Here is a 112775-nt window from a genome sequence, read left to right as displayed (position 1 = left end):
GCGAGGTGCGGCGCATCGCGATCGGCCTGGCCGGCAGCTCGGGCAGCCCCAGTGCGACTGGCTTCCCTGCGGACATCACGTCACCCCCGGTTTCCCGAGACGGTGTCGCGCGCCGCCCGGAGGGACTCCTTGAGGGAGCCCATGGTGGCGAGGACGGCGGTGGGCTCGTAGCCGCAGTGCGCCATGCAGTTGGCGCAGCGCGGGTCCTTGCCGCGGCCGTACTTGCTCCAGTCGGTCTCCTCGATGAGCTCCCGGTAGGTGGGGACGTATCCGTCGGCCATCAGATAGCAGGGGCGCTGCCAGCCGAAGAGCGAGTAGTTGGGGATCGCCCACGCCGTGCACGGGAAGTCCGCCTTGCCCTCGAGGAAGTCGAGGAAGAGCGGCGAGTGATTGAGCCGCCAGCGTCGCCGGTTGCCGCCCGCGAAGGACTTCTTGAACAGCTCACGGGTCTGCTCGACGCCCAGGAAGTGCTCCTGGTCGGGCGCCTTCTCGTAGGCGTACGCGGGCGAGATCATCATCTCGTCCACCTTCAGGTCGTCATTGAGGAAGTTGAGCACCTCAATGACAGTCTGCGGGGTGTCGGTGTTGAAGAAGGTGGAGTTGGTGGTGACCCGGAAGCCGCGCTTCTTGGCCTCCTTGATCGCCTCCACCGCCTCGTCGAACACGCCTTCCTTGGCGACCGACTCGTCGTGCCGCTCGCGCAGCCCGTCGATGTGCACGGCAAAGGCGAAGTAGGGAGAAGGGGTGAACTCCTCGATCTTCTTCCGCAGCAGCATGGCGTTGGTGCAGAGGAACACGTACTTCTTCTTGGCCACCAATTGCCGCACGATTTCGTCGATCTGAGGGTGCATCAGCGGCTCGCCGCCTGCGATCGAGACCATCGGGGCCCCGGACTCGAGCACCGCCCCGACTGCCTGCGCGACCGGCATGCGCTGCTTCAGAATCCCGGCCGGGTGCTGGATCTTCCCGCAGCCCTCGCACTTCAGATTGCAGGCGAAGAGAGGCTCCAGCTCGACGATGAGCGGAAACTTCTCACGCTTGCGGAGCTTCTGTTCAATGAGATAAGTCCCGACCCTGATGGTCTGACGGAGCGGCATGGCCATCTAGCTCACCTCCTGGGGAGCAGCAAAGAACGGTGCCATTCGTAGAAAGCGGGAAGGATGGCGCGAAGAACACGGAAAGCTGATATTCCACCGCGCACCGTGCTAATACGGACCAGTTCATGCTCTGGAGCGTCCACGACCACCCGGACGGCCGCAACCGGGCGGGGCCCGGTGCTCAGAGCGCTGCGCAGCGTGGCCGCGGACTCCATGTCCACCGCGATCGCCCCGGTGGCACGCAGCTCGGCACGCTCCTGCCCGCGTACGACATGGTCGGATCCGGTCAGCGGGCCGGTATGCACGGTGCGTCCGGGTACGGCCCGGGTCACCGCCATGACCAGCAGTTCCGTGTTTGTGCAGGCCGTGACGCCGGTGGTGTCGCGAGTCTCGTCGGCGACGACGAGGTCCCCGGGATGCATGCCCGGGGCGAGGCCCGCGCAGAAACCGGAGGCGACAACCACCGCACCGCCGAGCGGACCGTCGCGCAACGCACCGAGAACGGCACGTTCCGCGTTGTCCGGCCCCATACCCGTACGGAGCAGGGTGACCGGGCCGCGCGCGCCACTGCGGTCGCCGCTGCGCAGGGCGAGCTTCTCGATGCCGAGCGCACAGGCGATCAGCAGGGGCGCGGCGGAGCCGGACTGCTCCGAGGACGCTTCCATCAGCCCCCCTTGCGGCTGTCCGTGCGGTCGGCGAAGGGCTCCCCGTGCACATAGCGGCCGAGCGCCGTGAGCGGGAAGACCTGCCGGTAGAGGTGGTAGTTGATGGAGAAGTCCCAGGGGAAGCCGGTGCCGGTGAAGTGCGGCTCGTCCCAGGAGCCGTCCGACTGCTGGTTCTCGACGAGCCAGACCACTCCCCGCTCCGCCGACTCGCTCTCCCGCTCCCCCGCCGCGAGCAGGGCGAGCAGCGCCCAGGCAGTCTGGGACGCGGTGGAGGCACCGTGGCCGATCCACTTCTCCTCGCGATACGAGCGCAGGTCCTCGCCCCAGCCTCCGTCGTCGTTCTGAACGGATCTGAGCCAGCGGACGGCACGGCGGACGGCGGGGTGCGCGGTGGACATTCCGGCCGCGATCAGCGCCGGCACCACCGACCCTGTCCCGTATACATAGTTGACGCCCCAACGCCCGAACCAGGCGCCGTTCGTCTCCTGTTCGGCGAGCAGCCACTCGATGCCGCGCCGGGTACGGGGATGGTGAGCCTTGCCCTCATGGGCCAGCATCTCGACGACATGCGCGGTGACGTCGGCCGACGGCGGGTCGATGACCTCGCCGAAGTCGCAGAACGGCAGCCGGTTGGGGAACGCGCTGGTGTTGTCTGCGTCGAATGCGGCCCAGGCGCCGTTCCTGGACTGCATACCCATGGTCCAGCGCGCGCCCCGCTCGATCACCGCATCGACCTGCGTCGGATCGGCGTGCTTGACCCTCCTCAGGGCGAGGATGACCTCGGCCGTGTCGTCGATGTCCGGGTAGTTGTCATTGTGGAACTCGAACGCCCAGCCGCCCGGGGCCAGTCCGGGCCTGCGTACGGACCAGTCGCCGGGCCGTACGATCTCCTCGCCCAGCATCCAGTCGGCGGCCTTCACGAGCGCGGGGTGGTCCGCTGCCAGCCCGGCGTCGGCGAGCGCGATGGTGGCGAGGCAGGTGTCCCAGACCGGTGACTGACAGGCCTCGATCATGCGGGCGCCGTCCTCGCGCCACACGGCGAAGCGGTCCAGCGACTCCAGGCCCGCCCGCATGACGGGATGCTGGAGGTCGTAGCCGAGGAGGTGCAGAGCGATCACGGAGTACACGGCGGGCGGCTGGATTCCGCCCCAGCAGCCGTCGTTCTCCTGGCGCTCGATGATCCAGCGAGCGGCGGCGTTCATCGCGACGCGCCGCAGCCGGTTCGGTGCGAGCTTGTGGTATGCGTGCAGCGCCTTGTCGGCGCGCTGGAAGAACCCGTCCCAACTCGCGGCGGGCGCAAGTGGTTTGGGCGGGTTCGGCACCCGGGCGTCGATGTGCAGCTCGTCGAGCGCGAACGGCGCGGGCCGCACCGGCCGCTTCGCGGAGACCACGGTGAGCGGAACGATGGTCTGCCGCGCCCAGCAGCCGAAGTCGTAGATGTTCAGCGGGAACCACTTGGGCAGGAAGATCAGCTCGGGCGGCAGCTCGGGCAGGTCGTCCCACTTCCACCAACCGAAGAGGGCCAGCCAGATCCGGGTGAAGACCCGGCTCGCGGCGATGCCGCCCTGCTCGCGGATCCAGCCGGAGGCGCGCGCCATGTGCGGGTCGTCGGGCCGGTCGCCGGCCAGCCGCAGGGCGACGTACGCCTCGATGGTGGTGGAGAGTTCACCGGGACCGCCGTAGAAGGTGGCCCAGGTGCCGTCCTCGCGCTGCTCGCCGCGGATGAAACGGGCGGACGCCTCGGTGGTCACAGCGTCCTGGATGCCGAGGAACTGGCGGAGCAGTAAATCCTCCGCGTCCATCGTCACATTGGTTTCGAGGTCGCCCTTCCACCAGCCCTGGGCGTCCTGCCGACCCAGCAGATGCTCTACGGAGCGTTCCGCGGCCCGCCCTGCGGCGTCGAGAACGGCGCTGGCGGCGGATGTCGTTTCGGTTGTTTCACTGGCCGCGGTTGCGCCGGCCCACGCGGGCCCGCTGCTTCCGTCGGTCGTCGCTGTCATGGCTTCCCCTTCGATGCAGTGGCTCTCTGCTGTGCTGGGGTCTCCGTCGGCCGGCGCACGGTTGCCCGTGCACCGGCCGGCGACTGCGATTCATATGCGGCAGGCGATATCGATCATCTCTTTCGTACGACGACGAAGTCCGCGAGCGCGATGAGCTGCGCCCGCACCTGTTCCGGCATGTCGACACCGCTGAGGGCCTCGATCGCGACTGCGTGCTGCCTGCGGGCCTCCTGCGAGGTCCACTCGCGGCCGCCCGCCTCCTCGATCAGGGCCGCCCTGATCGCGAACTCTTCCTCGGAGAAGCTGTCGAAGTCATTGCTCTTGGCGTCGGCCGCGAGCAACTCTCCGAGGCGCTGTGAGGCCGGCCCGCCCGCGGCGAGTGCGGCGACGACCGGCAGGGACTTCTTGCGCTGGCGCAGATCGCTCCAGGTCTGCTTGCCGGTGGAGACAGGGTCGCCCCAGATGCCGAGCAGATCGTCGACGGCCTGGAAGGCGAGGCCGAGGTGGTAGCCGTACGCCTCCAGCGTGTCGGCCGTCCTGTCGTCCGCCCCGCCGAGCACCGCGCCGATGGAGACGGCGCAGGCCAGCAGCGCGCCCGTCTTGTTGCCCTCCATCTCCAGGCACTCCTCGACGGTGACCCGCTCGCGGTGCTCGTAGGAGATGTCCTGGGCCTGGCCGTCGATCAGCTTGCGCGTGGCGGTGGTCAGCCGGCGTGTGGCACGCCCCGCCTCGACGGTGCCGAGCTCGAGCAGGACCTCGTTGGCGAGCGCGAAGAGCGCGTCGCCGACGAGGATCGCCTGGGCCGGGCCGTGGACCTTCCAGACGGTGTCCCGGTGGCGGCGCTGCTCGTCGCCGTCCATCAAGTCGTCGTGCAGCAGCGAGAAGTTGTGCACCAGCTCCACGGCGACCGCGCCGGGCACGCCGACCTCGGGCGCTGCTCCGGCCGCCTCGGCGGAGAGCAGTGCGAGCGCCGGCCGTACAGCCTTGCCGCCGTCCCCGGCGGAGGGCCGTCCCTCCGCGTCGATCCATCCGAAGTGATAGGCCGCGACGGTGTCCATGGGCGGCGCGAGCCGGTCCACGGCGGCGCGCAGCACCGGGGTGGACATGGTCCGCCCGCGTTCAAGCAACGCAAGGGTGTCCAGGCTCTCTCCTCCGGCTGCGGTGTCACCAGCCGGATTCGCCGAGGGCACAGTCGGCACGGTCTCTCCTCTTGTTCCAGTACTCAGACTCACGCCGCCTCCTTGAGCGGATGTTCATGGGGGCGGCCGAGCGCGGAGAGTGCGGCACCCGCGGCGCTGAAGCCACTGCGTACGGCGCTCTCCATGGTCGCGGGCCAGCCGGTGGCGGTCCACGCGCCCGCAAGGTACAGGCCGGGGGCGCGGGTCTGCGCGCCGGGTCGCAGCCTGCCGACTCCCGGGGCCGGGGCGAAGGTCGCCGTCCGCTCCCGGGTCACGAAGAAGTCGCGTACCTGGGCGCCGCGCGCGGCGGGCAGCAGCCGTTCCAGCTCGGGTAGATACCGCTCGCGCAGTACGGCGACGGGCGCGTCGATCTCGTCCTCGGCGGCGGACTGGGACAGCGCCAGATACTGGCCGTGCTGCAGCCCCGAGGCCTCGGTGCGGTCGAAGACCCACTGGACCGGAGTGCCGAGCGCGGCGAAGAAGGGGCGGCGCAGCACCCTGCGGTCGTACAGGACATGGATGTTGAGGATCGGCGCGGTGCCGATGTCGAGCAGCCGGTCGGGGTCCTGGAGCGCCCCTTCGGGCAGCAGGGCGTGGGTCTCTCGCTGCGGTACGGCGAGCACGACGGTGTCCGCTTCCAGCTGCTCGCCGTCCACCTCGACGTGCCAGCGGCCGTACTCCGCCCGGGAGATGTCCTTGACGCGGGTCGACAGTTCGGTGCGTACGCCTGCGGAGTCGAGGGCCTTGCGAGCCAGCGTGTCGTGGAGTTCGCCGAGCGGCACGCGCGCCCAGCCGATGTCGGCGGCGCCGGGCTCGGAGAGCAGCCCGGTCTTGAAGACCATCGCGGCAAGGCCCATCGAGGCGTTCGGCGCGGTGGCGTTCAGGGTCGCCACGCCGACGAGGTCCCAGAGGGCGTCGATGGTGCGCTGGGACTGGCCGTGGCGGCCCAGCCAGGTGGCGAAGTCGATACCGTCCAGCGCCGGGTCGGTCGGGTTGAGCTTTCCGAGGGCGAGCGCGGCGCGCCCGACACTCGCCCGCTCGGCGAGCGAGAGGTGCGGGTAGGTGGCGAGGCTGCCGGCCAGGTGCAGCGGCACGGGCAGCGCGGTGCGGCGCAGCCGTCCGAGCCGTGGGCCCCGCGCGCACGCCACGTCCAGTACCGGTACGTCCAACCGGTCCTGGAGCGGGGCGAGATGAGCACCGCCGACCCGCTCGAGGAACCAGCGGTATGCGGCGCAGCAGCGCAGATACACATGCTGGCCGTTGTCGACGGTGAGGTCGCCGCGGCGGAAGGAGAAGGCAAGACCGCCCAGACGAGGGCGGCCTTCGACCAGCGTGACGCGGACTCCCGCGCCGGCGAGTTGCAGTGCCGCGGTGACTCCGGCGAGTCCCCCGCCGACCACCACCGCGTGCCGGGACCGCATGTCGTCGTCCGTCATGCGACCTCCCCTCGGGCCGTTACAGTCAGGGACGCCGCGCCGTGGCGGACGGTTGCCCGCCGCTTGTGCGCGTGCGCCGGCATCAGGAACGCCCCCTGAGGGTCTGCCGGGTGATGTGCCGGGCGTCGAGTCCGGACAGGCCGCGCACGGCGACGTACGCCTTCTCGCGTCCGGGCAGGGACACGCGGCCGCGCAGCACTGCCTCGGGGTCGCGCTCGATGCGGTCGAGCAGTCGGCGGTAGATGCCCGCCATCGCGGCAACACAGGCGCCGCTGCGCCGGTCGAGCATCGGCAGCAGCCGGTAGCCCTCGGCGAAGAGCGCGCGGGCGCGCCGGACTTCGAAGTGCACCAGGCCGGCGAAGTCGGACCCGGGCGGCGGGGTGGTGGTGCGAAAGCCCGCGGAGCAGCCGAACTTGGCGAGGTCGTCGGCGGGCAGATAGGTGCGTCCGCTGCCCGCGTCCTCGCGAATGTCCCTGAGGATGTTGGTGAGTTGGAGGGCGAGGCCGAGCGTGTCGGCGTACTCGGCGGCACGCTCGGCGCCACGCGCACCGGGCTGGGTGCCGAACACGCCGAGCGAGAGCCGCCCGATCGCGCCCGCGACACACCGGCAGTAGACCTTCAGGTCGTCCCAGGTTTCGTACGTCTCGCCGCGCACGTCCATCAGCACGCCGTTGATGAGTTCGTCGAGCCCGCCGAGCGGGAGCGGGAAGCGGCGCGCCGCGTCCGCGAGCGCCACGGCGACCGGGTCGATGTCGTCCTCGTCGACCGCGTCCTGCCGGATCCGGTCCAGCAGGTCCCGCGTGCCCTCGAGCCGGTCCTCCTTGGCCTTCGGCTCGAGGGTGCCGTCGCCGATGTCATCGACACGTCGCGAGAACGCGTACAGCGCCGACATCGCCTGGCGCTTCTCGGTCGGCAGCAGCCTGATGCCGTACGCGAAGTTGCGCGCCTGCTGTCCGGTGACGGCCTCGCAGTAGCTGTACGCGGCCTGCACCGGTGCGGACATCTCCGTCGGTCCCTCCATCGTCCGGCTCACCCCTCTCTACGCGCTCTTCGCAAGACAGCTCCCACTTCACGCAGCAGATTCGCCTTGGTGGGCTTGGGCGGTCCTGGCAGGACATCGTGTCCGGCGTCCGCGATAGCGGTGAGGGCGGCGAGCCCCCCGGCCACGAATCCGGCGAGCAGCAGCCGCAGCCTGCCGTGGACGCTACCCACCAGTGGGGTGCCTTCATTCAGCAGCTGCCGGGCGCGTTCAGCTTCGTATGCGACCAGGACGCGCACCGACGCGCTCCCGGTTCCCGCGGCGAGATCGGCCTCCGTGACGCGGAACCGCTCCATGTCCTCGGCCGGCAGATAGATCCGGTCGCGCCCCAGGTCCTCGGTCACGTCCTGGAGGTGTTCGATGATCTGGAGCGCGGTGCACACGGCGTCGGAACGGCGTACGCGCTCGGGGCTGGCGGTGCCGGTGATCTGCAGCACCAGGCGGCCGACGGGGTTGGCGGACAGCTCGCAGTAGGCGAGGAGATCGTCGTACGTCTTGTAGCGCTGTACCAGCTGGTCCTGGCGGTTTGCCTCGATCAGTCCGAGGAAGGGCCCGGCGGTGAGCGAGCGGCGGCGCACCGTCGGTTGGAGGGCGCGCAGCAGGGGATGCCGCGGCGTGGCGTCGAAGACGCGCCGCAGATCGGCCTCGAAGGCGTCGAGCACGGCGAGCCGGTCCTCGGCCAGTGCCGGGTCCACGCCGAGGTGACGGGCGTCCGCGCCCCCGGGTGCGAGGTCGCCGTCACCGATGTCGTCGACGAGCCGGGCGTAGCCGTACACGGCCATCAGGTCGTCGCGCCAGGCGCGCGGCAGGAAGAAGGGTGCCACGGGGAAGTTCTCGTCCGCGGCCTTGTCGAGTGTGGCGCGCACGGCTGCCTCGGGGCGCGCCACCCGGGTGCCAGTCATGGCGCGCTGCCCGGTGCGGGGACGGCGAAAGCCTCGCGGAGCTGGAGATTTTCCGTCATTGCCGTCACATCTCCCGTTCTACACTGCCGACCCAATACATCCTATTTCGGACACGCCGCCCATCCTCCCCGCTGAGAGACCGCCCGGCGGCCAGGATTCCTAGGGAGTATCGCCCTACTTGCCGCAATTCAGCACTGGTACAGCTTACGTTGTACAACGCCCAGTGATACGTCGGGGTGTTGCGCGCGTTACAAGAACACTCCAATCCCGGTCAACCTTCCTTGGCGACACAGGACTTGACCTTCACTTGACGATCCCGGCCCGGAGCGGTGGCGGCTCCTACCCGGCCGTCTCCCGAAGGGCACGGCCTCCACCGCCCGGCGAGCGAGCCGAAGGGGCGCGGCTGTCGAAAGCGAAGAGCGCGCGGAGGCCGCGAGGCACGAGCGGTCGAGCACGGTCGACCGTCGACAGACGCTCAAGGCGCCCCGGAGGCGAGCCGAGCCTCAAAAAAGGCCCCCGCCTGGATGTCACGACGGGAGCCTTCGACCGGGACTTGGATCGGGACCGGACTACTTGCCGGTCTCCTTCTCGTACGCCCTGATGACCTCGTCGGTCGGGCCGTCCATCAGGAGTTCGCCCCTCTCCAGCCACAGGACGCGGTCGCAGGTGTCCCTGATCGACTTGGCACCGTGAGAGACCAGGAAGACCGTGCCGGCCTCCTTTCGGAGCTCCCGGATTCGTTCCTCGGAACGGATCTGGAACTTGCGGTCACCGGTCGCCAGAGCCTCGTCGATCATCAGGACGTCGTGGTTCTTGGCCGCGGCGATGGAGAAGCGGAGCCTCGCTCCCATGCCGGAGGAGTAGGTGCGCATCGGAAGGGTGATGAAGTCGCCCTTCTCGTTGATCCCGGAGAAGTCCACGATCCCCTCGTAGCGATCGCGGATCTCCTCACGCGTCATGCCCATGGCCAGTCCGCCGAGAATGACGTTGCGCTCGCCGGTCAGATCGCCCATGAGCGCGGCATTGACGCCGAGCAGGGAGGGCTGCCCGTCGGTATAGACCTTGCCGCTCTCCGTCGGCAGCAGGCCCGCAATGGCGCGCAGCAGGGTCGACTTGCCGGAGCCGTTGGTGCCGATCAGGCCGATCGCCTCGCCGCGGTACGCGGTGAAGGAGACACCGCGTACGGCATGCACCTTGCGGATACCGCGGGACTCTCGCTTGTCGCGGCGGAGTATGCGGCTCAGCGCCGCGGTCGCACTGCCCTTGCCGCCGCTGCCGCCGCTGACCCGGTACACGATGTGCACATCGTCGGCGATGACGGTCGGGATGCGTCCCTGGTTGTTGTCAGCCACGGCCGTACCGCTCCTCAGCCTTCCAGAAATACACAAATCCGGCGATGCCCAGCAGCACGGCCCAGAGGGCTCCGGCCATCCAGACATGCGGCGGCAGGTTGGACGCGCCGTACCCGTCGATCAGCGCGAACCGGATCAGGTCCATGTAGATCGCCGCCGGGTTGTACATCAGCACATGGGAAATCCACTCCGGCTTGCCCTCGAGCATCACCGAGATGGAGAACATGACCCCCGAGGCATACATCCAGGTGCGCATGATGAACGGCATCAGCTGGGCCAGGTCCGGTGTCTTGCTGCCGAGCCTCGCCATGATCAGGGCCAGCCCGATGTTGAACACGAACTGCATGGCCAGCGCGGGCACGATCAGCAGCCAGCTGAGCGACGGATAGCTGCCGAACGAGGCCGCGATGACGAACAGCACGATCATCGAGAACATCAGCTGCTGCAGCTGCTGCAGCGCGAACGAGATCGGCAGTGCAGCGCGCGGGAAGTGCAGCGCCCGCACCAGCCCCAGATTGCCCGAGATCGCCCGGACACCGGCCATCACCGAGGTCTGGGTGAACGTGAAGACGAACACACCCGTCACGAGAAAGGGGATGAAGACCGCCTTGTCCATCCCCCGTCCCGAGTTGAGGATCAGGCCGAAGATCATGTAGTAGACGGCCGCGTTCAGCAGCGGGGTCGCCACCTGCCAGAGCTGGCCCAGCTTCGCCTGGCTGTACTGCGCGGTCAGCTTCGCCGAGGAGAACGCCAGGATGAAGTGGCGCCGGCCCCAGAGCTGCCTGATGTACTCGACGAGCCCCGGCCGGGCACCGCTCACCGACAGGCCGTACTTGGCTGCGAGCTGCGCCGAGGTCAGGCCTTCGTCGGGAGATGGCGGGGCGGTCATCGCGATCGCACCGTCATGGGTTGTGTCACTCACAAGTTGAAACTTTCGTGTTCAAGATGCGCGGCAGGTCGGGCGCTGCTTCGGACGTCGCCGGTCCTGGGAGTACGCCCGATGATCCCAGAACCGAGCTTGTCAGACGATGGGCGGTCGGCCCAGTCGCGTGAGCCGCCATACCGTACGCCACTTCATGGGCCGACGGGGACCGCAGGGCGTCCGCCAGCCCTCTTTGAAGCCGCCGAACCAGGCCTTCAGCGCGGACGCCGAAGGGCGCCTGGCCAGTGTGAGCAGCACCCAGACACCAAGGTAGACGGGGACCAGGGGCGCGGGCAGATTGCGGCGGGCGAGCCAGACCCGGTTGCGGGCCACCATGCGGTGGTAGACCGCGTGCCGGGACGGCGGCATCGTCGGGTGGAACAGCAGCATGTCCGAGCGGTAGTCGATCGCCCAGCCCGCGTCCAGCGCCCGCCAGGCGAGGTCCGTCTCCTCATGGGCGTAGAAGAACTCGTCGGGCAGCCCGCCGACCTCGGCGAGGACCTTTGTACGGACAGCATTGGCGCCGCCCAGGAAGGTCGTCACCCGCGAGGAGCGCATCGGGTCGGAGGCGCGCAGCCGCGGGACGTGGCGCCGCTGGGTGAGCCCGGTCTCCGGGTCGGCGATCCGGAAGCTGATGATGCCCAGCTTCGGATCGGCGTCGAAGGCCTGGCGCACCAGCTCCCCGGTGTCGTTGTTGGGCAGCAGTCCGTCGTCGTCCAGGAAGAGCAGTACGTCGACGCCGGAGCCGGACGGACCGAAGGCCTCGATGCCGACGTTGCGGCCGCCGGGGATGCCCAGGTTGTCGGGCAGATCCACGGTGCGTACGCCCTCGGGCACATCCGTCACCGGGGCGCCGTTGCCGACGACGACCACCTCGATCTGGTCGCCGTCCTGCTTGGCCACCGAGTCGAGGAGGGCGCGCAGATCGTCGGGGCGGTTGCCCATCGTGATGATGACCGCGCCGAGCTTCATGGGCGTACTCACTTGAGCCTGCTCGAGGCCAGGATGGACACCAGGTGCAGCAGCGTCTGGAGCAGCGCGATGCCGGCCAGCACGGCGACGCCGAGGCGCGAGAAGAACAGGTCGCCGCGGACCGCGTCCAGGACGGCGAGCACCAGGATGAGCAGGGACGCCTCGATGCCGAGGACGAGCCGGTGGAACTTCAGCGCGCCGGCGGCCCGGCGGGCCAGTGCCATGCCGGACGAGCGGGGCTCGGACGCCGCCTCCTTGACCGGCGGCAGCCCGCCTTGGTGGCGGGCGACCCCGACCAGGTCGGTCTCGGCCTTGATCAGGATCGCGCCGAGCGCGGCGAGGGTGCCGAGGAAGGCCCACAGCCAGTCGATCCGCCCGGGGCCCCACAGGTCGGCGGCGCGCAGGCCGAAGCCGACCAGGACCGCCGCGTCGCACAGGTAGGCACCGACGCGGTCCAGGTACACGCCGGAGAGCGAGAACTGCTTCTTCCAGCGGGCGACCTCGCCGTCGACGCAGTCGAGCAGCAGGTAGAGCTGGACCGCCACGACGCCGAGGACGGCGCCCCAGACGCCCGGCACGAGCAGGGCGGGGGCCGCGAGGACGCCGCAGAGGGTCATCAGGTAGGTCAGCTGGTTCGGCGTGACCTTGGTGGTGACCAGGCGGCGGGTGATGCGCAGGGAGATCTCGCGCATGTACAGGCGGCCGCCCCAGTGCTCGCCGCTTCGCCGGTCCTTCACTCCCTCCGGGTGAACGACCGGACGGAGTTCAGCTACTGATGGTCTTGGCATAGTCGGCGTACGCGTCCCTGATCTGATCGGTGGTGAGGTCAAGGTGCTCGAGGATGGTGAAGCGGCCCGGACGGGTCTGCGGTGCGTATTCCACGGCCTTGACGAACTCGTCCGTGGAGAACCCGATTTCCTCGGGCAGCACCGGCAGGCCGTGTCTGCGCAGCACCTCGGCGAAGAGTCCCGCGTCGTCGTGGGCACCGCGCAGGTGCATCGCGAAGGCGGCGCCGAGGCCCACCTGCTCGCCGTGGAGCGCTGAGCGCTTGGGATACAGCAGGTCGAAGGCGTGGTTGATCTCATGGCAGGCGCCGGAGGCGGGCCGGCTGTCGCCGGCCACCGACATCGAGATACCGGTGAGGACCAGCCCTTCGGCGAGGACGGTGAGGAAGGCGTCGTCGCCGATGCCGCCGGGATGCCGCAGCACTGCCTCGCCGGCCTGACGGGCCATTGCGGCGGCCAGTCCGTCGATGGACTCGCCGGTCAGCCGGTGGGAGAGCTCCCAGTCGGCGACACACGAAATGTTCGAGATCGCGTCACCGATGCCGGAACGCACATAGCGCACCGGGGCGTCGCGGACCACAGCCAGGTCGATGACGACGGCGATCGGTGTGGGGACTCCGTAGGAACCCCGGCCATTGTCGTTGTCGAGAGTGGCGACCGGGGAGCAGAGCCCGTCGTGCGCGAGGTTCGTGGCGACTGCGACCATCGGCAGCCCGACGCGGGCCGCGGCGTACTTCGCCACGTCGATGATCTTGCCGCCGCCGAGACCGACGACCGCGTCGTACCGCTTGCCCTTGATGTCGTCGGCCAGCTTCACGGCCGAGTCGATCGTGCCGTCGGCGACCGCGTACCAGTCGGCGTCGGGCAGCAGCGGCGCGAGCTTCTCGCGCAGCGCCTGGCCGGAGCCATTGCTTATCGCGAAGGCGAGCCTGCCCGACGCCGAGATCCGCTGGTCGGCGAGGAGGCCGACCAGGTCGTCGAGGGCTCCCGTACGGATGTCGACGACGACCGGGGACGGGATCAGTCGGGTCAGTACAGGCACGCGATTTCACGGCCCTTCGCGAGGTCGTCGTGGTTGTCGATCTCGACCCACTTGACGTCGCCGATGGGGGCCACGTCCACGGTGAAGCCGCGGTTCACGAGCTCCTGGTAGCCGTCCTCGTAGTAGAGGTCGGGGTCGCGCTCGAAGGTGGTCTTCAGCGCGTCCGCGAGCTCGTCGGCGGCCTCGGGCTCGATGAGGGTGACGCCGATGTACTCGCCGGTGGCGGTGGCCGGGTCCATCAGCTTGGTGATGCGCTGAACGCCCTTGTCACCGTCCGTGATGACCTTCATCTCCTCGTCGGCGAGGTGCTTCACCGTGTCGAGGGCGAGGATGATCTTCTGGCCGTTGCCGCGGGCGGCGAGCAGGGTCTGCTCGACGGAGACCGGGTGGACGGTGTCGCCGTTGGCGAGGATGACGCCCTGCTTGAGGACGTCACGGGCGCACCACAGGGAGTAGGCGTTGTTCCACTCCTCGGCCTTGTCGTTGTCGACGAGGGTCAGCTTGAGGCCGTACTTCGCCTCGAGGGCGGCCTTGCGCTCGTACACGGCCTCCTTGCGGTAGCCGACGACTATGGCGGCTTCGGTGAGCCCGATCTCCGCGAAGTTCCCCAGGGTGAGGTCGAGGACGGTGGTGTCGCCGTCGACGGGCACGAGGGCCTTCGGGAGCGTGTCGGTGTAGGGGCGCAGACGCCGTCCGGCACCGGCTGCCAGTACAAGGCCGATCATGCGGGTTCTCCTTCGTCATGTACGGCGGGTGCTCCGGAGGACACCCAGAAGCGGATGCTCTCGACGAGCACCACGAGTGCCACGGCCACAGCAAGGACCGTCAGCGCGGTGGTGAAGTCCGAATTGTTGAGCAGGGCGGCCAGCAGCGCGACTGCCAGGATCCGTCCTTCGTGCCCGCCGATCGCCCGCACCAGCCAGTGCGGGGGCGCGCCCGTACCGCCGCGGATGCGGTAGACCGTGTCGTAGTGATGGTAGGCGACTGCCGCTACCAGCCCGAAGGCCGCGGGCAACGCCCCGTTCACGTCGGCGCGGGCCGCGAGCACCAGGACAGTGCCGTACTCGGCGGCCCTGAACACCGGTGGGACGAGCCAGTCGAGTGCGCCCTTCAGGGGGCGGGCGACGGCGAGACCCGAGGTGATGACATACACCACAGCGGCGAGGGCGGGCCAGACGGTGCCGTAGTCGGTGAACGCGGCGGTCGCCACGAGAACGGCGCCGCCTGCCACGGCGGTCGCGAGCGGCAGGAACCCGGGGAGGCTCTGCGCACGCGTCCTGAAGGAGCGCGCGACGGCTTCGGCGAGTGGGCCCGAGTCGGCGAGGTCCGCGAGCGCCCGGGCGGCGCGGTCGGTGCGCTGTGCCTTGCGGGTCAGCGAGCGCAGGACGCGGCCGGCGGTGGTGTAGCAGGCAGCCAGCCCGCAGCCGATCAGCAGCGCGTAGAAGACGATTCGAGGGCTGGTCACGGCAGTGAGCACGGCGATCATCGCCCAGCGCTCACCGATCGGCAGCACGATCATCCGGCGTATCCAGACCGTCCAGCCGACGCTGTCGAGCTTGTCGGAGAGGGCCGCCGTGGGACTGGTGTTGGCCGTCGCGTCGTGGTTCGCCTCGTTGAAGGAGAAGTCGACGACGTGCCGGCAGGTCTGCAGCACCATCGCGCCGAGCGCGAGCGCCCAGACGTCATCACCGCTGCGGGCGGCGCCGAGGGCGAGGCCCGCGTAGTAGGCGTACTCCTTGGCACGGTCGAAGGTCGCGTCCAGCCAGGCGCCCATCGTCGAGTACCGCAGCGAGTAGCGGGCGAGCTGCCCGTCGGTGCAGTCCAGGACGAAGGAGAAGAGCAGCAGCAGGCCTGCCGCGATGTATCCGGCGCGGGTGCCGGTGGCCGCTCCGGCCGCCGCGATCAGCGCGGTGAGCAGCGAGGCGGTGGTGACCTGGTTGGGGGTGAATCCGCGGCGGGCGCACCAGCGGGCGAGGTAGCGCGAGTACGGGCTGATGCAGAAAGTGGTGAAGAACCCGTCACGCGCCTTCACGGCCGAGCGCAGGCGTACAGCTTCGTCATCGACCGCGGCGATTGCCTGCCGGGCCTCATTGCGAGCCTGCGGGTCACCGGGAACGGTCGCGACGAGCGACCCCAGCTCGGGCCGGTGCACGGCGGTGCCGTCGGCGTCGAGCGCGTCGGCGAGCGCGTCGGGCAGCACCGCGGTCTGGACGGCCGACAGGGTGTCGCTGTTGTCGGCCACGCCGCCGGCCCGTGCGCCGGTCGCCGCCTCTGCGGCGGACCCGGACGGTGCAGGTTCCTCTGCGGCGGCTCCGGACGGTGCGGGTCCGTCCGCGCGGGACGGCGCTCCGGTGCCCGCGGTGACCGACAGTGCGCGGCTCAGGGCAGTCCGCGCCTCGGGCTGCGCCGTGAGCGCGCCCGGGACCGCGGCGGCCGGGAAGCGGGGATCGGTCAGTGCAAGTCGCAGCGCGTGGACGTGCCCGACGAAATGGGGGTCGACGACAGCGACGCGGTCGGCGACCGGTACGGCGTCGATCAGCGCGGCGGTGTCCTCGGCGCCGGAGGCGACCCGTACGTCAAAGCCCAGCGACCGCAGATCGCCCTCGAGCGACGATCCGGGTACCGGCGGACCGGTGAGGATGGCGGTCGACAGACGAACTCACTCCTTGGAACTGACGGTGCGGGTGCGGCGGCCCGGCCCGGCTACGCGGGCGGCGGCACGTCGGCAGAGGCTATCGGATGAACGGAAGCGGGAGTTCACTGGCCGTTTACGTCCCGCTCGGCACGGACCGGGCCCCGAAGGGCCCGCCGCGATCATCATCGTCGATCCATGCCTCGCCCGACAAACCGCGGACCGGCAGGGCCTAGGGTGGTCGGCATGACGTGGCTGATCACAGGTGGGGCGGGGTACATCGGAGCGCATGTGGCGCGGGCCATGACGGCGGCAGGTGAGCGGGTCGTGGTCCTCGACGATGTCTCGTCGGGCGTCGCCGAGCGGCTGCCGGAGGGGATCCCGCTGGTGCGTGGGGCGGTCCTGGACCGCAAGCTGCTGGACCGCACGCTCGCCGAGCACGCTGTGACCGGTGTCGTACATCTCGCGGCGAAGAAGCAGGTCGGACAGTCCGTCGAGCAGCCGCTGCACTACTACCGTGAGAATGTGCACGGTCTGACGGTGCTCCTCGAGGCGGTCGTCGAGGCCGGCGTGAAGCAGTTCCTGTTCTCGTCATCGGCCGCCGTGTACGGCGTACCGGAGATGGACCTGATCCCCGAGTCCGCTCCGTGCGAGCCGATCAATCCGTACGGCGAGACCAAACTCGCGGGCGAGTGGCTGGTCCGGGCGACCGGCCGGGCGCACTCCCTGTCCACCGCCTGTCTGCGCTACTTCAATGTCGCGGGGGCGGAGCGGCCGGAGCTGGCCGACACCGGGGTGTTCAACATCATTCCGATGTTCTTCGACCGGATCACCCGCGGTGAGGCTCCGCGGATCTTCGGCGCCGACTATGCGACCCCTGACGGCACCTGCATCCGTGACTACATCCATGTCTCGGATCTTGCCGACGCCCATCTCGCGGTCGCGCGCCGGCTGGCCGAGCAGGACGGCGGCGGGGATCTGACGGTCAATATCGGCCGTGGGGTCGGTGTCTCGGTGCGCGAGCTCGCCGACGTGGTGGCCGAGATCACGGGGTTCACCGACGAGCCGGTCGTCGAGCCGCGCCGTCCTGGCGATGCGGCGAAGGCCGTCGCCTCGGTCGATCTGATCGCCAAGGAGCTGGACTGGACGTCCTCGCGAGGGGTGCGCGAGATGGTCGAGTCGGCCTGGGAGGGCTGGTGCCTGCGGCACCCGGAGGCTCGGATCAAATGATCTTGTCAGCGCCCTGACCTGCGGTCATTTCCGCAGGTCAGGCGATATGACAACGGTGTTCAGTGCCGTGTTGCCCGATACCCCCCACCCGTAGTTGACTGAGGTCTCGCAGATCGTTTCGACGACCAGGAGGCGTCCTCATGGGGGCTGGGCACGATCACGGGCACTCGCACGGCGGACCGCCGCCGACCGGCACCGCGGCCGCGGCCTACCAGGGGCGCCTGCGCATCGCGCTGATGATCACGCTGAGCGTGATGGTCCTGGAGATCGTCGGCGGCGTGCTCTCCGGCTCCCTCGCCCTGATCGCCGACGCCGCCCATATGGCGACGGACGGGGTCGGCCTCGCAATGGCGCTGCTGGCGATCCACTTCGCCAACCGCCCGGCCGTACAGAACCGCACCTTCGGCTACGCACGGGCCGAGATCCTCGCGGCCCTCGCCAACTGCCTGCTGCTCCTCGGAGTCGGCGGCTATCTCCTGTACGAGGCGGTGCAGCGCTTCATCACGCCGGCCGAGACCAAGGGCGCGCTGACCATCGCCTTCGCCCTCATCGGTCTCGTCGCCAACATGATCTCGCTGTCCCTGCTGGTGCGCGGCCAGAAGGAGAGCCTCAATGTGCGCGGGGCGTATCTGGAGGTGCTCGCGGACACGCTCGGCTCGCTCACAGTGCTGGTCTCGGCCGGCATCATCATCGCCACCGGCTGGCAGGCGGCCGACCCCATCGCGTCACTGGTCATCGGCCTCATGATCGTGCCGCGCACCTGGAAACTGCTGCGGGAAACCCTCAACGTCCTGCTGGAGGCGGCTCCCCAGGGCGTCGACATGGGTGAGGTGCGGGCGCACATCGTCGCTCTTCCCGGCGTGGAGGACGTACACGATCTGCACGCCTGGACGATCACCTCCGGGATGCCGGTGCTCTCCGCGCATGTGGTCCTGAGTCAGGACGCCCTGGACTCGGTCGGCCACGAGAAGATGCTGCACGATCTGCAAGGCTGCATCGGGGATCACTTCGATGTCGAGCACTGCACTTTCCAGCTGGAGCCCGTTGGCCATGCGGAGCACGAGGCCAAGCTCTGTCACTGAGCGCTGCTAGTCTGACCGCCACGCTTGAGAGGAGCTGAGTTGATGACCGTCGCAGTGCAGGCTGCCCCGCGCAGCGCCACGCCTGGTCCGTCCTCGGCTTCCGGGCTCCCGGCCGACCCGATCTCGCATCACGTGATCACGTACGTCCGACCCGATCACGTATCTCTGATCTGATCTCGTACGACTGACCTGATCTCGTACGCCGGCCGGAGCCCGCACACTCAAGGGTTCCCACGTTGTCCGACAACACTCTCCACGACGCTTTCTTCGCCCTGCACCACGGTCTTCCGCGGCAGGGCCCCGGTTCCGACAACACCTCCCGTCGGCTGCTCGCCCTCGCCGGGCCACTGCCGACGCGTCCGCGCGTGCTCGATCTGGGCTGCGGCCCCGGCCGGTCCGCCCTGCTGCTGGCCGCCGAGGCCGGTGCGCAGGTGACGGCGGTCGATCTGCACGAGCCGTTCCTCGACGAGCTGCGGCACACCGCCGAGGCCCGCGGGCTCGGTGGCGCGATCCGCACCATCAAGGCCGACATGGCCGAACTCCCTTTCCCCGACGGCTCGTTCGACCTCGTCTGGGCGGAGAGCTCCGCGTACAACATCGGCTTCGACACCGCTGTGCGGCAGTGGCGGCGGCTGCTCGCGCCGGGCGGCTCACTGGTTCTCACCGAGTGCGAGTGGACGGCCGGGAACCCCTCGGCCCAGGCCCGTGCCTTCTGGGACCAGCACTACGCACTGCGTACCACCCTCGAGAACACCTCCGCGGCGGTCGCGGCGGGATACACCGTCCTCGGGGTGCACCGCCAGCCCGAGAGCGACTGGGACGAGTACTACGGCCCGCTCGGCGAGCGGGCCGACGCCGCGGATGCCGCGGCTCCCGGCATGGCGCAGGCGCTCGCGGCCACCCGTGCGGAGATCGCCATGCGCCGTGAGCACGGCACGGAGTACGGCTACACCGGCTACGCGCTGCGTCCCGCCGACGCACGCTGGCGCACCCGGCCGGAGACGGCGGCCGACATCCCGGCCGTGCGCGCCGTCAATGCCGCGGCGTTCGCGACCGCGGAGGAGGCGGGCCTGGTGGACGCGCTGCGTCTCGACGGTGCGGCGTGGCTGCCAGGGACGTCGTATGTCGCCGAGGCGGCGGACGGCACGGTGGCGGCGTACGCACTGCTCACCCGGTGCCATGTGGGGGACGTTCCGGCGGTGGCGCTCGCGCCGGTCGCGGTGGCTCCCGAGCACCAGCGCAAGGGCGCCGGCCAGGCGGTCGTCCGGGCTGTGCTGGATCTGGCCAGGGTGCGCGGAGAGCGGCTCGTCCTGGTCCTCGGGCATCCCGGCTATTACCCGAGGTTCGGCTTCGAACCGGCCTCACGGTACGGAATCAGGCCAACCTTCGAGGTGGCCGACGAGGCCATGATGGTCCTTGTGCTCGACAGCTCCGGGGGCGTGCCGCGCGGCACGATCCGCTATCCCGCGGCTTTCGGGGTCTGATGAGTTCTGATGAATTCTGGTGAGTAGAGTCGCCCTCGCCGCGTGCCGACGCGGCGGGGGCGGACATGCCCGGGCTGCCGAAGTACGGACAAGCCGCTTTTGTGCGGCAGACTGGGCAGGCCCCGCAGGGCCGAGGACCGAAGCGAAGGATGGGTATGTCGACCACACCAGCCACCGCGGCGAACAGCTCGTCGAACGACGCACCAGAAGCGATCCTGCTCGAACTGGTCGACGAGCACGGCACCACCATCGGCACCGCGGAGAAGCTCTCCGCACATCAGGCGCCCGGACAGCTGCACCGGGCGTTCTCCGTGTTCCTCTTCGACGAGCAGGGGCGGCTGCTGCTCCAGCGTCGCGCGCTGGGCAAGTACCACTCCCCCGGTGTCTGGTCGAACACCTGCTGCGGCCACCCGTACCCCGGCGAGGCCCCGTTCGCGGCCGCCGCCCGGCGTACGTACGAGGAGCTGGGCATCTCGCCCTCACTGCTCGCCGAGGCGGGCACGGTCCGCTACAACCACCCCGACCCGGACTCGGGCCTGGTCGAGCAGGAGTACAACCACCTCTTCGTCGGGCTGGCGCAGGCTCCGCTGCGGCCGGACCCGGAGGAGGTCGGCGAGACGGCCTTCGTGACGCCGAAGGAGCTGGCCGACCGGCATGCGGAGGCGCCGTTCTCCGCGTGGTTCATGACCGTGCTGGAGGCGGCGCGGCCTGCGATCAAGGAGCTCACGGGGCCGTCCGGCGGCTGGTGAGGCAAGCCGGGTCCGCAGTAGGTCCCAGGTCCAGTACAAGCGGTCAAGCGGTCTACAGCGGCGCGCTGTCGCCGACCGGTTTCAGCGGCAGCGCGGCCCAGATGATCTTGCCGCCGCTCGCGGTGTGCTCGACATCGCAGGATCCGCCTGCCTCCAGGGTTATCTCCCGTACGAGCAGCAGACCGCGGCCGCCCGTCTGCCCGTAGTCCTTCTCCAGCGCCTTGGGCCGGTAGGGGTGGTTGTCCTCCACGGAGACGCGGATCCACTCCGCGCCGATGGCGACCTCGACGGCAACCTCGGGCGAGAGCAGCGCAGCGTGCCGTACGGCATTGGTGACCAGTTCGGACACGATCAGCAGCAGTCCCTGGACGAGATCGTCCCCGACCGGTACGCCTTGGCGGTTCAGTAGATCGCGTACGGCATGCCTGGCCTGCGGGACCGATATGTCGACGGCAGGAGCGGTGAATCGCCAGACGCCCTCGTACGACAGTGGCCGGGCCGGGACGCTCCCACGGCTCTCCATAGTCCGGCACCCACCCTCGGATCGATTGCCACTGACCATCGAGTAATAAGTGTTGGGAGTCAGTTGGTCCGGACCGGGTTGCTGAGCAGAAGTCGGCGCCAATCGACGGTTTTTGACCGGGTGCGTATGACAGCATCAGCTGCGCGACTGTTCCTGATCTCCTTCTGGCCGCTTCGTCGGATCCGTGACCACGCTCACCTAACGATCATAGGTTCGGGTCCGGCGGATAGCATCCGGCTCATGGAGCCGCCCCAGTCGTCCGAGCCGTCCGAGCCGTCCGAGCCGTCCGAGCCGTCCGAGCCGTCCGAGCCGTCCGAGCTGCCCGAGCCGCAGCCGCAGTTGACGCACACCGTCGCGGACGGTGTCGCCACCGTCGTCATCAGCAATCCCGCCAAGCGCAATGCCATGACCGCCGGGATGTGGCGGGCCCTGCCCGAGTTGCTCGGGCAGCTGGCGGCGGACGAGGAGGTACGGGCGCTGGTGCTGACGGGCGAGGGCCCGACCTTCTGCGCCGGCGCCGACATCTCCTCCCTGCGCGAGCCCGGCGAGGACCCGCAGTCGCTGGCCGTGCGGGCCGAGGAGGCACTCGCCGCGTTCCCGAAGCCGACGCTCGCCGCGGTGCGTGGCTACTGCGTGGGCGGCGGCTGCCAGCTGGCCGCGGCGTGCGATCTGCGGTTCGCGGAGGAGGGGGCGCTGTTCGGGGTGACGCCGGCGAAGCTCGGAATCGTCTACCCCTCCTCCTCCACCCGCCGGCTGGTCTCGCTGGTGGGTCCTGCCGCCGCCAAGTACCTGCTGTTCTCCGCCGAGTTGATCGATACGGAGCGGGCGCTGCGGACCGGTCTGGTGGACGAACTGCTGCCGGGCGGCCAACTGGGGAAGCGGGTGGCGGAGTTCACCAGAATCATCGCGTCGCGCTCCCAGCTCACCCAGGCTGCGGCGAAGGAGTTCGCGACGGGCCGCACCGACCGTGACACGCACTGGGAGGAGCAGGCGCGCGGCAGCGGCGACCTCACGGAGGGGGTCGCCGCCTTCCTGGAGCGCAGAGTGCCCCGGTTCACCTGGACCGCCTGACCGCCTACCAGATGGCTTACCGGAGGATGAAGCGGCTCTTCGTACGGAACTCCTCGACCAGGGCGGCCGGGGCCTTCTGCGGCGATCCGGCGTCGTACGGCGGCTGAGGGTCGTACTCGGTGAGCAGCTGCACGGCCTGCGCGTGCTCGTCGTCCGCGATCCTGCCGACCAGGGTGAGCCCCATGTCGATGCCGGACGAGACGCCCGCGGCCGTGACGTATTTGCCGTCGGTGACGACACGTTCGCCGGTGGGCTCGGCGCCGAACTGGCGCAGGAAGTCAAGGGCCAGCCAGTGCGAGGTGGCCGGGCGGCCCTTGAGCAGGCCGGCCGCGGCGAGCAGCAGCGAGCCGGTACAGACCGAGGTCGTCCAGGTCGTGGTGGCGTCGACGGCGCGCAGCCAGCCCAGCAGGATCTCGTTCTCCATCTGGTCGCTCTGGCCGGGGCCGCCGGGGACGACGACGATGTCCGGGCTGCTCACCTCGGCGAAGGTCTTCGCGGCGACGAGCGCGAGGTCGCCGCGGTCGTTGGTGACCGGTCCGGTGTGCTCGGCGACGAAGACCACCTCGGCACCGGGGAGGCGGCAGAGCATTTCGTAGGGCCCTACGGCATCCAGCGCGGTGAAGCGGTCGAAGAGAACAATGGCGATCTGCATGGTGGTCGGTCCCTCTCGGTTCGGGTTCTTCCCGGTTCTGCGTGCTTCTGCAGGCTCTGCGGCTGCTTCGGGCTACTTCGGGGTCAGGGTGCGAAAGCGGCGCCGGTATTCGGCCGGTGCCGTGCCGAGGGTCTTGACGAAGGCGCGGCGCATGGCCTCCGGAGTGCCGTAGCCGCAGCTGCGCGAGATCTCCTCCACGCCGTCGGGGCTGTCCTCCAGGAGCCGGCGCGCCTGCTCCAGACGGACCCGTTCGACGTAGCGGCCCGGTGTCATACCCGTCTCCTCCTGGAAGGCGCGGGCGAAGTGGCGCGGCGAGAGCCGGGCGCGGGCGGCGAGTGCCTCGACCGAAAGGTCCTCTTCCGGATGCTCGGTGATGTGCTGCTGCACGTCACGCAGCGGCTCACGCCGCGCGGTCTGTGCGGCGAGCTGAACACTGAACTGCGCCTGGTTTCCGGGCCGCCTGAGAAAGACGACGAGATGGCGGGCGACGGTCAGCGCGATGTCCCGGCCGAGATCCTCCTCGACCAGGGCGAGGGCGAGGTCGATGCCGGAGGTGACACCGGCCGAGGTGGCCAGCTTTCCGTCGCGTACGAAGATCGGGTCCGGGTCGACGTCGACGGCCGGGTAGAGCCGGGCGAGGTGGTCGCAGGTGGCCCAGTGCGTGGTGGCCCGGTGGCCGTCGAGCAGACCGGCCTCGGCCAGCAGCAGGGCTCCGGTGCAGACGGACACCAGACGCTCGGCTCGCGGGGCGTGGACGCGCAGCCAGTCGATGAGGCGCGGGTCCGGGGTACGGGTGCCGTTGCCGCCGGGGACCAGCAGCGTATGGGGGTCGGCGGCGTCGGTGAGGCTGCTGTCCGGGACGAGCGTGAAACCGCTGGAGGTACGGATCGAAGCACCGTCCAGGGACGCGGTGCGGATCTCGTACGCGTCGCCCGCCGCCCTGCTCGCGCCCGCGAAGACTTCGACCGGGCCGGTCACATCGAGGCTCTGCAGGTCGTCGAAGAGAACGACGAGTACGGATCGCTGGGTCATGGTGTCCATGCTTCGCCGTGGCGGCGATGGCCGCAATGACGAGTACCCCACCTTTCCTGCCATGGGCACGGACTTCACTACGTACCAACCAGTCGGTAACATTCTGCTTATGAGCTCTCTGCCCACGCGCGCCGGCCGCCGCTGCCACAATGCCCTCAACCCGATGCACTCGACGGTCTACTTCTCGCCCGACTTCACGAAGGAGCTCGCTCAGCTCGGCGTCGAGGACGCGAGCGCCGCCTACTTCGCCGGACGCGGCGCCGCGATGGGCGCCGTAGGGCCGGGTGCGGTCGCCGCGGCCTTCTACAACTTCAACCACGAGCTGATCGCCCGGCATCTGCCCGCGGTGTGGGACACCGCATCCCCCGAGGCCGTGCTGGAGGCGCGACTGCGCGCCGTGGACAGCACGTTGCGGCGGCTGCTCGGTGACGAGGTCGTCGCGTCGAAGGAGCTGGCGGAGGCCGCAGAGCTCGCGCTGCGCGCCGCCGAGGCGGGCACTCGGCACGCCCGGCCGCTGTACGCGGCGCACGCCGATCTGCCCGTGCCCGAGGAGCCGCACCTCGCCTACTGGCATGCCGCGACCCTGCTGCGCGAGCACCGCGGGGACGCCCATCTCGTGGCGCTGCTCTCCGCGGAGCTCGACCCTGTCGAGGCCCTGGTGAGCCACACCGCCACCGGCAAGGGCATGGCGCCGCGCTGGATTCTGGCGACGCGCGGCTGGCGGCGTGCGGACTGGGAGGCGGCCGAGGGACGGCTGCGCGAGCGTGGACTGCTGGACGGCGAGGGCGAGTTGACCGAGGCGGGTGCGGCGCTCCGGACCGATCTCGAGGAGCACACGGACCGCCTCGACCGGGCGCCGTACGAGCACCTGGGCGCCGAGGGCGCCGAGCGGCTCACCGAGCTTGCGCGCGGCTTCCTGATGACCGCGGTGGCAGCGGGCGCCTTCCCTGCGAACCTCAGCGGCAAGGGCTGACGTTTACCGGGGTGCTCGAAGGCAACCCTGGAGACGACAGCGACCGATCCGGAGGTATCTCTCATGTTCCGCGCCATCGCCGACGTACTCCGCTCGATCGGCTCGGCGATCGCCACTGTGGTGACGCTCCCCTTCCGGCTGCCGGCCCGTCTCTTCGGCGGAGCCTCGGGAAGCGGCCGCCGAAGCCGCCACGTCTGAGGCGGCGCGCGACACGGCACCCGGCCACCCGGCACAATGCACTATCAAGCACAGCCAGCACGAGAAGGCGAGTCGGGGAACCGTGACGACGTCCATCGAAGGCAGGATCGCCGAGGAGCTCGGCGTACGCGAGCGGCAGGTGAAGGCGGCCGTCGAGCTGCTCGACGGCGGGTCGACCGTGCCGTTCATCGCGCGCTACCGCAAGGAAGCGACCGAGATGCTCGACGACGCGCAGCTGCGCACGCTCGAGGAGCGGCTGCGGTATCTGCGGGAGCTCGAGGAGCGGCGGGCCGCGATCCTGGAGTCCGTACGCGAGCAGGGCAAGCTGGACGAGGCGCTCGAGGCGCAGATCCGGAGCGCCGACACCAAGGCGCGTCTTGAGGACATCTACCTGCCGTTCAAGCCGAAGCGGCGCACGAAGGCGCAGATCGCCCGCGAGGCCGGTCTCGAGCCGCTCGCCGAGGGGCTGCTCGGCGACCCGTCGGTGGAGCCGCTCGCGGCCGCGGCGGCCTTCGTGGACGCGGACAAGGGTGTGGCGGACGCCGCCGCGGCGCTGGAGGGCGCGCGGGCGATTCTGACGGAGCGTTTCTCCGAGGACGCCGACCTGATCGGCGAGCTGCGCGAGCGGATGTGGACGCGGGGCCGGCTCACGGCCAAGGTGCGCGACGGCAAGGAGGAGGCGGGCGCGAAGTTCGCCGACTACTTCGACTTCGCTGAGCCGTTCAAGGACCTGCCCTCGCACCGGGTGCTCGCCATGTTCCGTGGCGAGAAGGAGGAGATCCTCGACCTGGTGCTGGAGCCGGAGGAGCCGTCGGAGCAGCCAGGGCCTTCGACGTACGAAGGGATGGTCGCCCGGCGTTTTCACATCGCAGCCCACGGCGGACACAGCCGTCCCGGCGACAAATGGCTCGCGGACACGGTGCGGTGGGCCTGGCGGACACGGATCCTGGTGCATCTGGGCATCGATCTGCGGCTGCGGCTGCGTACGGCCGCCGAGGACGAGGCGGTACGGGTCTTCGCGGCGAACCTGCGGGATCTGCTGCTGGCCGCGCCGGCCGGCACGCGGGCGACGCTCGGACTCGACCCCGGTTTCCGTACGGGTGTGAAGGTCGCCGTCGTCGATGCGACGGGCAAGGTCGTCGCGACGGACGTCATCCACCCGCACGTCCCGGCGAACAGGTGGGACGAGTCGCTGGCGAAGCTGGCGCGTCTCGCCAAGGAGCACTCGGTCGATCTGATCGCGATCGGCAACGGCACGGCGTCCCGCGAGACCGACAAACTCGCCGGTGAACTGTGCGCCAAGCAACCGGAGTTGGGCCTCACCAAGGTGATGGTCTCGGAGGCCGGTGCTTCGGTGTACTCCGCGTCCGCGTTCGCCTCGCAGGAACTGCCCGACATGGATGTGTCGCTGCGCGGGGCCGTCTCCATCGCGCGCCGTCTCCAGGACCCACTGGCGGAGCTGGTCAAGATCGACCCCAAGTCGATCGGGGTCGGCCAGTACCAGCACGATCTGTCCGAGGTGAAGCTCTCCCGCTCGCTGGACGCGGTCGTGGAGGACTGTGTGAACGGCGTCGGCGTCGACGTCAACACCGCGTCCGCACCGCTGCTTTCACGGGTGTCGGGCATCGGCACCGGCCTCGCCGAGAACATCGTCGCGCACCGCGACTCCAACGGTCCCTTCCGCTCGCGCAAGGCGCTCAAGGACGTGGCACGGCTCGGCCCGAAGGCGTACGAGCAGTGCGCGGGCTTCCTGCGGATCCGGGGCGGGGACGACCCGCTCGACGCCTCCAGCGTGCACCCGGAGGCGTATCCGGTGGTCCGGCGGATGGTGAAGGCCGTCGGCGACGAGGTGGCCTCGCTGGTCGGCAACGCACCGGTGCTGCGCTCGCTGAAGCCGGCGGAGTTCGTGGACGAGACGTTCGGTCTGCCGACGGTGACGGACATCCTGCGGGAGCTGGAGAAGCCGGGGCGCGACCCGCGGCCGGCGTTCAAGACGGCCACCTTCAAGGAGGGCGTGGAGAAGCTCGGCGACCTTGCGCCCGGGATGGTTCTGGAGGGCGTGGTGACCAATGTCGCGGCGTTCGGCGCCTTCGTGGACGTCGGTGTCCACCAGGACGGTCTGGTCCATGTGTCGGCGATGTCCAAGACCTTCGTCAAGGACCCGCGGGATGTGGTGAAGTCGGGCGACGTGGTGAAGGTGAAGGTCATCGACATCGACATCCCGCGCAAGCGGATCGCGCTGACGCTGCGGCTGGAGGACGAGGCCGCGCCGAAGGCGGGCGGCGGCCCGAAGCAGCGTGAGCGGGGTGAGCGCGGCGGCCGTCCGCCGCAGCAGCGCCGTCAGCAGGGCGGGCAGGGTGGCCAGGGCGGCCGCGGCGGGGACCGTGGCGGCGACCGCCAGGCTCCCGCGCCGGCGAACAGCGCGATGGCGGACGCGCTGCGGCGCGCGGGCCTCGCGGATCCCAAGCGGCGCGGCTGACCACGCACGCAGGGCCCCGCCACCGGACGGTGGCGGGGCCCTGCGTCGTTTTTGCGTTCTCACCCCAGTGAGTGGTCACCGATGCCCGGCCGACGCGGGCGGACTGTGCCGGCCGGACCCCGCTCGAAGTCGATCAGTGCTCCGTGATCTTTCCTCCGGACACCTCGATACGGCGTGTGGTGTGGACCGCGTCGAGCATCCGGCGGTCGTGCGTGACCAGCAGCAGCGTGCCGGTGTACGAGTCGAGCGCGGACTCCAGCTGCTCGATCGCCGGCAGGTCGAGGTGGTTGGTCGGCTCGTCGAGTACAAGGAGATTGACGCCGCGGCCCTGGAGCAGCGCCAGCGCGGCGCGGGTGCGCTCGCCAGGGGAGAGCGTGGTCGCCGGGCGCAGTACGTGGTCCGCCTTCAGGCCGAACTTGGCCAGCAGGGTGCGGACTTCGGCCGGTTCGGTCTCCGGGACGGCCGCGCAGAAGGCGTCGAGCAGGGTCTCGGTGCCGTAGAAGAGGCCGCGGGCCTGGTCGACCTCGCCGACCACGACGCCCGAGCCGAGCGAGGCGTGGCCCGCGTCGAGGCTGAGGCGGCCGAGCAGGGCGGCGAGCAGCGTGGACTTGCCCGCGCCGTTGGCTCCGGTGATGGCGACCCGATCCGCCCAGTCGATCTGCAGGTCGGCCGGGCCGAAGCTGAAGTCGCCCCGGCGGACCTCCGCGCTGCGCAGGGTCGCGACGACCGATCCCGAGCGCGGGGCCGACGCGATCTCCATACGGAGTTCCCACTCCTTGCGGGGCTCCTCCACCGTGTCGAGGCGTTCGATCATGCGCTGCGTCTGCCGGGCCTTCGCGGCCTGCTTCTCGCTGGCCTCGCTGCGGAACTTGCGGCCGAGCTTGTCGCTGTCGGTGGCCTTGCGGCGGGCGTTCTTGACGCCCTTGTCCATCCAGGACCGCTGCATCTGTGCCCGGCCCTCGAGCGCCGCCTTCTTGTCGGCGTACTCCTCGAAGCCCTCGCGGGCGTGCCGGCGGGCGGTCTCCCGCTCCTCCAGGTACGCGGTGTATCCGCCGCCGTACAGGGTGATCTGCTGCTGTGCGAGATCGAGTTCCAGGACCTTGGTGACGGTGCGGGTGAGGAACTCACGGTCGTGGCTGATGACCACGGTGCCGGCGCGCAGGCCCTGGACGAAGGCCTCCAGGCGCTCGAGACCGTCCAGGTCGAGGTCGTTCGTCGGCTCGTCGAGCAGGAAGACGTCGTAACGCGACAGAAGAAGCGAGGCGAGGCCGGCGCGGGCCGCCTGGCCGCCGGAGAGACCGGTCATCGGCTGGTCGAGCCCGACGGTCAGACCGAGCGAGTCGGCGACCTCCTCGGCGCGCTCGTCGAGGTCCGCGCCGCCGAGGTCCAGCCAGCGCTCCAGGCTGGTGGAGTACGCGTCGTCGGCGCCGGGCGCGCCATCGACGAGCGCCTGGGTCGCCTCGTCCATGGCGATCTGGGCGGCGGCGACGCCGGTACGCCGGGCGAGGAAGTCCCGTACGGTCTCCTCCGCCCGCCGCTCGGGCTCCTGCGGCAGATGGCCGACGGTGGCGGTGGGCGGGGATAGCTTCAGCTCGCCCTGTTCAGGACTGTCGAGTCCGGCGAGCAGGCGGAGCAGGGTCGATTTGCCGGCGCCATTGACACCGACGAGGCCGATCACATCGCCGGGCGCGACGACGAGGTCGAGCCCGGAGAAGAGCGAGCGGTCGCCGTGTCCTGCGGCGAGATCCTTGGCGACGAGGGTTGCTGTCATCAGATGGCTGATCCTAACGGGACGCTTTCACAGGAGGCCCGCCAGCCGGTACAGGGCCAGGGATCCCGCGACCGCGACATTGAGGCTGGCGCCGGTGCCGACCATGGGGATCTCGACGCATTGGTCGAGCAGGTCGAGCGCCTCGGGCGGGATGCCTTTCTGTTCGTGGCCCAGGACCATGACGGTGGGCTGCCGGGCGGCGGGCAGGTCGCCAAGTCGTACGGCTTCGTCCGCGAGCTCCACCCCGATGATCCGCGCGCCCCGCTCACGCTGCCGTGCGAGCCAGCCCAGCGGATCGCCGGTCCAGTGCACACAGAGCGGTTTGCGCAGGGTGTTGCCGCGGGCCAGGGCCTCGGGCACCCACGGGAAACGCGGAACGGTGAGACAGGCACCGACGGCGTCGCAGGTACGGGCGAGGGTGCCGAGGTTGGCCCCGTGCAGCGGCCAGAGGGGCGCGGCGTAGAGGTGATCCCAGCAGGAGTGGGCGCGGGGACGACGGGTGCGGCGAAGTTCCTCGCGGGTACGGGTGCGGATGGAGGGTCCGCCGTTGCGGCCGCTCATCGCCCGCACGGCTCTGGTTGCCACCCCCGGCCCGGTCCACGGTCACCCCGGTCGGCGGACGGAGTCCGGCGCAGCGCCCCGAAGCCCGCGAGGCTCCCCAGGGCCGAACGGCGCGAGGGACACGTCCGGGAAAGGCCGGAAGGTCCGCCGTTGCGGCCGCTCATCGCCTCCGGGTCGCTCGCGACGAAGGGCCGAGTCCGGGGCCACCCGGGTCGGCGGACGGAGTCCGGCGCGAGGGGCGCGTCCGGGAAAGGCCGGCGGGCCTACGGTTCAGTAGATGCATCATGCGTGGCGATTCGCGGCTCGCCCGGGCCATCGTCGGTGTCAGTGCACCATCGGTGCGACCAGCACGCTCCCCGTGGTGCGTGCCACAAGGAAGGATTGCCCCTTCACCGCCCGCGCGTCCACCGGAATTCGATGCTCCCCCGGCTCCAGCATCCCGTCGAACAGCTCCCGCGTATGCGTGCGGTAGAGCCGGTCGAGGCGGTACGCCACCAGCCGCACCCGGCACGCCGAGGTCACCTCCACGTCCGCCGCGCCGTCCGACACCGTCAGTCGGGTCAGCCGACGGCGCTCCAACGGGCCGCGGTCCAGGGCATGTTCGATCTGCGCGACCAGCAGCGGAATGATCGGGGCGAGCCCGTCGACGTACGCGACCCGCACCTCCGCCCGCTCGAACGCCGCACGCACCTCCGCACGATCCCGCTCGCCGACCGCGCGCCCGAAAGCCACCGCGCCATAGGTGCGCAGCTCCTCCGCGGGGACGCCGGCCGCATCGATCGTGATCTCCGCGCCGATGCCGATGGTCCGCAGCGCCGCGGCGAGCTTCGCCAGCACGGCCACCCGCGCGCCGATCAGCAGCACCCGGCGGCGCACAGGCCCGGCGTCCCCGCCGTCCGTCAGCAGCCGTTCCAGCTCGGCCCGGTACTCATCGCCGCGGAAGCGGAACGGCCCCATCCCGTGGTAGCCGTTGAGCTCCAGGTCCGCTCTCTCGTCCGTCTGCCAGGCGAAGTCCCGCCACACGATGTCGTCCCCGTCGCGCTCGATGACGGCGGTCACCGCTCCGCATTCGATGCCTTCGCACTCGGGACAGCCGTAGATCACACAGCGCCCGCCCTCCAGCGGCGCCGGGCGCTCCAGCAGCAGCATGCGCACATGGGCGGTGAAGATCGCCGGCGGTACGTCGGAGGCCAGCGGCGAGACCGCGTCGAGGTCGGAGAGCTGGAACAGCAACGGCCGCCCGTCGACGATGAAGTCCATGAAGTCCCGGTGCACTTGGTAGCCACCATCCGCGAGGACTCCGCCGGCCCGCATCGCCGGCGCCAGCCCGAAGGTCGCGTACTCGGCAGACATGTCCTGAGTATCCCCAGTTATGGGGTGATCTGAGCACGGCATCCGGCATTGGGCTACGGTCCCGCCATGAGCGGCGATGTGACAGTGGTGGGCGGCGGGGTCATCGGTCTTACGACGGCCATAGTGCTGGCGGAGAGCGGCCGCCGTGTACGGGTGTGGACGCGGGACGCGGCGGAGGAGACCACATCGGCGGTGGCGGGCGCGCTGTGGTGGCCGTACCGCATTCAGCCGGAGGGACTGGTCGGCGACTGGTCGATCGCCTCGCTGCGGGTGTACGAGAAGCTGGCAGCCCGCCCGGAGGAGACCGGCGTACGCCTGGTCGCGGGCGTTCAGGCCGGTGAGCGGCTGACAAGGCTGGGGCCGTGGGCCGCGCAGGTGGAGGGGTTGCGCGAGGCGCGAGCGCGGGAGCTGCCGCCGGGGTACGACTGCGGGCTGTGGGCGCGGATCCCGCTGATCGACATGCCGGTTCATCTGGCCTGGCTACGACGGCGGTTCGAGGCGGCGGGCGGCACGCTGGAGACCCGTACGGTCGGCGGTCTCGCCGAGGCGGCCGAGGAGGCGCGGGTCGTGGTCAACTGCACGGGGATCGAGGCACGGCGGCTTGTGCCTGACGATCACGTGCGCGCGGTGCGCGGGCAGTTGGTGCTGGTGGAGAACCCGGGGATCGAGGAGTGGTGCACCGCGGTCGACCATGCCTCGGCCAGGACGACGTACTTCTTTCCGCAGCCGGGGCGGCTGATCCTCGGCGGCACGGCCGACGAGGACGACTGGCGGCTCGAGCCCGATCCCGCGACGGCCGAGGAGATCGTCGCGCGCTGTGCGCTGATCCGTCCGGAGATCGCGAATGCGCGGATCCTCGGACACCGGGTGGGCCTGCGTCCGGCACGGACCGAGGGCGTACGGATCGAGGCCGGACCCCTGCCCGGCGGCGGCCTGCTGGTGCACAACTACGGGCACGGGGGCGCGGGTGTCACAGTCGCCTGGGGCTGCGCGGAGGCGGCGGCCCGGCTGGTGCCGTAGGCGCGCGGGCTCCGGTGGTGTACGGCGCCGCGGACGGGCGCTCATGCGGCACCGCCCGCCCCGACAGGAGCGGGCGGTGCCGTACGGCCGGGAACTACGCGTTGCGGTCGGCGTCCTCGCACTGCTGGGCCTTGGCCCGCAGCGCGTTCGCCCTGGCGTGCAGCCGCCTGTACTCCTCGATCTTGCGCGCGGCGCGCGCCCGCTGCGCCGCCTGCTCGGTCTTGGCGGCCTCCTGGCGGAGCTCCGCCGGGTTGCAGGTGATGACACCCCTCGCGGACACGGCCGACACGGCGGACTGCGTGCCGGTGCCGGCAGCCTGCGCGGGCGCGGCGGCGAACAGCAGTCCACCGGCCATCGCCGTGGTCACTGCGAGCATGGTTGTACGACGCATCTCAATCTCCAAGTACAAAGTTGTGCGCCCCCGTTGGGCATGCTGATCAATACGCGCCGGTAACTTTAGCCGACGTGATCACGCGGTCCCGTACCGGCCGCTTCAACACGCGGTGACCGCCTCCCCCGAGGCGAGGTGGTAGGTCGCACGGGCATCGAGCAGCAGCGGGATCAGCTCGCGCTGGGACTGCCGCAGCGGCACGAAGGCCCCTTCACCGACCGGCCGCACCATGACACCGTGCAGGGCCAACTCGTCCTTGATGTCCGCATACTGGGCCGCGTCCAAGCGGTAGCCGCAGGGTGGATCGGCGAGGATCTGCTCCGGCTTCGCCGGGTCGTTGTCGGCGCCGCCGAGATAGACCGGGCCGCGGTCCTTGAACCCCGCCAGCCGGGCACCGGTGGTCGCGGTCTCGATCCGGGTGCGCCGTTCGTCGGCGAACGAGAACAGCCCGCCCAGAGCGTCGAGTTGGCTGGCCACCCGGCGCCGGTTGTTCAGCGACGCGTCGGCCTTCTCCGCATCGGTCACGGGATCGACGCGGCTCTCGGTGAGGAGACCCACCGCGTTCTTGACGCCTGCGGCATTGCGCAGGATGCGCTCCTGACCGTCGCCGGCGGTCTGCTTGATGGGATCGCCGGTGACCGGGTCGGTCCAGATTCCGTAGGTGCCGGTACTGAAGCCGCCTTCGTGCGCGGCCGGGCGGACGTACCGGTCGGAGAGTATCTGCGACTCCTGATGGACCTTGGCGTCGGTGTTGAGATTGCGCGGCCAGAGGTCGAAGAGATCCTTGTCGTAGTACGGCGGGGTGGCGCCGTACTCGTGCAAGTCGTAGATGATGTCCGGGCGTTGGTCACGGACCACGGCCGCCATCGCCCGCCCCTCGGCGGTCTGCAACGCGATGTGGTCGCGGTTGATGTCGACGCCGTCGGAGTTGCCGCGGGTGTCCGCGGCCCGCCCGTCCGGGTTGGCCGTAGGGACGACGAGAATCCGTGTCCGGGACAGCAGGCGCCGGGTCTCGCTGTCCCTCGCATACGCCAGATCGCGTATCCGGCTCAGACAGGCGTCGCGGCCCGAGGGTTCGTCGCCGTGCTGACTGCAGATCAGCAGCACCACGTTCGAGGTGTGCTGCGCGCCGATGCGTACAAGTTGCAGTGGACGGCCCTGCTTCGTCGTCCCGATCCGGCCGACCGACACCCGGTCGCTGCCCCGGTCGACGGCGGCGAGGAACTCCTGCTCCTCGGGCTGACTGGTCCAGCGCGCGCCGTTGCTGATCTCGAAGCCGGTACGGGGCAGGGCGTGCGCCGCCTCGGCCGGCGCCGTCACCAGCGGCACTGCCAGCGCCGCGGCCGTGACGGCGAAGGCGAGCGTACGGATACGGAACTTCATCGGCTGCTGCCTCCCGGGATCGGGCGGATGGCTCGCGGTTCGGCCACACCGCTGAGCCGGGACGGGCTCGGGGCAACCGCTGCGGCGGACCCGGCGGTGGCACGCACAAAGGCGGCCGCACCACCGACGATCGGCAACCGCGCCGACGTCCGGGCCAGATCGAGGCTGAGCGTCGGCGTGGTGGCGGGCGGGTCGATGAGGTCCTTGTCCGTGCCGCCGACGATCAGGGCGAGCCGGTGGCCTGCCGGGACGACATGGTCGCTTGCGTGCAGATCGAGGGTGACGGTGTATGCCCTGCCGGGGGTCAGCGGGCGGCCCTTGGCGTCGGAGGCGTAGTTGCCCAGATCGGCCCAGCCGCGGCTGAAGACCGTGTAGTCGACGGCAGCCGTGCGCGCTTGCGTGACCTTGAAGCAGGGGCTGTCCCCCGGGGTGCTCGCGCCCCAGCAGGTGCGTTCGGTGAGGGTGGTGATGCCTTCACCGGCGGTGGCGTAGTCACGGATGGTGTCGGGGCCGAGATCCACGAGCACGGCGGAGAGATGGGCGCTGGAGGTCGACGGCGTCGCGGTGATCGTCACCTTGGAGGAGCCGGACAGCCGCAGATCACGGCCGAGCGGTTTGGTGATGAATCCGGCCTTGGCGGAGGTGGACCGGTCGATCTGGGCGGCCCAGTCGGTCTCGCCCAGCTTCGGGTCGTCGGTGAAGGTCTCGACCGAGCCGGGGCGCGCGGGCTTCAGACCGAGAGTGCCGACGCCGGCGGCTGTGCCGTTGCCCGGGCGGAGGCTGGTGGTGTGGGTGGCGCGTGGCGGCCAGACGCGGTCGGTGGACCACTGGTCGGGGGCGCGCTCGATGTCGGCCATCGGCTCATGGTCGATACCGTTGTCGTAGCCGAGGAGGTAGTGGTCGAACCAGCGGTGCAGGGTCGCGACCCACTCGGCGCGCCGGAAGTCGAACGGGTCGACATGCCCGGTCTGCGAGAGCCAGACCTTGCGCTCCACGCCTTCGTCGGCGAGCGCGTCCCACCACTGACCGAAGTGCTTGGTACGGACGTTGAGGTCCTGCATGCCGTGAACGGCGAAGACGCTCGCCGTGACATTGTCCGCGTTGCGCACATAGTTGCGCTCGCTCCACAGCCGGGTCAGGTCACCGGTCCGCGGAGCCTCGTCCACCAGGCGCTTCTGGACGGCCTGGCAGCGGGCTCGGGCCTCCGGGCTCTCGACATAGTCGGAGAGCCACTCGGGGCCCGAGTCGTAGAGCGGGGCGCCCTTGGCGAAGTAGTAGTCGTACCAGGAGGAGATGGCGGAGATCGGGACGATCGTCTTGAGCCCCTCGACCCCGGTGGCGGCAACGCCGTTGGCGATCGTGCCGTCGTAACTCTTGCCGATCATTCCGGTGCTGCCGTTGGTCCAGCCGGCGCGGGCGGGCTCGCCGCCGGTGCGGGTGGTGTACCCGCGGGCGCGGCCGTTCAGCCAGTCCACAACAGCCTTGGCGGATTGGACGTCGGAGCGGCCGCCGACGTCGACACAGCCGTCGGAGCGGTTGGTTCCGGCCAGGTCGACCGCGACGAAGGCATAGCCGCGCGGAACGAAGAAATTGTCATAGAAGAGCGGGAACTGGACGACATTGCCGTTCGCGTCGTACGTCTTCTTCTGGCTCTCGTTACCGCGACCGCAGCAGGAGTAGTACGGACTGGCGTCCATGATCACGGGAATCTTCAGGCCCTGCTGGGCGGGTTCGCGCGGCCGGACGATGTCGACGGCGACGCGGTCGGTCTTCCCGTCGCTGTCGCCGTCGAGCCGGGTGTCCACCCATACGGATTCACGGATCGCGTGCTCGTAGGAGTAGACGGGCCTGCTCTCCCGTACCGGCGCGCTCTGCGCCCCTGTCGGCGAGAGGGTCATGGCCATCAGGGCGGCCGAGGCCGCCACCACCAGCGATCTGTACGTCAAGCGGGTGACCCGCGCACGAATCGGCATGGGCGGAAGGTACTCCGGCCAACTCCCCTGCAACAGGGGGCAATCTGGGCATCAAAGTGACCGAAGGGACACCCGGGATGATGTCGGCCGAATGGCGATCACGTGAAAGGCCGAGCGGCGCTCCTGACTGCGGGCGCCGGGTCTGAATAGGCTTCAAGAGATCATCAGTCCCCACGACTTGGAGCATCCGTGCACCGCAGACTTATCGTCCCGAGCGCGCTCGCGGCCTCTCTGCTGCTGGCGATCCCGGCATCGGCCGCCGACAGCTCTCCGGGCGCCCCGGGCATCGGCGACCCTTACTACCCGGCCAGCGGAAACGGCGGATACGACGTATCCCACTACGACCTGAGGCTCACTTACGAGCCCAGTACAGATCTGCTGACGGGTACGGCAACGATCCTCGCCACCGCCAAGCAGAACCTGAACCGCTTCAACCTCGACTTCGGACTGAAGGTCAGCGAGGTGCGGGTCAACAACAAGATCGCGAAGTTCGCCAAGGAGGGCGACCAGGAGCTGGTCGTCACTCCGGCCACGCCGCTGGAGAAGGGCACCTCCGTCTCGGTGGTCGTCCGGTACGCGGGCAAGCCCTCCGAACTGAGCATCGGCGGCTACACAGCCTGGCACCGCACTCCGGACGGCGGCGTCGCCGCCCAGGAGCCGGACTCGGCCGTGTGGTGGTTCCCGAGCAACGACCACCCGCTGGACAAGGCGACGTACGACATCTCGGTGTCGGTGCCGGACGGCACCCAGGCGATCAGCAACGGCGTGCTGCAGTCGCAGAGTTCGAAGCTGGGCCGGACGCGCTACAACTGGCGCTCCAACAAGCCGCAGGCGTCGTATCTCGCAACGCTCGCCGTCGGAAAGTTCGACATCACCACCGACAAGACGGCCGACGGGCTGCCGATCCTCAACGCGTACAGCAAGGATCTCGGCGACAACGCCGGGGCGGCGCGGGCGAGCGTCGAGCGGACCGGCGAGGTGGCCGAGTGGCTCACCGGGGTCTTCGGCCCGTACCCCTTCAACGCACTCGGGGGCTACGTCCCCAATGTCACCAGCACTTTTGCGCTGGAGACACAGACCCGGCCGTTCTACAGCCCGCGGCAGTTCGCGAACGGCGCGAATGTCTCCGTGGTCGTCCATGAGCTGGCCCACCAGTGGTACGGCGACAGCGTCTCCGTCGACGGCTGGAAGGACATCTGGGTCAACGAAGGCTTCGCCCGCTACAGCCAGTGGCTGTGGTCGGAGAAGGAGGGCGAGGGCACCGCGCAGGAGCTCGCGGACTACGTCTATGCCCAGCACCCGGCCGACGACGCGTTCTGGACGGTCAAGCCGGGCGACCCGGGTCCGGACAAGCAGTTCGACATCGCCGTCTACGACCGGGGCGCGCTGGCGCTGCAGGCACTGCGCAACAAGGTCGGCGACAAGGACTTCTTCGCCATCCTCAAGGGCTGGCCGAAGGAGCACGCCTACGGCAACGCAAAGGTCGGCGACTTTGTGAAGTACGCCGAGAAGATCTCGGGCAAGCCGCTGGCCGGGCTCTTCGACAGCTGGCTCTACCAGCCGTCGAAGCCGGGCGCTCCGGCGGCGGCCCGAGCGCGGAGCGCTCGGGCGGACGTCAAGCACGTCCAGCCGAAGTCCTGGAAGACGATCGCAGCGACGAACACCGTCCACGACCACTGAGACGTGGCAGGAGCGCCGCCGTCCCGCGAGAGGGACGGCGGCGCTCTGCCGTGCCTCCTTCTCCCTGCCCTCTCCTTTCTCTTCCGCGGACTGGAGGGGAGCGCTCTCAGAAGATCATCGGGACCCGGATATCCTGTTCCCGGCAGCGTTCTCCCCCGCTGTCGTCTGAAGCAGCTGACTGAAGCAGACGAGGAGCGCCCGCCTTGCCCGAGCAGACCACTGGGTCCCGCCCCACTCTGGAAGCCGTCGCCGCCCGCGCCGGCGTCTCCCGGGCCACGGCCTCCCGGGTCGTCAACGGCGGCGCCGGTGTCCGGCCGCCGCTGGTCGACAAGGTGCGTCAGGCGGTCGAGGAGCTCGGATACGTACCGAACCACGCGGCGCGCACCCTGGTCACCCGGCGCAATGGCGCAGTCGCCGTGATCATCGCCGAGCCCGAGTTCAGGATCTTCTCGGACCCCTTCTTCGAGCAGCAGGTGCGTGGCATCAGCCGCGAGCTGACGGCGTACGACTCCCAGCTGGTGCTGCTGTGGGTGGAGGGGCCCGGTGACTACGACCGGATCGCCCGCTATCTCGGCGGCGGCCACGTCGACGGCGCGCTGGCCTTCTCGCTGCACAACGACGACGAACTGCCGTCGATCATCCGCCGGGTCAAGGTGCCGACCGTCTTCGGCGGCCGCCCCGGCTGGCCCGGTGCCGCCTCCGAGCTCGCCGTCCCGTATGTCGACTGCGACAACCGCGGCGGCGCCCGGGAGGCCGTCCGGCATCTGGTCTCTCTCGGCCGCGAGCACATCGCGCACATCGCGGGCCCGCGCGACCAGACCTCCGCGCTGGACCGGATCGACGGCTACCGCGATGTCCTGCTGGACGCCGACCCGGAGCTGGTCTGCCAGGGCGACTTCACCGCGGACAGCGGCGCCCGCGCGATGGCTGAGCTGCTGGAGCGCCGCCCCGATCTGGACGCCGTCTTCGCCGCCAACGATCTGATGGCCTCGGGGGCGCTGCGGACACTGCGCGAGCAGGGTCGTCGGGTGCCCGAGGATGTCGCGCTGGTCGGCTTCGACGATATGCCCTCGGTCGTCGAGTCGACCGATCCGCCACTGACAACGATCCGTCAGGACATAGAGGGAATGGGCCGGTTGATGGTCCGGCTGCTGATGCGCGTACTGAACAAGGACGAGCCGGGGGCCGGGGCCCCCGCATCGGTGATCACTCCGACCACGCTGGTGCGACGGGCCTCGGCCTGAGCCGCCGGGCGCCCGTCGCACACCGCGTGGTTGCTTCAGCCGTCAGGTGAAGGGGATCACCAGCACCGAACGGTCGGTGCCGGTCTGGAGCGAGGCGGTTCCGTTGCCGATCGCGTTCCACACCTCGAGGCGTACGGTGCCGCCCTTGAGGTCGCCGAGGGTTCCGGTCGCCGACTTCAGGCCGCGTGACTGGGCGTACTCCTCCCAGCCCGTGACCGGGTCGGTCGCGAAGTACTGGTAGGTCTCGGTCCGGTCGAAGGTGCCGTCGCCCGTGAGGTCGTAGCTGATCCTGGCCTGCTGGCCGAGTCCGACCGTGGTGCCCGCGTCCAGCTGGAGGCGGAATGCCGTGGCCGCGCCGGGAGCGAGCGTGCCGTTGACCTTCTTGATCTCATAGACGAGCGGCTGGTGCGGGGTGCCGTCGTAGTTGGCGCCGGCCGCCGAGGCGATGGTGTCGGCACCCGCCGTGCCGCCCGCCACGGTGGTCAGTACCCCGCCGGTGCGGAGCTGGAAGGTGTTGCCCGTGGGCGGTTCCGGGTCGGGACCGGGGTCCGGGTCGCCTCCCCCGGTGCCCGTGCCGGTCGCCGTCGAGCGCGCCGGGACGGTGAGCTTCGCGCCGTCGGAGAAGGTCACCGTGCGGGCCGTGGCACCGTAGTTGTGTGCGGCGTAGGTCCGTACCGTGCCCTTGGTGAAGACCGCGGAGCTCGGGATGTCGCCCGTGACCGTGGCGTCGGGGGCGCCGAGCGCGTCGAGTGTGCTGATCCAGTGGTACGTATGCGCCTTGGACTCGCCCTGCTCCGGGGTGTAGCCCGCGTTGCCCGCGTCCCACTTGGACTTCGCCGATGCCGGGTCGGCCAGCGCCTGGAACTCCCAGAGGATGTCGCGCCATTCGACGGCCGGGCCGCCGTTCTCCCGTTCCATCTCGGCGATATTGCGGCGGATCGCGGCCTTCTCGCCGCCCAGGTGCAGTGAACCGCCCGTCAGCGGAAGGGCGTTGATGCCGTGGATCTCCTCGGGGTTGGCGGTCCACCAGGTGGCGTACGCCGCGCCGCTGCCCCACACCATGCCGACCGTGTCATGCCCGAAGGAGGACGGGAAGACCTGCTGGTCGGCGTCGAACCAGTACTGGGCGATCGCCTCGGACTCGGTGGTGAGCAGATAGGTGCCGAGGTCGCGCAGCGCGGTGTCGCCGGTGGCCGAGCCCCACAGCACGAGGCCCGCGCTGAGGTTGATGGACTCCGAGGACGACTCCTGGTTGTTGCCGGCCGCGAAGCCCTGGTGCCCGGAGGCCCAGCTGTGGCCCGCGTACACGTCGAAGCCCCGCAGGAACGGGAAGGCGGTGTCGGTGCGGCTGGGGTTTGCCGCGTCCCGCACCAGGGTCTTCACCATGCCGCCCCATGCCGAGTCGGCGGCCCAGGCCTGGTCGTACTGGGCGACGATCGCGGCCGCGTACACGTAATAGCTGTAGTGGAAGTGGTGGTCGTTGAGCTCGGTGTCGCTGCCGTACGAGGCCGGGTAGCCGGTGAGGGTCTTCCAGTCCTTGTCGTACGAGAACTCGTTCGCGCCGCCTGCCGTGAACCAGTCCTGGAGCCGGCCCTTCATCAGGGCCAGCAGTTTGTCCCTGGTCGCGGTCTCACCGATCTGGTCGGCGACGGGCACGAGCTGGGCGAGCTGTCCGAGCACCTTGCCGGTCCAGTAGGTGTCCGTGTAGCCCTTGAACGGGTCGGGGTCGTTCGCCACCGCGTCGAGGTAGCCCCTGAGCCGGGCCGTGTCGACAGCGTTCGTCTTCGGCAGTGCGGGCAGCACCGCGGACGCCTTCTGGCTGGTGGTGAAGGAGGTCGCCTCACGGACCTTCATGGTGCCGCGCGGCGATACATAGGTGTACGAAGTGAGCGCGTCCGTGGTGTTCAGCCACTGATGGCGGTAGAGGGCCTGGAGCGTGCCGCGCTCGGTGCCCTCCTTGGCCTCGGTGGTCAGGGTGTAGGTGGCGTTCACGGTGCCACCGGTGTAACTCCAGCTCGCCTTGGAGCCGGTGACGAAGCTGTATGCGTACTTCTTGTACGTGGCCAGGGCGTCGGTGGAGGGCAGTACGGCGAGCGAGAAGTAGTCCTTGGTGCCGAGTCCCGCGGTCACGGTGGAGCCGGAGACCGTCCAGTCGCTGCCGCTCGGCGCGAACAGCGCGTAGTGATGCCCTGCGACGGTGATGCCGAGGACATTGCCCTGGTCGGCGAAGACGGTGGGCGCGGCGGCGGTGGTGATCTGGGCGTTGCCGCCGGAGCCCTTGGCGTATACGAACGGCAGGCCGTGGCCGATGGTGGTGCGCAGCGTGCGGGCGCCGTCGGACCAGTAGGGGGTCACGGTCCAGTCGGACCAGTCGTCGGCCTTGGTGTCCGGTGAGTTGAGCCCGGTGATGCCGAGGGTCAGGTCCCGCTTGTGGGCGTACTCGTACTGGCGGCCCTCGCCGACGATCTCCGGGGTCGTCGGGTAGCCGACCTCGAGTCCGCCGGCGGTGGCCTGGTAGGTGAGGGGGTGGCCGTACATGGGGGTGGAGTACGGGTTGTCGCCGTACCGCTGGAAGGCGAGCGAGGTCCACCAGTCGTTGGTGGGGACCGGCTTGTCCTTGGCTGCGGGGGTGACCTTGGGCGTGACCGGCGCGCCGGTGTTGGTGGTCGGGCCCGACGTACCGGCGGGGCGGGTGTCGGAGTAACTGCCAGAGCCGACGGGGACGGTGGCGGCCGCCGCCGGGGTGGCGGCCGGGCCCAGACCGAAAGCGGCCAGGGCTGAGACCAGTACCAGCGCGGCAGCTGGTCTGGTGCGGGTGGCTGGCATGGACGGCACCTCGAAGTCATCACGGGAAGGGGCGTCCGAGAGCGCTCTCAGATGGGGAGGAACGTAAAACTCCTGAAACAGAGGTGTCAATACGCGGGACACAGGGAGTAGTTCGCGCCGAGTCCAAGCCGTTACGCCTTCGAGTCTTGACGGGGCGGACGCCTCCGGGGCACGCTCCAGACGCATCTCTGAGAGCGCTCTCAAGCGATCTCGCTCCACCGAAGCCAAGGGAGGCTTCCCATGCCCAACGCCCGAGCCGCCAAGAGAACCGCGGTCCGCCTGGGTGCGGTCGCGCTCGCAGGGGCACTGCTCGCCGCCTGTGGATCCGGATCGTCGGACGGCGCATCCGACAGTGCGGGCGGCAAGGTCACGCTCACCGTGGACCTCTTCGGATCCTTCGGCTACAAGGAGGCCGGGCTCTACGCGGAGTACGAGAAGCTCCACCCGAACGTCAAGATCAAGCAGACCGACACCGAGGACGAGCAGGACTACTGGAAGTCGCTGCAGACGCGGCTCGCCGGCGGTGGCGGCCTCGCGGATGTGCAGGGCATCGAGGTGGGCCGGATCGCCGCGGTCACCCAGCAGCAGTCCGACAAGTTCGAGGACTTGAAGCAGTACGGCGCCGACAAGCTCAAGGACCAGTTCGCCGAGGCCAAGTGGTCGGCGGCGACCGGCAAGGACGGCCAGGTCCTCGGCCTGGGCACGGATGTCGGCCCGGAGGCCATGTGCTACCGCTCCGACCTCTTCAAGCAGGCCGGTCTGCCCACCGACCGCGCGGAGCTCGCGAAGAAGTGGTCCACCTGGGACGGCTATCTGGCGCTCGGCAAGGAGTACAAGAAGAAGGCTCCGGCCAAGAGCGCCTGGATGGACAGCGTCGGCAGCCTCTACACGATCATGATCGGCCAGGAGAAGGAGCGGTACTACGACGCCTCCGGGAAGCTGATCTACGAGAACAACCCGGCAGTCAAGGCCGCCTGGGACGCCTCGGCCGAGGCGGCGAAGTCGGGCCTGAGCGCCAAGCTCGACCAGTGGTCACCGCAGTGGAACCAGGCGTTCTCCGCCGGCTCGTTCGCCACCATGCCCTGCCCCGCCTGGATGCTCGGCTACATCAAGGGCCAGGCCGGTGACGCAGGCAAGGGCAAGTGGGACATCGCCAAGCTGCCCGCAGGCGCCGGCAACTGGGGCGGTTCGTATCTCTCGATCCCCCGTGCCGCCAAGCACAGGAAGGAGGCGTACGAGCTGATCCAGTGGCTCACCGCCCCCGAGCAGCAGGCCAAGCTCTTCACCAAGCAGGGCAACTTCCCGTCATCGACCGGCGCCATCGCCAAGGTCGCGGCGGCCAAGGACCCGTACTTCTCGGACGCGCCGATCGGCCAGATCTTCGGCGACGCCGCCAAGGCGGCACCCGTCCAGGTCCTCGGAGTCCATGACAAGAGCGTCGCCGACCAGATCACCAACGCGCTGAGTGAGGTCGAGCGCAAGGGCACCTCGCCCGACAAGGCCTGGTCGACCGCGAAGAAGAACGTGGAGAACGCCACCGGCTGACCCAGCGGTGCCGGGGAAGTGCGGGACGCCACCCGAACCTCCCCGGCACCGCTCAACTTCCTCAGGCCGGTCCTGATTCCGGCCGGTCCTGATTTCGCCGGACCGGCCTCCGGCTGCTGGTCTTCCGCAACCTCCCGTTCCCACTCCTCGAAGGGCCGCACCGTGACCCTCACCGCCAGCGCGAAACCGGTCTCCCCCCGGCCCTCGGCCGCGCACCGCACCTGGCGCACGCTCTCGCCGTACGCCTATATCGCTCCGTTCTTCACCTTGTTCGCCGCCTTCGGGCTCTTCCCGCTGATCTACACGGCCTTCGTCTCGCTCTACCGCGTCGAGCTGCAGACGCCCGGGGAGATGGAGTGGCGTGGCTTCGGCAACTACACCGCACTCTTCGGCGACGAGATCTTCTGGACCGCACTGGGCAACACGTTCACCATCGGGGTGCTGTCCACCGTCCCACAGCTGGTGATGGCGCTGGGCCTGGCCCACTTGCTCAACTACCGGCTGCGCGGCCGGACTTTCCTGCGCACGGCGATGCTGCTGCCGTACGCGACCTCCGTCGCCGCCGCGACCCTGGTCTTCGCGCAGCTCTTCGGCCGCGATTTCGGCCTGATCAACTATGTGCTGGGCCTTGTCGGTTTCGATCCGGTGGACTGGCAGGCCGGGACGGTCTCCTCACAGATCGCCGTATCGACCATCGTCATCTGGCGCTGGACCGGCTACAACGCGCTGATCTATCTGGCGGGCATGCAGTCCATCCCGAGCGAGCTGTACGAGGCCGCCGAGATGGACGGGGCCTCGCGCTGGCGGCAGTTCATCCATGTCACCCTGCCGGGGCTGCGTCCCACGATCCTCTTCACCGTCGTCGTCTCGACGATCGGCGCCACCCAGCTCTTCGGTGAGCCGCTGCTGTTCGAGGGTTCCATCTCCGGCGGTATATCGCACCAGTACCAGACGCTCGGGCTCTATATGTACGAGCAGGGCTGGGGCTTCTTCCATCTGGGCCGGGCCGCCGCCATCGCCTGGGTGATGTTTCTGCTGATCCTGGTGCTGGTCGGGGTCAACGCCCTGATCGCGCACCGCCGTTCCCGCAAGGAGGCCGGCCGATGACCGTGCTCGCCGCTCCGCCGACCGAACCGGCCGCCGAGGGCACACAACCCGGGCCCACGCGCCGGACGAGGAACCGGGCCGGGCGCACGATGCAGGGCGGCAAGCTCGCGTACGCGATCCTGATCGCCGCCGTCCTCGTCTCGGCGTTCCCCTTCTACTGGACGATCGTCGCCGCCAGCCGCTCCAACGCCGATCTGGCGAAGGTGCCGCCGACGCTGCTGCCGGGCTCGAATCTGCTCCACAACTTCCAGGCGGTGATGGAGGAGGCCGATATCGGCAAGGCTCTCCTCAACTCCTTCATCGTCTCCGGCTCGATCACCGTCGGCACGGTGCTCTGCTGCACGCTCGCCGGATTCGCCTTCGCCAAACTGCGCTTCCGCGGCCGCGGCGCGCTGCTGGCGGTCACGGTGGGCACGATGATGATCCCGCCACAGCTCGGTGTGATCCCGCTCTTCATGCTGATCGCCAAGCTGCAGTGGGTGAACCAGCTGCAGGCCGTGATCCTGCCCGGTCTGGTCTCCGCCTTCGGTGTGTTCTTCATGCGGCAGTACCTGGTGCAGTCGCTGCCGGACGAGCTGATCGAGGCGGCCAGGGTCGACGGCGCATCCACCGCCCGGATCTTCTGGTCGATCGTGGTGCCGATCGCCCGGCCCGGTATGGCCGTGCTCGGAATGCTGACCTTCATGGCCGCGTGGAACGACTTCTTCTGGCCGATCGTCGCGCTCTCCTCGCAGGAGCCGACCGTGCAGGTCGCCCTGCGCCAGCTCGGCGGCGGCTATGTCCACGACCAGTCCGTGATCATGGCGGGCACGCTGCTCGGCACTCTCCCGGTGCTGCTCGTCTTCGGTCTGCTCGGCCGGCAGATCGTCGGCGGCATCATGCAGGGCGCCGTCAAGGGCTGACCCCCTCCCCCGCACCGCTCCATCTCTATTCCTGGGAGTTCCACGTCATGACCGCTGTCGACGCACGCCCCGAGACGACGACGGACCTCCGGTTCCCGGCCGGATTCCGCTGGGGCACTGCCACCGCCGCGTACCAGATCGAGGGCGCCGCGGCGGAGGACGGCCGTACGCCGTCCATCTGGGACACCTTCAGCCGTGCGCCGGGCAAGGTCCGCAACGGCGACACCGGCGACATCGCCGCCGACCACTACCACCGGATGCGCGAGGACGTCGCGCTGATGAAGCAGCTCGGCGTCACCGACTACCGGTTCTCGGTGGCCTGGCCGCGGGTGCAGCCGACCGGGCGCGGTCCCGCCGTACAGAAGGGGCTGGACTTCTACCGTCGGCTCACCGACGAGCTTCTCGAGGCGGGCATCCGGCCGGTGGCCACGCTCTACCACTGGGATCTGCCGCAGGAGCTGGAGGACGCGGGCGGCTGGCCGCAGCGCGAGACCGCCCAGCGCTTCGGCGAGTACGCCGGGATCATGGCGGACGCGCTCGGGGACCGGGTGAAGACCTGGACCACGCTGAACGAGCCGTGGTGCGCCGCGTTTCTCGGCTACGGCTCCGGCGTGCACGCCCCGGGGCGCACCAGCGCGAGTGCCTCGCTGCGCGCCGCGCACCATTTCAACCTGGCGCACGGGTGGGCCGCGCAGACGCTGCAGGCCACGCTGCCGTCGACGTCCGAGATCTCGCTGACGCTCAACCTGCACGCGGTGCGGCCGCTCACGGACTCCGAGGGCGACCGGGACGCGGCTCGCCGGATCGACGCCGTCGGGAACCGGATTTTCCTCGATCCGGTGTTCCACGGCCGCCTTCCGGAGGATCTGGTCCATGACACGGCTACGGTGACCGACTGGGCCTTTGTCCAGGACGGCGATCTGGACAGCATCTCCACGCCGATCGACTCGCTGGGCATCAACTACTACTCCCCCACGGTCGTCGGGGCGGGGTCGTCGGACTCGCCCTCGCCGTGGGCCGGCGCGGAGCAGCACGTCCGCTTTCTGCCCGCGCCCGGTCCGCGTACCGCGATGGATTGGCCGGTCGATGCCGACGGCCTGCACGAGCTGCTGATCCGGCTGCGCGACGATCTGCCGGGCGTACCGCTGGTGATCACCGAGAACGGTGCCGCGTACGACGACTACGCCGATCCGTCGGGCGCGGTCCATGATCCCGAGCGGGTGGCGTATCTGCGGTCCCACCTCGCGGCGGTGCACCGGGCGATCGAGGACGGCGCGGATGTGCGCGGCTACTTCCTGTGGTCGCTGCTGGACAACTTCGAGTGGGCCTACGGCTACAGCAAGCGGTTCGGCATCGTCCATGTCGACTTCGCGACCCAGCGCCGTACGTTCAAGGACAGCGCCCGCTGGTACGCGGACGTCATCGCACGGGGCGGGCTGACCGGCTGAGCCGGGCGGCCCGTCGCGCCTCGCGCGCGAGCGGGAGGTAACGCAGTCGCTCGGGGAGCACGGGAACCACGGTCCGTACGACCCGGGCGACTCTGCGCAGCCGCCGCTCCTGCTCGTCCGTCCACTCCAGGCCGATCGCCTCGCGTGCGTCGGGCGGCATCAGCCCGATCGTCATGAAGCGGCGGAAGCGGGCGAGCGGAGGCAGCAGCAGCGGCCACACCGTCCTGAGCAGCAGTCTCACCGCGAGCGGCCCGCGGTCGGGCGGCGGCACCGGCTGGTTCGTGGCGATCAGTTCGCGTACGACGACGGTCGCCTCTATCTCGTCTGCGAGCACCTTGCGGTAGTACGGCCAGAACTCCTCGATCGTCTGCGGCATGTCCCGGTCGTGGATGCCGAGGATCCGGCCGACCTGGAGCCACTCCGCGTACAGCTGCCGCTCCTGGACCTCGGTGAGCGGAGGCGCCAGATAGCGCAGCGCGTGCTGATAGACCGGGAAGCCGGTGGCGTGGACCCAGGAGTAGGAGGCGGGGCTGAGCGCGTGGTAGCGACGGCCGTGGGCGTCGGTGCCCCGGATCGTCTTGTGGAGCTCGCGCAGTCTGCGGCCCTCTTCGGCCGCCGCCTCGCCGCCGTACACCCAGAGCTGGAGCGAGTGCAGGGAGCGTTCTCCTCGGCCCCAGGGGTCGGTGCGGAATACGGAATGGTCGTCGACGCCCGCGCCGACGGCGGGGTGAGCGACCTGCAGGGTGAGGGCGGCGGGCAGCATGAGCAGGGCCCGGATGTCGCCGGCGTAGGTCCAGAGCACTCCGCCGGGCGGGAGCGGTACGGGTTCTGCTGCGGCCCTGCTCATCTGTGCGCTCCTGGCGGGTCCGAGCCCGGTCTGAATCAGTGTCAGCGCTGTTGACGAGGCCCGTGAACAACTCGCTAGCAATTGTAAACTGCGACTCTCCTGTGCGGGAGTACATGGGTCCGCACAGTGCCACGCCCCCTCGTGCGCCCGCTGGCGGGTGCGGGCGGCGTCATGGCGGGCTTCAGCGAGCGGCCTCGTAGTCGGCGTGTTGGGCCGCGGCCTCGGCGCTCAGCTGCTCGGCCTGCTCGACGGCGCCGTCGATCCTCCATGTGTGCGAAGAATCGTACGGGTTCCGGGAGTTGGTGTGATCGTGAGGCTGTGGAAAGAAAGTGGACACCTGGTCATTACCAGGAGGTAACTCCGGCTGATTGGATGTGCGGCGCCGGTCGTACCCCCCACCAGACTCTGGAGTCCTTGTGCCGCACTCCGTGCTCCGCCGTATCCCTGGCGCAGTCCTGTCCACCGCCCTCGCCGCCGCCGTCCTCACCGGAACGGCTCCAACGGCCTCCGCCGCACCGGCGGAGGCGACGCCGTCCCTCAAAGTGCTGACGTACAACACCTTCCTGTTCAGCAAGACGCTGTACCCCAACTGGGGCCAGGACCACCGGGCCGCGGCCATACCCGCGACCACGTTCTTCCAGGGCAAGGACGTCGTCGTTGTGCAGGAAGCCTTCGACAACTCCTCGTCGGACGCGCTGAAGCAGAAGGCCGCAGCCCAGTATCCGTATCAGACCCCGGTGATGGGGCGGAGCAAGGACGGCTGGGACGCGACCGGCGGTTCGTACTCGGCCACCACCCCGGAGGACGGCGGGGTCGCGGTGCTCAGCAAGTGGCCGGTCGTCCGCAAGGAGCAGTACGTCTACAAGGACGCCTGCGGGGCGGACTGGTGGTCCAACAAGGGCTTCGTCTACGTCGTGTTGAATGTGAACGGCGCGAAGGTGCATGTGGTCGGCACGCACGCTCAGTCGACCGACCCCGGCTGCGGCGCGGGCGAGGCGGCGCAGATGCGCAGCCGCCAGTTCAAGGCCATCGACGCCTTCCTCGACGCCAAGAGCATCCCGGCGTCCGAACAGGTCCTGGTCGCGGGCGACTTCAATGTCGACTCGCGGACGCCGGAGTACGCGACGATGCTCGCCGACGCCGGCCTCGTGGGGGCGGACGCGCGCACCGGGCACCCGTACTCATTCGACACGAAGGAGAACTCGATCGCCTCCGAGCGCTATCCCAACGACCCGCGCGAGGACCTGGACTACGTCCTGCACCGGGCCGGGCACGCGAAGCCGGCAGGCTGGACAAATGAGGTGATCAAGGAGCAGAGCGCGCCCTGGACGGTCTCCAGCTGGGGCACGAAGTACACCTACACCAACCTCTCCGACCACTACCCGGTCATCGCGTCCGGACAGTAGTCGCAAACCCTTCGCAGCTGGTCAGCGGCCGCTTTTCGGCAGTGGCTGCAAGGGATTTGATGCGCCAGGGTGGTGACCATGACGGGTCACGGGCACGTCCATGGTCACCACCATCACCACACCCACGACCGCATCGACGCCGCCCTCGAACGATCGGCCGAGGGGCTGCGGACGCTGTGGTTCTCCTTCGGTGTGCTTGCCGCCACGACCGCCGTCCAGGCGGTGATCGCGACCGCGTCGGGTTCGGTGGCGCTGCTCGGTGACACGGTCCACAACGCCACCGACGCGCTGACCGCTCTGCCGCTCGCCCTCGCCTTCATCCTCGGCCGGCGGGCAGCCACCCGCCGCTACACCTACGGCTTCGGCCGGGCGGAGGACCTGGCGGGCGTCTTCGTGGTGCTGGTGATCGCCGCGTCGGCGGTCTTCGCCGGGTACGAGGCGCTGCGGCGGCTGTTCGAGCCGCAGGATGTCAGCCATCTGGCCGCAGTGGCCGCGGCCGGTCTGGTGGGTTTCACCGGCAACGAGTGGGTGGCAAGGGCCCGGATCCGTACGGGCCGCAGGATCGGGTCGGCCGCGCTGGTGGCCGACGGACTGCATGCCCGGAGCGACGGTTTCACCTCACTGGCCGTACTGCTGGGCGTGGGCGGAGCCGTACTCGGATGGCGGTGGGCCGATCCGCTGATCGGGCTCGCGATCACGGGGGCGATCGCGGTGGTGCTGCGCGGTGCGGCGCGCGAGATCTGGCACCGGCTGATGGACGCGGTGGACCCGGCGCTGGTCGACGAGGCCGAGCACGCGCTCTCCCATGTCGAGGGCGTACGGGCCGTGCGGGACGTGCGAATGCGCTGGCTCGGGCACGATCTGCGGGCCGAGACCTCGATCGTGGTCGACCCGGCGCTGACGGTGCGGCAGGCGCATGCGGTGGCCCTGGCCGCCGAGCACGCGTTGCTGCACGGGGTCCGGCGGCTGACCGCGGCCACGGTCCAGGTCCATCCGTGACTCCCCCGAACGGGTGGGTGGTTCGGCGTTCTCGCGGCTTCTGGATGCATGGCGGGGTCATGCCACGTCGCGTCCGCGCTCCGAACTGATCCAGACGAAACTTCTCCTCGAATCCCCCCACCGCGGACTCGTTCGAAGGAGAAGCCCCCATGAGACGCACGCTCCGCGCGCGCATCTGCCTTTCCGTCATCCTCGCCCTGCCCATCGTCGGCCTGGGCCCGGGCACCGCCGGGGCCGCCCCGGATCCGGTGCCGGGCGTCACCGCATCCCCGACGCAGTACAGCCTCGACAGCATGCTCGAACGCGCCCTCGGCGACCACAGCGCCGGTTCGTATCTCGACGCCAAAACGGGCGAACTGGTCGTCACCGTCACCGATGCAGCCTCGGCCGACAAGGTACGGGCCGCCGGGGCACGCGCCAAGCTCGTCAAGCGCAGCACGGAACGGCTCGAAGCGGCCATGGACACCCTCGAGGCCCAGGCGAAGATCACCGGCACCTCGTGGGGCATCGACCCCTCGACCAACCAGGTCGCGATCGAAGCCGACCGGTCGGTCTCCGCACCCTCCATGACCCAGCTGCAGAAGGTGGCCGCAGGTCTCGGCGACGCCGTACGGATCAAGCGTGTGCCCGGAGTCTTCAAGAGGGAGGTAGCCGGGGGCAACGCGATCTACGGTGGCGGCTTCCGCTGCTCGGCGGCCTTCAACGTCTCGAAGGGCACGGCCCGATACTTCCTGACGGCCGGTCACTGCACCAACGAGGCCGTCAACTGGTATGCGTCACCAGGCGGCCCGATCATCGGGCTCCGAAGGGGGACCAGCTTCCCGGGCAACGACTTCGGCATCGTGCGGTACACGGGTGGCGCCCTGCCCGCCGGAAACGTCAACCTCTACAACGGCAGCTACCAGGACATCACGACCGCGGCCAACGCCATCGTCGGCCAGGCCATCCGGAAGAGCGGCTCCACCACGCGCGTGACCAGCGGCAGGGTCACCGCCGTGAACGTCACCGTGAACTACGTCGAAGGGCCGACCTACGGCATGGTCCGCACCACCGCCTGTTCGGCCGCCGGCGACAGCGGTGGTGCGCACTTCGCGGGTTCCACCGCCCTGGGCATCCACTCGGGCAGCTCCGGCTGCACGGGCACCAACGGCTCGGCCATCCACCAGCCGGTGCGGGAAGCACTCAGCGTGTACGGCGTGGCTGTGTACTGATTGGCCGACCGAATGGCTGACCGACTCGCTGATGCGTGCGGGCGTGCCATCCATTGGGCACGCCCGCCGCGCTGTTCGGACAGGTGGCTTCGGCGCGAGCCCACCGCGTGCCGCGGAGGCCGAGCAGTGCGGCCGAGCAGTGCGGCAGCGCGACGCTCAGCCCTCGTGGTCGTACACCGTCACCGATATCCCCCGCGCCGTCAGCCGTCCCGCTATCAGCGGCTCGATCCGCGACCACTTCCCGCCCGCGAGACCGCACCCGATCCGCGGCATATGGACGGACGCCCCCAGCTCCGCCGCCTTCCCGGCCACCGCCCCGAGCGCCGCGTCGATCGCCTCGTACCGCACCGGAACCCCCTTGCTGCCGGTCCGTATCCCCCGCTGCCCCACCATGTTCGCCACCCACAGATACGGCGCCACCTGGACGTACTGCACGGCGCCGAGCCCGAAGTCATTGCCGGCGCGCTCCCGGTGCCAGCGGCGGTACGCCGCCTCCGGCTCCGGCCAGCGGCGCGATATCGCCAGCACGAAGCCCTTCCCCCAGCCGCCCAGGTCGTTGCAGACATGCGCGATCAGCTTCACCCCCTTGCCCTGCGGCGCGGTGGCGTCCCCCCGGACGTACTCGATCTCGGACATGCACCCACCGTACGGACCACCACTGACAATCGGCGGACGCTTTCACAACAGTGGTGAGACAGCAATACTGTTGCACTGCACGGAGATCAGGAACGGGCAGCGGGAAGCGAGGCGCACAAATGGCGACCGAGACCGAGGAGCCGACGCTCACCGTCGACGAGCTGGCCGCGCGCGCCGGGGTCACCGTACGCACCATCCGCTTCTACAGCACGCGCGGACTCCTGCCGCCTCCGGCGATCGGACCCCGCCGCGTCGGTCACTACGGACCGAACCATCTCTCCCGCCTGGCCCTCATCGAGGAGCTCCAGCACCAGGGCATGACCCTTGCCGCGATCGAGCGCTATCTGGAGCAGCTGCCACCGGACCTGAGCGCGCACGACCTCGCGATCCACCGCGCGCTGGTCGCCTCCTGGGCGCCGGACTCGGCCGAGGAGGCGACCCGCGCCGACCTGGAGCGCCGCGCGGGCCGCACGCTGAGTGAGCAGGACATCGACCGGCTCGCGGCGATGGGTGTCCTGGAGCGCGCGGATGTCGCGGCGGACTCGGACGGCTACCGGCTCGACCCGGGCCTGCTGCGGCTCGGTGTGCAGCTGCTGGACGTACCGATCGCGCACGAGACGATTCTCGCCGCCCGCACGGTCCTGCTGGAGCACACCCGCTCGGCGGCGCGCGAGCTCACCAGGCTGTTCCGGGACGAGGTATGGAATCCGTACCGCGAGCAGGAGCCGGACCCCGAGCAGGTGGCGGCGATGAAGTCGCTGTCCGCCCATATGCAGCCGATGGTGGTGCAGGCGCTGGTGACGGCCTTCCAGCGGTCGCTCAAGGAGGAACTGCGGGCCGCGTTCAGCCAGCAGGACTGACGCGGGCCGCGTCCAGCCGGGAGAGCTGAGCGCGGCCCGGGCCCGGCGTCACGCGTCGGTGAAGACCTCGCCTCGCTCCGCCTTCTCGACCAGCAGCGCAGGCGGGTTGAAGCGCTCGCCGTAGCGCTCGGCAAGCTCACGCGCGCGCGCCACGAAACCGGACAGCCCGCCCTCGTAGCCATTGATGTACTGCAGCACACCGCCCGTCCAGGCGGGGAAGCCGATGCCCATGATCGAGCCGATATTGGCGTCGGCGACCGAGATCAGCACGTTCTCCTCCAGGCAGCGCACAGTGTCCAGCGCCTCGGAGAAGAGCATCCGCTCCTTCATGTCCTGGAAGGGCACATGCATGTCGGAACGCGTGAAGTGCTCGCGCAGGCCCGGCCACAGCCCGGTCCGCTTTCCGTCCTCGCCGTACTCGTAGAAGCCCGCGCCGCCACTGCGGCCCGTGCGCCCGAACTCGTCGACCATCCGGTCGATCACCCCGTCCGCCGGATGCCCGGTCCAGCTGCCGCCTGCCTCCTCGACCGCGCGCTTCGTCTCGTTGCGGATCTTCCGCGGGAGGGTGAGGGTGAGCTCGTCCATCAGGGAGAGCACCTTGGCCGGGTAGCCGGCCTGGGCTGCGGCCTGCTCGACCGACACGGGGTCGACGCCCTCGCCGACCATCGCCACGCCCTCGTTGATGAACTGACCGATCACGCGCGAGGTGAAGAAGCCGCGCGAGTCATTGACGACGATCGGGGTCTTGTTGATCTGGCGGACCAGGTCGAAGGCGCGGGCCAGCGCCTCGTCGCCGGTGTGCTCGCCCTTGATGATCTCGACGAGCGGCATCTTGTCGACCGGCGAGAAGAAGTGCAGCCCGATGAAGTCGACGGGCCGCGACACTCCTTCGGCGAGGACAGAGATGGGCAGCGTCGAGGTGTTGGAGCAGAGCAGCGCGTCCGGCTCGATGATGTCCTCGATCTCCTGGAACACCTTGTGCTTGAGGGCCGTGTCCTCGAAGACCGCCTCGATCACGGCGTCGCAGCCGGCGAGGTCCGTCGGGTCGGCGGTCGGCGTGATGCGCGCGAGCAGTGCGTCACGCTTGGCCTCGGTCGTACGGCCCCGGGAGAGCGCCTTGGCGAGCAGCTTCTCGGCGTACGCCTTGCCCTTGGCGGCCGCGTCCGCCGTGACGTCCTTGAGGACGACCTCGATGCCCGCGCGGGCGCAGGAGTAGGCGATGCCCGCACCCATCATCCCGGCGCCGAGGACGGCGACCTTGCGGACGGGGCGCGGCTCGATGCCCTTGGGGCGGTTGGCGCCGGAGTTGACTGCCTGCAGGTCGAAGAAGAACGCCTGGATCATGTTCTTGGCGATCTGCCCGGTGACCAGCTCGGTGAAGTACCGGGCCTCGATGATCTGCGCGGTCTCGAAGTCGACCTGGGAGCCCTCGACGGCCGCCGCGAGGATATTGCGCGGGGCGGGGTAGGGCGCACCGGCGGTCTGCTTCTTCAGGTTCGCGGGGAATGCGGGCAGGTTGGCGGCGAACCGCGGGTTGGACGGGGTCCCGCCGGGGATCTTGTAGCCCTTGACGTCCCAGGGCTGCTGCGATTCGGGATGGGCGTCGATGAAGGCGCGGGCCTTGGCGAGCATCTCCTCGTCGGTGGCGGCCACCTCGTGGACCAGGCCGTTCTCCAGCGCGCGCTGCGGGCTGTACTGGGTGCCCTGCAGCAGGACCTTCAGCAGCGCGTCCGCGATGCCCATCAGCCGTACGGTGCGGGTGACGCCGCCCCCCGCGGGCAGCAGGCCGAGGGTGACCTCGGGCAGGCCGATCTTGGAGCCGGGCGCATCGAGGGCGATGCGATGGTGACAGGCGAGGGCGATCTCGTAACCGCCGCCCAGGGCCGCGCCGTTGATGGCGGCGACGACGGGCTTGCCGAGGGTCTCGATCCGGCGCAGGGCGCGCTTGATGCCCATGCCGGCCTCGAAGGCGGCCTCGGCGTCCTCCGGACCGGCCTTGATCATGTCCTTGAGGTCCCCGCCCGCGAAGAAGGTCTTCTTGGCGGAGGTGAAGATGATGCCGCGGATGGAGTCCTTCTCGGTCTCGGCGCGGTCGGCGATCGCGGCGATGGACTCCTTGAAGGCCTGGTTCATCGTGTTGGCGGACTGATTGGGGTCGTCGAGGACGAGGGTGACGACGCCGGTCTCGTCCTGTTCCCAGCGGATGGTGGTGCTCTCGGTCATTGCGGAGTCTCCAGGAGGTCTTGGTCAGGTCGTTTCGAGCGATGGCGGTGTCGGCGCGGAGGGTGTGGGCGCTGCCGCTCGAGTGCCGGCCGTTCGGAGTGCCGGCCCGGGGGCGCGCCGCCGCACCGCTACACGCGCTCGATCACCGTGGCGATGCCCATGCCGCCGCCCACGCAGAGCGTGACGAGGCCGTACCGCTTGTCCTGGCGCTCCAGTTCGTCCATGACCGTGCCGAGGATCATCGCGCCCGTCGCACCGAGCGGATGGCCCAGCGCGATCGCGCCGCCGTTGACGTTGATCTTCTCCAGCGGGATGTCGAGATCGCGGGCGAAGCGCAGTACGACACCGGCGAACGCCTCGTTGATCTCGACCAGGTCGATGTCGTCCATCGTCAGTCCGGCCTTGGCGAGCGCCTTGCGGGTGGCGGGCGCGGGGCCGGTGAGCATGATGGTCGGCTCGGATCCGGAGACCGCGGCCGAGACGATCCGGGCGCGCGGCGTGAGTCCGTACCGCTCGCCGACCTCCTTCGTGCCGATCGCGACGAGCGCGGCGCCGTCGACGATGCCGGAGGAGTTGCCCGCGTGGTGGACGTGGTCGATCTTCTCCACCCAGTGGTACTTCTGCAGCGCCACGGCGTCGAAGCCGCCCATGTCGCCGATGCCGGCGAAGGAGGGCTTGAGCGCTGCGAGGGAGTCCGCGGTGGTGCCCGGGCGCATGTGCTCGTCGTGGTCGAGGACGACCAGGCCGTTGCGGTCCAGGACCGGTACGACGGAGCGCTCGAAGCGGCCGTCCTTCCAGGCCGCCGCGGCCCGCTCCTGGGACAGCGCCGCGTACTCGTCGACATCGCGGCGGGAGAAGCCCTCGATGGTGGCGATGAGGTCGGCGCCGATGCCCTGCGGTACGAAACCGGTGTCGAAGTTGGTCATCGGGTCGGCGAACCAGGCGCCGCCGTCGGAGGCCATCGGCACCCGCGACATCGACTCGACACCGCCGGCCAGCACCAGGTCCTCCCAGCCCGAACGGACCTTCATCGCCGCCATGTTGACGGCTTCGAGGCCCGAGGCACAGAAGCGGTTCTCCTGGACGCCGGCGACGGTGTCGGGCAGTCCGGCGGCGATCGCCGAGATGCGGGCGATGTCGGAACCCTGGTCGCCGACCGGACCGACCACACCGAGCACGATGTCGTCGATCGCCGCCGGGTCGAGACCGGGGAAACGGCTGCGGAGTTCGTGGATCAGACCGACGACGAGGTCGATCGGCTTGGTGCCGTGCAGGGCGCCATTGGCCTTGCCGCGCCCGCGCGGAGTGCGGATCGCGTCGTACACATACGCTTCGGTACTCAAGACTGCAGCCTTTCGAGGGTTATGTCATGCGGTTGCGTTTCGAGGGTTACGCAATGAGGGTCGGGCGAGTCCGGGAGGTCAGCCGAGGATCGAGCGGCCGATGATTTCCTTCATAATCTCGGTCGTACCGCCGTAGATAGTCTGGATACGGCCGTCCGTGAAGGCCTTCGCGACGCGGTATTCAGTCATATAGCCGTAGCCGCCGTGCAGTTGGAGGCAACGGTCGGCGACCCGCTTCTGGAGTTCGGTGGCCCACCATTTGGCCATCGATGCATGGACCGCGTCGAGTTCCCCGTTCGAGTGATCGACGATGCAGCGGTCGAGGAAGGTACGGGTGACGGCGCACTCGGTGGCCATCTCGGCGATTTCGAAGCGGATGTGCTGGAGCTTGGAGAGCGGCCGCCCGAAGGCCTCACGCTCCTTGACGTACTGGGTGGTGATCTCCAGCAGATATTCGGCGCCGGCGATTCCGGCGACGGCGATGCCCATCCGCTCCTGCGCGAGATTGGTCATCAGATGGATGAAGGCGCCGTTCAGTTCACCGAGCAGGTTCTCCTTGGGGACGCGTACGTCGTTGAAGAACAGCTCTGCCGTGTCCTGGGACTTCTGGCCGATCTTGTCGAGATTACGGCCGCGCTCGAAGCCCTCGGTGCCGCGCTCGACGACGAGCAGCGACAGCCCTTTGGCGCCGCCTTCGGGCGTCGTCCTGGCGACGACGACCACCAGGTCGGCGAGGATGCCGTTGGAGATGAAGGTCTTGGAGCCGTTGAGGATCCAGTGATCGCCGCGGTCCTCGGCAGTGGTACGGATGCCCTGGAGGTCGGAGCCGGCGCCCGGCTCGGTCATCGCTATGGCGGTGATGATCTCGCCGCTGCAGAAGCCGGGCAGCCAGCGCCGCTTCTGCTCCTCGGTCGCCAGGCCGGTCAGGTACGGGCCGATGATGTCGTTGTGCAGTCCGAGCGCGAGCCCGGCGGCGCCCGCCCTGGTGAACTCCTCGGCGAGGACGGCGCTGTAGCGGAAGTCGGTGTTCCCGCCGCCTCCGTACTCCTCCGGCACGGCGAAGCCGAGCAGCCCCTGCCGGCCCGCGGCGAGCCAGGCCTCCCGGCTGACGATGCCGTCCTTCTCCCACTGCTCGTAGTGCGGCAGGACCTCCTTGGCGAGGAAGGTTCGTACGGTCTCACGGAACGCGTCGTGCTCGTCGGCGAAGATCTGGCGCTTCAACGGTCGTCCTCCTTTGCGGTGCCGGCAAGGCCGGGAATGTCCCAGTCGAGAGCGACCTCCGCGGTGTCCGCGCCGGGCTGGGCGGGCGGACGCACCACGGCGCCGGGCGTGGCGGAGAAGCGGGGCGCGGGTGCGGGCTGGGTGAGTCCGCTGTGCTCGACGAAGGTTCCGCGGGCCGCGAGATGCGGATGCGAGGGAGCCTCTCCGAGCGAGAGCACCGGCGCCACGCAGGCGTCCGAACCCTCGAAGACGGCGGTCCACTCGTCGCGGGTCTTCGTCCTGAAGCGGGCGGCCACAGCGCCGCGCAGCTCGCCCCAGCGGGCGAAGTCCTTACGGGCCGGGACCTCGTCCTTGATGCCGAGCAGCTCGATGAACTCGTTGTAGAACTGCTGCTCCAGGGCCCCGACCGCCATGTACTCGCCGTCGGCGGTCTCGTAGTTGCCGTAGAACGGGCAGCCGCCGTCGAGCAGATTCGCCCCGCGCCGGTCCTGCCAGCCGCCGGCCGCCATCATTCCGTGGATCATCGTGGCCAGATGGGCGGCTCCGTCGACGATGGCCGCGTCGACGATCTGGCCGGCGCCGCCCTCGGTGCGGGCGTGCTGCAGCGCGGCGAGCACCCCGATGACCAGATAGAGCGAGCCGCCCGCGTAGTCGCCGACGAGGTTGGCCGGGACGGCGGGCGGCTCGCCGGCCTTGCCGATCATGCCGAGGGTGCCGGTGATGGCGATGTACGCGATGTCGTGTCCGGCGCGCTGGGCGAGCGGGCCTTCCTGGCCCCAGCCGGTCATCCGTCCGTACACGAGCTGCGGATTGCGTGCGAGGCACTCCTGCGGACCGACCCCGAGGCGCTCGGCGACACCCGGCCGGTATCCCTCGATGAGTACGTCGGCGCGTTCGACCAGGTCGAGGACCTGGTCGGGGCCGCCCTCGGCCTTGAGGTCGATGAGCACCGAGCGCTTGTTGCGGTTGGTGAGGTCGTAGGCCGGATCGATGTTCAGCCCCGCGCCGCCGGGCCGGTCGACCCGTACGACATCGGCGCCGAGGTCGGCCAGCACCATGGCGGCGAACGGGCCGGGCCCGATGCCCGCCAGCTCGACCACACGCACCCCGGCCAGCGGGCCGTTTCCTGTCGCCGCCATTGAGCCCCCAGCACTGTGACACAACTGATGTAACACCAGAGATGGTAAGAACGCGTTCCACTCCACACAAGGGCCTGGGCCGAGCAAGCGCTTAGAACCGGCCGCCACCGACTCTGGGAATTCCCGCCCAAACCGTGTGTTTACGGCCAATATAGGAGGTGGGCTCGGATCGTCATCGCACGCTCGGCCTTCGCCGAGCGGCCAACGCGTTGATGACCGCACTGCACCGCGACGCCGGGTGGGCATGTCCTCACGCTGGATCCGGCCCCGGGGACCCGGCATGTTACTGATGGGAAACGCATCTACTGCCAAGCCCGTTCGCACGCTAGCCTCAGCCACCGACAGGACCGCGGGGGCAACGGCGGAGGGGCCATTGAACAGGCAGAACGGTACCGATCGCGCACAGCGCCCGTACGACATCGTGCTCTTTGGAGCCACGGGATTCGTCGGTGTGCTCACCGCGGAGTACCTCGCGGCGCACGCGCCGGACGATTGCCGCTGGGCCGTCGCGGGCCGCAGCCGTCAGAAGCTGGAGCAGCTGCGCAAGCGCCTTGCCGCGGTAAATCCCGGCTGCGCCGAGCTGCCGCTGATCGAGACGGACGCGGACGACCCCGACGCGCTGCGCGAACTCGCCGAGTCCACCCATGTGGTGGCGACGACCGTCGGCCCGTATCTCTGGTACGGGGAGGCGCTGGTCTCCGCCTGCGCGGAGGCCGGAACCGACTACGCCGACCTGACCGGCGAGCCCGAGTTCGTGGATCTGATGTACGTACGCCATGACGCGCGGGCCCGGGAGACGGGGGCGCGGATCGTCCACGCCTGTGGCTTCGACTCGATTCCGCACGACCTCGGCGCGTACTTCACCGTGCAGCACCTTCCGCAGGACGTGCCGCTGCGCGTCGACGGCTTTGTACGCTCCAACGCCACGTTCTCCGGCGGTACGTTCGCCTCGGCGCTCACCGCGATGAGCCGAGGACGGCAAATGCTGCAGGCTGCGCACGAACGGCGGCTGCACGAGCCGCGGCTGATGGGACGCCGGGCGCGGGCTCCGCTGGCCGGGCCGCGGTTCAGCCGGGAGACCGGCACCTGGGCCCTGCCGCTGCCCACGATCGACCCGCAGATCGTGGCGCGATCGGCGGCCGCGCTGCCCCGCTACGGCCCGGACTTCCGCTACCGGCACTATGCGGCCGTCCGGACGCTTCCGATGGCGGCGGGCGGTGTGACGGCTTTGGGCGCGCTCTACGGTCTGGCGCAACTGCCGCCCGCCCGGCGCTGGTTGTCGGACCGCCTCAAGCCGGGTGAGGGGCCTGACGAAGGGCGCCGGGCGAAGAGCTGGTTCTCTGTGCGCTTTGTGGGCGAGGGCGGCGGCCGCCGGGTCTTCACCGAGGTCTCGGGTGGTGACCCGGGCTACGACGAGACGGCGAAGATGCTCGCCGAGTCGGCGCTCTGCCTTGCCTTCGACGCGCTACCGAAGACATCGGGCCAGGTCACGACCGCCGTAGCGATGGGTGATGCGCTGCTGGAGCGACTGCAGACAGCCGGGATCACCTTCCGGGTGGCTGCCACACGCTGAGGTCAGGTGCCGGCCGCCAACACGGCCGGCCGGTCAGCCGGGCAGGCCGTCAGCCGGACAGTGCCGTGTAGACCATCGCCCCCACCCAGCCGAAGCCCGCCAGCGCGGACAGGATGAGCACGGCCGTCAGGGTGCGCTCAACGGGGTGGGTGGTGGTCTCGGTGGCGCTGTGCGTCGTCTGTGTCGTCATGCGAGGGAGCATGCCGATCAGGGTCGGCTCATGACATCCGCTCAGATACTCAGTTCCCCGACTCGGTTCCCCGACTCAGTTCCCCGACTCAGTTCCCCGACTCAGTTCTCCGGCCCGGATACCTGAGTGGCTTCCTCCAGTGCGCGCCGACAGAGCCGGTCGGCCCGGCGCGTGCTCTCGGGGAGCCGGTAGCGGGACGCGAGGTGGAGGGTGTGGGCACAGGCGTTGTCGAGTGTCGTGCGGTGGCCGACGGAGACGAAGACCGGCTTGACTCCGTCCTGGGTGCGCAGGGCCCGGCCGACCTCCTCGCCGTCGTCGGCGAGCAGCGGGGCGAAGTCTCCGCGGCGCGGACCGAGTTCGCCGTAACTGAAGACGAAGGGGTTCTTGGCGACGCCGATCACCGGCAGCCCGGTCAGTACGCCGAGGTGGGAGGCGAGTCCGAAGCGGCGGGGGTGGGCCAGGCCATAGCCGTCGCAGACGACCAGACCGGGGTCTGTCGTGAGGGATTCCAGGGCGGCCAGCACGGTCGGGATCTCCCGGAAGGCGAGGAGACCCGGGACGTACGGGAAGGCGACCCGGCCGACCGCCGTGGCCTCCTCGACGACGGTGAGCGTCGCGGAGTCCAGGACGACGGCCGCCGCCGCGACGACATCGTGCTCGTCGTCGTACGCCACATCGACACCCGTCACCAGGCCGGTGGCAACCGGCGGCCCCGACTCGTCCAGAACGACCCGCGTGCGCAGTTCGTCCTGGACGGCCAGGGCCGCGGTCTCGTCGGCGGGCCAGGCGGGGGGCGTCTCGATGATCTTCATGGTGCCGCCCAGCCTACGGCCCGGTCGGTCCGGCACCAGGGCCTGATCGCGATTCCCGCCTGGCGTAGCCTGGCGATCATGTTCGTACTGGAATTGACCTACACCGCACCCGTCGAGCGTGTCGACGAGCTGCTCGAGGCACATGTGGAGTGGCTGGACGCGATGTATGACGAGGGCGTGTTCATCGCCTCGGGCCGCAAGAACCCGCGCGACGGCGGCGTGATCCTGGCCGTCGGGGACGACCGCGCGCGGATCGAGACGATCGCGGCGGCCGACCCCTTCACGGTCGGCGGCGTGTGCGCGTACCGGATCACGGAGTTCATCGCGACCAAGACCGCGCCCGAACTCGCCCCGTACCGTCAGCAGCTGCCCTCGTAGGACCGCGGTGCGACGGTTCGGCTAGAACTCCAGCCGCGCGACCCGGCCCTTCTCGCCCGAGGCCCAGCAGCCGAGGTCGGGTGTGCAGTCGACCGTGTCGTACGAACCGGTGTCGACGGTGCGCCAGCTGCGGCCGCCGTCCACCGTCAGATCCGTGCCGGTCGGGCCGACGGCGAGCGCCGCCGACCGGCTGTGCGGCAGCCAGGCAATGCCCGAACGGTAGGCCGGCGGCGGTGTCTTGGACTGCTGCCAGCTGCGCCCGCCGTCCCGGCTGACCGCGCCGGCGCTCGGGGATGCCTGGTCGGCGCGGTAGTCGCCGCCGACCGCGATGCCGTGGGTGCGGTCACGGAAGGCGAGTGCGAAGACTCCACGCGCCGGATCCCCGGCGGGGATGGTCGATTCGGCGACGGTCCAGTTCAGACCGCGGTCGGCGGAGTGCAGTACACGCGCCGTGGCGCCACCGCCGGTCGCCAGCCACACGTCCTTGCTCCCCGAACTGACCAGGCACTGGCCGCCGGCGGCGAAGGCCGCCTCGCCCGGCAGCGCCGCCGGCATCCCGGTGTTCGGCAGCACCTTCCAGGACCTGCCGCCGTCGCCGGTCGACAGGATGCGGTACTTGCCATCCACCGGGTCGCTCATGGCGAGGCCGTGCCGGCTGTCGAAGAAGGTGACGCAGTCGTAGAAGGCCTTCGCATCGGTGTTGCGGAAGGACTCGGTCCAGCTCGATCCGCCGTCCTCGGTACGGAAGACCCGGGACGCCTCGCCCTCGCCGATGGCCAGCACCACCGCGCGACGGCCGTCGAAGGCCTCGATGTCGCGGAACTCCAGCTCGCCCGCCCCGGGCGGGGAGACGTTCTGCCAGCTGCGGCCGCCGTCCGCGGTACGCAGCACGGTGCCCTTCGATCCGGCGACCCAAGCGGCCTTCCGGCTGACGGCCGCGAGGCCCCGGAACCGTACATTCGTACCGGTGTCCTTGAGGCTCCAGCTCGGCCCCCTGCCGTCTGTACCTTCTGCCGTAGCACTGCCCGATGGCTGGGCTGCCTGCGCCGGTGCGGCCAGGGCCGCGGCCACCGCCGCCGCACACAGTCCCACCGACACCGTTCGTCTCGTCTTCCCCATGGACGTCATGGCGCTGGAAGCTAGCCCACGGGCCGTACCCCGTCCAGGGTGCGGCCGACGGCGCGGGTTCCTGGGCTGAACTCATGTCCCAGCCCAAGGAGTACGAGGGCCGGGAGGTCACCGTCACCTTCGAGTCACGGCGCTGTCTGCACGCGGCCGAGTGCGTACGCGGTCTCCCGCACGTCTTCGACCTGGACAGCCGACCCTGGGTGCAGCCCGACGGCGCCGCCGCCGACCGGGTCGCCGAGGTCGTACGACGCTGTCCGTCCGGCGCCCTGCAGTACCGGCTCGCCGACGGCTCGGCCGAGGAGCCGGACCGGCCGACCACCGTGAGCCGCTCCCTCGCCGGTCAGCTGGTGATACGCGGCGATCTCGACATCCGCACGGCGTACGGGACCGTCACGAAACGCGAGTGATGCTCTGCGGCTGCGGCGCGAGCGGCAATCAGCCGTACTGCGACCATGCGGGGCCCTGCGCCGAACGGTGACGACGTGACGCGGCGAGGGGGACGCGGTGACGGAGGTCACGTTCCCTTCCAATGCACGCAATCGCTCGTTCTGCCGTCTCTCCCGGTGTCAGGGAGACGTCAGCGAGCCGCGCACGAAGGAGCAGGCCTTGTCCACCGTCATCGAGCAGGCCGTGCAGGCCCGCCTGGTCGCCTCGGCACCCCAGATGGAGTCTGTTCCGGCCACACTGCGTTACGACCGCGAGGATCCCTTCGCCGTGCAGATGGCCTTCCCGCCGCCGGCGACGCTGGAGGGCAACGAGGTGTCGTGGGCCTTCTCGCGCGACCTGCTCGCGGCGGGTGTCGACGGACCGGCCGGCGTCGGCGACGTACGCGTCAGGCCGTTCGGCTACGACCGTACGGTGGTGGAGTTCCGCGCACCCGAGGGCATCGCCATGGTGCACATCCGCACCAGCGAGGTGCGCCGCTTCCTCAAGCGCGCCCAGGGCATGGTCCCCACCGGCTGCGAGCACCTCTATCTGGACCTCGACCACAATCTCGCCGAGCTGCTGCGCGACGCCTGCTGACGCCCGGCGCCGTGGCCGGCCGGATTCCGGCGTCACCCTGCCGGCGAGCAGAGGTGTCAGCTGCCGCCGGAGGCGCCCGCTGCGGACGCCGACGTCACCTCGAAGATCACCGCGTCCCGTACCTCCAGGATGACGTTCCTCAGCGTGGGAGCGGCCGCACCGCTGCGTTCCGTCAGCGCCTCGATCCGGTCCTTGTGACGCCTGCGCTCATCGGCGGTGGCGAGGGTGCGCACTTCTGCCGCGGCCGCGAGTGCGACGAGGGCGGCGTCGCGGTCGGAGATCTCGGCCACCGGCACCGGACCTCCGAGCACCGCGCGCGTCTCCTCGCGCAGCGACTTCACCACGTCAGCACGGTCGAGTTCGTACTGCGCGGCGGAGAAGAGGCCGAGCAGCCGCCCGCGTCTCCTGCGCAAGTAGCCGGCTCCGGCCAGCTGCTTACGGACGGCTTCGAGGGTGTATGTGGCGTGGTGCGTCACCCACCTCTTCCAGGTGCGTGGCCTGGACTCCTCGACGAGTTCCAGCAGTTCGTCGAGCACCGGGTCACCGGTGAGGTTGTCGCCGACGGGCCGGGCAACGCCGTCGGCGTCGGCGAGCATGCCGCGCTGGGCCAGCTCGGTGAGCGCTCCGGCCCGTACGAGAGGGGCGAGGCAGGACGTGCCGGTGGGCGTCATCCGCTCGGTGTCCCAGGACAGGAGATAGAGCCGGGCGGCGATCGAGAGCGATCCATTGGGCACGGACGGAGCCTCCTTGTCCCGGTGCTGTCCCGGTCGGTCCCGGGGCCGGTCGTGCAGGTCCCGATCACGATAATTCGTTGACAGTGCCCGAGCGTCCTCGTACGTTGTACAGCGGTCCTGTTGTCGTCGATTGGAGTAGGACGTTGCTCGTCTGAGGTCCTGAGACACCGTGCGGTACAGCTGCTTCAAGCATGCTGCGCGCATCGCGTGCGACCTCGGCGCTCGAGCCGTCCTCCCCGACCGGGACCTTTCTCGTGTTCCCGGCGATCGTCGCCCGTATTCCGGTGTCTCCGCCCGTTGCCCTTGCCACTTCCACGCAACCGGGAGACCCGTATGTCTACTCTTCCCACCCACATCACCTGCTCCTCGCTCACCTTCGCCTGGCCGGACGGCACCGGGGTCTTCGACGACTTCCAGCTGGCGGTCGGCCCGGGCAGGACCGGCCTCATCGGCCTCAACGGATCCGGAAAATCAACGCTGTTGAAGCTGATCTCCGGTGAACTCACGCCGTCAGGCGGAGCAGTACGCACCGCGGGCGAGATCGGCCTGCTACCGCAGAACCTGGTGCTCGACACCGCTCTGCGAGTGGACGAGGTGCTGGGCATCGCCACCACGCGCGCCGCGCTGCACGCCATCGAGGCGGGTGATCCGAGCGAGGACAACTTCACAGCGGTCGGCGACGACTGGGACGTCGAGGAGCGGGCGCGCGCCACCCTCGACCAGCTCGGTCTCGGCCATATCGGACTCGACCGCACCATCGGCGAGGTGTCGGGCGGCGAGGGCGTACTGCTGCGACTGGCCGCACTTCTGCTGGCCGAACCGGATGTCCTGCTGCTCGACGAGCCGACCAACAACCTCGATCTGTACGCACGTCGGCGGCTGTACGACGCGGTCGCCGCCTGGTCCGGAGTAATGGTCGTGGTCAGCCACGACCGTGAACTCCTGGAACTGGTCGACCAGATCGCCGATCTGCGCGACGGGGAGGTCAATTGGTACGGCGGAAACTTCACGGCGTACGAGGAGGCGCTCGCCGTCGAGCAGGAGGCCGCGGAGCGCATGGTGCGTGTTGCCGAGGCCGACGTACAGCGGCAGAAGCGTGAACTGTCCGACGCTCACATCAAGTTGGCCCGCCGTAAGCGGTACGGGCAGAAGATGTGGGACTCCAAGCGTGAGCCGAAGATCGTCATGGGGGCGCGCAAACGCGCGGCCCAGGAGTCGGCCGGCAAGCACCGCATCATGCACACCGAGAAGCTCGCCGAGGCGAAGGAGCGGCTCGACGAGGCCGTGGACGCGGTCCGCGACGACGACGAGATCCGTATCGAGCTGCCGTTCACCAAGGTCCATCCGGGCCGTGGTGTGCTGCGACTGAGCGAACTGACGTTGCGTTACGGAGCAGAGGTGAAAGGAGAGTTCGAGGTACGCGGCCCCGAAAGGATCGCGCTCGTCGGGCGCAACGGAGCGGGCAAGACCACTCTGCTGCGTACGATCACCGGCGAGCTGGAGCCGGTCGCCGGCGAGGCGGTGGCCGAGGTCCCGCTCCGCTTTCTGCCGCAGCGGCTCGATGTGCTCGACGACGGGCTGAGCGTGGTGGAGAACGTGGCGCGGTTCGCGCCCGATGCGACCAACAACCGGATCAGGGCGCGGCTGGCCCGCTTTCTGTTCCGGGGCGCGCGTGCCGACCAGCCGGCCGGCACGCTCTCGGGCGGAGAGCGGTTCCGTGCGGCGCTCGCCGCGCTGCTGCTCGCCGAGCCGGCGCCGCAGCTGCTGATGCTCGACGAGCCGACGAACAACCTGGACATGGCGAGCGTACGGAGGCTGACGGCGGCGCTGGAGTCGTACGAGGGAGCGCTGATCGTGGCCAGTCACGATGTGCCGTTCCTGGAGTCGATCGGCATCACGCGCTGGCTGCTGCTGGACGGTGAGCTCCGTGACATCACCGCGGACGAGGTACGGGACGGGGGGCTTCCGATGACGTGAGCGCGATGCGCCTGATGTGAGCGTGATGCGCCTGGATCGTAAGCGCGATGTGCCTGGATCCCCGGCCGGCCGGGATTCCGGACAGAAAATGTCCGGAATCCCGGTTGGCGCCAGGTCTCCTGCGGAGAACATCGTCATCGCCGGTGCGCGCGCAGCCGGGCGGCACGGCAGCGAAGACCCGGCGCAGCCGGCACCGCCCGCTCCCACGGGCGGCCCACCGGGGATTCCATCGCCCCGGGACGGCGGGCCATGATGGGCGCGACCAGACCCCGGACAGACCTGGAGAGCGCCCGTGCCCAGCAGGAAAGCCCTGATCCGTCGCCCCAGCCCGCGCCTCGCCGAGGGCCTGGTCACCCATATCGAGCGGACCACGGTCGACACCGCACTGGCGCTCGAGCAGTGGGAGACATACGCCGAGACGCTGCGCGAACACGGCTGGGAGACCGTCGAGACAGAGCCGGCCGACGACTGCCCGGACAGCGTCTTCATCGAGGACACGGTGGTCATGTACCGCAATGTCGCGCTGATCGCCCGCCCCGGGGCCGAGTCCCGCAGGCCGGAGACGGCGGCCGTCGAGGAGACCCTGGCACGGCTCGGTTGCTCGGTGAACTGGGTCTGGGAGCCCGGCACCCTCGACGGCGGCGATGTCCTGAAGATCGGCGACACGATCTACGTGGGCCGCGGCGGGCGTACGAACGCGGCAGGGGTGCAACAGCTGCGCGCCGCCTTCGAGCCGCTCGGCGCATGTGTCGTGGCCGTGCCGGTGAGCAAGGTGCTGCATCTGAAGTCCGCGGTGACCGCGCTGCCGGACTCCACCGTCATCGGATACCCGCCGCTGGTGGACACCCCGACGGTCTTCCCGCGGCATCTCCCGGTGCCGGAGGAGTCGGGTGCGCATGTGGTGCTGCTCGGCGGCGGAAAGCTGCTGATGGCGGCGAGCGCGCCGAAGTCGGCGGAACTGTTCACGGACCTCGGCTACGAGCCGGTCACGGTGGACATCAGCGAGTTCGAGAAGCTCGAAGGGTGCGTGACTTGCCTCTCCGTACGCCTCCGCGACCTGTACGCATAACTGAACGTAATAGGACATCTTCATACCGGGCTTGGCCGAAGGCTTACTGCCGCCTTAACCTACGGTCTCGTAACCTACGAATCCGTAGGTAACTCTCCCGTCCCCAGGAGCACCCGTGACGATCACCTCTCCCCACCTCGGCAGTTCGGAAGCGTGGACCGACGCCCGACTGCTGTTCGCGCTGGAGGAGGTGGTGGAGAAGGAACTCAACCGCCATCTCAAGGTCGCCAAGGACTGGATGCCGCACGAGTACGTCCCGTTCACCGACGGCCGCAACTTCCCCGGTCACTTCGAGGACGGCCAGGCCTGGGAGCCTGAGCAGTCCAAGGTCACCGACATCGGCAAGATCGCGCTGGTCGTGAACCTCCTGACCGAGGACAACCTCCCCAGCTACCACCACGAGATCGCCTCGCTCTTCGGCCGCGACGGCGCCTGGGGCACCTGGGTGCACCGCTGGACCGCGGAGGAGGGCCGGCACGGCATCGTGATGCGCGACTACCTGCTCACCTCGCGCGCCGTCGACCCGGACAAGCTGGAGCAGTTCCGGATGGCGCACATGGCGGAGGGATTCGAGTCCGACAACCGCCACTCGATGCTGCACTCGGTGGCGTACGTCGCCTTCCAGGAGCTCGCGACCCGCGTCTCGCACCGCAACACCGGCCACCAGTCGGGCGACCCTGTCTGCGACCGGATGCTGGCGCGTATCGCCACCGACGAGAACCTGCACATGGTCTTCTACCGCAACCTGCTGGGCGCTGCCTTCGAGCTCGCCCCGGATCTGACCATGCAGGCCGTGCGCGATGTCGTCGTCAACTTCCGGATGCCGGGACATGGCATGCCGGGCTTCGAACGGGCCGCGGCGCAGATGGCGATCGGCGAGATCTACAACATGCGGATCCACCACGACGACGTCCTGGAGCCGGTGCTGCGCTTCCTGAAGGTGCTGGACATCGACGGGCTGGGCCCGGAGGGCCTCAAGGCGCAGGAGGAGCTGGGCCTGTACATGGGCGGGCTGAACTCCGAGGCGACCAAGTTCGACGAGAAGCTGGCGGCGCGCAAGGCGCGGATGGCGGCGCGGGCGGCGGGCTGACCGTCCGGGCGCCGTTCCGGCCGTCTGAGCGTCCCGGCTGACCGGCCGTCCCGGCCATCCCCTCCGTTCGGGCGCCCTCCCGGCCGTTCGAGCGCCGTCCCGGCCGTTCGGGCTATTCGTACGCCGTCACCGTGCGCATGGCCGCATCGCGCACGTCCGCGTCCGCGTCCGCATGGCGACGCAGCTTCCGCAGCTGCACCCGCCACGGCTCGGCCCAGGACGTGCGCGAGCCGCCGACCGAGGTGACCGTCACGGCGAAGAGCCGTTCGGTGCGACCGTCGGCCTCGCGAGCCCGTGGGCGGCTTCGAGCAGCGTCCCGGTGCCTCCCGGCCTGTCCCGGCCGCAGAGCCGCTCGCCCAGCACTTCGGCAGTGCGTACCGCGAGTGCGGGGCGACTCTCGTGGGCGTGCTCCTGGCCATGGCGCAGGGTGTGGTCCAGTCGGCCGAGATCCGCGCCGCCGGTGCTGCCGGAGATGGGCGGCGGCACAAAGGCTTCGTCAGGGACGCCGAGGCTCGCAGCGACCCGCAGCGCCTGGCCGCGGACGAACGAGTCCGGGTCCGCGAGCCGCGCGCCGACCCACTCGGCGTCCCCGAGCGGTGAGCCGTACTGAATAACCGAGCTGTACTGAATATCGGGCCCATGATCGACGGGCCTTCACGGGAGCCGTGCCCAAGCTGATCCGCGTCACAGCGGGTGTGCCGTCGCCCGAGCACGACGAGGGGTGGAGGGGGCGGGGCGGCTGGAGTTGAACCAGCGTGTTCCGGTTCTGGAGACCGGCGCGTCTGCCTCTGCGCTACGACCCCGCCCTTGTCGGAGATCCTAGGTCAATCCGCTCACCGGCGCGGGCCGGCCCTGAAGACAAGCACGGTCCGTCCGGGCGGCGGCGAGTACGCGCCGGTGTCGCGGACTCCCGCGAACGACTCGGACACTCCAGCGAAAGACTCGTCCCACTTGGCTCGTCCCGCTTGGCTCGTCCCGCTGCGTCACCACGCCGCTTCCCGGTAGTCCTTGAGGAAGACGCCGGCCACCGGGGCGCCGGCCTCGCCCCGCACGATCGGGTCGTACACCCGGGCCGCTCCGTCCACGATGTCCAGCGGAGTCCGGAATCCTTCGGCGGCGATCCGTGACTTCTTCGGCACCGGGTTCTCGTCGGTGATCCAGCCCGTGTCGACGCTGCACATGTGCACGCCCTGCGCGGCGAGTTCGGGCCCGCTGGTGCGGGTGAGCATATTGAGTGCGGCTTTCGCCATATTGGTGTGCGGATGCCCGGCCGTCTTGCGCCGTACTGCGAACCGGCCCTCCACGGCTGTCACATTCACGATGTAGCGGCTCTGGTGGGGCGAGGCGAGCAGCAGCGGCAGCAGCCGGTCGACGAGGAGGGTGGGGGCCAGCGCGTTGACGAGCTGTGTCTCCAGCAGCTCGGCGGGATCCAGCTCGCCGATGCGGGCCGACCATGAGTTGGCCGGCGCGGTGTCGGGCAACAGCCCTGCCTCGTCGGCCTCGGGCAGTACGAGCGCGAGGGCTGCCCGGGCGGCTGACACCTCCCCGGCGGCCTGCATCGGCTCGTAGCCGGGCGCCCGCACAACTCCGCCGGGGAGCGCCGCGCGCTCCCCGGAAGCCAGCAGCGCGTATGACTCGGGCGGGCGGCGGACCGTCTGGGCGGCGTTGTTGACGAGGATGTCCAACGGCTCGCCGTCCCGGCGCAGCCGCTCGCACAGGCCCAGTACCTGCCGGGGATCGCGGAGATCGATGGCGATGACCGTGAGCCGGTCGAACCACTTCTCACTGCCGGGCGCCGCGTGGAACCGGTTCAGGGTGTCGTGCGGGAAACGGCTGGTGACCAGGAGTTCCACGCCGTCGCGCAGCATCATCAGCGCGAGCTGGAAGCCGATCTTCACGCGGCCACCGGTGAGGAGCGCGCGGCGTCCGGAGAGGTCGGTACTCATGGTCCGCCGCGCGGTGTTGTCGGCGGCGCACTCGGGACAGAGCAGGTGGTAGAAGGAGTCGGCCTGTCGATAGAACGACTTGCAGACGTAGCAGCGCCGCGGACGGTTGAAGACCCCGCCGGTCGTCCCGGCGGCCTCCAGCGGCGCGTCCTCACGCCGGGCGAGGGCGCCGGTCGCGGTGCCGGCCACGACGGCCGCGTCGGCGTCGGCGCGCGCGTTGTTACGTGACTTGCGCCTGCGGTGCCGGCCGTCCCGGGCGAAGGAGGCGGCGACCTGCTCGGCCCGCAGGCGTATCGGGTCGTCGACGGGCAGCGCGCGCAGCCTGCTCACCGTGCGGTCGAACGCAGCGAGCTCTTCGTCGCTGATGTGCTGCATCTGCTGTCCCGCCCCGTCGTTCCCTGCGGTGGTCCGATCCCGTGCGGTGGTCCCGCGCGGCGGTCCCGGCCGGATTCGAACCGGCTTATCCGCCCTGACAAGGCGGGGCGCCTGCCTCTGCGCTACGTCCGGGCATTGGCGGCGATCTTAGCCGCTCGCCCAGCCCGGGGCGTCAGCGCCCCGTGACCCCCGCCACCCGTCAGAGTGACGTGGTTTATCCAGGTTTGGCGTCGATCTGCAAGGGTGGTCGGCCATGGAATCCGATCTTCAGGTGAACACCGACCAGTTGGGCCGTTTCGCCACTGCGCTGAGTCGCTCGCTGACCTCACTCAGCGAGGCGAGAAGGGCGCTGGAGCACGTACGGGCCGACCAGTTGGGCACGAAGGAGCTGGACGAGGCGTGCGACGGCTTCCAGGGGCGGTGGAAGTACGGGGCGGACCAACTGAGCGCGAGGATCAGGACGGTGCACGTCGGAGTGAAGCTGAGCCGCGAGGGCTACGCCCAGGTCAACAAGGCGATCGAGTCGGCGTTCAGGGCGGTGGATTCGCGTGCCTGAGTACCCGCATCTGGGCTGGGACCCGGTCCCGGGAAGCCCCTCGGCGATCGCCGCGCTCCAGACGAAGCTCAGCACGTCGGCAACGGCACTGGGCACGGCGCACCGCCTGGTCGACCAGTTGCTCGGCGAGAGCGCGTACTGGCGCGGCGAGGCGGCGGACGCGTTCCGGGAGGCGCTGGACGGGGACTTGCCGCGGCACTTGAAGAACGCGCACCGGTCGGTGTCCAAGGCGGCGTCGAAACTGCGGAGGTGGCACGACGATCTGGTGGGCTACCAGGCGACGGCGAAGAAGTACGACACGCGGGCGAAGCTTGAACAGGCGGCGCTGACGCGGGCGGAGACCCAACACGAGCGCGTCCGGACGGCGCCGGACCTGCCGGAGTCGGATCTGACGGCGGCGACGGCCGCGGTGACGAAGGCACGAGAGGCGCTTGAGTCGGTGCGGAGGCTGGCGCGGGAGCTGGAGGAGACGCACAGGGTGGAGGCGGGGCGGATCGCGAAGGCGCTCAACGAGGCGACGGACAAGCTCGCGCCGCAGAAGCCGGGTGCGTTGAGCAAGGCGATGGACTGGGTCGACGACAACTTGGGCGACAGCCTGAGCCTGTTGTCGGCCTCACTCGGCCTCATCGCCATCTTTGTCGCGGCCCCTGTCGCGGTGCCCCTGCTGTTCGCCGCAGCCGGACTGAGCCTTGCGGCCTTCGTCTCTCACGCATCCGACCCCAAGCACGGCTCCGCCCTGAAAGCCGGTTTCACCCAGGGCAAGTTCGACGGCCAGTTCTGGTCCAGCGTCGTCACACTCGGCGGGGACGCCCTGGGAGCCTTGCCGGGTGTGGGTGCCGTCGCACAAGGGGCCAAGGGTGTGGCTGCGGCAACCCGGGCAGGCGTTGCCGCCGAGCAGGGTGCTTCGGCGACGTTCCGCAGCGGAGCCCGCGCGTTCGGGGCCGATTCCACCGCTGCGATCCGCGAGGCCGACGCAGGGCCGAAGCCCGTCCTGGACTGGGTCGTCCGCAAGACCAGCCCCCAGGCCGAAATGCCCCTTCAGGCCGGCGTAGCCGGCAGCGCGGTGGTGACGTCGGGCATCGGGCTCAGTCCCGCCGACGACAACGACGCCGTCCAGAACACGGCGACGGGGGTAGACGGCGCGCGCTTGGCCGCGTCCGACACCCCAGGAGCAGGAATCAACGCAGCCCGCACGTGGGCACAACTCGCTCATTAGGAGCACCGACGTGGCATACGCCGCCGCCACAGAGCCACCGGCGAACAGCTGCTGGTTCCGTCTCCCTCCGGGATTCATCGATCTCGAGCAGGACACATTGGACGAATTGAGGCAACGCCTCAGCGACGACCTCTCGTTGCTTCATCGGGACCCAGCTGTGCGAGATCACCGCCTCCACGAAACGCAGGTGCTTCTGGGACTACTCAGCGACCTGTATGTGCAGGGCACGATGCACCTGGCCTTGGGCCTCCACTCAGATGGGGATCAGGGAGTCTCCACCTCCGTGCTCTCACTCTCGGACGTCCCCACCAATGCAGCCACCCGCACCCTGGCCGCAGCCAAGTGCGGTCTTCAGCTGGCGGCCAGTCCCCTCGGAACAGTTCTCCGGCGCGAAATCGTGGATCTGCCGTGCAGTGCGGGGGCGGCTCTGGTGACGTCTCTCCTGCCGGATCCACCCGTCGGTGGCGAAGCGGGTATCCCGTCGGCGAACCCGGGGGTGTTCCAGGCGCGCCTGAGTGTTGCCCGCCCCACAGGTGCACGGGTGGTACTCATCGACCTGACCACGACCGCTGTCGAACTCGTGGACGAGTACACAGAGATTCTGCTCGGCATTGGACGGACTGTCAGCTTCACCGATCCCAACCCTCAGCCCGAACCTCCGCTCCGCCGGAGCCGTCTGTTGGAGGTTCTGCTGTGACTCGTCCCGCACCGGCTCCGCCGTTGACGAAGACGGCCTTCGAGCATCCACCTACGGCGAGGGGCTACGGCAGGATTGTCCGTCGGCGCCGGTGGTGGCTCGCGGGATTTCTGTGCGCGCCCCTCGCGCTCGTCACTGCGGGTGCCCACCTGCGGGCCCCTGAGTGGGCCATCCCTCTCTTCGCCCTGGTAATGCTGATCTCACCGGTTACCGCACTGATCTCGGCCTTGGCCCTGATCCACACGCCACGAACGGCCCGCATTCTCCAGTCCTACCCGTGGCGCGCGTACCAGTGCAGCTATCCACCCCGCGGCCAGCGCCAGGACTTCCTCATCTCCGTCAGCGTTGCCCCGGATCAAGAGCTGCTCCTGCACACCTCCCCGTACCGCTGCAATCTGCAGTACAAGCGCAATGAGCATCCGGACACCATCTGGTTCGCTGGTGACCCGTCATGCGGTGGTGTGGTGTCCCCTGCGGGGGGCCACTATCCAGTCCGGGCAGTGCGTACCGGCCTGTGGCAAGGCCGCCCGCTGGAGCTGCCGGCGGCCGATGCCCTGGCCGAGAGCGCTGGGCTGGCCAAGGAGGGACGGTACCTGCGCCGCTGGTTCTGAGGAGCCCGATGGGTCCCCCGAGGGGGACGGGTTCAGCTCCGCCCGCGCTGGAGGCGGTACCGCTCCTTCTCCGACAGCCCGCCCCACACCCCAAACCTCTCGTCATGCGCCAGCGCGTACTCCAGGCACGCCACCCGCCCCTCGCAAGCCCCGCACAGCTGCTTCGCCTCCCGCGTCGACGACCCCGGGGCCGGGAAGAAGAATTCCGGCCCCGTCTGGGCGCACAACGCGGTCTCCTGCCAGGAGAGTTCATTGTCAGTGATGGTGTTGATCGGCATGCAGGACACCGTGCCCCGCGCCGATAAACGCCGGGTCAATGAAGGATCAACGACCCCCACAGCCACCCGCGCCCACCGGCATCGAGGACCCGCCACGAACCGTACAGATTCTCGAGGCCGCCGACGATGCGGCGCGCCCCGCGCGAACGCGTCAGCTCTGCTGCTGCTCGCCCTGCATCACCGCGAACCGCGCGCCCGCCGGGTCCGCCAGTTTCGCGAAACGGCCCACGCCCTCCATGTCGACCGGCGCCATCCTGACCTTGCCGCCCAGCGCCTTCGCCATGGCGACCGACGCGTCGCAGTCCACGACCTCGAAGTACGGCAGCCAGCACGGCCCGTCCGCCGCCTCCACCGGGTCCGCCGCGAGCGGGGCGACGCCGCCGAACATCGCGTCCGGGGTCGTGCCGGCCGGGTTGGCCATGATGTACGAGCCGCTGCCGTCCGGCAGCGGCATGGTGTTCGTCTCCCAGCCGAAGACAGTGGTGTAGAAGCTCACGCCCGCGCCCGGGTCCGGCGTGTACAGCTCGATCCAGCACAGCGAGCCGGGATCGTTGACGAGGTCCAAGCCCTTGTTCCGGCCGGGCTGCCACGTCGCGAAGCCTGCGCCGGACGGGTCATTGAAGACCGCCATGCGGCCCATTTCGAATACATCCATCGGTTCGAATACGACGGCGCCGCCGGCCTGCTCGACCGACTTGGCCGTGGCGTCGGCGTCGGGCGACTGGAAGTAGACGCACCAGCCGGGGGCGCCCTGCTCCGGAGTGACCGTCATGCCGCCGGCGACGGTCTTGCCGTCCTGCTGGAACATGCCGTAGCCGCCGGCCTCGGGTCCCGCCGACCGGAAGGTCCAGCCGAACAGGCCGCCGTAGAAAGTGCGCGCCTTATCGATATCGGGTGTGCCGAGGTCGATCCAGTTCGGGGAGCCGGTGACAAAGCGGGTGGTGAGCATCGTGCGCTCCTTCTTGGGATCCCGTTGCCTGTCGTCCGAGTCTGCTCCCGATCGCGTAGCGGCGCATCCAGGAAGACCGGCTCCCGCAACGGCGTCGTACAGCGTAGAAGTGGGCGAATTCCATTTGCGCGCGAGCCACCGGCCCCTGCAGGATCCCGGGCATGAGAAACAGAAAGGCTCATGCCGCGTAGGCGCCGCATGCCGCCGCCCTCGGCCAACGCACCGCCGCCGGACTCCGTGATCCGCCGCGGATGCCGTCACAACACAGCCCTTGCCGAGGAGCGCCTTGAAGCCCGTACCTCTGACCCCGTACGCCCGCCTGCCGCGCGCGCACCGGGATCTGCCGATCATCACCAGCACGGTGGATGCCTACGGCCGCGCGCACTGGCTGCTCGTGGAGCGGCCCGATGCCATGCCGAACGGTCCGTACGACGCGCTCGTCGTCACCGTCGACGACGGCAGCGTCCAACGGACCCATCTCAGCGCGGTGACGGCGGAGCACCCCCTGCTGGACGCCCTCCCGGACGGCGGTTTCGTCCTCGCGAACGCTCGCAGCCCCAAGCACCGGCACAGGGACCAGGTGCAGATCTTCGACGCGCTCGGTCGCCCCTCCTGGACCTTCACCGTCGGCGACGGTGTTGCGCATCTGCTCGCCGACGAGGCGGGCGATCTGTGGATCGGCTACTTCGACGAGGGTGTACTCGGCGATCGCCTCAGCGCCCCGGGGGTGCGACGCTGGTCCTCGACCGGCGATGCGCTCTGGGAGTTCAAGCCGACGTCCGGAGCCGACTCGATCCTCGACTGCTACGCCCTCAATGTGGACCGGCGCGTCGCCTGGGCCTACACCTACACGGCCTTTCCCCTGCTGGAGATCCGCGGCGACCGCCCCGTCAAGGTGCGCACCAGCCCGGTGAAGGGCGCTCATGCAATCGCCGTGCACGGCGACCGGGTCGCCTTCTTCGGCGGGTACGGGGGTGACAGCGGCCGCCTCGCCGTGTGCGCGCTCACCGAAAGCGCCGCCGAGCCGGTCTCGTACAGCACCCTCGTCCGGCCCGAGGGCGGCGAGATCGGCCACCGCCGGGTCGTCTGCCGCGGCCCGCGTGTCTATGTACAGGACGCGCCGTACACCGACTGGGGCGTATGGGACCTCAGCGGCTGACAACCGTTAGTGACTGTGCCCGCTCTGCGTCGAGTGCGAGTCCGCGGTGACATGGTGCGGCTCGTACCCCGGAATCGTGCCGTCCGGCTTCGCCACCAGGAACAGGCCCGCCATTCCCATGTCGGAGTGGCTCTGTACATGGCAGTGGTACATCCACGCGCCCGCGCCCACATGTTCGCCCGCGATGACCTGGAAGCCGAAGGAGTCCGCCGGTCCTGTGATCTTGTTGTCGATGACGCGGCTGACGTCGGCGGGCCCCTCCAGCAGACCCGTCCTGTTGTCCGCCCAGCGGTGACCGTGCATATGGAACGTGTGGTAGTACTCGCCGTGCGTGATCATGACGATCTCGACCCGATCGCCCACCGTGGCCTGGAAGTTGGGGCTCTGGTCGCCCGTCTTGTTGTTGATCGTCATGTCGTTGAAGACGATCGTGAACTGCTTGTCCGGGAGGATGTCGCCCTTCCTGCGGACCACCACAGGCCCGTAGAGACCCTTGCGGATACCACCTGTCCCGTGGTCCGTGCCCACCACATGGTCGTGGTAGTGCCAGTAACCCGCGCTGCCCGCGCGCCAGGTGCCGTCGGACCGCTTGCCCGGGGTGTGGGTGCGCCAGGTGTACGTACGCGTGCCGCCGGGTTCGACATGGCTCCTGCTCATCCTGGTGCCGTCGTTGGCGATGTCGTAGTCAACGCCGTGGGCGTGCAGGCTTACCGGTACGTCCGTGGTGTTCTCGAACTCGATGTGCAGCGTGTCGCCCTCGATGAGCTCGATCAGCGGTCCCGGGACCGTCGCTTTGCCCTTCTCCAGGCCATAACCCATCTGACCGTCCGCCAACTTTTCGGCGTACAGCTTGAGATGGCGTATCCGACCTCCGGCCGACGCAGTCCTCGGTACGCTCTCCGCCGACGTCGCGTCGGTGGCGGAGGCGAGGGACAACGATGTCACGCCCGTCGCCGCGACCGCGCTCCCGGCCAGCAGGCGCTTGTTGAAGCTCCGTCTGTCCATGCCGAACTCTCCAGTCTCGTACGGAGATTGACGGGGTTCAGCTGACCCCGGGGACGGCCACACGGTAGCCGGGCGATCTTCGTTTATCCACAGTCAGGACAAAGTTCGTGCCATTGAGGTCATTCCTATTGGCGAACCGCGAAAAGGGGTCTAGTTTCCAAGGCTGTTGTTGTGACCTAAGAGGGGTGGGTGACCACATGCAGCGCACACCACATCACCGGTCGAGATCCCGAAGAAGCGGTCTGGCGGCGGCCCTTGGGGTCGGCGCACTAACTGCGTCCCTGCTCGGCGGCGGGACCGTAGCCTCCGCCAAGCCCTATCCGGAGCCACCGTCGACAACGTTGTCCCTGCCGTCGCCGCCCGGCGGCCAGAACGTACGGGTGCTCGTCTACCACGCCTCGGCCACCGATGAGTCGCCGACCGTCGACGCCGGTATCGCGGCGATAGAGACCATCGGGCAGACCGGGCCCGCCGCAGGCCGTTTCAAGACCGAAGCGACTGACGACGCCTCGGTCTTCACCAATGCCACCAAGCTCGGCAAGTACAACGCGGTCGTCTTCCTCACCGGCGGCGGCGATGTGCTCGACCCGGAGCAGGAGGCCGGGCTCGAGTCGTATCTGGAGGCCGGCGGAGGCTTCCTCGGCATCCATGACGCGGCACGCACCGAGCCGTACTCCGACTGGTTCACCGGGCTGATCGGCGCCCGGCCGGCCGGTGCCGCAAGTGCGGTCCAGCGCGCGGTCGTCGAGGTCGGCGACCGTCAGCATCCGGCCACCAAGTCGCTACCGCTGCAGTGGAAGCGGCCCGACCGGTGGTTCAACTGGGCGGTGAACCCCTCCGGCAACGTGCACACCGTGGCCCGCGTCAAGGAGAACTCCTACACGCCGGGCACCGGCGCCAACGGCTGGGACCACCCGGTCTCCTGGTGCCGTGACTACGACGGCGGCCGCTCCTTCTACACCGGCATGGGCGGTACGGTCGACAGCTTCGCCGAAACCGACTTCCGCGACCATCTGCGCGGCGCGCTCGCCTGGACCACCCGGCTCTCGCGCGCCGACTGCAAGGCGACCATCAACGCCAACTACACCGCCGAGCGCGTCACCCAGCCCAACAAGCCCGGACAGAACGACCAGATCGGCGAGCCGCACGGCCTGGTCACCGCCCCGGACGGGCGGGTCCTCTACATCGGGCGCGGCGGCGCCGACTCGAGCAAGCCCGTCGTCACCGACTGGAACAACCCCGACATCGGCAAGGGCCAGGGCGAGATCCACGTCTACGACCCGAAGACCAAGAAGGTCACCCTCGCCGGGGCGCTGACCGTCTTCGGCAACAAGGGCGGCGGCGATGAGCTGATCAAGGTCGAGGAGGGGCTGCTCGGTATCGAGCTGGACCCGGACTTCATGTCCAACGGCTGGGTATATCTGCACTACACACCGCACTCGCAGATCAACCGCGACACGCAGATGGCCGAGCGGCGCGTCTCGCGCTTCACGCTCGACCTGGCCGCCGACAAGCTGGATCTCGCCTCCGAGAAGGTCCTGCTCAAGTGGCCGGTACAGATACACAGTTGCTGCCACGCGGGTGGCGGGATGGCCTGGGACTCCCAGCAGAATCTCTATATCGCCACCGGTGACAACAACTCCTCCGGTTTCAGCGGCGGTTACTCCGGCAACAACCCGGAGCCAAACTTCAAGGGCGTGTCCTTCGCCGACGCGCGCCGTACCGCCGGCAACACCAACAACCTCAACGGCAAGATCCTGCGGATCCACCCCGAGGACGACGGGACGTACACACTCCCGGCGGGCAACCTCTTCACGGGCAAGGAGCAGGACGAGGGCGGCGGCAAGACGCGCGGCGAGATCTATGTGATGGGCGTACGCAACCCGGCGCGCATCTTCGTCGACAAGTCGACGGACATCCTCTACGCGGGCTGGGTCGGCCCCGACGCCGGTGCGCCGAGCACCACCTGGGGCCCGGCCAAGTACGACACCTTCTCCGCCATCATCAAGGCGGGCAACCACGGCTGGCCGTACTGCATGGGCAATAAGCAGCCCTACCGCGACCGCAATCTGCCCGATCCGAGCAAGCCGCTCGGCTGGTACAACTGCGACGCCCCGAAGAACGAGTCCCCGAACAACAACGGCCTGGTGAATCTGCCGCCGGTCACCGGGAACACCATCTGGTACTCGCCGCAGGGCGGCGGCGTGGACTATCCCCGCGACGCGGGCGGCATCCCGAGCTACAAGGTGGAGGAGCAGAAGATCCTGATGCCGTGGCTCAAGGGCGGCGGCCAGGCGACCATGAACGGTCCGGTCTACCGCTACGACGCGGCGAGCCCCGGCAAGGACAAGTGGCCGTCGTACTGGGACGGAAAGTGGTTCGTCGGCGACTTCTACGACGGCGACCAGCCGCGGCACGCGGTGCTCACCGACCCCAAGACGGTCGGCAAGGGCGGCATCCCGGTGCACGCCGAATCCCTGAAGAAGATCATCCCGGTCGGGGCCGACGGCATCCGCAACCTCATGGACTGGAAGTTCGCGCCGGACGGTTCGCTGTACGTCCTGGACTACGGGCGCGGATTCTTCACCTCCGACGCCAAGTCGGCGCTCTGGCACATCACATACAAGGGCGGCGAGGCGACCCCGTCCGCCGCCAACCTGGCGCGGAAGGCGGCGCAGTGAGACACGTGAGACACAGAACGGCAAAGCTGTGGACGGCCCTGCTCGCGTCGGTGGCGATGGTCCTCGGGCTGATGTCGGCGGTCGCCCACGGCCAGAGCGACGATCTGGCGGCCGATCAGGTCCTCACCTGGACGGCCGGTGACTCGATCGAGAAGTACGCCTCGTTCCCGACCACCGCGGTGGCGGGGAGGACGACGATCGTGTTCGAGAACAGCACGGCGACCGGCAACACCATGGGTATGCCGCACACGCTGACCTTCGACGTGTCCGATCCCGAGTACAACAACGACGTACCGCTGAACATCCTCGCCAATCCCAGCGACGACCAGGGCGGGAAACACACCGCCGAGGTCACGCTCACTCCTGGCCGGTACCGCTTCCACTGCACCATCCCCGGCCACGGCGCGATGCAGGGGATCCTGACCGTCACCGAGGGCGGTGGCGAGGACACCACGGCGCCCGACACGACGGCGAAGGTCGACGGCGACAAGAACGCCGACGGCGCCTATATCGGCCAGGCCACCGTGACCGTGTCGGCGACCGACGCCGGCTCGGGTGTGGACAAGATCGAGTACGCGGTCGGTGCGGCCGGCGCCTGGCAGGCGTACACCACGCCGGTCGTGGTGAACGAGGTCGGCACGCACAAGATCCGCTACCGGGCCGCTGACAAGGCCGGGAACATCGCCGCGGAGAAGGCGGTCGACTTCTCCGTCGTCGCCCCGCCGACGGACGACAAGACCCCGCCAGAGACCTCGGCGACGGTGAGCGGCGAGAAGAACGACCAGGGCCAGTATCTGGGCATGGCCACGGTCACGGTGACCGCATCCGACACCGGCTCGGGCGTCAACACCATCGAGTACGCGATCGGCACGAGCGGCGCCTGGCAGCCGTACACGGCCCCGGTGATGGTGCATGAGGCGGGCACGCACAAGGTCCGCTACAAGGCGACCGACAAGGCCGGGAACGCGGCCGTCGAGAAGTCCGTGGACTTCACGGTCGTCACGCCGCCGGCCGAGGACAAGACCCCGCCGGAGACCTCGGCCGGGGTGACCGGTCAGAAGAACTCCGACGGCGCGTACATCACCAGCGCCAAGGTGACGCTCACCGCGACCGACACCGGCTCCGGGGTCGACAAGGTCGAGTACTCCCTCGACGGCGGTCCCTACCTCGCCTACACCACGCCGGTCATCGTCGACCGGGTGGGCTTCCACACGGTTCTGCACCGGGCCACGGACAAGGCGGGCAACACCTCCCAGGCGCAGAAGGTGACGTTCACGGTCGCCGAGGGCGGCGGGGTCCCGGCGCCCAACTGCCCCGAGTGGGACGAGCGGTTGACGGTGATCGTCGGCACGGTCGACACGGGTGTGCCCAACCGCATCACCCGCAGCCGCTGCACCATCAACGAGCTGATCGAGGACGAGAAGGACTGGTCCTCGCACGCGCTGTTCCTCAAGCACGTGGACAAGGTCCTCGACCAACTGCTCGCGGACGGCGTCATCGACCAGCGCGAGCACCGGAAGATCTACAAGGCGGCCAAGCAGTCCGGCATCGGTGAGCCGGGCCGGCACACCGGCTACCGCGATCTGTTCGACGGCACGCAGGCATCGTTCAGCAAGTGGCAGCATGTGGGCGGCGGTTCGTTCGGCCTGGGCGCCGACGGGTCGATGACGAGCGGCACCACCAAGGGCGGCCTCGGCATGCTGTGGTTCCCGCAGCGGCAGTACGGGGACTTCTCGCTGAAGCTGCAGTGGCGGGACGATGCTCCCGGCACGGGCAACGCCAACAGCGGTGTATTCGTGCGCTTCCCGTACGTCCACGACAATCCGGAGGAGCCGCGTCCCGAGTGGGTCGCCATCAAGTACGGCCATGAGGTGCAGGTCCTGGACCGGCCGGACGGCGACATGTACAAGACCGGCTCGATCTACGGCTTCGACCGGGTCGGACTCGGCGGTGCAGGTGTGACGCCGAAAGGCACCTGGAACGACTACGAGATCCGGGTGGTCGGCCAGCACTACTCGGTGTACCGCAACGGCGTCCTGATCAATGAGTTCGACAATGTGGGCGGCCAGGAGTTCGTACCGCCGCGCGCCGACGACCCGGGCACGGACGGCCGGCGGTACTCCTCCGGCTATATCGGGCTCCAGGTCCACGGCACGACGGACGTGATCTCGTACCGCAATATCCGCATCCAGGAGCTGTAGCCCCCCGGACCGGCTCGCCGTCGGCTCCCTTTCCGCAGGCGGGAAGGGAGCCGACGGCTACTCAATCGCTCTCCTTCTCTTTCTCCTTCTCCTTCTTGGCGCGGCTCGGCTGTACCCGCTTCGGCTCGCCCGGCATCTTCGGATAGTCCGGCGGGTACGGCAGATCGCCCAGGCCGTGGTCGCGCTCGTCCTTGCGGGCGAGCTCCAGCAGGCTCTCCAGGGAGAAGGCGTGGTCGTCCATGTCGGCATGCACATCGCCGAGTTCGGCGTAGCGGGCGGGCATGGTCACCAGGTCGAAGTCGTACGGCGACACATCGTCGAGTTCGTCCCAGTGCAGCGGGGCCGAGACCGGGGCGTGCGGCTTGGGGCGTACGGAATAGGCGGAGGCGATGGTGCGGTCGCGGGCGGTCTGGTTGTAGTCGACGAAGATCCGCTCGCCGCGCTCCTCCTTCCACCAGGCCGTGGTCACCTTGCCCTCCATCCGCCGCTCCAGCTCGCGGCCGACGGCGATGGCCGACCGCCGCACATGCGTGAAGTCCCAGCGCGGCTCGATCGGTACGAAGACATGGAGGCCGCGGCCGCCGGAAGTCTTGGGCCAGCCGCGCAGGCCGTGCTCGTCGAGGATCACGCGCAGTTGGTGTGCGGCCCTGACGGCGTCGTTGAAGTCGGTGCCCGGCTGCGGGTCCAGGTCGATGCGCAGCTCGTCCGGGTGGTCGACGGCGTCTCCGCGTACCGGCCAGGGGTGGAAGGTCAGCGTGCCGAGGTTGGCCGCCCAGATCACGGCAGCGACCTCGGTCGGGCGCATCTCGTCGGCGGACCGTCCGCTGGGGAAGGAGATATGGGCCGTCGGGATCCAGTCGGGGAGGTATTTGGGCACGCGTTTCTGGAAGAAGGACTCGCCCTCGACGCCGTCGGGGTAGCGCTCCAGAGTGGTGGGGCGGTCGCGCAGGGCGCGGGTGATCCCCTCCCCCACGGCCAGGTAGTACTGGGCCACGTCCAGCTTGGTGAAGCCCCGCTCGGGAAAGTAGATCTTGTCCGGATTGGACAGCCGGACGGTGCGCCCGCCGGCCTCCAGTTCCACCGCTGCACCCATGTGCGCCACGGTAGGCCGAGCGCAGATATGCCGCATATCGGGCAGAATCAATGCATGGATCTTCCTGTGATGCCGCCCGTCAAGCCGATGCTGGCCAAGCCAGTGAAGAAGATCCCGCCGGGTATGCAGTACGAGGCCAAATGGGACGGCTTCCGGGCGATCGTCCACCGGGACGGCGATGAGCTGGTGATCGGCTCCAGGACCGGCAAGCCGCTCACCCGCTACTTCCCCGAGCTGGCCGACGATCTGCTGGCCAATCTCCCCGACCGCTGTGTCGTCGACGGCGAGATCGTCATCGCGCACGAGGGGCGGCTGGACTTCGACAAGCTCACCGAGCGTATTCACCCGGCCGAGTCCCGGGTGAGACTGCTCGCCGAACAGACCCCGGCGAGCTTTGTCGCCTTCGATCTGCTCGCCATCGGTGACGAGGCTCTGCTGGACGCGCCGCTCTCGGTGCGGCGCACCACTCTGGCCGCCGCACTGGCCGACGCCGAGCCGCCGGTACATCTCGCGCCCGCCACCACCGACGCCGAGCTGGCGCAGGAGTGGTTCGAGCGGTACGAGGGCGCGGGACTCGACGGGATCATCGCCAAACCGCTGGACCTGCCGTACCGGCCGGACGCCCGGCTGATGTTCAAGATCAAGCACGAGCGCACGGCGGACACCGTGGTGGCCGGCTACCGCTTCCACAAGAGTGGCCCGATCGTCGGCTCACTGCTCCTGGGCCTGTACGACGACTCGGGCGCGCTCCAGCATGTGGGCGTCTGCGCCGCGTTCTCCATGAAGCGGCGCGAGGAGCTGGTCCAGGAGCTCGAGCCGCTGCGGATGGATCCCCCGGACGACCATCCATGGGCGGCATGGACGGACGAGAGCGCCCATGAGAGCGCCCGGCTGCCCGGTGCGACCAGCCGCTGGACCGGCAAGAAGGACCTCTCCTGGGTGGCGCTGCGGCCCGAGCGGGTGATCGAGGTCGCCTACGACCACATGGAGGGCGACCGCTTCCGGCACACCGCTCAGTTCCGCCGGTGGCGGCCGGACCGTGATCCCAACGGTTGCACCTATTCGCAGCTGGAGGAACCGGTGCGGTACGACCTGTCCGAGGTGCTGTCACCCCCTGGAGAGTGAGCAGGGCCCTGGCCCGGACTGCCGCCCGGCGACGGCGGCTCGACCGGCTGCGCGATCCCGAGACCGGCTGCGCGATCCCGAGACCGTCTTCGGTGATCAACTCACCGACTGCGAGAGCTGGTTGGCGACCGAGGACGCATTGTGCGCCCGCCGTCTGCGCGAGCGCAGCGACGGCTCACTGCCCTGACACCCCTGGCCCCGCAGGTCATTCACGCGTGGAGCGCCTCGATCTTCTTCGCCTACGCGGCCGGGACGGCATGGCGCTTGATCGTCAAGGAAAGGATCGGCAACCCCGTCAACCCCTTTGCCACAACGGCCACTTCACACATAAAGGGCCACAGCAGTAACCGGCCGCCACTGTCCGTCACTTCTCTTTCGCCGCAGGACCACCGATGAAGGAGCCTCGACCGCGTTCGCGTAAGGTATGTCGGCGGTGCCGCCGGAGGCGTACGGCCGGGCGAGCCGGGCAGTGCGCACTTCTCGTACGACACCGTCGTTCCTGACCAGTTCGACCGGGAGACGTTCGGCAGGATCGCCGCGCTGTTTCGCCCTTCAGTTCCTTGCGTACGCCCATGGTCGGCTCCTCAAAGGGTGATCCGAAACGGTTGCCGCACAGAGACAATCCCGCCGTCAAAGCCGGAAACCCGTCCGGTACGTATGGAGGGGTAGGACGCCGACCGCCGGCGCCCGACGGAAGAAGCAGAGAAGGACTACACGTGACCGCGTCACCCCTCATCCCCGTACCGATCCCCGATGGCGTCGCCGCGCTGATCGGGTCCTGCATGCCGATCCACATTCTGCAGGCGGAGATCGACGCCGAGTGCGCCGTGCGTGAGGTGTACCGGTTCCGTGGGCCGCTGTGCGCGGAGGACCGGGCGGACCGTGAGCACGCGCTGTCCACGCTGGCGATGTCCAACAAGATCCTGGCCGCATACAACCCGCGACTGATCATCAAGCCGGGCCGCACCTACTGACCCGCCGCGTCCGGGCGACGATCCCGGGACATCAGATCCGCTGCGCCTCGGGGGAGCCCTGGAAGGCGCGGCGGTAGGCGTGCGGGCTGGTGCCGACCTGCCGTTTGAAGCGGTCGCGGAACGCCGTCGGTGAGCCGAAGCCGACCTGGGTGGCGATCCGGTCCACCGAGTACGACGTCGTCTCCAGCAGATACTGGGCCTGGCGGACACGGGCCCGGTGCAGCCACTGCACGGGTGTGGTCGCCGTCTGTTCGCGGAAGCGGCGGTTGAGGGTGCGGGTGCTCAGGCCCGCGTGCGCCGCGATGTCGCCGACCGTGAGCTCGCGCCCGGCGTTCTCCTCCACCCAGCGCAGCAGAGGTTCCAGGGTCGCGCCGTCCGGGTTCGGCGGCTGGTCGTGAACGATGAACTGCGCCTGCCCGCCCTCGCGTTCCAGCGGCATCACCGACAGCCGTGCCGCGTCCGCCGCCACCGCCGAGCCGTGGTCCCGGCGGATCATGTGCAGACACAGGTCGAGCCCTGCGGCGGCCCCGGCCGAGGTCAGGAACTGTCCGTTGTCGACATACAGCACATCGGGGTCCACCTCGACCTCGGGGTGCAGTGCGGCGAGCCCGGCCGCGCCGAGCCAGTGGGTGGTGGCACGCAGGCCGTCCAGCAGTCCGGTGGCGGCGAGGACGAACGCGCCGGCGCAGATCGAGGCGATACGAGTACCGCGAGCGGCAGCTGCCCGCAGCGCGTCGAGCACCTCGGGCGGGACCGGCACGGTCGGATCGGCGCAGCCCGGCAGGATGATCGTGTCCGCCTCGGCCAGCGCTTCCAGGCCGAAGGGCGCGCGCAGCGTGAACGCGCCCGCGTCGACCTCGTCCGCCGGAGCGCAGACCCGGACCCGGTACGGGGCCCTGCCGTCGGGCAGCCGGGTGCGGGCGAACACTTCGAGCGGCGTGGACAGGTCGAAGGCGATGACCCCGTCCAGGGCGAGTACGGCCACGGTGTGCATGGCCATAATGTAGGCGCCCGAGGCTTTCCGGCCAAGAGGCTGTGAGCTGCTCTTCTGTGCCGAAAGCCACTGCGAGAGGGCCTGGCGGGAATCCGTTGGAGGGTGGCATTAATGCCACTGTCCTTCGTCGTCGGCGCTCATTAGCGTCGGTCCGGCCGCCCGCCGGGGGCGGCTCTTCACGAAATTCCCGAGACATAAGGACTGGTGCCGGATGCTCGCCCAGATCGTTCTGTTCGACGGCTCCGACCCGTTGAACGTCACCGCCCCGTACGAAGTGCTCGGCGCCGGCGGCATGGGCATGCGCCGGGGCACGGTCTGGAGTGCCCGCGGCGCGGCCCCCCTCCTCGACGGCCGGTCGGCATGACCAAGATCCTGCTCATCGTCCATGTCCTGGCCGCGATCATCGCGATCGGCCCGGTGACCGTCGCGGCCAGCGCGTTCCCGGCCGCCGCCCGCCGTGCCGCGGCCGAGTCCGACAGCGACCAGGCGCTCGGTGCCGTACGCAATCTCCACCGCATCTGCCGCGTCTACGCGACCGTCGGTGTCGTCGTGCCCGTCTTCGGTCTCGCCACCGCCAACAGCCTGCATGTCCTCGGCGACGCCTGGTTGATCGTCTCCATCGTGCTCACGACGGTCGCCGCCGGAGTCCTCGCACTACTGGTACTGCCCGGGCAGAGCGCGGTCCTGGAGAACCTCGGCGCCGTCGCCTCCGCCAAGCTCGCCATGTCCACGGGGGTGTTCAATCTGCTGTGGGCGACCGTCACGGTCCTGATGATCGTGCGGCCCGGATCCACGACAGGCGCGTGACGCGCGGCATGACGAGGGCATGACCCGCCCGGACCGCCGCCGCATGCGCCCGACCCGGGGTTGTGCGCCCTCGGCGTTCACTCCAGGAAGACACCGTCGACGTACACCCAGGCGCCGCCGTGCCGTTCGAAGCTGCTGCGCTCGTGCAGTTCGCCGCGCTTGCCGTGGTGCCGGTAGCGGACGCGGAAGGTGACCGTTCCCGAGGAGTGGAAGGGGCTGCCGTCCGTGGTCTGAAGGATCTCCAGCCCCTGCCAGTGCATACCGGGGTCGGGTTCGAGGTGCGGCGGCCGGGTCGCGGGGTGCCAGGTGCGCAGCAGATACGCAGCGTCCTGGGCCACGAAGGCGCTGTAGCGGGAGCGCATCAGCAGCTCGGCGGTGGGGGCTGCGTGCTCGCCCGAGTGGAAGCGGCCGCAGCACTCGCCGTAGGCCGCGGGTAGCCCGCAGGGGCAGGGCGAGTCTTTGGTCAGGGCGGGTGGGGCGGTGCGTTTGGGGCGTGAGCTGCGTCGGGACATGACTCCATTTTCCAGCCATTGCACGAATGGGCCCGCGCGTGGCTTCCGGGTCACGAGCGATCTCCGTATGCTCCTGCGCCGGACGCGACAGTTACCGTCGGTAAGGGGTTGGGGATGGATCGGGTGGGAAACACACGACGCACCTTCATGGCGGGAGCTGCGGCGGTCGGCGGCACAGCGGCGCTGACCTCGGCGGAAACGGCTGCCGCGGCCATCGCGGCGGAACGCACCGCCGTCCACGGCACACCTGCCGCTCCGGCCGCGCAGTCGGTCGCCGTACTCGGCGGCGGGGTCGCCGGACTCACCGCCGCTCACGAACTGGCCGACCGCGGATTCCGGGTCACCGTCTACGAGCGCAGAGCACTGGGCGGCAAGGCCCGCAGCATGGACGTCCCGAACAGCGCGAAGGGCGGCCGCCGGCCGCTGCCCGCCGAGCACGGCTTCCGCTTCATCCCCGGCATCTACCACAACCTGCCGGACACGATGCGGCGCATCCCGTACCCGGGAAACGCCAACGGGGTCTGGGACAACCTGGTGGCGCCACCCGAGATGTCGTTCGCCCGCACCGGGCGCGAGGACTTACGGATCCCGCTGCCCTGGCCGGGCCACAAGCCGGCCCAGCTCACACTCGACGAGATCCGCCGCGCCCTGACCGCCGCGCTGGACACGGCCCTGGGCATCCCGGCCCATGAGACGGCCTACTTCGTGAACCGCGGGCTCGTCTTCCTCACCAGCTGCGACGAGCGGCGCGACGAGGCCTGGGAGCGCACGCCGTGGTGGGAGTTCATCCGGGCCGAGCGGATGAGCTACGACTACCAGCGCGTCCTGGCCGTCGGACTCACCCGGAACATCGTCGCGACCAAGGCCGAGGAGGCCAGCACCCGTACGGTCGCCACTCTCCTCGAGGCCTTCGTCTTCAATGCGCTGGGCCGGGGCGCCGACGGACCGCTCGACCGGATACTCAACGCCCCCACCAATGAGGCATGGATCGACCCCTGGGTGACCCATCTGGAGAAGCTGGGCGTCCAGTTCAAGATCGGCTGGACGGTACGGGAGGTGAAGTACGGCTCCGGGCGGGTCACGGCCGCGATGATCGAGGACCCGCAGGGCGTGCGCCGGCCGGTCACCGCCGACCACTACATCTCGGCGATGCCGGTGGAGCACGCGCGGCGGACCTGGGGAGCCGAGCTGCGCGCGGCGGACTCGCAACTGGCGCGCTGCGACAACCTGGAGACGGACTGGATGACGGGCATTCAGTTCTATCTGACCGAGCGGGCTCCGTTGCTCAACGGGCACCTCAACTGCATTGACTCTCCATGGTCCCTGACAGCCATTCAACAGGCGGGACACTGGCCGTCCCGGAACTTCCCGGCCGACTACGGCGACGGCGTGGCGGTGGACTGCCTGTCCGTGGACATCTCCGAGTGGGACAAGGCCGGCATCCTGTACGGGAAGACCGCCAAGCAATGCACCCGTGCGGAGGTCGCCCGGGAGGTGTGGGCCCAGCTCAAGGCGAGTGTCAACGACACGGGCCGCACGGTGCTCAAGGACGGCGCGCTGCACTCCTGGTTCCTCGACCCGGGCGTGGCCGGCCTCGGCACCCCGAACCCGACCAATGAGGACGAGCTCCTCATCCACCCGGTCGGCACCTTCCACAACCGCCCGAAGGCAGCCACCCGGATCCCCAACTTCTTCCTGGCCGGCGACTATGTCGCCGTCGACATCGACCTGGCCACGATGGAGGGAGCCAACGCCTCGGCCCGCGCGGCCGTCAACGCCCTGCTGGACAACGTCGGTTCACCGGCGGCGCGCTGCACGGTGAAGCCACTCTTCCGCGCCCCGGAGATCGAGCTGATGAAGCGCCACGACCGCACCCGCTACCGGCTGGGGCTGCGCAATGCGTTCGACCTGGGCTGAGGGGTTCAACGCCGGGCATCCCACGGCCCGTTCACCCCGTTGCGATCACATGAAATCCGGACGGCCGGTGTGCCCGGGACCCACACCCGGGCACACCGGCACCGCCCCCTCAGTGGTGGCCGTGGCTGCGCGGGTAGGCGTACCCCACCTGGATCTCGTCGATCTGCAGCTGCTTGTAGAACCGGGGCACGGTCTCCTTCGACCAGGTGCTGTCGACGTCCAGCTTGATGTAGCGCGCGCGGACCCCGAGGTCGAGGAAGCGGGTCCCGCGGGCGCTCTCCAGGACGCCTGCCTCGACCTGACGCCAGGTCGCGCCGTCGTTGCTCACCGAGACCGTGTAGTCCTTGATGCGGGCGGAGTCCTCGGCCCTGCCGAAGGTCTCCCTGTTGTAGGTGGGCGACCACTCGCGCTGGTTGATCGCCAGGTACTGGGCCCTCCTGACCTTGCCGAGGTCCAGGGTCAGCGCCACGGGAAGAACACCCTTGTTGTCGTAGTACGTGGTGAAGTCGCCGTCGGCGATCGCCGACTCGCTCGCCTTGACCCGTCCCGTCGGGTAGACGCCTTCGCGGTTCCGGCCGGTGTCGACACTGAAGACCGTGTCGTACGGGTCCCACGCAGTGATGCCCTTGATGGTGAGGCTGCCGCCCTGCTGGTCGAACTTCATGCGCTTGCCGGTCCGCAGATCGGTGACCCGCTTGACGCGATAGCCGTTGTCGCGGATTTTCACCTCGTCACCGCTCGTCGGCCGAGTGGTGACATGGACGTACTGCCGGGTGCGGTCGGTCCTGCTGATCGTAAGGTAGCCGTAGGCGCCGTTGTTCCAGGCGCCCGGCTGCATCCCGCCGTACATGTAACCGCCGCCCTCGACTCCGGAGAGCGACTTCCAGATCGGCGGGAGATAGTTCTGCATATAGTCGGTGAACTTCTGCTGCTGGGGCGGGAATGTGCCGTCGACCATGGCGGTGAGGTCCATCAGGGACTTGATCGACGTTCCTGCGTTGGCGACATAGCGGCCGACGTTGAGTCCCGTGGTGACAGGCCGGTCCTGGCCGTCGTACCACCAGGAGCCCGAGTCGGGGACCTTGTAACAGGACTCGGTCAGCCGCGGCATCGGGGTCCAGATCGCCGACGGCTGGTCGTACGTCGGTGTCATCCCGGTCTTCTGCTCATGGGACACCATGTCCATGATCGTGGTGTCCTCATTGTTGTTGCTGAGCGTCATGTCCGGGCGCTTCTCCCGGATCTGCTCGTAGAGCTTGTTCTCTTCCCAGTACGCGTTGTCGTTGTCGATCCAGAACCCGGACAGCTTCGGATAGTTGGCCATGACCTCGAAGAAGTTGTCGTACGAGAACTCACCGAAGCCCGGGCGCTGGGTGAGGTCGACATCGCGGCCCTTGTAGGCGGAGTAGGCCTGGGAGTCGAGAGTCTCGAAGCCCTGTTCCTTGTGCCACTGCGGGTCGTCGGTCATATAGAGGATGACCTTGAGACCTTTGGCGTTCGCGGCCTTGATGAGCTCGCCGAGGATGTCGCGCTCGGTGGAGCAGCTGCCGGGGATCCTGGACGGCCAGGGGCGGGCGTAGCCGAGGCGCGAGTGGAAGGTCGCGAGGACTATGTAGCTCGCCTTGAGCTTCTTCGCCTCGTCGACCCAGTAGTCGGCGTTCCAGCCGCCGTCGGTGACGGCCTTCTCCCACTCCTTGCAGTCCTTGTGGATGGGCCGGGTGAACATGCCCCAGTGCAGGAAGAGTCCGGCGGTGGCATTGCGCAGCATGGCCTCGCGCGGAGGGTTCTGCGCGGCGACAGCGGGGTCCGCCTGTGCGACCGGTTCGGGCTTGGGCCGGGCGGCGGACGGGGCCGACAGCAGCAGCCCGCACAGGAGCGAAAGGACGGCTGTCCAGGCGAAGGAGACGGTGCGGCGCCTCATGGGTACGTCACCTCGGTTCCATTGACGAAGACCTTGCGGATGGTCGAGTCCCGCGCAGGGCCGATGATGTTGGGGTTGGCCATATTGGTGAATTCGCAGCGCTCGATATGGACGCCTACGAAGGGATCGGACTCCAGGCCCTCGAGATTGATGGCACGGCGGGCCCCGTCGTGGACCATGTCCTCGACCTTGATGTTGCGGATGATCGCCGGACGGCTGCCTTCCTGATTGCTGTAGCGCGTGGTCAGGTAGATGCAGTCCCGGTCGATGGCGCGGCCGGTGAACCGCCGGACGTACACGCCGTCGATGGAGCCGCCGCGCTTTTTGTTGGTCTTGATGAAGACCGGGTGGCGGGGGTTGAAGCGGCCGGGGAAGTCGAGCGGATTGATGCGGCAGTCCTCGGCGAAGACGTTCCGTACGCCGCCGGACATCTCGCTGCCGACGGCGATACCGCCCCAACGGCCGGAGAAGACACAGTCGCGTACAACGATGTTCTCGCTGGGCACGCCGACCCTGAGACCGTCCTCGTCCCGGCCTGACTTGACCGCGATCGAGTCGTCCTCGGTGTGGAAGCGGCAGCCGGTGATCAGGACGTCGGAGCAGCATTCGGGGTCCACGCCGTCGCTGTTGTTGATCCGGCCGACGACATCGACGTCCTTCAGCGTGACATTGCGGCAGAGCACCGGATGGATGGTCCACATGGGAGGTTCGAGGACGGTGACATCCTGCAGCAGGATGTTGCGGCAGTTGTAGAACTGGATCATGTTTGGCCGCAGATGGTGCCCGGCGCCGAAGACCCGCTCCTTGACCGGCACGCCCTCGGTGCCCATACGGCGCAGCTCGGCCTGGTCGATCAGAGCGTTGCCGCCCGGGTCGCGCCAGCTCTTCCAGGGGCCGTCCATGCCCTGGCCGTCGAGGGTGCCCTTGCCGGTGATGGCGAGGTTCTTCTGCCCGTAGGCGTAGATGAAGGACGAATAGTTGTAGCACTCGGTGCCTTCCCAGCGGGTCAGCACCACCGGCAGATAGTCCGCCGGGTCCATCGAGAAGAGGACCGTGGCTCCTTCCTCCACATGCAGGTCCACATTGCTGCGCAGATGGATCGCGCCGGTGAGAAATCGGCCGGGCGGCACGATCACATGGCCGCCGCCGGCCGTGTGACAGGCCTTGATCGCGCGTCTGAAGGCTTCGGTGTTCTTGGTGACGCCGTCGCCGACCGCGCCGTGGTCGGTGATGTCGAAGCGCCGCCGGTGGAACGTGGGCGGGCGGATGCGGGCGAGGATGTCCGGGACCCTGTCCCAGGGGTCGCGGGCGAGTCCGGTCACGGTGGCCTCGGCCGCCGCGACCGTCTCGGCCGAGATCACCGACGGGAGGATCGCGGCCGCGGCCGCAGCGCCCGCGTAGGTGAGGAAGGAGCGTCGGTTCGTCGGGAACGGCTGCACGGAGGTCACCTCTCAGTCCTTCGGGCGGGTTACGGCGATCAGGCCTCGTCGAGTCCGCTCCGGATCAGCCGCTTCATCGCTTCCGTCTGCTGCTCGGGTCCCGTTCACGGACACCTTGTGAAAGGTCAGGTCGTCGGTGAAGGCGACGGTGTCCGGGCCGCGGACCCCGGTGAAGATGCAGTGCGACAGATGGACGCCGGACAGCCGGTCCGTCTCCAGACCCACCAGGTTGAGGACCGCGCGTGCGCCGTCGATCTGTATCTCGGAGAGATGGATGTTCCGTACGGAGACGGGCAGTGTGCCGCCCTCGCCGCCGTTGTAGGCCATGGTGACGAAGACGACTTCCCGGTCCACGGCGCGTCCGGTGAGTTTCCGCACGTACACACCGTCGATATAGCTGCCGCGCTTCTTGCTCGCCTTGACGTAGAGCGGATACTTCACCGGGTAATGCCCGGGGAAATCAGGGGCATTGACCCGGCATCGCTCGGCGAAGACGTTCCGTACGCCGCCGGACATCTCGCTGCCGACCGTGATGCCGCCCCACCGGCCGGAGAAGGCGCAGTCCTGGACGACGATGTTCTCGCTCGGTACACCGACCCGGTGGCCGTCCTCGTCCCGGCCGGACTTCACCGCGATGCAGTCGTCATTGGTATGGAAACGGCAGCCGCTGATATGGACGTAACTGGAGGATTCAGGATCGCAGCCGTCGGTGTTGTAGAGGATGCTCTCGACGGTGATGTTGCGGACCGTCACATTGGTGGAGAGGACCGGATGCACGGTCCACATCGGCGGATCGACGATCGTGAGATCACTGACCAGCACATTGCGGCAGCGGTTGAACTGCACCATCTTGGGCCGAAGACAGTGGCCGGCGCCGAAGATCCGTTCCTTGACGGGTACGCCGGTGGAGCCCATCCGGCGCAGCAGCTTCTGGTCCGGACCCTGCAGACCGCTGGTGCGGTACCAGCTCTCCCATGGGCCGAGCCGCGCCTGGCCGTTGAGCGTGCCGCGGCCGGTGACGCCGACGTTCTGCTGCCCGTAGGCGTAGATGAAGGGCGAGTAGTTGTAGCACTCGGTGCCCTCCCAGCGGGTGAGCACGGCGGGCAGGTAGTCGGCCGGGTCGGGGCTGAAGGCGAGCGTGGCGCCCTCGCCGACATGGAGATCCACATTGCTGCGCAGATGGATCGCACCGGTCAGGAAGGTGCCGGCCGGGACCACGACATGGCCGCCGCCCGCACGGTGACAGTCGGCGATCGCGGCGCGTATGGCGGCCGTGTTCTTCGTCAGCCCGTCCCCCACCGCCCCGTAGTCGGTGATGTCGAAACACCGCCTGCGGAATGTGGGCGGACGGATCCGGGCGAGGATGCGGGGCACCTGTCTCCAGCCGTCGTGGCAGCCGGATTCGGCGTCGCCAGGGGCGGCATCGGCACGGCCGGCGGCGGCCGTGGGCAGCAGCGTGCCCGCTGCGAGCACGCCGCCGGCCTCCAGGGCCGAACGGCGCGAGTGGTGCGGACGCATGACACAACACCTCTCCATCGGGGGTGGGGGCAGGGCCGGGTGAGGAACGGAAGCGAGCGAGGTCAGCGGGCGGTCCGGTCCTCCTTCACGCGGGTCACCAACTGCGTCGGGTTCACAAAGCGCAGCGCGATCACCAGCAGCACCAACATCGACAGCGTGTACATCACGGCCATCGCGTCGATGGACTGCTGGGTACGGATACCTGCGGAGAACACCGCGTAGTAGAGCGCCACGATGAGGGTCTGGCTGTCGGGGCCCGCGGTGAGGAAGGTCAGCTCGAACATGCCGACGGTCCTGACCAGGACGAGGACGGACGCGGCGAGAATGCCCGGCACGAGCAGGGGCGCCAGGATCCGCAGCAGAACCGCGCGCGTCCCGGCCCCGCACATCCGGGCCGCCGCCTCGATACGCGGATCGATCTGCTCGATGAACGGCGTCATCGTCAGCACCACGAAGGGCACCGAAGGCACCAGATTGGCCAGCACCACTCCGGTGAGCGTGCCGGCCAGCTGGAACTTGTAGAGCACCGTCGCGAGGGGGATGCCGTAGGTGATTGGCGGGACCAGGATCGGCAGCAGGAACAGCAGCAGCACCAGCCGTTTGCCGGGGAAGTCACGGCGGGCGAGAGCGTACGCGGCCGGGACACCGACGAGAACCGAGATACCGACGACGAGTACGGAGGCCAGAGCGGTGGTCCAGAAGACCTGGCCGAGGGAGAACTCGCGCCAGGCCGAGCCGTACCACTTCGTCGTCCAGCCGTCCGGCAGCCAGCTGGTGAACCAGCGGGTGCCGAAGGAGTCGACCAGCGGTACGCCGATGACTCCGGCGAGGTTGATGAAGAAGAAGCCGAAGACGAGCCCGGTCACCCAGGTGACGGGGCGTCCGAAGCGGTGCTTCTTGCGTACCGACTTTTTCTCCGGGGTGGGCGCGGTCACCGGATCGTGGGTGTCCAGGAGTTCGGCCATCAGCCCTTGCCTCCCGTTGAGCCGCGGTACAGCATCGAGCGCCACGCGAGCACCAGGATCACGACCATGAGCATCACCGCGGCCATCACCATCGCGATCGCCGAGCCGAGGGAGTAGTCGAACTTCTGGAAGGCCGCCTGGTACGCCTCGATCGAGATCACATGCGTACTCCCGCGCGGGTCACCGACGAGCTGCGCCGACGGGAAGACCGCGAAGGCCAGGACGAACGAGAGACAGAAGGTGATCGCAAGTCCCGGGGCGAGCAGCGGCAGCATCACATGACGGAACCGCTGCCGCCGGTTCGCCCCGAGCGTGGCCGCCGCCTGCTCGAGGCTTGGGTCGATACCGGTGAGATAGGAGAGCGTGAGCAGATAGGAGAAGGGAAAGCCGGTGATCACCAAGGAGGCGAACACGCCCCAGTAGTTGTGCACCAGCGTGAGTGGCTCGTCGATGACGCCGATGCCCAACAGGGCTTTGTTCAGCCAGCCGTTCGGGCCGAGATAGCCGAGCAGGCCCTCGGCGGTGAGAACGGTGCCGAGCGTGATCGGCATGACCAGCAGGGTGGTGACGAGCCGACGGCCACGGAAGGTGCCACGGGTGCGGAAGGCGACGGGGACGGCGGCGAGACAGTTCACCAGGGCGACGGGCACGGCCAGTTCGAGGGTGATCCAGATCGTCTCGCGCAGATACGGGTCGGAGAAGAACTCCCGGTAGTTGGCGAGCGCGCCGCCGCCTTCCTGCGGCTGGAAGGAGAGCTGGAGGCCGTAGAGGAAGGGGTAGCAGAAGAGGAGTACGAGAAAGAGGGCGCCGGGCGCGAGGAGAATCAGCGTCCGGTCGACGCCACGCTCGGCAAGCCGATGCCGCAGCGCGAGGCGGGTCCGCGTGGCGGCGGGTGTGGAGGTCATGGCCTCACCCCTGCTGTGCGTCCGGAGCACAACGGGCCTGCGCCTGGTGCGGCGTCGAGGAGCCTGTGCGCCCGGACGACCTGCCCTCTCGCACGGCCGGTCGTGCCCACAAGCTGTGCGACACGGCCGATCGGCCCTCCCGTCCAGCCGATCGGCCGCTGCCTCATGACGTCACCGCCTTCTGGCGCGGGACGTCCTTGACCGGCTGCGGCGGCCGCTCGCCCTCCGAGGCGAAGACCAGGACCCGCTCGGGCGCCGCCGCCAGATCCACCCGGTCTCCTGGCGCAAGCCTGCCGCCGGTGCGGAAATGGACCTGCTGGCCGTCCGACAACCGTGCCTGTACGGCGAGTTCACGGCCGTGGTACTCGACGACCTCGATGCACGCCGGGATGCGCCCGTCGGCGTTCTCCCCCGCGACATCCAGGTCCTCGGGTCGTATCGCCGCGACGCCGCGGCCGCCCGCCGCGAGCGCGTCGCGGTCCAGGCCCGTCAGCTGCGCGTCGGCGAGCCGGAGCGAGAGCCGGTCGCCGGTCGCCGACGCGACCGTGACGTCCAGCATGTTGCGGTACCCCATGAAGCCGGCGACATAGCGATTCGCGGGCCTGCCGTACACCTCCTCGGGCGTGCCGACCTGCTGCATGATCCCGTCGCGCAGTACGACGAGGCGGTCGGCGAGAGACAGCGCCTCCTCCTGGTCGTGGGTGACGTACACCGTCGTCAGCCCCAGGCTCTGGTGCAGACGCCGGATCTCGGTGCGCATCTCCAGACGCAGCGAGGCATCGAGGTTGGAGAGCGGCTCGTCCATGAGGACCAGCCGCGGCTCCAGCACGATCGCGCGGGCGATCGCAACGCGCTGCTGCTGGCCGCCGGAGAGCTGGCCGGGCCGCTTGTGGGCGTGCTCGGTCAGCTGCACCAACTCCAGCGCCCGGTCCGCCCGGCGGGCGATGTCCGCCTTCGGCACCTTGGCCATCTTCAGACCGAAGGAGACATTGCCGCGGACGGTGAGGTGCGGAAAGAGCGCGTAGTTCTGGAAGACCATGCCGAAGCCTCGCCGCTCCGGCGCGATCCGGTCGATCCGCTCGTCATCGAGCCTGATCGCGCCGCCGGTGAGCGGGAGAAGCCCGGCCAGACAGTTCAGGGCGGTGGACTTGCCGCAGCCGGATGGCCCGAGGAGTGCGACGAACTCGCCACCCCGGATCTCGAGTTCCAGTTCCCGCAGCGCCGCGTGGCGGCCGAAGCTGCGGGACACCTTGTCCAGGCTGAGCGTGGAGAAACGGGACATCCCCTGATCCCCTTTACCGGCCCGCGACTTCGCGGTTCCACATGTCGAATGCCTTGACCTGCTGCTCGGCCGGCAGCGACGGCTTCTTCGGGAACTGGTCGATCCACCGGTCGAACTCCGGGACGCCGAACTCCTTCAGTGTGTTCTGCGACTTCTGCGGCGCCATCGTGACCGGCACGTTCTTGATCGCGGGCCCGGGGTAGAAGTAGCCGTCGTCGTACGCCTTGGCCTGCTGCTCGGGCGTGAGCATCCACTTGACCAGCTGGAGCGCCGCGGACATGGTGTCGGCGTCGACACCCTTGGGGACCACGGCGTACTGCGCGTCGGTCACCCAGGTCATCCTGTCGAAGTGCCCGGCCTTCATCTTCTTCGGCACGGTGCCGAGCGCACGCGGGTTGATGTACCAGCCGGTCGTCGACATCACCATGTCGTGCTGGCCGGAGGCGAGGTTCTTCATGGTCTCGGTGGTGCCCGAGCCGTAGACGCCGACGTACTTGTCCAGTTCCTTGAGGTACGCCCAGGTCTTGTCCCAGCCCTTCACCGGATCCCCGGGGTCCTTGTCGCCCAGCAGGTACGGCAGTCCCATCAGGAAGGTGCGGCCGGGGCCTGAGTTGGCCGGGTCGGCGTACTGGAACTTCTTGGGGTGCGCCTTGGCCCAGGCGAGGAGTTCCGCGGGGCTTTTCGGCGGGTTCTTGACCTTGTCGGGGTTGAACTCGACGAGCGGGCCCGAAGGGTAGTAGACGATCGCGGTGCCCTGGCCCTGCGCGAGCTTCTGCATCTCGGCGGCCGGCTCGAGATAGTCCGGGGTGCCGATGAGCGACTGGTGCTCCGTCATGGAGCTCCACAGCTTCTGCGAGAGCCCGGCGGCGAGGCCGTCCGTTCCGGTGAGTACGAGATCGATCTGGACGCGGCCTGCCTGCTGCTGCGCCTTGATCTTGCCCGCGAGGTCGGGGGCCGGGCCCTTGGAGTAGGTGACTTTGCCGATGATGTCAGGGTGCTTTTCGACGAACTCGTCGATCATGCCTTGGGTCAGCTGCAGGTTTCCCGCGACATCCAGGATGTCGAGCGTCACCGGCTTGCTGGGCTTCGCGGGGATCTTCCGCGGGGACTCGCCCTTTGATCCGGAGTCCCCGTTGCCGGGCGCGCCGCAGCCGGCGGCTGCCACGGCGAGCAGCAGTCCCGCGAGCGCGATCCTTGCTGAACGGTGGCGCAGTTGACGGGACATGGCGACTCGCACCCCTCTGATGAGATAGCGCTTACTCGGCCCTGTGCCCGAACAAGGTCCACCCCGCCAGGAGCCGTGTCAAGAGAGTGCGCCGGTTGAACTGCGAACTCGCAGTTCAACAGGGACTGTTGCGGGCTCGACGTCCTCGTCGCCGCCCATGATGCGGCCGAGCGCCTCGCCCGCGATCTGGCCCAGCCGGTCCCGCGGAACCGCTACCGTGGTCAGCGGCGGCGCGGAGAAGCGAGCCATGTCGATCTCGTCGAAGCCGGTCAGCGACATGTCGTCGGGCACCTTGACACCCAGTTCGCAGAAGCGGGCGAGCACGCCGAGCGCGACGAAGTCGTTGTACGCGATCACGGCCGTGGCGCCGCTCTCCAGGGCCGCGGGAGCCGCCGCGTAGCCCTCGTCGGTGGTGGATCCGCAGGGCACCGAGTGCACCTCGAGGCCGAAGGCTTCGGCACCTGAAAGGGCGCGCAGCCGCTCGCCGTTGGCCCAGGCGTGCTCCGGGCCCTCGAGATAGACGACCTTGCGGTGTCCGAGCTGTGCCAGATGCCCGCAGACGGCCATGATCCCTCGGAAGAAGTCCACTGTGATCGAGTGCAGTGCCAGGCCCGCGACCTGGCGGTTGGTGACCAGCATGGGGGTGCCGCGGCCGGCCAGCGCGGCGAGGTCGGCGCGCGGCATCCGGGGCGAGCAGAGCAGCAGCCCGTCCGCGTAACGGATCAGGTCCTCGGTCAGCTCCCGTTCCACGTCCGGGTCTTCGTTGGAGTCCATCACCAGGACGCGGCTGCCGGCGTCCCGGGCCACGACGGAGACGGATTTGATGATGTCGTGGAAGTAGGGGTTCGCGAGATCGGGGACGAGCACACCGATGGTGCCGGAGCGGCCGCGCGCGAGGCCCTGGGCGGCGGCGCTGGGCCGGTAGCCCAGATCGCCGATGGCTGTCCTGACGCGCTCGGCGAGGTCGGGAGCGACGGTGTCCACGCCGTTCAGTACGCGGGAGACGGTCGCGACAGAGGCCCCGGCCTCCCGTGCGACATCGGCGATTGTGACCCTTTTGGCACGCTTCGAGGCAACCATCAGGACGCTCTCCTTAGCCCGCACGGTTGAGAAACCGGTTTCTCGCCTCAGGAAAGTAGCAGAGTACGAGGCCACCCGGACCATGGCAGTCACCCACGACCGGGCGCACCAGGTCGCGACAGCCGTACGGCCGGGCATCCCGGCCTCACCCGTCCGACCGGCGTCCGACCGGCGCCCGACCGTGCCGTAGGGCTGAACTCCTTACGGACCTGTGACGGCACGGCGCGCAACGCCGGTGAGCAGGGCTTCGGCCCGTAGCGTCGCAGCTATGCGTGTACTCGTCACAGGAGGCGCGGGCTTCATCGGCTCGCACATCGTCGCGGCTCTCGCCGCTCTCGGCCATGACCCGGTCGTGCTCGACGCCCTGCTCCCGGCGGCCCATCCGGAACCCCCGCCGATGCCCGACGCCGAATGGATCCACGGAGACGTCCGCGACCGGGCGGTGACGGCGCGCGCGCTGCGCGGCGTGGACGCGGTCTGCCACCAGGCGGCCATGGTCGGCCTCGGCAAGGACTTCGCGGACGCACCGGAGTACGTGGCCTGCAACGATCTCGGGACGGCCGTCCTGCTGACGGCCATGGCCGAGGCCGATGTCACGGAACTCGTGCTGGCGGGCTCCATGGTGGTCTACGGCGAGGGCCGCTACGACTGCCCGCGCCACGGGCAGGTGCGGCCGGGACCGCGCGCGGGCGGCGATCTCGCGGCCGGGCGCTTCGAGCCCCGCTGCCCCGACTGTGGCGCGGAGCTGACGTCCGGTCTGGTCGGCGAGGACGCTCCGACGGACCCGCGCAATGTGTACGCGACGACAAAGCTGGCCCAGGAGCATCTGGCCGCGGCGTGGGCCCGGGGCACGGGCGGGCGGGCCGTGGCGCTGCGCTACCACAATGTGTACGGGCCGGGGATGCCACGCGACACGCCGTACGCGGGGGTGGCCTCGTTCTTCCGGTCCGCGCTGGAGCGGGGTGAGGCGCCGCGGGTCTTCGAGGACGGCCACCAGCGGCGGGACTTCGTCCATGTACGGGACGTGGCGGACGCGAACGCGCTCGCACTGGAGGCGGTACACGGCCGCGAGGCGGGAGTGCTGACCGCGTACAACACGGGCAGCGGGACGCCGCACACGGTCGGTGAGATGGCGGGCGCGCTGGCCGCGGCGCACGGCGGTCCTGCGCCCGTGGTCACCGGGGAGTTCCGGCTGGGCGACGTACGGCACATCACCGCGGACTCGCGACGGATCAGGGCCGAGCTCGGCTGGAAGGCGCGGGTCGGCTTCGCGGAAGGGATGGCGGAGTTCGCCGCGAGCGGGCTGCGGGGTGGCGTGTCATGACGGGCGGCGGCGTGGATGTCGTACTTCCGTGTCTGAACGAGGCCGAGGCGCTGCCGTGGGTGCTTGAGCGGATCCCGGACGGATGGCGGGCGATCGTGGTGGACAACGGCTCGACGGACGACTCGGACCGGATCGCCCGCGGGCTGGGCGCGAAGGTGGTGTACGAAGGGCGGCGCGGCTTCGGGGCCGCGTGCCATGCGGGGCTACTGGCGGCGGAGGCGGAGTATGTCTGCTTCTGCGACTGTGACGCCTCACTGGATCCGGGGCTGCTGACCGGTTTTGTACGCCAAGTGGCGGACGGCGAGAGCGACTTGGTACTGGGCCGACGGCGGCCGCAGACCCGCGGGGCATGGCCGCCGCATGCGCGGGCCGGGAATCTGGCGCTGTCGCGGATGCTGCGCCGGCGCACCGGGCTGCGACTGCGCGATCTGGGCCCACTGCGGGCCGCACGCCGCGAGGATCTGCTCGCCCTGGCCCTGACCGACCGGCGCAGCGGCTACCCGCTCCAGATGGTGGTCCGCGCGGCGGACGCGGGCTGGCGGGTGACGGAGGTGGATGTCCCGTATCTGCCGAGATCGGGAAAGTCGAAGGTGACGGGGACGTGGCGGGGCACCTGGCAGGCGGTACGGGACATGCGTGCGGTGCTCGCGGAGCCGTCGGCGCGCGGGGTCGGGGGTGGTGTGCGATGAGTTCCTCATCCGCGGGCACGCTGCTCGTCATCGCCAAGGCCCCCGTACCCGGCCGGGTGAAGACCCGGCTCACCCCCGCGTACTCCCCCGCCGAAGCCGCCTGTCTCGCCGAGGCCGCTCTCCTCGACACCCTCGACGTCGTGCTCGCCACGCCCGCACGCCGACGGGTCCTTGTACTCGACGGTGTACCCGGCGACTGGCTGCCGGCCGGCATCGAGGTCGTACCGCAGTGCGCGGGCGGGCTCGACTCCCGGCTCGCCCATGCCTTCGGGCTCTGCGACGGACCCAGCCTGCTGATCGGAATGGACACCCCACAAGTGACAGTTGAACTCCTCACCCTCGGACTGGAGTTGGGCGACGGAGAGGCATCCTTCGGTCCGGCCGACGACGGCGGGTTCTGGGCGCTCGGGCTGGCCGAGCCGGATCCCGCGCTGCTGCTCGGGGTGCCGATGTCCGCGTCCAGGACCGGTGCCGTACAGCGAGAGCGGCTCACCGATGCCGGGCTGACGGTGAGTGATCTGCCGCTGCTGCGGGACGTCGACACGGCGGAAGACGCCCGGCTGGTCGCGGCCGAGACCCCGCACACCCGGTTCGCCGCGACCCTCGCCGCGCTCGCCGGGTCCGGGGCGCGATGACCGCGCCCGCCTGGCAGGCCGATCCGTACACCGACGCTCTGCGCACCGGCCGCGGCCCGCTCTTTCTGCGCCGCCCCGACGGCTGGCTGCTGCCGCTGGAGGTGGAACGCTGGTGCGCCGCGCCGGACGCCGCCGATCTGACCGTGCTGGAGCGCTGCCGAGGCGCGGTGCTCGACATCGGCTGCGGCCCGGGCCGTCTCGTCGCGGCGCTCGCCGAGCTGGGGCGGCCGACGCTGGGCATCGATGTGAGCCCAGAGGCGGTTGCCCGCACGGTACGGACGGGCGGCAGCGCGCTGCATCGCTCCGTCTTCGATCCGCTTCCCCGCGAAGGGAGTTGGGGTACGGCGCTGCTCATCGACGGCAATATCGGCATAGGCGGTGACCCCCGCGCCCTGCTGGCCCGCGTGTCCCGCCTCGTCGCCGAGGACGGTGTGCTGCTCGTGGAGACCAACCCGCTCGATGTGGACGAACGCGTCCAGGTCCGCGTCTTCGACGGCGGCAGCGCACAGGGCTCGGCGTTCCCGTGGGCCCGCCTCGGCACTCCCGCGCTGCTCCGGTATGCGCGGGAGGCCGGCTGGGCGGTGCCGGAGTCGGGGGTCGACCGCTGGACGGCCGCCGGGCGTACCTTCGTCGCGCTGCGCCCCGCCCAGGGCGTGTTTTAGAAGTCCCGCCCGCCCTGCGGGCGAACGGCGCTACTTCCGGAACACGCCCTGGCCTGCGGCGGCCGGACCCGGATCGGCTGGACCGGCGGCCGGGCCCGGATCGGCTGGACCGGCTGCCATACCCGGGCCGGGCCGGCGTCGGCTGGACCCAGGTCTGCTGGACAGTCGGCCAAACCCGGGCCGGCCGCTCGGCCGTGGCGTGGTGCAGCCGCGCGGCGGACCGATACCGGTCGGCTGCTGCCTGCTCGACGTGGCCTGCCACCGCACGACTCGGCGCTGCTGCTGCCACCTGGCGGTCTGCCCTGCCCAGGCACACACCCATGTCCCGTGGGCCGGCGACCAGTTCGCCGCGGATTCAGCCACGTGGCGCGCGGCGGCAGGCCGTCCATCGGCGCAGCACCCGCATCCCCACCAGCAGTACGCCCGTGAGCACTGCCACCGCCGCCAGTGCGATCAGCCAGTTGCGCAGATAGTCCAGCGGCAGCACGGAGGCGTTCTTCGGCGCCCCCGGCCTCAGCAGTACCGGCAGCGCGATCACCGTCAGGCAGCCGGCCACCACCAGTGCGCCGCGGACCGTGCCGCGGGCAGGGACGGCCGCCAGCAGCAGGCCGGTGCCGAGCACCAGCGGCGCAACGACCCCGTCGTGCAGGACGATCGCGCCCGCCAGCCAGAGCGCCACGTCCTTCAGCTGCCCGCCCGTCACCAGAAGTGACGCGCCGACGGCCATCAGCGCGAGGCCCACCCCGCCCGTCACGATCCGCATCACATGACCTCCATCCTGGTGACCCACTTCGTCTGCAGTACGCCCGGGCGGTTCGGGGCGATGATGCGCGCCGGGTAGCCGTGGTCGGGGGAGAGCACCTGGCCATTGAGGCGCAGGGCGAGCAGGGTGAGCGGATCACGGGTGTAGCCGCTGCCCATCTCCATCACGCGGTACGCGCCACGCCGCTCCAGCGACACCACCCGTACCGCCGCGTCGGGCCGCGCTCCGGCCCGTTCCAGCAGGTCACGGACGCGTACGCCGGTCCACTCGGCGGACTTGCTCCAGCCCTCCACACAAGCGATGGGGAGGGTCACGGTGTACTGGGGCAGTGCGGCGAGTTCGTCGAGAGTGAGTTCGTACGAGTGTCTGCCGAGCACCGTGAGCCGCCAGTCCGAGGCGGACAGCCGCGTCACCCCGGCTGCGGCCGCCGTCCGGTTGACCGCCAGGCCCTGCGGGCCGTGGTCCGGGTGTCGTGGTGCGAGCAGGTCGAAGCGCTTCAGCGGGGTGAGGGACTGGCCGACGGTCGTCAACGTGACCGCGCCGACCGCCGCCGCGACGCCGGTCAGCAGGGAACGGCGGTCCGGTCCGTCCGCCTCCGGGAGTTCGAGTGTCCCGGGCGAGCGTATGCTCCAATGCGCCCTGATCTCCGGGTACTTGACCGCGACATGCAGGACGACCGCACCGAGGAGCAGCCAGGCGACGGCGAAGTGCACGGGTACGAAGGAGAACGGCCACGGGTACCACTGCACGGTGTTGAGCAGCCCGGCGAAGAGCTGGAAGACAGCGGCCGCGACCAGCACCGCGACGGACAGCCGCTCCAGCGCATGCCGCACCGACCTCAGCGGCGGCCATACGAACAGCCGCGGATAGACGGTCCACAGCTTGGCGAACAGCAGCGGGATCGCCGCGATCCCGCTCGCCACATGCAGGCCCTGGGTCACTCGATAGCCCCACGACGGACGGCTCGGCAGCACGTCCACGAGCCAGTCCGGCGGGTGCTGCAGATAGTGGCTGATCACCCCGGTCACAAAGCACACGACGATCGCCCCGCCCAGCCAGCGGCCGATCGAGGTGGCCGTGCGGGCGTCGTGCAGCCTGCCCGAGAAGGCCGGGAGGACCGGTGCGGGGATCCGGGGCGGTCGAGGCGTTCGGGGTGGTCGGAGCTTCATGTCTCCATAAGACCTCCGCGACGGGCCGCGCGGACGGGTCCAACACCTTACGGAATGCGGACGTCAGGGGGCGGCGCGCGGTCCGGGTCGGTCCCGGCTGCGACGCTGAGCCTGTGATCAACCCGCGTACTCTCGCCGCCGGCACCCTGCTCGCGGCCCTGACGGCCGTTCTCGCCCTGACCATCCGCAAGGACGGCTATATCGACGATCCTGCCGCTCTCTCCTGGTGGTACGCAGCCTGCTGGGTGCTGTTCGCCGCGGCGCTCTTCGCGGTTCGCAAGACTCCGGTGCGCCATGCCGTGGTCCTCGTCGTCGCGGGCGGTATCGCGGTGACCGCGACCGGGCTTCTCGCTCCCCCGCGCACCAGCACCGACTCGTACCGCTACGCCTGGGACGGCAGGGTGCAGGCGGCCGGGATCTCGCCGTACGACCACGCACCCGCCGATCCCGCGCTCGCCGGGCTCCGCGACGACTGGCTCTTCCCGACCGGGACGGCGTGCGCGCTGCCCGAGCGGGTGCGGATCTCCGGTCCCGCGGGCGAGATCCACTGCACCCGGCTCAACCGGCCGCAGGTGCACACCATCTACCCGCCGGTGGCGGAAGGGTACTTCCTGCTCGTCCACGCGCTGTCGCCGGACGGTGTACGGCACAAGGGGCTGCAGACGGGCGGCGCTCTGCTGGCGCTGGGCACCACCGCGGCGCTGCTGCTGGTCCTGCGGCGGCGCGGCGATCCACGGCATGCGGCGTACTGGGCGTGGTGCCCGATCGTGCCGATCGAGGCGGTGAACAACGCGCATGCCGATGTGCTCGGCGTGCTCCTGACGGTGGTGGCATTGGGTGTCGTGGTCCGGCGGCGCATCCTCGGCGGGGCGCTGCTCGGCGCGGCGATCGTGACCAAGCTGCTGCCTGCCGTGGTGCTGCCGGGCGCGCTGTCCGGCGTTCGGCGGGTGCGGGACGCGGCGGCGGTGCTGTTGCCGGCCGCCGCGGTGGTGGCGCTGAGCTATCTGCCGTACGTCCTCGTCTCCGACGGCTCGGTCTTCGGTTTCCTCGGCGGCTATGTGGAGGAGGAGGGGTACGACGACCCCTCCGCCCGCAACCGCTATGCCCTGCTGCGTCTTGTGCTGCCGGACGACTGGGCGCCTGCCGCGGTGATCGTCGTGATGCTGGTGGTCGTCGTGCAGGTGCTGCGGCGTGGCGATTCCGAACGCCCCTGGAGCGGCGCCTTGTTGGTCACCGGCACCGCCTTTCTGCTGCTGACTCCGGGCTACTCCTGGTACGCGCTGCTGCTGGTGGCGCTGGTCGCCCTCGACGGCCGGTGGGAGTGGCTGGGTGTCGCCGTGGCGGGCGCGGCGAAGTACGTCACCGTGCACATGGACGCCGAGCCGGAGGCGGTGGGCACCACGGCGTACGCGGTCGCAGCCGGCGCGGTGCTCGCCGGCTGCGTACTGCGTCGTCGTTACGGCCGGCAGGTCGGAACGCGTGCCGCCCAGGCGGTCCGGTCGTAGCGGATCACGGCCGGGCCGAGCGGCGCGACCAGGAGCCTCGGGACTGCGTACGGTGCGCCCCCTACGTGGTCCGCCGGTACTGGGCCCGGATCTCGCCCGGGGTGAGGGCCCGGTCGAGGAACATCAGGTCGTCCATCCGGCAGTTGCAGGGGTTGGCCTCCTTGTTGTTCTGCGGATAGCTGCCGCCGATCTTGATGCCGCGCGGGTCGGTCGGCGAGGCCACGTCGGGTTCCGGCGGTCCTTCGACGGCCCACGGATCGCCGGTGAGGGTGTAGAAGCCGGGCACCGGGCGGCCGTTGCGGTAGAGGGCCATGGTGCCGTTGTCGTAGTCGAAGGTCGCCGCGAGGAACACCCATGTGTCCTGGGGCAGCAGCGTCCTCCAGTCGGCGTCGGCGGCGAAGGTCTGCGAACTGGCGCCGTCGACGCGCCGACCGAGGGCCACGACCTTCATCTCGCCGTTGACCGTCATGAGTTCGAGGAGGGCCCGTACGTCATGGCCTTGCGAGGTGCCGTTGAGGATGCCTGCCAGTCCGATCGCGCCGTATCGGTCGTCCGGGTTGTCGGAGCCGGAGTTGGGGCTGGGGTTCTCGCCGGTCATCTTGAACCAACCCATGACGGTCGTCTCGCGGACGCCGTTGAAGGCGTGCAGGGTGGGCACACCGGTCGGGCCGTAGACGCCGGCCTTCCAGTCGTCGTTGCCCTTGGTGGTGGGTGAGACCTGCTGGGTCTGCAGAACACGACCGCGGTCACGATCCCGCACCCGCATCCGTGAACCGCCGTTGACCAACTGGATATCGGTGCCGGACCGGCCCCGGTCACGCTCCCGGTCACGCTCCCGGGCACGGTTGCCGTGCACCGGGTGCCCGAAGTCGTAGTACGCGATCAGGTTCCGCTTGAGGCTGGGCAGTACATGACCGGATGTGTCGGTCGCGCCTGCGCTTCCCGCGGGTGCGAGCGTCAAGGGCAGCAAGGCCACTGCGAGCGCTGCCGCGAGGAGCCCTCTTCTACCGTGACCGGGCACCTTCAGCGGCTTGCGCGGCCTTGGACCGCGCTTGTCCTCGATCGCCGGACGGGCTGGATTTCGCATCGGCCACCTTCCGGATCTTGTCTCTGACCGGCCTCTTCCTGGCTTGGGCATCCCGCTTACCTCGTCGGCTCGGACTGCATAGAAAGCGCTTCCACCCAGCGCCTGCGCCAAGTTAACAGGACAGCGTCCCGGACAACAGCGGCGCCGAGCTGCTGCGGATCGCACTGCGCCGTCACTGCGGCCGCATGGCCAACTCTGCTGCCTTTACCGCTCGTTGGGCAGAGTCGTACGCTCCGGCCCCATGACCTCACCCGGTATACGCCCCCGAAGAGCGGCCACCCTGCTCACCACCGTGGGGACCCTTGTCGCCGCCTGCCTCCTGGGCACGGCAACCCCGTCCGGCGCGGCCGAGGAGCCGGTGACCGCCCAGGCCACCGTCGTCCCCGTGCAGACCACAGGCCCCGCCGACAAGCGCTTCAACATCATCGTTCTCGGCGACGGCTACACCGCCGACGAGATGCCGGCGTTCCGCGCCGATGTCGAGAAGCACCTCAATGTGCTCTGGTCCACCGAGCCGTTCGCCTCGTACCGCTCCTACGTCAATGTGTGGGCGGTGGAGGTGCCCTCCGCCGAGTCGGGTGTGGACTGCGACCCGGGTCTGAACTCACCGCGCCGCGACACGGCCCTGAACATGGGCTTCTGGGGCGGCTGCGACGCCGACAGTGTGCAGCGGCTGCTCACCGTCGACAGCGGTTCGGCGACGGCGCTCGCCGACCTGGTCCCCGGCTCCGCGAACGCGAACCGGCAGATCGTGGCCCTCGCCAACAGCGACACCTACGGCGGCGCCGGCGGCACCTATGCCACGGCCTCCGGCGGCAACGCGCTCTCCTCGCTGATCACCCCGCACGAGATCGGCCACTCGCTGGGCAAGCTCCAGGACGAGTACGACTACTACGCGCGCGGTGTCCCCGGCGGTGCGTACAGCGGCGGCGAGCCCTCCTCCGTCCACCACACCCTGCTCACGGAGGAGCAGATGAAGCAGCAGCGCGCCAAGTGGTGGCGCTGGCTGGGCGAGAGGAGCGAGTCGGGCGGAGTCATCGGACGGTTCGAGGGCGGGATGTACAGCACCAAGGGCGTCTGGCGGCCCAGCAAGCACTCGATCATGAAGACCCTCGGCTACCCCTTCGACCAGGTCGAGCGCGAGGTGATGGTGCAGAAGATCTCCGCCAAGGTGAACCTTGTCCAGGGACACACACCGAACACCGCCGCGATCGGCGACGACCGGACGGTGTGGGTGGACACGCTGCATCCGGTCGGCGGTGAACTCGATGTCGTATGGCGGCTCGACGGCCGTCCGCTGCACTCCACCGGCGACGCCCGCACGCTCGATCTACGGCGGCTCCACCCGGCCCGCGGCACGCACACACTGACGGCCACGGTCACCGACCCCACTCCGTTCGTGCGCGACCCGGCGATCCGCGCGTCCGCGGCGCTGACCCGCACCGTCGCCTGGACCGTTGACACGGCCGTCACCACCCCGCGCGAGCCTGTCGGGGCCGCCTTCACCGGTCACACCGACACCACGGCCCCGGTGGGCTCGGAGTCGGTCGTGTACGCCGACACCACACATCCCGTCGACCGGACTCCGACGGTCCGCTGGACGCTCGACGGCCGCCCACTGGCCGACCCGGGCAACGACCGCGATCTCGACCTGGGCGCGCTGCGGCTGCGACCCGGCACACACCGGCTCACGGCCCGTATCGCCGGTACGCCGTCCACACTGACCTGGACGGTGGACGCGGTCCCGGCGACGGCGGCGTACGCGCTCTCGAAGCCCCTGCGTACGGTGCACCGGCCCGGCAGGCCGGTGGAGTACGTCTACGACGGACCCTTCACGATGAAGCTGACGGCCCGCGACGACCGGGCCGGCTCCGTGGTGACGCAGTTCAGGGTCGACGGTGACGGCTGGCAGACGTACTACGGCTGGCCGACGGACGCCGACGCGCCCTTCCGCTTCACCCCGAGCGGCACTGCCATCGACGATCTGGTCTACGGCAAGCTCGGAAGGACGCGCGCGGTGCCGTGGGACGAGGCCACTCCCGACTACGGAACGCACACGATCGAGTACCGGACGCTCGACTCGGCCGGGAATGTCTCGGCGCCGAAGTCGTTCCTCACGACGCTGCTCCCGCCGGGAGCGGCGAAGGGGGCCACGGCGGGCTGACCAGGCCTTGCGGGCGACGCCCGCATGTCGCTCCACGTGTCTCGGCCGGTGAGCGGCGGCCGAGGAATCAGGTGAGAAGAAAGTCCGCCTTCCCCGACTTGGCCCCCTGAATGAACGCGGCGATCTCGCCGGAGGTGTAGATCAGCGCGGGGCCGTCGGGGTCGGCGGACTGACGCACCGCGACCCTGCCGTCGGCGAGCTTCATGGTCTCGAAGCAGTTGCCGCCGTTGCCGCCGCTCCACGGCTTGTGCCAGCCCTCGGCACCCAGCTCGGCCGCGGGCATGCCGTTGTATATGCGATCCATTCACAGCTCCTCGCGGAGATCCCTGAGGATCTCCTTCGTACGTTGTGCAGTCGCGGCCTGCGCAGCCATGCGGTCCAGGACCTCAAGATGCGATGCGACCTCGGGGCGCGCGTCCAGATAGACGGCGCCGGTCAGATACTCGCTGTAGACCATGTCCGGGAGCTCGGGGACGGCGAAACGGAAGAGGACGAACGGCCCATAGGTGCCGGGGTGGTGTCCGGTCGCGAACTCCGCTATCTGCAGAGTGACATGGGGCAGTTCGGCGCCTTCGAGCAGCCGGTCGATCTGCGCCCGCATGACGCCGGGACCGCCGACGGGCCGGCGGAACACCGTCTCGTCCATGATTACCCAGAGCCTGGGTGCGCCGGGTCTGGTGAGCAGGGACTGGCGTTCCATCCGCAGCGCCACATGGCGGTCGATGTCCGCCGGATCGGTCCGCCCGACGGCTCCGCCGCGCATGATCGCCCGGGCGTAGTCCTCCGTCTGCAGCAGGCCGGGCACAAAGTGCGGTTCGTACGCGCGGATGAGGCCGGCCGCGCCCTCCAAGCTGACGTACATGCTGAACCAGCCCGGCAGTACGTCATGGAAGCGCTGCCACCAGCCCGGCTTATTGGCCTCTTCGGCCAGCTCGATAAACCCGCGCGCCTCGTCGTCCGTGATCCCGTATGCGTTCAACAGAAGCTGGACATAAGGGATTTTGAGCGCGACCTCGGCCGTCTCCATCCTGCGGATCGTGCCCGCGGCGACACGCAGCACCTTGGCGGCCTCTTCACGCCTGAGACCGGCCCGCTCCCGCAGATCCTGCAAGCGCTTACCGAGAACGACCTGACCCACGGTTGGGGCGGACCGCGGTTCGCTCACTCCCAGACCTCCCCCTGTGCTGTTGCGAGCAGTGTGCCACGCCCCCACAGTGATGAATATGCCCACTCTGCAATTTTCAGAGTGGGTCTTGCCAATGTGCGTCCTGCAGGGAGAGAGTGGCCGTGTGAACCGTGACGCGCTCACTCCATGGCACCTGGACCCGTGCCTGGGGGCTCCTCATCACCGGTACGGCTTCGAGCTACCGGCGCGCGTCGAATTTGTCGCCAGTGCCAGAAAGCTCGCCCGCCAGCGGCTGCACCACTGGGGCATAGGCGGCGATATCCACGACACGGCGATGCTGGTCATCTCCGAACTGGTCACCAACGCGGTCGTGCACACCGCCGGTCATCTGGTCGCCTGCGAACTGCTCAACGGCATTGAGCGCTTGCGCATCTCCGTGCACGACCAGGGTTCCGCACCCACCGGCCCGCACGTGTGCCGCGCCATCGACGAGGAACGCGGACGCGGGCTGCTGCTGGTCGAGTCCCTGAGCAGCGCCTGGGGTTCGCACGAGTCGCACCTCGGCCCGGGCCGCATGGTGTGGGCGGAACTGCCGCACGAGGACGAACTGCCGTACGGAACGGAAGTGCCGTACTGGTCGGAGAGTCCATGATGAAGAACCTGGCCACGCTGAAGAACCTGGCCACCGCCCTCTCGCGGGGCCGCCGCCGTGCCGGCGAGCGCCGGATGACCAGGCTGATTCTGCCGCCCGCGCTGCCGGCCACGCTGGGCTGCGACGCCGTGGGCGTGCCCGCCCGGTACGGATTCCGGCTCCTTGGGCGTCTGCCGCGGAACGGCTGTGTATTCGCGGACAATGACTGGTGGTGGTGGATCGTGCCCGCCGGCTCGGACCTCGAGCTGACCTGGCCGCTGCCCTCGCACTACGCCCGCGGTGCATATGTACCGGCGACGAAACCGCGACTGATCCGCCGGCCCGACGGCACCAGCCCCTACACCCCGCCGATCCCCCTCTATCTGATGGCCTGCCAGCTCACCGGCATCGCGCCGCTGTGGACGGCCGAGGTCGGCAGTGCACGCGGTGCGTGACCAGAGCGGATCACAAGTCGGCCCGGTGCGGCCCACGCGGAGACTCGACGGCTAGTCTTCGGGCATGTCAGAAGCCAATTCGAGCCCGGAGCGGCAGGGGCTCACACCACGTCAGGCACGCCGTATACGGATAGCTCTCTCTGCGGTCATCATGATCGCCGTGGGCGCCACCCTGGTGCTGCGGCTCGGCAGCACGCACTCGGTGCTGACCATGGGCTTCTACGGCATCGCGCTGATCCTCTCGGGCAGCGCGCTCGTGCTCAGCCGACAGGGGCGTACGCGAGTGGCCACGGCGGTGCTGGGGGTCGGCGTCGCAGTGGCAGTGGCCTCGGAGTGGGCCGTCGCGTCGATGCGCTGACGGCCAGTGCTGACGGCCAGTGAGGGCATGGGCGGGGCGCGGGAAAAGCGGGAAAGCGGGGAAAGGTCAGGCCCCCACCCGGGGGATAGGCGGGGGCCTGGTCTTCGGGGTGGATCAGCCTCCGTAGCCGATCAGTAGCGGTAGTGGTCCGGCTTGTACGGGCCCTCGACCTCGACGCCGATGTAGGCGGCCTGCTCGGGGCGGAGCGTGGTCAGCTT

105 protein-coding genes, 1 tRNA gene and 1 pseudogene (1 of these 107 running past the window's edge) are annotated in these 112775 nt (G+C 69.5%); 48 read left to right on the top strand and 59 right to left on the bottom strand.

Going from position 1 to position 112775, the window contains the following annotated elements; all coding sequences use genetic code 11:
* The 15 genes from ispG to ACFYXH_RS33375 all read right to left on the bottom strand — a co-directional run.
* Positions 1–76: the 5' portion of a flavodoxin-dependent (E)-4-hydroxy-3-methylbut-2-enyl-diphosphate synthase gene (ispG, locus tag ACFYXH_RS33445; RefSeq protein ID WP_327327294.1), read on the bottom strand. The gene continues 1091 nt to the left of window position 1, outside the view; only the first 76 of its 1167 coding nucleotides appear in the window; its start codon is at positions 74–76; the stop codon falls past the left edge of the window.
* Between the two features lie 4 nt (positions 77–80).
* Positions 81–1103: an adenosyl-hopene transferase HpnH gene (hpnH, locus tag ACFYXH_RS33440; RefSeq protein ID WP_385306184.1), complete on the bottom strand. Its 1023-nt coding sequence runs from the start codon at positions 1101–1103 to the stop codon at positions 81–83.
* A 5-nt stretch (positions 1104–1108) separates the two neighbouring features.
* Positions 1109–1762: a 1-hydroxy-2-methyl-2-butenyl 4-diphosphate reductase gene (locus tag ACFYXH_RS33435; RefSeq protein WP_389571055.1), complete on the bottom strand. Its 654-nt coding sequence runs from the start codon at positions 1760–1762 to the stop codon at positions 1109–1111.
* Complete coding sequence (gene shc, locus ACFYXH_RS33430; protein ID WP_389571052.1) at positions 1762–3762, bottom strand: squalene--hopene cyclase; 2001 nt, start codon at positions 3760–3762, stop codon at positions 1762–1764. The genes ACFYXH_RS33435 and shc overlap by 1 nt, the downstream gene beginning before the upstream one ends.
* A 113-nt stretch (positions 3763–3875) precedes the next feature.
* Entirely contained in the window at positions 3876–4952 is a 1077-nt protein-coding gene (locus tag ACFYXH_RS33425; RefSeq protein ID WP_389571462.1) for a polyprenyl synthetase family protein, read from the bottom strand.
* A gap of 38 nt (positions 4953–4990) precedes the next feature.
* On the bottom strand, positions 4991–6376 hold the full coding sequence (hpnE, locus tag ACFYXH_RS33420) for a hydroxysqualene dehydroxylase HpnE (protein WP_389571049.1): 1386 nt from the start codon (positions 6374–6376) through the stop codon (positions 4991–4993).
* Positions 6377–6458: 82 nt separating this feature from the next.
* Positions 6459–7397, bottom strand: a complete 939-nt coding sequence (hpnD, locus tag ACFYXH_RS33415) for a presqualene diphosphate synthase HpnD (protein ID WP_389571046.1) — start codon at positions 7395–7397, stop codon at positions 6459–6461.
* A gap of 8 nt (positions 7398–7405) precedes the next feature.
* Entirely contained in the window at positions 7406–8317 is a 912-nt protein-coding gene (gene hpnC, locus ACFYXH_RS33410) for a squalene synthase HpnC (protein WP_389571044.1), read from the bottom strand.
* 569 nt (positions 8318–8886) lie between these two features.
* Positions 8887–9669, bottom strand: coding sequence for an ABC transporter ATP-binding protein (locus ACFYXH_RS33405; RefSeq protein ID WP_327327287.1), 783 nt, complete (start codon positions 9667–9669; stop codon positions 8887–8889).
* Complete coding sequence (locus ACFYXH_RS33400) at positions 9662–10591, bottom strand: ABC transporter permease (protein ID WP_389571038.1); 930 nt, start codon at positions 10589–10591, stop codon at positions 9662–9664. The genes ACFYXH_RS33405 and ACFYXH_RS33400 overlap by 8 nt, the downstream gene beginning before the upstream one ends.
* Before the next feature lie 99 nt (positions 10592–10690).
* Positions 10691–11563, bottom strand: a complete 873-nt coding sequence (locus ACFYXH_RS33395) for a glycosyltransferase family 2 protein (RefSeq protein ID WP_389571459.1) — start codon at positions 11561–11563, stop codon at positions 10691–10693.
* Positions 11564–11571: 8 nt separating this feature from the next.
* Positions 11572–12351 carry a CDP-alcohol phosphatidyltransferase family protein gene (locus tag ACFYXH_RS33390; RefSeq protein ID WP_389571024.1) on the bottom strand — a complete coding sequence of 260 codons (780 nt, stop codon included), beginning with the start codon at positions 12349–12351 and terminating at the stop codon, positions 11572–11574.
* The gene (locus ACFYXH_RS33385; protein ID WP_389571022.1) at positions 12329–13390 is read right to left on the bottom strand and encodes an iron-containing alcohol dehydrogenase family protein; all 1062 of its coding nucleotides are present in this window, start codon (positions 13388–13390) and stop codon (positions 12329–12331) included. The genes ACFYXH_RS33390 and ACFYXH_RS33385 overlap by 23 nt, the downstream gene beginning before the upstream one ends.
* The gene (locus tag ACFYXH_RS33380; protein ID WP_327327283.1) at positions 13378–14115 is read right to left on the bottom strand and encodes a phosphocholine cytidylyltransferase family protein; all 738 of its coding nucleotides are present in this window, start codon (positions 14113–14115) and stop codon (positions 13378–13380) included. The genes ACFYXH_RS33385 and ACFYXH_RS33380 overlap by 13 nt, the downstream gene beginning before the upstream one ends.
* The gene (locus ACFYXH_RS33375) at positions 14112–15986 is read right to left on the bottom strand and encodes a DUF5941 domain-containing protein (protein ID WP_389571456.1); all 1875 of its coding nucleotides are present in this window, start codon (positions 15984–15986) and stop codon (positions 14112–14114) included. Before ACFYXH_RS33375 ends, ACFYXH_RS33380 begins: the two co-directional genes overlap by 4 nt.
* Before the next feature lie 282 nt (positions 15987–16268).
* Here ACFYXH_RS33375 and galE point away from each other — a divergent pair, with 282 nt between their 5' ends.
* The 4 genes from galE to idi all read left to right on the top strand — a co-directional run bounded on the left by galE (position 16269) and on the right by idi (position 20567).
* Positions 16269–17252 (top strand): UDP-glucose 4-epimerase GalE, encoded by a 984-nt coding sequence (galE, locus tag ACFYXH_RS33370; RefSeq protein ID WP_385306170.1) that lies wholly within the window; start codon positions 16269–16271, stop codon positions 17250–17252.
* A gap of 140 nt (positions 17253–17392) precedes the next feature.
* Complete coding sequence (locus ACFYXH_RS33365; protein WP_389571018.1) at positions 17393–18334, top strand: cation diffusion facilitator family transporter; 942 nt, start codon at positions 17393–17395, stop codon at positions 18332–18334.
* Between the two features lie 236 nt (positions 18335–18570).
* Positions 18571–19818 carry a GNAT family N-acetyltransferase gene (locus ACFYXH_RS33360; protein ID WP_389571016.1) on the top strand — a complete coding sequence of 416 codons (1248 nt, stop codon included), beginning with the start codon at positions 18571–18573 and terminating at the stop codon, positions 19816–19818.
* 155 nt (positions 19819–19973) lie between these two features.
* Positions 19974–20567 (top strand): isopentenyl-diphosphate Delta-isomerase, encoded by a 594-nt coding sequence (idi, locus tag ACFYXH_RS33355; RefSeq protein ID WP_389571013.1) that lies wholly within the window; start codon positions 19974–19976, stop codon positions 20565–20567.
* 52 nt (positions 20568–20619) lie between these two features.
* Here idi and ACFYXH_RS33350 read toward each other — a convergent pair whose 3' ends face one another.
* Positions 20620–21090, bottom strand: a complete 471-nt coding sequence (locus tag ACFYXH_RS33350) for an ATP-binding protein (RefSeq protein WP_385306164.1) — start codon at positions 21088–21090, stop codon at positions 20620–20622.
* 240 nt (positions 21091–21330) lie between these two features.
* Here ACFYXH_RS33350 and ACFYXH_RS33345 point away from each other — a divergent pair, with 240 nt between their 5' ends.
* A complete protein-coding gene (locus tag ACFYXH_RS33345) occupies positions 21331–22161 on the top strand; it encodes an enoyl-CoA hydratase/isomerase family protein (RefSeq protein ID WP_389571010.1) in 831 nt (276 codons plus the stop codon).
* A gap of 16 nt (positions 22162–22177) precedes the next feature.
* On the opposite strand, the gene ACFYXH_RS33340 is transcribed toward ACFYXH_RS33345, so the two are convergent.
* Both ACFYXH_RS33340 and ACFYXH_RS33335 read right to left on the bottom strand, forming a co-directional pair.
* Positions 22178–22813 carry a DJ-1/PfpI family protein gene (locus tag ACFYXH_RS33340; protein WP_327327276.1) on the bottom strand — a complete coding sequence of 212 codons (636 nt, stop codon included), beginning with the start codon at positions 22811–22813 and terminating at the stop codon, positions 22178–22180.
* A gap of 72 nt (positions 22814–22885) precedes the next feature.
* Complete coding sequence (locus ACFYXH_RS33335) at positions 22886–23845, bottom strand: GlxA family transcriptional regulator (protein ID WP_389571006.1); 960 nt, start codon at positions 23843–23845, stop codon at positions 22886–22888.
* Between the two features lie 109 nt (positions 23846–23954).
* On the opposite strand from ACFYXH_RS33335, the gene ACFYXH_RS33330 reads away from it, so the two are divergent.
* The 3 genes from ACFYXH_RS33330 (at position 23955) to ACFYXH_RS33320 (ending at position 27495) form a co-directional block, all read left to right on the top strand.
* Complete coding sequence (locus ACFYXH_RS33330; protein ID WP_389571004.1) at positions 23955–24818, top strand: hypothetical protein; 864 nt, start codon at positions 23955–23957, stop codon at positions 24816–24818.
* Positions 24819–24881: 63 nt separating this feature from the next.
* Positions 24882–25016 carry an LPFR motif small protein gene (locus ACFYXH_RS33325; RefSeq protein ID WP_389571001.1) on the top strand — a complete coding sequence of 45 codons (135 nt, stop codon included), beginning with the start codon at positions 24882–24884 and terminating at the stop codon, positions 25014–25016.
* 82 nt (positions 25017–25098) lie between these two features.
* A complete protein-coding gene (locus ACFYXH_RS33320; protein WP_389570998.1) occupies positions 25099–27495 on the top strand; it encodes a Tex family protein in 2397 nt (798 codons plus the stop codon).
* A 133-nt stretch (positions 27496–27628) separates the two neighbouring features.
* Here the strand turns inward: ACFYXH_RS33320 and ACFYXH_RS33315 are convergent, their stop codons facing one another.
* The 3 genes from ACFYXH_RS33315 to ACFYXH_RS33305 all read right to left on the bottom strand — a co-directional run bounded on the left by ACFYXH_RS33315 (position 27629) and on the right by ACFYXH_RS33305 (position 31180).
* The gene (locus ACFYXH_RS33315; RefSeq protein WP_389570996.1) at positions 27629–29266 is read right to left on the bottom strand and encodes an ABC-F family ATP-binding cassette domain-containing protein; all 1638 of its coding nucleotides are present in this window, start codon (positions 29264–29266) and stop codon (positions 27629–27631) included.
* A gap of 27 nt (positions 29267–29293) precedes the next feature.
* On the bottom strand, positions 29294–29827 hold the full coding sequence (locus tag ACFYXH_RS33310; RefSeq protein ID WP_327327270.1) for a TrmH family RNA methyltransferase: 534 nt from the start codon (positions 29825–29827) through the stop codon (positions 29294–29296).
* A gap of 324 nt (positions 29828–30151) precedes the next feature.
* Positions 30152–31180: an oxidoreductase gene (locus ACFYXH_RS33305; RefSeq protein WP_389570994.1), complete on the bottom strand. Its 1029-nt coding sequence runs from the start codon at positions 31178–31180 to the stop codon at positions 30152–30154.
* 66 nt (positions 31181–31246) lie between these two features.
* Here ACFYXH_RS33305 and ACFYXH_RS33300 point away from each other — a divergent pair, with 66 nt between their 5' ends.
* Entirely contained in the window at positions 31247–32200 is a 954-nt protein-coding gene (locus tag ACFYXH_RS33300) for an FAD-dependent oxidoreductase (protein ID WP_389570991.1), read from the top strand.
* 94 nt (positions 32201–32294) lie between these two features.
* On the opposite strand, the gene ACFYXH_RS33295 is transcribed toward ACFYXH_RS33300, so the two are convergent.
* The 3 genes from ACFYXH_RS33295 to ACFYXH_RS33285 form a co-directional block, all read right to left on the bottom strand.
* Entirely contained in the window at positions 32295–32591 is a 297-nt protein-coding gene (locus ACFYXH_RS33295) for a hypothetical protein (protein ID WP_389570988.1), read from the bottom strand.
* A 102-nt stretch (positions 32592–32693) separates the two neighbouring features.
* Entirely contained in the window at positions 32694–33974 is a 1281-nt protein-coding gene (locus ACFYXH_RS33290; protein WP_389570986.1) for a M14 family metallocarboxypeptidase, read from the bottom strand.
* Positions 33971–35947 (bottom strand): Xaa-Pro dipeptidyl-peptidase, encoded by a 1977-nt coding sequence (locus ACFYXH_RS33285; protein ID WP_389570983.1) that lies wholly within the window; start codon positions 35945–35947, stop codon positions 33971–33973. The genes ACFYXH_RS33290 and ACFYXH_RS33285 overlap by 4 nt, the downstream gene beginning before the upstream one ends.
* Positions 35948–36136: 189 nt before the next feature.
* On the opposite strand from ACFYXH_RS33285, the gene ACFYXH_RS33280 reads away from it, so the two are divergent.
* Positions 36137–37627 carry a M1 family metallopeptidase gene (locus tag ACFYXH_RS33280; RefSeq protein WP_389570980.1) on the top strand — a complete coding sequence of 497 codons (1491 nt, stop codon included), beginning with the start codon at positions 36137–36139 and terminating at the stop codon, positions 37625–37627.
* Positions 37628–37830: 203 nt separating this feature from the next.
* Positions 37831–38871 carry a LacI family DNA-binding transcriptional regulator gene (locus ACFYXH_RS33275; RefSeq protein WP_389570977.1) on the top strand — a complete coding sequence of 347 codons (1041 nt, stop codon included), beginning with the start codon at positions 37831–37833 and terminating at the stop codon, positions 38869–38871.
* 42 nt (positions 38872–38913) lie between these two features.
* Here the strand turns inward: ACFYXH_RS33275 and ACFYXH_RS33270 are convergent, their stop codons facing one another.
* A complete protein-coding gene (locus ACFYXH_RS33270; protein ID WP_389570974.1) occupies positions 38914–41697 on the bottom strand; it encodes a glycosyl hydrolase in 2784 nt (927 codons plus the stop codon).
* A 240-nt stretch (positions 41698–41937) separates the two neighbouring features.
* On the opposite strand from ACFYXH_RS33270, the gene ACFYXH_RS33265 reads away from it, so the two are divergent.
* The 4 genes from ACFYXH_RS33265 (at position 41938) to ACFYXH_RS33250 (ending at position 46699) form a co-directional block, all read left to right on the top strand.
* On the top strand, positions 41938–43242 hold the full coding sequence (locus tag ACFYXH_RS33265; RefSeq protein WP_389570971.1) for an extracellular solute-binding protein: 1305 nt from the start codon (positions 41938–41940) through the stop codon (positions 43240–43242).
* Positions 43243–43404: 162 nt separating this feature from the next.
* A complete protein-coding gene (locus ACFYXH_RS33260) occupies positions 43405–44349 on the top strand; it encodes a carbohydrate ABC transporter permease (RefSeq protein ID WP_389570968.1) in 945 nt (314 codons plus the stop codon).
* On the top strand, positions 44346–45251 hold the full coding sequence (locus tag ACFYXH_RS33255; RefSeq protein ID WP_389570965.1) for a carbohydrate ABC transporter permease: 906 nt from the start codon (positions 44346–44348) through the stop codon (positions 45249–45251). Before ACFYXH_RS33260 ends, ACFYXH_RS33255 begins: the two co-directional genes overlap by 4 nt.
* Before the next feature lie 47 nt (positions 45252–45298).
* Complete coding sequence (locus ACFYXH_RS33250) at positions 45299–46699, top strand: GH1 family beta-glucosidase (RefSeq protein ID WP_389570963.1); 1401 nt, start codon at positions 45299–45301, stop codon at positions 46697–46699.
* Here ACFYXH_RS33250 and ACFYXH_RS33245 read toward each other — a convergent pair.
* Together ACFYXH_RS33245 and ACFYXH_RS33240 are read right to left on the bottom strand one after the other, a co-directional pair.
* Positions 46671–47546: an oxygenase MpaB family protein gene (locus tag ACFYXH_RS33245; RefSeq protein ID WP_389570962.1), complete on the bottom strand. Its 876-nt coding sequence runs from the start codon at positions 47544–47546 to the stop codon at positions 46671–46673. The two genes, ACFYXH_RS33250 and ACFYXH_RS33245, sit on opposite strands and share 29 nt — an antisense overlap.
* Positions 47547–47727: 181 nt before the next feature.
* Positions 47728–47883 carry a hypothetical protein gene (locus tag ACFYXH_RS33240; protein WP_389570960.1) on the bottom strand — a complete coding sequence of 52 codons (156 nt, stop codon included), beginning with the start codon at positions 47881–47883 and terminating at the stop codon, positions 47728–47730.
* Positions 47884–47962: 79 nt separating this feature from the next.
* Between ACFYXH_RS33240 and sph the strand changes: the two genes are divergently transcribed.
* The 3 genes from sph to ACFYXH_RS33225 all read left to right on the top strand — a co-directional run bounded on the left by sph (position 47963) and on the right by ACFYXH_RS33225 (position 51162).
* Positions 47963–48952 carry a sphingomyelin phosphodiesterase gene (gene sph / locus ACFYXH_RS33235; protein WP_389570957.1) on the top strand — a complete coding sequence of 330 codons (990 nt, stop codon included), beginning with the start codon at positions 47963–47965 and terminating at the stop codon, positions 48950–48952.
* A 78-nt stretch (positions 48953–49030) separates the two neighbouring features.
* Complete coding sequence (locus ACFYXH_RS33230) at positions 49031–49951, top strand: cation diffusion facilitator family transporter (RefSeq protein WP_389570955.1); 921 nt, start codon at positions 49031–49033, stop codon at positions 49949–49951.
* A 149-nt stretch (positions 49952–50100) separates the two neighbouring features.
* Entirely contained in the window at positions 50101–51162 is a 1062-nt protein-coding gene (locus ACFYXH_RS33225) for a S1 family peptidase (RefSeq protein WP_389570952.1), read from the top strand.
* A 156-nt stretch (positions 51163–51318) separates the two neighbouring features.
* Here ACFYXH_RS33225 and ACFYXH_RS33220 read toward each other — a convergent pair whose 3' ends face one another.
* Positions 51319–51798, bottom strand: coding sequence for a macro domain-containing protein (locus ACFYXH_RS33220; protein WP_327327253.1), 480 nt, complete (start codon positions 51796–51798; stop codon positions 51319–51321).
* A gap of 119 nt (positions 51799–51917) precedes the next feature.
* On the opposite strand from ACFYXH_RS33220, the gene ACFYXH_RS33215 reads away from it, so the two are divergent.
* Positions 51918–52658 (top strand): MerR family transcriptional regulator, encoded by a 741-nt coding sequence (locus ACFYXH_RS33215; RefSeq protein WP_389570949.1) that lies wholly within the window; start codon positions 51918–51920, stop codon positions 52656–52658.
* A gap of 48 nt (positions 52659–52706) precedes the next feature.
* On the opposite strand, the gene ACFYXH_RS33210 is transcribed toward ACFYXH_RS33215, so the two are convergent.
* The 4 genes from ACFYXH_RS33210 to ACFYXH_RS33195 all read right to left on the bottom strand — a co-directional run bounded on the left by ACFYXH_RS33210 (position 52707) and on the right by ACFYXH_RS33195 (position 58584).
* Positions 52707–54881 carry a 3-hydroxyacyl-CoA dehydrogenase NAD-binding domain-containing protein gene (locus tag ACFYXH_RS33210; RefSeq protein ID WP_389570946.1) on the bottom strand — a complete coding sequence of 725 codons (2175 nt, stop codon included), beginning with the start codon at positions 54879–54881 and terminating at the stop codon, positions 52707–52709.
* A gap of 128 nt (positions 54882–55009) precedes the next feature.
* Positions 55010–56224, bottom strand: a complete 1215-nt coding sequence (locus ACFYXH_RS33205) for an acetyl-CoA C-acetyltransferase (protein ID WP_389570943.1) — start codon at positions 56222–56224, stop codon at positions 55010–55012.
* A gap of 78 nt (positions 56225–56302) precedes the next feature.
* Positions 56303–57445, bottom strand: coding sequence for an acyl-CoA dehydrogenase family protein (locus ACFYXH_RS33200; protein WP_389570941.1), 1143 nt, complete (start codon positions 57443–57445; stop codon positions 56303–56305).
* Positions 57442–58584, bottom strand: a complete 1143-nt coding sequence (locus ACFYXH_RS33195) for a CaiB/BaiF CoA transferase family protein (protein ID WP_389570938.1) — start codon at positions 58582–58584, stop codon at positions 57442–57444. The genes ACFYXH_RS33200 and ACFYXH_RS33195 overlap by 4 nt, the downstream gene beginning before the upstream one ends.
* A 373-nt stretch (positions 58585–58957) precedes the next feature.
* Between ACFYXH_RS33195 and ACFYXH_RS33190 the strand changes: the two genes are divergently transcribed.
* Positions 58958–60157, top strand: a complete 1200-nt coding sequence (locus tag ACFYXH_RS33190; protein WP_389570935.1) for a saccharopine dehydrogenase family protein — start codon at positions 58958–58960, stop codon at positions 60155–60157.
* Positions 60158–60206: 49 nt separating this feature from the next.
* On the opposite strand, the gene mmpA is transcribed toward ACFYXH_RS33190, so the two are convergent.
* Entirely contained in the window at positions 60207–60347 is a 141-nt protein-coding gene (mmpA, locus tag ACFYXH_RS33185; RefSeq protein ID WP_327327246.1) for a morphogenic membrane protein MmpA, read from the bottom strand.
* A gap of 101 nt (positions 60348–60448) precedes the next feature.
* On the bottom strand, positions 60449–61159 hold the full coding sequence (locus ACFYXH_RS33180; protein ID WP_389570932.1) for an endonuclease V: 711 nt from the start codon (positions 61157–61159) through the stop codon (positions 60449–60451).
* 78 nt (positions 61160–61237) lie between these two features.
* Between ACFYXH_RS33180 and ACFYXH_RS33175 the strand changes: the two genes are divergently transcribed.
* On the top strand, positions 61238–61537 hold the full coding sequence (locus tag ACFYXH_RS33175) for a YciI family protein (RefSeq protein ID WP_389570929.1): 300 nt from the start codon (positions 61238–61240) through the stop codon (positions 61535–61537).
* 21 nt (positions 61538–61558) lie between these two features.
* Here ACFYXH_RS33175 and ACFYXH_RS33170 read toward each other — a convergent pair whose 3' ends face one another.
* Entirely contained in the window at positions 61559–62665 is a 1107-nt protein-coding gene (locus ACFYXH_RS33170) for a WD40/YVTN/BNR-like repeat-containing protein (protein WP_389570926.1), read from the bottom strand.
* 74 nt (positions 62666–62739) lie between these two features.
* On the opposite strand from ACFYXH_RS33170, the pseudogene ACFYXH_RS33165 reads away from it, so the two are divergent.
* Together ACFYXH_RS33165 and ACFYXH_RS33160 are read left to right on the top strand one after the other, a co-directional pair.
* Positions 62740–63143: pseudogene (locus ACFYXH_RS33165) on the top strand ((4Fe-4S)-binding protein).
* Positions 63144–63271: 128 nt separating this feature from the next.
* On the top strand, positions 63272–63688 hold the full coding sequence (locus ACFYXH_RS33160; RefSeq protein ID WP_327327241.1) for an SsgA family sporulation/cell division regulator: 417 nt from the start codon (positions 63272–63274) through the stop codon (positions 63686–63688).
* Positions 63689–63744: 56 nt separating this feature from the next.
* On the opposite strand, the gene ACFYXH_RS33155 is transcribed toward ACFYXH_RS33160, so the two are convergent.
* Positions 63745–64422: a GPP34 family phosphoprotein gene (locus ACFYXH_RS33155; RefSeq protein ID WP_389570923.1), complete on the bottom strand. Its 678-nt coding sequence runs from the start codon at positions 64420–64422 to the stop codon at positions 63745–63747.
* A gap of 333 nt (positions 64423–64755) precedes the next feature.
* Between ACFYXH_RS33155 and ACFYXH_RS33150 the strand changes: the two genes are divergently transcribed.
* From ACFYXH_RS33150 to ACFYXH_RS33140, 3 genes are all read left to right on the top strand, one after another.
* Entirely contained in the window at positions 64756–66399 is a 1644-nt protein-coding gene (locus ACFYXH_RS33150; RefSeq protein ID WP_389570921.1) for an ABC-F family ATP-binding cassette domain-containing protein, read from the top strand.
* 292 nt (positions 66400–66691) lie between these two features.
* Entirely contained in the window at positions 66692–67468 is a 777-nt protein-coding gene (gene ddaH, locus ACFYXH_RS33145) for a dimethylargininase (RefSeq protein WP_389570919.1), read from the top strand.
* Between the two features lie 115 nt (positions 67469–67583).
* Complete coding sequence (locus ACFYXH_RS33140; protein ID WP_389570917.1) at positions 67584–68558, top strand: acyl-ACP desaturase; 975 nt, start codon at positions 67584–67586, stop codon at positions 68556–68558.
* Positions 68559–68670: 112 nt separating this feature from the next.
* On the opposite strand, the gene ACFYXH_RS33135 is transcribed toward ACFYXH_RS33140, so the two are convergent.
* Positions 68671–68811: a hypothetical protein gene (locus ACFYXH_RS33135; protein WP_389570915.1), complete on the bottom strand. Its 141-nt coding sequence runs from the start codon at positions 68809–68811 to the stop codon at positions 68671–68673.
* A gap of 41 nt (positions 68812–68852) precedes the next feature.
* On the opposite strand from ACFYXH_RS33135, the gene ACFYXH_RS33130 reads away from it, so the two are divergent.
* Positions 68853–69158, top strand: a complete 306-nt coding sequence (locus tag ACFYXH_RS33130; RefSeq protein WP_389570912.1) for a hypothetical protein — start codon at positions 68853–68855, stop codon at positions 69156–69158.
* 129 nt (positions 69159–69287) lie between these two features.
* Here the strand turns inward: ACFYXH_RS33130 and ACFYXH_RS33125 are convergent.
* Positions 69288–69363: transfer RNA gene (locus ACFYXH_RS33125), tRNA-Trp, on the bottom strand.
* 178 nt (positions 69364–69541) lie between these two features.
* Positions 69542–70879 carry an SDR family NAD(P)-dependent oxidoreductase gene (locus ACFYXH_RS33120; protein WP_389570909.1) on the bottom strand — a complete coding sequence of 446 codons (1338 nt, stop codon included), beginning with the start codon at positions 70877–70879 and terminating at the stop codon, positions 69542–69544.
* A 253-nt stretch (positions 70880–71132) separates the two neighbouring features.
* Between ACFYXH_RS33120 and ACFYXH_RS33115 the strand changes: the two genes are divergently transcribed.
* The 4 genes from ACFYXH_RS33115 (at position 71133) to ACFYXH_RS33100 (ending at position 73959) form a co-directional block, all read left to right on the top strand.
* Entirely contained in the window at positions 71133–71435 is a 303-nt protein-coding gene (locus tag ACFYXH_RS33115; RefSeq protein WP_327327233.1) for a hypothetical protein, read from the top strand.
* A complete protein-coding gene (locus ACFYXH_RS33110; protein ID WP_389570905.1) occupies positions 71428–72651 on the top strand; it encodes a hypothetical protein in 1224 nt (407 codons plus the stop codon). The genes ACFYXH_RS33115 and ACFYXH_RS33110 overlap by 8 nt, the downstream gene beginning before the upstream one ends.
* A 10-nt stretch (positions 72652–72661) precedes the next feature.
* Positions 72662–73348: a hypothetical protein gene (locus ACFYXH_RS33105; RefSeq protein WP_389570902.1), complete on the top strand. Its 687-nt coding sequence runs from the start codon at positions 72662–72664 to the stop codon at positions 73346–73348.
* Positions 73349–73539: 191 nt separating this feature from the next.
* The gene (locus ACFYXH_RS33100) at positions 73540–73959 is read left to right on the top strand and encodes a hypothetical protein (RefSeq protein WP_389570900.1); all 420 of its coding nucleotides are present in this window, start codon (positions 73540–73542) and stop codon (positions 73957–73959) included.
* Between the two features lie 32 nt (positions 73960–73991).
* On the opposite strand, the gene ACFYXH_RS33095 is transcribed toward ACFYXH_RS33100, so the two are convergent.
* The gene (locus ACFYXH_RS33095; protein WP_327327228.1) at positions 73992–74237 is read right to left on the bottom strand and encodes a WhiB family transcriptional regulator; all 246 of its coding nucleotides are present in this window, start codon (positions 74235–74237) and stop codon (positions 73992–73994) included.
* A gap of 151 nt (positions 74238–74388) precedes the next feature.
* A complete protein-coding gene (locus ACFYXH_RS33090) occupies positions 74389–75186 on the bottom strand; it encodes a VOC family protein (RefSeq protein WP_389570897.1) in 798 nt (265 codons plus the stop codon).
* Between the two features lie 286 nt (positions 75187–75472).
* Between ACFYXH_RS33090 and ACFYXH_RS33085 the strand changes: the two genes are divergently transcribed.
* On the top strand, positions 75473–76345 hold the full coding sequence (locus tag ACFYXH_RS33085; RefSeq protein ID WP_389570894.1) for a hypothetical protein: 873 nt from the start codon (positions 75473–75475) through the stop codon (positions 76343–76345).
* Between the two features lie 6 nt (positions 76346–76351).
* Here ACFYXH_RS33085 and ACFYXH_RS33080 read toward each other — a convergent pair whose 3' ends face one another.
* A complete protein-coding gene (locus ACFYXH_RS33080) occupies positions 76352–77350 on the bottom strand; it encodes a multicopper oxidase domain-containing protein (protein ID WP_389570891.1) in 999 nt (332 codons plus the stop codon).
* Between the two features lie 197 nt (positions 77351–77547).
* Here ACFYXH_RS33080 and ACFYXH_RS33075 point away from each other — a divergent pair, with 197 nt between their 5' ends.
* Together ACFYXH_RS33075 and ACFYXH_RS33070 are read left to right on the top strand one after the other, a co-directional pair.
* Positions 77548–80031, top strand: coding sequence for a ThuA domain-containing protein (locus ACFYXH_RS33075; RefSeq protein WP_389570888.1), 2484 nt, complete (start codon positions 77548–77550; stop codon positions 80029–80031).
* Positions 80032–80087: 56 nt separating this feature from the next.
* A complete protein-coding gene (locus ACFYXH_RS33070) occupies positions 80088–82232 on the top strand; it encodes an OmpL47-type beta-barrel domain-containing protein (protein WP_389571453.1) in 2145 nt (714 codons plus the stop codon).
* A gap of 61 nt (positions 82233–82293) precedes the next feature.
* Here the strand turns inward: ACFYXH_RS33070 and ligD are convergent, their stop codons facing one another.
* Positions 82294–83325, bottom strand: coding sequence for a non-homologous end-joining DNA ligase (gene ligD / locus ACFYXH_RS33065; RefSeq protein ID WP_389570886.1), 1032 nt, complete (start codon positions 83323–83325; stop codon positions 82294–82296).
* A gap of 54 nt (positions 83326–83379) precedes the next feature.
* Between ligD and ACFYXH_RS33060 the strand changes: the two genes are divergently transcribed.
* On the top strand, positions 83380–84450 hold the full coding sequence (locus ACFYXH_RS33060) for an ATP-dependent DNA ligase (protein WP_389570884.1): 1071 nt from the start codon (positions 83380–83382) through the stop codon (positions 84448–84450).
* Between the two features lie 716 nt (positions 84451–85166).
* A complete protein-coding gene (locus tag ACFYXH_RS33055) occupies positions 85167–85424 on the top strand; it encodes a hypothetical protein (RefSeq protein WP_327327219.1) in 258 nt (85 codons plus the stop codon).
* Between the two features lie 31 nt (positions 85425–85455).
* Here the strand turns inward: ACFYXH_RS33055 and ACFYXH_RS33050 are convergent, their stop codons facing one another.
* The gene (locus tag ACFYXH_RS33050) at positions 85456–86418 is read right to left on the bottom strand and encodes a GlxA family transcriptional regulator (RefSeq protein WP_389570881.1); all 963 of its coding nucleotides are present in this window, start codon (positions 86416–86418) and stop codon (positions 85456–85458) included.
* A 211-nt stretch (positions 86419–86629) separates the two neighbouring features.
* Here ACFYXH_RS33050 and ACFYXH_RS33045 point away from each other — a divergent pair, with 211 nt between their 5' ends.
* Positions 86630–86782, top strand: coding sequence for a hypothetical protein (locus ACFYXH_RS33045; protein ID WP_389570878.1), 153 nt, complete (start codon positions 86630–86632; stop codon positions 86780–86782).
* The gene (locus tag ACFYXH_RS33040; protein ID WP_389570876.1) at positions 86779–87225 is read left to right on the top strand and encodes a hypothetical protein; all 447 of its coding nucleotides are present in this window, start codon (positions 86779–86781) and stop codon (positions 87223–87225) included. The genes ACFYXH_RS33045 and ACFYXH_RS33040 overlap by 4 nt, the downstream gene beginning before the upstream one ends.
* 77 nt (positions 87226–87302) lie before the next feature.
* Here ACFYXH_RS33040 and ACFYXH_RS33035 read toward each other — a convergent pair whose 3' ends face one another.
* Entirely contained in the window at positions 87303–87737 is a 435-nt protein-coding gene (locus ACFYXH_RS33035; RefSeq protein WP_389570873.1) for a YchJ family protein, read from the bottom strand.
* Between the two features lie 114 nt (positions 87738–87851).
* Here ACFYXH_RS33035 and ACFYXH_RS33030 point away from each other — a divergent pair, with 114 nt between their 5' ends.
* Complete coding sequence (locus tag ACFYXH_RS33030) at positions 87852–89654, top strand: FAD-dependent oxidoreductase (RefSeq protein WP_389570870.1); 1803 nt, start codon at positions 87852–87854, stop codon at positions 89652–89654.
* A 109-nt stretch (positions 89655–89763) separates the two neighbouring features.
* On the opposite strand, the gene ACFYXH_RS33025 is transcribed toward ACFYXH_RS33030, so the two are convergent.
* The 8 genes from ACFYXH_RS33025 to ACFYXH_RS32990 form a co-directional block, all read right to left on the bottom strand.
* Positions 89764–91575, bottom strand: coding sequence for an alpha-L-fucosidase (locus ACFYXH_RS33025; RefSeq protein ID WP_389570867.1), 1812 nt, complete (start codon positions 91573–91575; stop codon positions 89764–89766).
* Complete coding sequence (locus ACFYXH_RS33020) at positions 91572–93023, bottom strand: glycoside hydrolase family 28 protein (protein WP_389570864.1); 1452 nt, start codon at positions 93021–93023, stop codon at positions 91572–91574. Before ACFYXH_RS33020 ends, ACFYXH_RS33025 begins: the two co-directional genes overlap by 4 nt.
* 3 nt (positions 93024–93026) lie before the next feature.
* Entirely contained in the window at positions 93027–94532 is a 1506-nt protein-coding gene (locus tag ACFYXH_RS33015; RefSeq protein WP_389570862.1) for a glycoside hydrolase family 28 protein, read from the bottom strand.
* Positions 94533–94594: 62 nt separating this feature from the next.
* On the bottom strand, positions 94595–95497 hold the full coding sequence (locus ACFYXH_RS33010; protein WP_389570859.1) for an ABC transporter permease: 903 nt from the start codon (positions 95495–95497) through the stop codon (positions 94595–94597).
* A complete protein-coding gene (locus ACFYXH_RS33005) occupies positions 95497–96402 on the bottom strand; it encodes an ABC transporter permease (RefSeq protein WP_389570857.1) in 906 nt (301 codons plus the stop codon). Before ACFYXH_RS33005 ends, ACFYXH_RS33010 begins: the two co-directional genes overlap by 1 nt.
* A 163-nt stretch (positions 96403–96565) precedes the next feature.
* Positions 96566–97684 carry an ABC transporter ATP-binding protein gene (locus ACFYXH_RS33000; protein WP_389570854.1) on the bottom strand — a complete coding sequence of 373 codons (1119 nt, stop codon included), beginning with the start codon at positions 97682–97684 and terminating at the stop codon, positions 96566–96568.
* 13 nt (positions 97685–97697) lie between these two features.
* The gene (locus ACFYXH_RS32995; RefSeq protein WP_389570851.1) at positions 97698–98909 is read right to left on the bottom strand and encodes an ABC transporter substrate-binding protein; all 1212 of its coding nucleotides are present in this window, start codon (positions 98907–98909) and stop codon (positions 97698–97700) included.
* 78 nt (positions 98910–98987) lie between these two features.
* A complete protein-coding gene (locus tag ACFYXH_RS32990) occupies positions 98988–99989 on the bottom strand; it encodes a LacI family DNA-binding transcriptional regulator (protein WP_389570848.1) in 1002 nt (333 codons plus the stop codon).
* A 268-nt stretch (positions 99990–100257) separates the two neighbouring features.
* Here ACFYXH_RS32990 and ACFYXH_RS32985 point away from each other — a divergent pair, with 268 nt between their 5' ends.
* From ACFYXH_RS32985 to ACFYXH_RS32970, 4 genes are read left to right on the top strand one after another with little or no spacing between them, the layout of a single operon-like run.
* Positions 100258–101313 (top strand): NAD-dependent epimerase/dehydratase family protein, encoded by a 1056-nt coding sequence (locus ACFYXH_RS32985; protein WP_389570845.1) that lies wholly within the window; start codon positions 100258–100260, stop codon positions 101311–101313.
* Positions 101310–102002 (top strand): glycosyltransferase family 2 protein, encoded by a 693-nt coding sequence (locus ACFYXH_RS32980; protein WP_385311266.1) that lies wholly within the window; start codon positions 101310–101312, stop codon positions 102000–102002. The genes ACFYXH_RS32985 and ACFYXH_RS32980 overlap by 4 nt, the downstream gene beginning before the upstream one ends.
* A complete protein-coding gene (locus ACFYXH_RS32975) occupies positions 101999–102637 on the top strand; it encodes a DUF2064 domain-containing protein (RefSeq protein WP_389570843.1) in 639 nt (212 codons plus the stop codon). Before ACFYXH_RS32980 ends, ACFYXH_RS32975 begins: the two co-directional genes overlap by 4 nt.
* Complete coding sequence (locus ACFYXH_RS32970) at positions 102634–103299, top strand: methyltransferase domain-containing protein (RefSeq protein WP_389570840.1); 666 nt, start codon at positions 102634–102636, stop codon at positions 103297–103299. Before ACFYXH_RS32975 ends, ACFYXH_RS32970 begins: the two co-directional genes overlap by 4 nt.
* 355 nt (positions 103300–103654) lie before the next feature.
* Here the strand turns inward: ACFYXH_RS32970 and ACFYXH_RS32965 are convergent, their stop codons facing one another.
* Both ACFYXH_RS32965 and ACFYXH_RS32960 read right to left on the bottom strand, forming a co-directional pair.
* Positions 103655–104062, bottom strand: a complete 408-nt coding sequence (locus ACFYXH_RS32965; protein WP_389570837.1) for a hypothetical protein — start codon at positions 104060–104062, stop codon at positions 103655–103657.
* Positions 104062–105231 carry a molybdopterin-dependent oxidoreductase gene (locus tag ACFYXH_RS32960; RefSeq protein ID WP_389570835.1) on the bottom strand — a complete coding sequence of 390 codons (1170 nt, stop codon included), beginning with the start codon at positions 105229–105231 and terminating at the stop codon, positions 104062–104064. The genes ACFYXH_RS32965 and ACFYXH_RS32960 overlap by 1 nt, the downstream gene beginning before the upstream one ends.
* Before the next feature lie 113 nt (positions 105232–105344).
* Here ACFYXH_RS32960 and ACFYXH_RS32955 point away from each other — a divergent pair, with 113 nt between their 5' ends.
* Positions 105345–106736 carry a glycosyltransferase 87 family protein gene (locus ACFYXH_RS32955; RefSeq protein ID WP_389570832.1) on the top strand — a complete coding sequence of 464 codons (1392 nt, stop codon included), beginning with the start codon at positions 105345–105347 and terminating at the stop codon, positions 106734–106736.
* 61 nt (positions 106737–106797) lie between these two features.
* Here the strand turns inward: ACFYXH_RS32955 and ACFYXH_RS32950 are convergent, their stop codons facing one another.
* On the bottom strand, positions 106798–107823 hold the full coding sequence (locus tag ACFYXH_RS32950; protein WP_389570829.1) for a LamG-like jellyroll fold domain-containing protein: 1026 nt from the start codon (positions 107821–107823) through the stop codon (positions 106798–106800).
* 241 nt (positions 107824–108064) lie between these two features.
* On the opposite strand from ACFYXH_RS32950, the gene ACFYXH_RS32945 reads away from it, so the two are divergent.
* Positions 108065–109987 (top strand): M64 family metallopeptidase, encoded by a 1923-nt coding sequence (locus ACFYXH_RS32945; protein WP_389570827.1) that lies wholly within the window; start codon positions 108065–108067, stop codon positions 109985–109987.
* A 67-nt stretch (positions 109988–110054) separates the two neighbouring features.
* Here the strand turns inward: ACFYXH_RS32945 and ACFYXH_RS32940 are convergent, their stop codons facing one another.
* Positions 110055–110291: a DUF397 domain-containing protein gene (locus tag ACFYXH_RS32940; RefSeq protein ID WP_326653830.1), complete on the bottom strand. Its 237-nt coding sequence runs from the start codon at positions 110289–110291 to the stop codon at positions 110055–110057.
* On the bottom strand, positions 110292–111152 hold the full coding sequence (locus ACFYXH_RS32935) for a helix-turn-helix domain-containing protein (protein WP_389570823.1): 861 nt from the start codon (positions 111150–111152) through the stop codon (positions 110292–110294). It abuts the gene before it with no gap.
* Positions 111153–111276: 124 nt separating this feature from the next.
* On the opposite strand from ACFYXH_RS32935, the gene ACFYXH_RS32930 reads away from it, so the two are divergent.
* The 3 genes from ACFYXH_RS32930 (at position 111277) to ACFYXH_RS32920 (ending at position 112557) form a co-directional block, all read left to right on the top strand.
* Positions 111277–111765, top strand: coding sequence for an ATP-binding protein (locus tag ACFYXH_RS32930; protein ID WP_389570820.1), 489 nt, complete (start codon positions 111277–111279; stop codon positions 111763–111765).
* Positions 111762–112199 carry a hypothetical protein gene (locus ACFYXH_RS32925; RefSeq protein ID WP_389570817.1) on the top strand — a complete coding sequence of 146 codons (438 nt, stop codon included), beginning with the start codon at positions 111762–111764 and terminating at the stop codon, positions 112197–112199. Before ACFYXH_RS32930 ends, ACFYXH_RS32925 begins: the two co-directional genes overlap by 4 nt.
* A 64-nt stretch (positions 112200–112263) precedes the next feature.
* A complete protein-coding gene (locus ACFYXH_RS32920; protein WP_326653826.1) occupies positions 112264–112557 on the top strand; it encodes a hypothetical protein in 294 nt (97 codons plus the stop codon).
* Positions 112558–112688: 131 nt separating this feature from the next.
* Here the strand turns inward: ACFYXH_RS32920 and ACFYXH_RS32915 are convergent.
* The coding region (locus ACFYXH_RS32915) for an adenosylhomocysteinase (protein WP_362693304.1) at positions 112689–112775 on the bottom strand (87 nt) is incomplete at its 5' end.

This window comes from Streptomyces sp. NPDC002730 (assembly GCF_042888805.1).
GTDB lineage: Bacteria > Actinomycetota > Actinomycetes > Streptomycetales > Streptomycetaceae > Streptomyces.
Note: the sequence above shows the minus strand (reverse complement) of the source record. Positions and strands in the feature narration are given on the sequence as shown.

Coding starts and splice junctions, on each gene's coding strand:
- hpnH (WP_385306184.1), bottom strand. CDS start 1,103: ATGGCCATGCCGCTCCGTCAGACCATCAGGGTCGGGACTTATCTCATT.
- ACFYXH_RS33435 (WP_389571055.1), bottom strand. CDS start 1,762: ATGGAAGCGTCCTCGGAGCAGTCCGGCTCCGCCGCGCCCCTGCTGATC.
- shc (WP_389571052.1), bottom strand. CDS start 3,762: ATGACAGCGACGACCGACGGAAGCAGCGGGCCCGCGTGGGCCGGCGCA.
- hpnE (WP_389571049.1), bottom strand. CDS start 6,376: ATGACGGACGACGACATGCGGTCCCGGCACGCGGTGGTGGTCGGCGGG.
- hpnD (WP_389571046.1), bottom strand. CDS start 7,397: ATGGAGGGACCGACGGAGATGTCCGCACCGGTGCAGGCCGCGTACAGC.
- hpnC (WP_389571044.1), bottom strand. CDS start 8,317: ATGACTGGCACCCGGGTGGCGCGCCCCGAGGCAGCCGTGCGCGCCACA.
- ACFYXH_RS33395 (WP_389571459.1), bottom strand. CDS start 11,563: ATGAAGCTCGGCGCGGTCATCATCACGATGGGCAACCGCCCCGACGAT.
- ACFYXH_RS33390 (WP_389571024.1), bottom strand. CDS start 12,351: ATGCCAAGACCATCAGTAGCTGAACTCCGTCCGGTCGTTCACCCGGAG.
- ACFYXH_RS33380 (WP_327327283.1), bottom strand. CDS start 14,115: ATGATCGGCCTTGTACTGGCAGCCGGTGCCGGACGGCGTCTGCGCCCC.
- galE (WP_385306170.1), top strand. CDS start 16,269: ATGACGTGGCTGATCACAGGTGGGGCGGGGTACATCGGAGCGCATGTG.
- ACFYXH_RS33365 (WP_389571018.1), top strand. CDS start 17,393: ATGGGGGCTGGGCACGATCACGGGCACTCGCACGGCGGACCGCCGCCG.
- idi (WP_389571013.1), top strand. CDS start 19,974: ATGTCGACCACACCAGCCACCGCGGCGAACAGCTCGTCGAACGACGCA.
- ACFYXH_RS33350 (WP_385306164.1), bottom strand. CDS start 21,090: ATGGAGAGCCGTGGGAGCGTCCCGGCCCGGCCACTGTCGTACGAGGGC.
- ACFYXH_RS33345 (WP_389571010.1), top strand. CDS start 21,331: ATGGAGCCGCCCCAGTCGTCCGAGCCGTCCGAGCCGTCCGAGCCGTCC.
- ACFYXH_RS33340 (WP_327327276.1), bottom strand. CDS start 22,813: ATGCAGATCGCCATTGTTCTCTTCGACCGCTTCACCGCGCTGGATGCC.
- ACFYXH_RS33335 (WP_389571006.1), bottom strand. CDS start 23,845: ATGACCCAGCGATCCGTACTCGTCGTTCTCTTCGACGACCTGCAGAGC.
- ACFYXH_RS33330 (WP_389571004.1), top strand. CDS start 23,955: ATGAGCTCTCTGCCCACGCGCGCCGGCCGCCGCTGCCACAATGCCCTC.
- ACFYXH_RS33325 (WP_389571001.1), top strand. CDS start 24,882: ATGTTCCGCGCCATCGCCGACGTACTCCGCTCGATCGGCTCGGCGATC.
- ACFYXH_RS33315 (WP_389570996.1), bottom strand. CDS start 29,266: ATGACAGCAACCCTCGTCGCCAAGGATCTCGCCGCAGGACACGGCGAC.
- ACFYXH_RS33310 (WP_327327270.1), bottom strand. CDS start 29,827: ATGAGCGGCCGCAACGGCGGACCCTCCATCCGCACCCGTACCCGCGAG.
- ACFYXH_RS33305 (WP_389570994.1), bottom strand. CDS start 31,180: ATGTCTGCCGAGTACGCGACCTTCGGGCTGGCGCCGGCGATGCGGGCC.
- ACFYXH_RS33300 (WP_389570991.1), top strand. CDS start 31,247: ATGAGCGGCGATGTGACAGTGGTGGGCGGCGGGGTCATCGGTCTTACG.
- ACFYXH_RS33295 (WP_389570988.1), bottom strand. CDS start 32,591: ATGCGTCGTACAACCATGCTCGCAGTGACCACGGCGATGGCCGGTGGA.
- ACFYXH_RS33290 (WP_389570986.1), bottom strand. CDS start 33,974: ATGAAGTTCCGTATCCGTACGCTCGCCTTCGCCGTCACGGCCGCGGCG.
- ACFYXH_RS33285 (WP_389570983.1), bottom strand. CDS start 35,947: ATGCCGATTCGTGCGCGGGTCACCCGCTTGACGTACAGATCGCTGGTG.
- ACFYXH_RS33270 (WP_389570974.1), bottom strand. CDS start 41,697: ATGCCAGCCACCCGCACCAGACCAGCTGCCGCGCTGGTACTGGTCTCA.
- ACFYXH_RS33265 (WP_389570971.1), top strand. CDS start 41,938: ATGCCCAACGCCCGAGCCGCCAAGAGAACCGCGGTCCGCCTGGGTGCG.
- ACFYXH_RS33255 (WP_389570965.1), top strand. CDS start 44,346: ATGACCGTGCTCGCCGCTCCGCCGACCGAACCGGCCGCCGAGGGCACA.
- ACFYXH_RS33250 (WP_389570963.1), top strand. CDS start 45,299: ATGACCGCTGTCGACGCACGCCCCGAGACGACGACGGACCTCCGGTTC.
- ACFYXH_RS33245 (WP_389570962.1), bottom strand. CDS start 47,546: ATGAGCAGGGCCGCAGCAGAACCCGTACCGCTCCCGCCCGGCGGAGTG.
- ACFYXH_RS33230 (WP_389570955.1), top strand. CDS start 49,031: ATGACGGGTCACGGGCACGTCCATGGTCACCACCATCACCACACCCAC.
- ACFYXH_RS33225 (WP_389570952.1), top strand. CDS start 50,101: ATGAGACGCACGCTCCGCGCGCGCATCTGCCTTTCCGTCATCCTCGCC.
- ACFYXH_RS33220 (WP_327327253.1), bottom strand. CDS start 51,798: ATGTCCGAGATCGAGTACGTCCGGGGGGACGCCACCGCGCCGCAGGGC.
- ACFYXH_RS33215 (WP_389570949.1), top strand. CDS start 51,918: ATGGCGACCGAGACCGAGGAGCCGACGCTCACCGTCGACGAGCTGGCC.
- ACFYXH_RS33210 (WP_389570946.1), bottom strand. CDS start 54,881: ATGACCGAGAGCACCACCATCCGCTGGGAACAGGACGAGACCGGCGTC.
- ACFYXH_RS33195 (WP_389570938.1), bottom strand. CDS start 58,584: ATGGCGGCGACAGGAAACGGCCCGCTGGCCGGGGTGCGTGTGGTCGAG.
- mmpA (WP_327327246.1), bottom strand. CDS start 60,347: ATGACGACACAGACGACGCACAGCGCCACCGAGACCACCACCCACCCC.
- ACFYXH_RS33180 (WP_389570932.1), bottom strand. CDS start 61,159: ATGAAGATCATCGAGACGCCCCCCGCCTGGCCCGCCGACGAGACCGCG.
- ACFYXH_RS33175 (WP_389570929.1), top strand. CDS start 61,238: ATGTTCGTACTGGAATTGACCTACACCGCACCCGTCGAGCGTGTCGAC.
- ACFYXH_RS33170 (WP_389570926.1), bottom strand. CDS start 62,665: ATGACGTCCATGGGGAAGACGAGACGAACGGTGTCGGTGGGACTGTGT.
- ACFYXH_RS33150 (WP_389570921.1), top strand. CDS start 64,756: ATGTCTACTCTTCCCACCCACATCACCTGCTCCTCGCTCACCTTCGCC.
- ACFYXH_RS33120 (WP_389570909.1), bottom strand. CDS start 70,879: ATGCAGCACATCAGCGACGAAGAGCTCGCTGCGTTCGACCGCACGGTG.
- ACFYXH_RS33115 (WP_327327233.1), top strand. CDS start 71,133: ATGGAATCCGATCTTCAGGTGAACACCGACCAGTTGGGCCGTTTCGCC.
- ACFYXH_RS33100 (WP_389570900.1), top strand. CDS start 73,540: ATGCTGATCTCACCGGTTACCGCACTGATCTCGGCCTTGGCCCTGATC.
- ACFYXH_RS33095 (WP_327327228.1), bottom strand. CDS start 74,237: ATGCCGATCAACACCATCACTGACAATGAACTCTCCTGGCAGGAGACC.
- ACFYXH_RS33090 (WP_389570897.1), bottom strand. CDS start 75,186: ATGCTCACCACCCGCTTTGTCACCGGCTCCCCGAACTGGATCGACCTC.
- ACFYXH_RS33080 (WP_389570891.1), bottom strand. CDS start 77,350: ATGGACAGACGGAGCTTCAACAAGCGCCTGCTGGCCGGGAGCGCGGTC.
- ACFYXH_RS33075 (WP_389570888.1), top strand. CDS start 77,548: ATGCAGCGCACACCACATCACCGGTCGAGATCCCGAAGAAGCGGTCTG.
- ACFYXH_RS33070 (WP_389571453.1), top strand. CDS start 80,088: ATGGTCCTCGGGCTGATGTCGGCGGTCGCCCACGGCCAGAGCGACGAT.
- ligD (WP_389570886.1), bottom strand. CDS start 83,325: ATGGGTGCAGCGGTGGAACTGGAGGCCGGCGGGCGCACCGTCCGGCTG.
- ACFYXH_RS33060 (WP_389570884.1), top strand. CDS start 83,380: ATGGATCTTCCTGTGATGCCGCCCGTCAAGCCGATGCTGGCCAAGCCA.
- ACFYXH_RS33050 (WP_389570881.1), bottom strand. CDS start 86,418: ATGCACACCGTGGCCGTACTCGCCCTGGACGGGGTCATCGCCTTCGAC.
- ACFYXH_RS33045 (WP_389570878.1), top strand. CDS start 86,630: ATGCTCGCCCAGATCGTTCTGTTCGACGGCTCCGACCCGTTGAACGTC.
- ACFYXH_RS33040 (WP_389570876.1), top strand. CDS start 86,779: ATGACCAAGATCCTGCTCATCGTCCATGTCCTGGCCGCGATCATCGCG.
- ACFYXH_RS33035 (WP_389570873.1), bottom strand. CDS start 87,737: ATGTCCCGACGCAGCTCACGCCCCAAACGCACCGCCCCACCCGCCCTG.
- ACFYXH_RS33030 (WP_389570870.1), top strand. CDS start 87,852: ATGGATCGGGTGGGAAACACACGACGCACCTTCATGGCGGGAGCTGCG.
- ACFYXH_RS33025 (WP_389570867.1), bottom strand. CDS start 91,575: ATGAGGCGCCGCACCGTCTCCTTCGCCTGGACAGCCGTCCTTTCGCTC.
- ACFYXH_RS33015 (WP_389570862.1), bottom strand. CDS start 94,532: ATGCGTCCGCACCACTCGCGCCGTTCGGCCCTGGAGGCCGGCGGCGTG.
- ACFYXH_RS33010 (WP_389570859.1), bottom strand. CDS start 95,497: ATGGCCGAACTCCTGGACACCCACGATCCGGTGACCGCGCCCACCCCG.
- ACFYXH_RS33005 (WP_389570857.1), bottom strand. CDS start 96,402: ATGACCTCCACACCCGCCGCCACGCGGACCCGCCTCGCGCTGCGGCAT.
- ACFYXH_RS33000 (WP_389570854.1), bottom strand. CDS start 97,684: ATGTCCCGTTTCTCCACGCTCAGCCTGGACAAGGTGTCCCGCAGCTTC.
- ACFYXH_RS32995 (WP_389570851.1), bottom strand. CDS start 98,909: ATGTCCCGTCAACTGCGCCACCGTTCAGCAAGGATCGCGCTCGCGGGA.
- ACFYXH_RS32990 (WP_389570848.1), bottom strand. CDS start 99,989: ATGGTTGCCTCGAAGCGTGCCAAAAGGGTCACAATCGCCGATGTCGCA.
- ACFYXH_RS32985 (WP_389570845.1), top strand. CDS start 100,258: ATGCGTGTACTCGTCACAGGAGGCGCGGGCTTCATCGGCTCGCACATC.
- ACFYXH_RS32980 (WP_385311266.1), top strand. CDS start 101,310: ATGACGGGCGGCGGCGTGGATGTCGTACTTCCGTGTCTGAACGAGGCC.
- ACFYXH_RS32975 (WP_389570843.1), top strand. CDS start 101,999: ATGAGTTCCTCATCCGCGGGCACGCTGCTCGTCATCGCCAAGGCCCCC.
- ACFYXH_RS32970 (WP_389570840.1), top strand. CDS start 102,634: ATGACCGCGCCCGCCTGGCAGGCCGATCCGTACACCGACGCTCTGCGC.
- ACFYXH_RS32965 (WP_389570837.1), bottom strand. CDS start 104,062: ATGCGGATCGTGACGGGCGGGGTGGGCCTCGCGCTGATGGCCGTCGGC.
- ACFYXH_RS32960 (WP_389570835.1), bottom strand. CDS start 105,231: ATGAAGCTCCGACCACCCCGAACGCCTCGACCGCCCCGGATCCCCGCA.
- ACFYXH_RS32950 (WP_389570829.1), bottom strand. CDS start 107,823: ATGCGAAATCCAGCCCGTCCGGCGATCGAGGACAAGCGCGGTCCAAGG.
- ACFYXH_RS32945 (WP_389570827.1), top strand. CDS start 108,065: ATGACCTCACCCGGTATACGCCCCCGAAGAGCGGCCACCCTGCTCACC.
- ACFYXH_RS32940 (WP_326653830.1), bottom strand. CDS start 110,291: ATGGATCGCATATACAACGGCATGCCCGCGGCCGAGCTGGGTGCCGAG.
- ACFYXH_RS32925 (WP_389570817.1), top strand. CDS start 111,762: ATGATGAAGAACCTGGCCACGCTGAAGAACCTGGCCACCGCCCTCTCG.
- ACFYXH_RS32920 (WP_326653826.1), top strand. CDS start 112,264: ATGTCAGAAGCCAATTCGAGCCCGGAGCGGCAGGGGCTCACACCACGT.